The organism is Halolamina rubra (assembly GCF_000739555.1).
Lineage (GTDB): Archaea > Halobacteriota > Halobacteria > Halobacteriales > Haloferacaceae > Halolamina > Halolamina rubra.
The window spans coordinates 1-106,868 of sequence record NZ_BBJN01000008.1 but is presented as its reverse complement, the minus strand read 5'-3'; the positions used below and the strand labels follow the sequence as shown (position 1 = coordinate 106,868).

Sequence of the window (106,868 nt, the reverse complement as noted above, 5' to 3'; positions counted from 1 at the left end):
CGCCGGGAAACGCCTGACCGTCGACGACGCCGTCGAACTGCTGACGACCGGCACCGACTCGTCGGGCATCGACGCCGCACGGAAGGAGCGCGTGCTGGAGCTCGCCGACCGCCGGCGCGCCGAGGAGGTCGGCGACGCCGTCACGTTCGTCGCCAACGTCAACAACAACGTCACCACCGCCTGCAACACGGGCTGTCTGTTCTGCAACTTCAAGAACCCCGACAGCGCCTTCGAGAAAGACTCCGGCGTGGAGCACACGGGCTTTACCAAGACGCCCGCCGAGAGCCGCGAGGCGGTCCGCGACGCCGTCGAGCGCGGGGTGTACGAGGTCACCTCCGTCTCGGGGCTCCACCCCGCGTTCGCGCTCGACGACGAGCACCGGGAGATCCTCGAGACGTACGACGACGCCGCCCGGACGGTGAACTACAAGCCGCCCGAGCGCTACGAGACAGACCCCGGAACGTACGTCGAACAGCTCGAAGCGATGTCCGTCGGCGGCGTCCACGTCCACTCGATGACGCCCGAGGAGGCGTACCACGCCCGCCGCGGGACCGACAGACCCTACGAGTCGATCTACGCCCGCCTCCGCGACGCGGGGCTCGACTCCGCGCCCGGGACGGCCGCGGAGATCCTCGTCGACGAGGTGCGCGAGGTGATCTGCCCGGGGAAGATGGACACCGGCGAGTGGGTCGCGGCGATGGAGGGCGCCGCCGCCGCGGGGCTGCCGCTGACCTCGACGATGATGTACGGCCACGTCGAGAACGAGATGCACCGCGCGAAACACCTGCAGGTGATCCGCGACCTCCAGGACCGCACGGGCGCGATCACGGAGTTCGTCCCGCTCTCGTTCATCCACCAGAACACGCCGCTGTACGAGGCCGGCGTCGTCGACTCCGGCGCCAGCCTGGACGAGGACGAGCTGCTCGTCGCCGTCGCGCGCCTGTTCCTCGACAATATCGACCACATCCAGTCCTCGTGGGTGAAGTCCGGCGACGAACACGGCCTCAAACTCCTCAACTGCGGCGCCGACGACTTCATGGGCACCATCCTCTCCGAGGAGATTACCAAACGCGCCGGTGGCCAGTACGGCGAGTTCCGCAGCGTCGCGGACTACGTCGAGATGGTGGGTGCGATCGGCCGGCCGCTCGCGGAGCGCTCGACCGACTACGAACAGACGCGCCGCGTGGCGATGGACGGCGGCCCGTACGGCCCGGAACTGGGGCCGAAAGCCGACGGGACGCCGCTGCTGGAGTAGCGTCGCGGGTCGGAACCGTTCCCACGGGCGAGCAAAGCCTTTGGGCGCCGGCGTCGACCCGAGCGTATGGCCGACCAACGGGAGCTTCTCGCACTACTGCTCGAGGACGCCAGACAGTCGACTGCGGATCTGGCCCGACAGACCGGCCGCTCCGAGGCCGAGATCGAGGCCGCGATCGACGAGCTCGAAGCCGCGGGCGTCGTCCACGGCTACCAGGCGGTCGTCGACTGGGCCAACGCCGACGAGGAGCGCGTCGAGGCCCACGTCGAACTCAACGTCGAACTCGACCGCGAGACGAAGTACGACGACATCGCGGGCCGGATCGCCAATCACCCCGAGGTGGAGACGCTGCGGCTCGTCTCGGGCGACTTCGACTTCGCCGCGGTCGTCGTCGGCGACTCGATGCGCGACGTGTCGGGGTTCGTCGCCGACCGGATCGCCCCCATTCCGGAGGTGACCCAGACGGTGACCCACTTCGTGATGGACACGTACAAGCACCGCGGCGTCGACTTCGGTGGCGACGGCGACGACGACCGGCTCTCCGTCTCGCCATGAAGGTCGCCGACCGCGTCCGCCAGACCCCGCCGTCGGGCATCCGGAAGTTCTTCGAGCTGGCCGAGGAGGCCGACGACGTGATCTCGCTGGGCGTGGGCGAGCCGGACTTCTCGGCGCCGTGGGCCGCCCGCGAGGCCGCCATCGACGCGCTCGAACGGGGCCGCACCTCCTACACCGCCAACCGCGGCCGCGCGGATCTCCGACGAGCGATCGCCGACCACGTCGCCCGATACGACCTCGACTACGAGCCCGAGCGTGAGGTGCTCGTCACCGCGGGCGCCAGCGAGGCGGTCGATCTGTCGATGCGCGCGCTCGTCGACCCCGGCGACACCGTGGCGGTCCCCCAGCCCTCCTACATCTCCTACGGGCCGACCGCCACCTTCGCCGGCGCCGACGTCCTCCCTGTACAGACGCGGGCCGCGGAGGCGTTCGAGCTCACCGCGGACGCGCTCCGCGAGGCCGGCGCCGCCGACGCGGACGTGCTGCTCTACTGCTACCCCAACAACCCGACGGGCGCGGTGATGGACGCCGACGACCTCCGGCCGGTCGCCGAGTTCGCCCGCGAGCACGACCTGACGGTGCTCGCCGACGAGATCTACGCCGCGCTCACCTACGGCGGCGAGCACGACTCGATCGCGACGCTGCCGGGGATGCGGGAGCGGACGGTCGTCATCGGCGGCTTCTCGAAGGCGTACGCGATGACCGGCCTGCGGCTGGGCTACGCGCTCGCGCCGCCCGAAGCTATCGAGGCGATGAACCGCATCCACCAGTACACGATGCTCTCGGCGCCGACGACGGCCCAGTTCGCCGGGCTCGAGGCGATCCGGGCCTGCGACGACGCGGTCGAAGAGATGCGCGACGCGTACGACCGGCGCCGCCGCTACACGCTCTCGCGGTTCCGGGAGATAGGACTGGACTGCTTCGAGGCCGAGGGGGCGTTCTACGCCTTCCCGGAGTGTCCCGGCGACGACGAACAGTTCGCGGAGGAGCTGCTCAGCGAGGAGGGCGTCGCGGTCGTCCCGGGCAGCGTGTTCGGCGAGGGCGGCGAGGGCCACCTGCGGATCTCCTACGCGACCGGGATGGACGAGCTCCGCGAGGCGACCGCCCGGATCGAGCGGTTCCTCGACTGAGGGGGGCGATCGGCCGAGCTACTGATCGAGTGCGCGCTTCTCGACGATGGCGCCGCCGGCGCCGACGGCCACGTCGGCGCTCTCGGGCCGGATCACGGCGCCGTTGAGGTTGCTCTCCGTCGGCGTCGCGACCCGCTCCCACGATCCCAGCGTCTGCCGCCGGAACACGTAGCCGCTGCCGCCGGCGGCCAACCCTTCCTCGCTCAGCCTGTCGACGCTCTTGATCGTGTTCGAGCCGACCTGTAGCGCCGTCCAGCGGTTGCCGTCGTAGCGGAACAGCTTCCCGCCGCCGGCCGCGGCGTTCAGGTCGTCGCCGCCGGGGCCGGCGACGTCGTACAGCCCGACGGAGCCGCCGTCGATGCCGATCTCCTCCCACGTCGTCCCGCTGTCGGTCGACTCGTACACTTTTGCGTTGGTGTCCACGGCGACGAAGCTGTTCTCGCCGTAGGCGCCGGCGCCTTTGATGCTCGCGCCGCCGCCGGGTTTGACGACCGCCTCCCACTCGATGGAGCCGTCGGACTGGCGCTCGCCGGTCAGCTCCTCGCCGGAGCCGTTGACCAGCGAGATCGTCTCGTTCGTCCCCGCGAGCCCGGTGACGGTGATGGCCTCCCAGGTGGAGGTCTTCCCGTTCGGCGCGGAGTAGTCGGTGAGCTCGTTCGTCGTCGTGTCGATCTCGCCGATGACGCCCGACCCGCCGGCGACCCAGACGCTCGCGCCGTCGCTGGTGGCGTCGATGCAGGTCAGGCTGTTGCTGGCGGCCGAGGGGCCGTTCTCGAGGACGACCTCCCACTCGCCGTCGACGCCGCGGCTGAGGACGCGCCCGCCGCCCCCCGCGGCGAACGGGCCGCCCGCGGCGTCGACGACGCCGTTGAGCGACTTGCTGGTCGGCGACTCGACCGCCTCCCAGCCGTTCTCCGCCGCCGAGGCGGATCCGGCTGCACCGAGTCCGACCAGCGCCCCGACTGCCGCCCCGCTCCGCCTGAGGAACCGTCGTCGACTGTGGTCCGACATCGCGGCTGGCTTGGAACCGGCGCTGAAAAGTATTGGTGGCCACGTATCGATACTGTAACCCGTCAATAGGAAGAAAGAAAGGAACGGAGAGGGGGAACGCGTCGACCCTTGCTCAGGCCTCGGCGCGCTCGTTGACGTCGACCTCGCCCACCAGCTGGCGGTGGACGTACGGCATGTCGATCCCCTCGGCGTCGAAGCGCTCCTTCACCTGCTGGACCGCCTCGCTGCGGACCGCGACGTAGTCGCCGCGGTCGGGGTCGTCGATCCAGAACCGCGCCTGGATGCCGACCGCGGAGTCGCCGAGCTCGGTGACGCGGGTGGTCGGCTCGGGGTCGGTCAGCACGCCGTCGACGCCGGCGATCTCCTCGACGATCGCCTCGCGGGCCAGGTCGATGTCGTCGTCGTAGCCGATGCCGAACACGAACTTCTGTCGCAGCTTCTCGTAGGCGACGGGGTTGGTGATCGCGTTGTTCGCGAGGTCGCCGTTGGGGACGGTGATGCGCTCGTTGTCGAACGTCCGGACCGTCGAGACCCGCAGATCGATCTCCTCGACGCGGCCGGAGTTGTCGTTCCACTTGATCCAGTCGCCCACCTCGAACGGCTTGTCCTTGATGATGAACACGCCGGCGACGAAGTTGCCGACGAGGTCCTGGGCGGCGAAGCCGACCGCCAGCGCGAGCGCGCCCGAGAGCGTCGCGGCCGCGGTGAGGAAGCTCGGGAACCCCGCGGCCATGAACGCGACCGCGACGGCCGCGAACAGCACCAGCGCGTTGGCGACGCTCTTCGTCAGGCTCCGCAGCGCCTCCGTGAACCCGCGCGCCTTCAGCAGGCGGAGCAACAGCGGGATCAGCACGAACCGCCCGAGCGCCCACGTCGCGACGAAGCCGAGGACGAACGCGACCGCCTGCCCCGCGAGTGCCGACAGCGAGACGCCGAACAGCTCGCCGCCGAGCCCGAACTGGAGCGTCGTGAGTGGATCCATGCTGTCGACTCAGCACCGCCCCCCGCAAAGAGCTACTGGCTCCGGACCACGGGGGACGGCGCGGTGATGCCGCCGTCGACGGCCCGGCGAAGAGCTATGGTCGCGGCGACCAACAGTTAGCTATGGAACAGGAACTCAAACTCAACCAGCTGGCGGACGCGCTGACGGAGCTGGAGTACCCGCTCGACAACGAGACGGCCGCCGACGCCTGCGAGGGCGTGACGCTGCTGCTCGCCGACGGCACCGAGCAGTTGGCCGACGTGATCGCCGACTCGAACGAGGACCGCTTCGACTCCGCCGACGACCTGGAGAGCGAGGTGATGAGCAACCTGCCGCGCAACGCCGTGGGCGAGCCGTACCAGTCCGAGGGCGACGCGTAGGTCGGGTCGGAGCGAGGACCGGCTACTCCGGCAGCGAGAGCGGGCCGTCGCGGCGCGCGACCGCCCGGAACCGCGCGCCGTGGGCGTCGTCGGCGTCGACGCGCTCGCGGACCGGTTCCGGGAGCCAGCCGTCGTCGGCGCCTTCGGGAGCGTCGGCGACCCGGCCGTCGAACCCCCCGCGGCGCAGGTTCTCCGGGAGGTAGCGATCGTACGTCGGGAGTCGCTCGTACAGCGGCACGCCCGCGTCGTCGGCGATGTCGCGGAGTTCCCGCAGCGCGGGCCACTCGTAGTCGGGGTTGATGTAGTCGTCCGTGATCGGCGAGACGCCGCCGAGGTCGTCGACGCCACAGTCGAGCAGCTCGCGGGCGGGCGAGAGGTTCGGCGGCACCTGCACCGAGATTTCTTCGGGGAGGGCGGCGCGGGCCATCGCGACCGCGCGGCGCATCGTCGCCACGTCGGGCTGGTCGAAGTCCGAGCGCTCGTTGGGGACGACGTTCTGGACGATCACCTCCTGGACATGGTCGTAGCGCTCGTGGAGCTCGCGGATCGCCAGCAGGCTCTCCGCGCGGTCGCGCCAGTCCTCGCCGATGCCGACGAGGATCCCCGTGGTGAACGGCACGCCCAGCTCGCCCGCGGTCCGGATCGTGTTCAGGCGCTGGCCGGGGTTCTTGCGCCGCCCGCCCGAGTGGGCGCGCACGTCGGCAGTCGTCTCGAGCATCACGCCCATCGAGGCGTTCACGTCGGCGACTTCGGCCATCTGCGCGCGGGTCTGGTCGCCCGGGTTGGAGTGGGGGAGCAGCCCCTCCTCTAGGGCGATCTCGCAGGCCTCACGCAGGTACTCGTGGATCGAGTCGTGGCCCCACTCCGCGAGCTGGTCGTGGATCTCGGTGTATCGCTCGTCGGGGTCGTCGCCGAAAGTAAAGAGCGCCTCCGTACAGCCGGCGTCGGCGCCGATGCGGCACTCCTCGCGGATCTCTTCGGGGGACATCAGCGTCGCCTCCCCGGGCACGTCGTAGTAGGTGCAGTAGGTGCAGGTGTAGCGACACGCGGTGGTGAGCGGGATGAACACGTTCCGGGAGAACGTGAGCGCGTCGGCGGCGTCGACGTCGTCGGGCGTCACGTCGAGCAGGCGATCGATCTCGTCGTCGGCGATCGAGAGGTCGACGTCGTACTCGTCGGCGCCCGGGATCACGCTCGGAGGTGACAGGGGGACGAGTATGAAGGTTTCACTCGGGATCGGGTTCGGCTACTCCCGAACGACTTCGACCCGCCCGCCGCCCACGTCCAGTTCGAACCCGGCGTCCACGAGCCAGTCGCGTGCGGCACCGTCGCCGTGGAGCAGCACCTCGGTCAGGTCCGCGGGCTCGTCGATGTCCACCGCGAGCAGTCGGGAGTCGACCTCCCTGACCGACAGGTCGTTCTCGCTGGCGATGGCGAGGTGGTCGCGGTAGGAGGCGCCGTGGTAGTCGACGTGGAACGCGGCGTCGCGGGCGAGGAAGGCGTTCGTGCCGCCGCCGAGCCCCGCGGCGATCGCGAGGTCAGCCTCAGAGTCGAGGAGGGTTTCGAGCGCCGCGGGCGTCGCGAGCGCGAGGTCGGCCATCACCACCGCGGTCGGCACCGTGTCGAGGCGATCGTTCACCGCCGCCGTCAGCGGGCGGTCGTCGACGACGACCGGCGCGTCCACGTCGACCGAATCGGTCGCGAGCACCGTCACGTCGAGGTCGCGGTCGACGCCGTCGAGCGCGGCGAGCACGTCCGCGAGCATCGCCGCGGCGAACTCGCGTCGCTCGTCGGGGGTGAGAACGTCGGCCAGCCGAGATTTCGGCCGGTCGGTCGAGAACGGAACGACGGTTCGCACGAGGGGCGGGGGGCTCAGAACAGCGACTCGAGCTCGTCGTCGTCGTCGTTGACGAGCTCCTCGAGGTTCTCCTCGCTCTCGTCGCGGATGTCCTCGATGTTGTCCTGTGCCTCGATCGCGACCTGCTGGAGCTCCTTGATCCGCGGGACGTTGTTCACGCCCGACAGCAGGATCACGCCGGCGACGAAGTTCGCGCCGCGGACGGGGTAGTCCCCGCCGCGGACCTCCATCGAGCCCGTCTGCTCCTCGAGCCACTTCCGCCCGCGCTCGATGCCTTTCCGGTTGAGGTACTTCGGCGGGCCGGCCATCACGAGTAGCGCGCGTTCGCTGCCCTCGATCTCACAGGGGAGCGTGAGCCGCCCGAGCGCGGCCTTCCGGACGAGGCTGGTGATGCGATTCGTCGTGTGGGCGGTGTCGAGCTCGTCCTCCTCCTCGCCGCCGGTGAGTCGCGAGAGCAGGCCGCCGTTGCCGCCGCCCGTGTTCTCGACCTCCTCGCGGGCGTAGCCGACGGTGGAGACGCCGCCCCCCGCGAGTGTGTTGATGATCTCCGAGGAGTCGACGACGCTCTCGGCGACCTCGCCGCCCTGCTCGACCTCGCCGGCGCCGAACAGGATGCCGAAGCGCTTGACGATCTCGTCGTTGATCTGGTCGTAGCCGCCTTGGACGGACTCGCCGGTCTTGCGCCAGGCGTCGTTGTCGAACACGAGGAGGTTGTCCACCTCGCGGACGAACGTCTGGAACGAGCGCGCGGCGTTGAGCGTGTAGATCCCGCCCTCGTCCGAGCCCGGCAGGATCCCCATCCCGTAGACCGGCTCGGTGTAGATGCGCTTGAGGTGTTTCGAGATGACGGGCGCGCCGCCGGAGCCGGTGCCGCCGCCCAGCCCGGCGATCACGAGGAACGCGTCGACCTCGTGGACCGGGATGGAGTCGATGGCGCCCTGCACCTCGTCCATGTCCTCCTCGGCGATCTCCGCGCCGAGCTCGTTGTCGGCGCCGACGCCGTGACCCTTCACGCGGGACTGCCCGATGAGCACCCGTTGGCTCTCGGGGATGTTCTCGAGCCCCATCAGGTCCGCTTTCGCGGTGTTGACGGCCACAGCCGCGCGGACGATGTTCGACCCCTGCTCGGCGTCGTAGCCGACGAACTTGTCGACGATCTTGCCCCCGGCCTGGCCGAAGCCGATCATTGCCAGCTTCATACGTGCGCTCCCCTCATCGTTGGTCGAGAGTCACGTGCATGCCGAACAAAAGGCTTGTGGGCCGACCCCACGACTTGCCGGGATACGTCCGGGAACTTCCCCCGGCCCCCGTCGGTTAATTTTTGAAAAGTGACGCGTTTGGTCTATCGACGCGCCCAATCGAGCATGTGCGCGTAAAACGGGTCCGACCCGAGCGCGCCCGCGTCGCCGACGAGGACGAGGACTTCTTCGCCCGCGTGAGCGCGACGTTCATCCGCCGCGGGTCGTCGTAGATCGGGCCGTCGAGGTCGCCCGTGGCGACGAAGGAGACGACAATCACCTCCTCGCTCGACCCCTGGAACCGGTCGACCGTGTCGACGGTGGCGTCGACGCGTCGGTTGATCTCGGCGACCTGCGCGCGGAACGGCGCGATGACGCCGATGTCGTCCGGATCGACGCCCGCCGCGACGAACTGGTCGACGATCTCGGCCACGCGGTCGGCCTCCGCGGGGTTGGTGTTGCCCACGCGCTCGCCGTCGGGGTCGACGAAGGCGACGGGATCCTGAAGCTCGGTGGGGAGCCCCTCCGCATCGACCCCGTCGAGGTCCGAGAGCCGCTGGGCCGCGACTGCGCCGTTCGCGGGGCGGAGCGCGCCGTCGTAGAACTCCCGCGAGGGGAACGCCTGGATGCGCTGGGCCATCCGGTACTGGCGGTCCAACAACACCGACGCCTCCGGGGCCAGTTCGTGCAGGCGCTCGAACAGCGAGGTCGAGAGGTCGAGCCGGGCCGGCCGGCCGTCGATGGCCTCGCCGTCGGCGCCCTCGCCGGTCGTGGTGCCGCCGTCCGCTTCAGCCAGCCCGTACTCGCTGGTCCACGCTTCGCCGCCCTCGGCCTGCACCACGGGCGGGAGCTGCTCGTGGTCGCCGACGAGCACGAACCGCTCGGCGAGGTTGATCGCCGCGAGCGTCGCGGGCTCGGTCAACTGGGAGGCCTCGTCGACCAGCGCCACGTCGAACGCCTCCTCGCGCATCACGCGGGAGCCGCAGGAGGCTGTCGTCGCCGCCACCAGCGAGGCGTCCTTCAGTTCGGCGATGCGGTCGCCGGGGTCGCCTTCCTCCGCCAGGTGGAGGTGTTGCATGTCCTCGCGGATCCCGGACTCCGTGCCAACCCGGACGATCTCGCTCTCGTCGACGCCTTGGTCCAGCACCGCCTCGAGCGCGTTGTCGACCGCACGGTTGGTGAACGCCGAGAGCAGCACGCGCTCGCCCTGCTCGATCATCGCTTGCACCGTCTGCGCGATGGTGTACGTCTTCCCGGTCCCGGGCGGCCCGTGGACCAGCGCGAAGTCCTCCGCACGGATCGCGAGGTTGACCGCCTCGTTCTGGGCGTCGTTGTTGTCGACGTACTCCCGCTCGGCCCCCGAGAACTCGGGCTCCCGACGCCCGAACAGCACGTCCTTCCGGTCCGGGTCGCCCGTGAGGACGCCGTCGTGGAGCGCGGTCAGCATCCGGTCGACGGAGAGCTCGGAGGGGTACACGTCGAGCCGGCGCACGTCGACGGGCTCGTCGGCCTCGACGACGATCTCGGCGCCGGCTTTCCCGCTCCCGAGGCTCTGAATCCGGCAGAGCTCCGCGTGGCCCTGCACGGGGTCGCCGTCGCTCGCGAGCGCCACGTCGCCCTCGCGGAGCTTCGAGACGGCGTCGTCGGCCTTCCGGGCCCGGAGGCGCCAGCGCCCGCCCGGGATCGCCTCGCGGTCGATCGGCTCGAGGTCGATCAGCGCACGGTCGTCGTCGGCGCGCTCCTGGGCGTCCTGCTCCCAGAGCTTCCGGTACTCGGCGTGGACCTCGCGGCGCTCGGCCTCGATCGACTGGTAGAACCCCTCGAAGTACGCCCGCTCCTCGGGGGGGAGCGGTTCGCCGATCTGGCCGGCTTTGGACTCCTGATCGAGGCGCCCGGAGACGACCATGCAGGTGTCCTGCTCGAAGCAGTACTGGCAGGTGGCGTCGGCCTCGAACCCCGTGGGGATCGAGGCGTCGAACTCCATCGCCGCCAGCTCGTTCCGGGTTCGGACGACGAACTTGAGGAGGCCCGGCCCCACGGAGAACTCCTTCGCCGGCGAGAGGTCGCCGGTCTCCTCGGCGCGTTCGAGCGCGGTGTTCTTCGTGTAGAGGAGCGTCCCCGTGTCGGCGTCGACGCCCTGCTCCTCCAGCATCAGCGCGTAGCAGGCCGCCTGCATCTTGTCCTGGAAGCGCGGCTCGCGCTTGGTGTTCTTCCCCGTCTTGAGTTCGACGGGCATCCCCCGGCGCAGGGCGTCGGCGCGGCCCTTCAGGCCGAAGGTGGGCGAGATGAGCGTGTACTCAGAGCGCCAGGTGTCCTCCTCGGTGAGGGTGCCCTGTTCGAGCCAGCCCTCGACGGCCGCGGCGTTCCGGCGCACCTCGTTCTCGACCTCCTCGCGGTCGTACCCCAGCGCGCCGAGTTCGAGGCCGGCCTCCGCGACGCGCTGGTCGATGGCGTCGTCGAGATCGCGGCCGCGCAGCAGGTCGCCGAACACCTCGTGGACGACGGTCCCCTTCACCACGGGGTACTTCAGCGGCACACCGGAGAGCTTGTTCAGGTAGTACATCCGCGGGCACTGCACCCACGAGCGGACGGCGGTCACGTCGACGAGGAACTCCGGTTCGAGCACGACCCACGAGTCGGGGGTGGTCTCGTACGTCGTCTCGCCGCGGAACTCGTCCTCGTCGGCGTCGGTGACGAGTAGCTCCATCCCCGCCTCGGCGTACTCGGCGGTTTCGGACCACTTGTTCCAGAGCGTCACCGTGGTCGGGTCGCCGGCGCCGCGCTCGGGCCGGATCGTGAGCTCGACGAGGTCGGCGCCGCCCGCGGTTCGCGGTTCGCCGACGTCGACGATGGGGCCCCGAAGTCGCATTGTGGGGAGCAGTGGGTCCCGGAGTTAAACGGTGTCGGTCGGGGTGGTTCGCGAGCTGCCGTACACTTTTGCCGCGGTAGCGTCGATATCGGTGTATGAGTAGCGACAACCCCGGTAGTGCGGGCGAACCAGACGGGGCCCAGCAGATCACGCTCACGCTCGCTGAAGACGAAGAGTGGTGGGTCGCTCGCGACGAGGAAACGGGCGTCAGTTCTCAGGGCCGAACGCGGGAAGCGGCCCTCGATAACCTCGACGAAGCAGTGGCAGGGTACCACGGTGAGGGTCGCGAACCGGCCGACGAGGAGCTTCTGGAACTCGGCATAGATCCGGCCGGAGCCGAGTAATCACGGGAGAGCGACACCCCTCCCCGAATTTCTGCAGTAATAGCTCACCGGTGCGTGGTTAGCCACTCGACGGCGAAGTCGACCAGCGCTGGCTGATCGACCAGTTTGGCCGTCGCCGCGCCCACCTCGCCCGTAGCGACCGCGTCGGGGTGCGCCGCCTCGAACGCCGCACCGATCTCCGGAAAGTCGCCGTTGTCGTGCTCGATATCCATCCACTCGACCCACTCGCGATCGCCGTCGTGCAAGACCGGCGCGCCCGCGGTCGTCTCGCCGGCGTCGACGTCGGCGCGGTACTCCGCGAGGTGGAGGGAGGTGTTCGTCGCGTGGTCGGTGCCGAGCAGGAGCACCGAGCCCTCGCGTTCGTACACTCGGGCGAGCGGGGAGTCCTCACCCATCCCGTTCGCGAAGCTGTGGGCGTCGACCACCGCCGCGGCGTCGGCGCCCCACGCCGCGAAGGAGTAGAGTGGGTGCTGGCTCCGAACAGTCCCCGGGTAGTCCCGGAAGCACTCAGCGACAGCACCCATGGAGCGCGTCGGCGTCACCGCGGGCCGGTAGGGCGGCATCGACTCGCGGATCTGGGGGATCCAGTCCTCCGGAACAGGTGGGTTCGACCATACCGACGGATCGCTGTACTGCGTCGAGTGGGTCGGCATGACCACGGTGCCGCTCTCGGTCACGACGCGCTGGAGTGCGTCGACGACGGCTTGGGGGCCGCCCGCGACCCAGCCGAGTTCCGAGAGCGCGCTGTGCACGAGGAGCGTGTCGCCCGCGTCGACACCTAGGTCGCGGAGGTCGGCGGCGATGCGGTCGACCGTGACGGGGTCGTCGACGGCGTCGACCGCGGCGTGTTCGCCCATAGGGTCGGGTTTGTCGGGCGGTATAGGTGTCTTGTGGACGCGAGAGTCGCCTACGGGAGGAACAGCGTCGCGACGTAGCCGACGCCGACCAGTGTGAGGAGGGCGCTGACGCCGGTCAGCCATCTGCTCCGTTTCGCGAGACGCGAGCGGACGCTGTCCAGCTCGCCCGGGAACAGGTACGCCGGCCCGTCACCGTCAGAGACGCCCCAGAACGCGTCGCTCGGCTTCGTAACGCGGTCGTACTCGCCGACGACGGTGGCGGTGTTCCCCGGGGCGAGTGGTCTGAGTCGGAGCCGGTGATCCGCCCTGGGAGGCTCAGGACTGTCGACACCAGCCGCGGAGAGGAACGCCGCCACGTCGTCGGGTACTGGTTCGTCCTCCGGGAGCGAAATGCTGTAGCTTCGCCGGGAAAGCTCGCCCGAGTGGATCGACACGGCGTCCTCGTCGACTCGAAGTTCGCCGCTGCCGTCGTCGACTGCGAACGGGCGGGTGCGCTCCCCTTCCGCGACGGTGACCCACACCGGCCGACTGGAGGTGAGCCCTCGGTCCTTCTGGAGCGCGTACGCACAGGAGAGAACGTCACCGTCGGTGTCGGGTATCTCGAACGTGCCGTCGATGGGGGTGAGCGAGCCGTCGACGGCGACGACGCCCGTGTCGGGGTTCCCGGTCGTGCAGTCGTCGGCGGCACCGAGCCGACTCCGCATGGTGTGCCCCGCCAGTCCGACGGCGACGCCGAGTGGGCCGAGTGCGCCGCCGACCGAGAACAGGCCGTCGACGACGTCGAACTCGCCGCCGCCGGCGTTCGATCCGGCGATACCGAGCGTGAGTAGCGCGAGGGCGAACGCGGACGCGACCACCATCGCCGCCGTCGGAGTGCCCGTGCGGCGCTCGAACGACCGGAACGCCAGTCGCACGGAACTCGGCGGGATGATGAGGAGGAGGCAGAGCACGATGACGCCGACGGCGAGGACCGCCATCCCCAGCGTGTACGTCGAAACCATGCCACTGCGGTGGCGAGGGCGGCCTGATAACTGTTTCTCTCGTCCCCGGCGCAACCGCCGCGTTCAAGCACCCGACCCGCCTCTGTAGGGGTATGCAACGGGAGAGTGAGCGATGAGCGGCCGGGGGTTCGGCTCGCTGCCGCTCCAGATCGGGTTCGTGCTCATCATCGCGCTCTCCGGCGTGTTCGTCTCGATCCAGGCCGGCGCGGGCATCCGGTTCGCGCTGCTCGCGGGCGTGGGTGGCCTGATCGTCGGCGTCGTGATCACGTGGTTCGTCGTCCGGAACCTCCGGGACGTGATGCCCGACACGCCGGATATGTCGGACCGCGAGTGGTAACGGCGCTCCGAAGAAGGATTACGCGACCCGGGCGAGCCAGCGCTCGGGGTCGTCGAGCTCGTCGTCGGTCGGCAGGTTCTCCGGTCGCTCCCAGACCTTCGCGGCCGTGTCGAGCCCTTCGGCGTCGGCGACGGCGTGGAAGAAGTCGGCGCCGCGCTCGTACTGTCGGCGCTTGATCCCGAGCCCGAGCAGCCGACGGATCAGCTGATCCACCGGGCCGCCGCCGCTCCGTCGGGCGTCGATCTTCCGGCGCAGGTCGTCGTACTCCTCGTCGAAGGCGCGATCCATCAGCAGCTCCGCGTACCCCTCCACCGCGGTCATCGCGGCATCGAGTTCGGAGAACGCCTCGCGGTTCAGCCCGCCCGACGCGAGCTGGGTGACGGTGTCGCGCATGCGTGACTCCAGGTACTCCGGGAGCCACTCGGCGGCGCCGAACTCCGCGGCGTGGGTCACCTCGTGGAACGCGATCCAGCGGCGGAATCGCGGGAACTCGACGTTCAGCTCCTCGGCGGTTCGCTCGATGTTCGGGTGGACGAAGTAGAGTTCGTGGGTCGGCCCGCCGTCGGCTTCGGCGAGCAGGAGGGGGTCGTACTGGCCGAGCACGTGCCGCGCGAGGAAGGCGAGCGAGAACGACATCGAGCCCGTGTTGACCACACGGGAGGCGCCCGGGAACAGCGGCTGGTCGAACTCCTCGGCCATCGGCTCGATCAGGCGACGGAACGTGTCGACGTTGGCGTCGATCCAGTGGTGGCGGTTCTGGAGCGAGATCGTCTCGGGCACGTCGAAGGCGACGCCGCCGACCTCGCGGATGCGGTCGCGGGCGTCCCGCACGTCGGTCGCGTACCCCTCGCGCTCGGCCGCCGAGAGCTCGAGCGAGCCCGGGTCGGTGCTCGCCTTCGCGGCCTCGGAGACGGCCCCCCAGTCGACGACGCCGTCCCCGGAGGCGGAGACGACGGCGTCGACGCTGCGGAAGAGATCCATATCGATACTCGGCGGCGGGCGGGCAAAAACCCTCGTCCCTACTCTTCGACGACGATCTCCTCGCTCCCGGCGAGGAGTTTGTACGCGGCGATCGCCAGCGCCAGCAGCAGGCCGACGACGGCGGCGACGACGAGGCCGACGCGCCCGCCCGCCTCCTCCTCGGGGCTGGTGATCTCGATGGGGACGGAGTCCTCCGCCTCGCTCTCGAGCTCCTCGGTCGCCTCGTCGACCTGCTCCTCGATGTCGTCCAGCGCGTCGAGCCCCTCGGGTTCGACGCCGGCGAGCAGCTTCCGGACGGCGTAGGCCAGCGCCGCGAGCGCACCCAGGCCGACGAGCGGCCCGAGCACGCTGAGGGGGGACCCTCCGGAGGATTCCTCGGACGACTCTTCGGTGGTCGTCGCGGTCGTGTTGGTCGCGGTCGAGTCGCTCGTGGTCGCCTCGCCGTCGGTGAGTTCGTCGACGCCCGGGAGGCTGCGCGGCCCGACCTGGAACTCGTCGTGGAAGTGGAGCTCGAGGAACGTGAACTGTTTGTCGGTCATACAGGTTCGTTCGGGCGCGGGCGGCAAAGCCGTTGTGGGGTGGGGCCGCGCTTCGGCGTGGGAGTTCCACAAAACGGCCACGCTGGCCACCATCGTCGGACTCATGGGCCACCCCGCCAAGTCGCCGCCATGGACGACAGTCAGCGGGCGTTCCTCGACGAACTGCTCACCACCCCCAGCCCCTCCGGCTTCGAGACGCGCGGCCAGCGCGTCTGGGTCGACTACGTCTCCGAGTTCGCCGACCGCGTCGAGACCGACGCGTACGGCAACGCGATCGCGGTCCACGAGGGCGACCCGAGCGTCGACACGGAGTTCGCCGTCGGCGGCCACGCCGACGAGATCGGCTTCATCGTCCGCGACATCGTCGACGACGGGTTCCTCCGCCTCTCTCGGGTCGGCGGCTCGGACCGAACCGTCTCGAAGGGCCAGCACGTGACGGTCCACACCGACGACGGGCCCGTGCAGGGCGTGATCGGGCAGACGGCGATTCACCTGCGCGAGGGTAACGAGGAGTACGAGGACATCAAGGAGCAGTTCGTCGACGTGGGCGCCGAGGACGAAGACGACGCCGAGGAGCTGGTCTCCATCGGCGACCCGGTGACGTTCTCCTCGGAGATTCAGGAGCTCGCGAACAGTCGCGTCGCCGCCCGCGGGATGGACAACCGCGTGGGGACGTGGGTCGCCGCCGAGTCGCTGCGCCGTGCGGCCAAGGCCGGCGCCGACGCGACCGTCTTCGCCGTCTCGACGGTGCAGGAGGAGGTCGGGCTGAAGGGGGCGCAGATGGTCGGCTTCGGCATCGATCCGGACGCCTACGTCGCCGTCGACGTGACCCACGCGACCGACAACCCCGACGTTGCGGGGAGCGCCCGCGGCCCGGTCGAACTCAGCGAGGGGCCCGTGGTCGGTCGCGGGAGCGCGAACCACCCGAAGCTGGTGGATCTCGCCCGCGAGTCGGGTGACGAGGACGACGTGGAGTACCAGCTCCAGGCTGCGGGGAGCCGGACGGGCACCGACGCCGACGGCGTGTTCACGCAGCAGGGCGGCGTGCCGTCGCTGAACGTCGGGATCCCGAACCGGTACATGCACACGCCGGTCGAAGTGGTCGACACGGAGGACCTCGACGCCGTCGCGGACCTCTGTGCCGCGATGGCCGAGCGGGCCGGCGAGTACGAGTCGTTCGAAGTCGACATCTGAGCGGTCGCGGCGCTCTGCGCTCGGTCTCTCTCGTTTTCCCTCGCTTTCACCCGACCAGTAGCCACGCGATCCCGAGCGCGACGCCAGCGAGCGCCAGCGTCCCGAGCGCGTAGCCCGTCGCCAGCGTGCGGTCGCCGTCTTCCCACGCCCGTACGGTCTCGACCGAGAACGAGGAGAACGTCGTGAACGCGCCGCAGGTCCCAGTGCCGAGCAGGAGCAGCACGTCGTCACCGGCGCCGCCGAAGGTGAGCAGCCCCAGCACGAACGTGCCGAGCGTGTTGACCGCGAGCGTCGACGCCGGGAACGGGGCGTCAACATCTGCGAGTGCCTCCCCGACTGCGTAGCGCAGGGTTGCGCCGAGGGCGCCGCCGAGGCCGACGAGGATCGGTGCGGGCGCGATCACGCCGACTCACCTCCTGAGCGTTCGTCACCGTCGCTGCCAGCGTTGCCGTCGCCGCCAGCGTCGACGACGCGGCGCGCGAGCCACATCCCCAGCGCCGCAGCGGCGAACCCCAGCGCGTAGTTCGCGAGGACGTTCCCGACGAGCAGGGCGGGCGAGCCAGCCAGCGCCGACTCGACGGCGAAGGTGGAGTAGGTCGTGAACGAGGAGAGAAACCCCGTCGCGAGGGCGAGTCGGACCGCGCGGGAGAGGCGACCCGCGGCGACGGTGGCGACGACGGCGCCCAAGAGGAACGCGCCGAGGACGTTCGCCGCGAGCGTGCCGCCGAGGTCGGGGAGGGCGACCGCGAGCAGCCAGCGTGCGTTCGCGCCCGCGAACCCGCCGCCGGCGACGAGAGCCAGGGTTCGGGCGCGGGAGACCATACGGCGCCTGCTGGGTCCGGTGGGGCCAAACCGCTGTCGCTCCGGGTCGGATCCGGAAAGAAACCGTTAAACGGCGCGCCGGGCACCTTTCGGGTATGGCTGGAACCATCGAAGTGCTCGTCGCGGGCGGTGAGGCCGATCCTGGCCCGCCGCTCGGCCCCGAGCTGGGTCCGACACCCGTCGACGTGCAGGCGGTCGTGCAGGAGATCAACGAGGAGACCGACGCCTTCGACGGGATGGAGGTCCCCGTCACCATCGACTACGAGGACGACGGCTCGTTCTCGATCGAGGTCGGCGTCCCGCCGACGGCGGAGCTGATCAAGGACGAGGCCGGCTTCGACACCGGCTCCGGCGAGCCCCAGGAGGACTTCGTCGCCGACCTGACCGCCGAGCAGCTGAAGAAGATCGCCGAGCAGAAGTCCTCGGACCTGCTCGCCTACGACACCAAGAACGCGGCCAAGGAGGTCGCGGGCACGTGTGTCTCGCTGGGCGTCACGATCGAGGGCGAGGACGGCCGCACCTTCAAGCAGCGCATCGACGCCGGCGACTACGACGACACGTTCGCCGAGGCGTAGTTCGGCGCTTCTCTCTCCGTTCTCTCACTCGGGGAGCGACGCTATTCGTCGCTCCGGAACTCAATCGCGATTAGCCCGACAGCGAGCAGGAGGCAGGTCGCCGTGAGCACCGCCGCCGCGGTCGATCGGAAGTAGCCGTTCGCCTGCCCGAGTTGAAACACGCCACCGAAGGCGACCGCCGCGATCGCCAGCGGGCGCAGGGGGCGCTCGCCGGTCGTCGCGAACTGCCACGCGGCGACGCCGATGCCGGCGACGACGACCAGCACGAGGAGCCCGATCCAGAGGAGGGCGGTGTCGACCATGGCTGTGAAACAGTCGCCCGCGGAATCACGGTTGCGGTCGGGGCCGCCGCTCGGTTCTCGGGGGAGCTACTCGGCCCCGCTGCGCGCGCGGAGTCGGTCGGTGACTGACTCGGTGACCCCGGTGAGGTACGCGGTGCCCCAGATGCCGACGACGATGCCGCCCAGCGTGTCGAACAGCAGGTCCTTCATCGTGTCCTCTAGGCCGTACTGGGTGAGCACCGCGGGCGCGCCCGTCGCCTCGGCGGTCAGCGCGATGGCGAACTCGATCACCTCCCAGAACACGCCGAAGGCCATCGTGAACAGCAGGATGAACACGAAGGTAAAGCGCGGGGGGAAGCGCACGGTGTCGGTGTGCTCGTCGAGCGCGCGCACGGTGACGTACCCCGCCCCGGCGACGAGGCTGGCCGAGAACGTGTGGGTCATGTGGTCCCACCAGGGCACCGCGCGGTAGGGGTGGGCCTCGGCGCCCGGGAGGCCGACCGTGCCGAACCCGTGGAGGAACACCGCGAGGGAGATCCAGAGGACGAGCGCGGGGTCGAGTTGGATGTCGTAGTCGCGTTCCAGCAGGGCGGGGATGTACGTCACCACGAACCCGACGCCGGCGTTGACCATCACGCCGACGCTGCCCTCGTAGAAGCCGACGGTGATCATGCCGAACAGGCCGTACTGCATCGCCTGGGCGGCGATGCGCTGCTGGCGGTCGCTCAGCCCGAGCCAGTCGCGGATCCTCACTGCGGCTCACCCCCGTTCGTGGGCTCGTCGACTCCCGGCCCGCGGTTCCGGCCGTTGGCCAGCCGTCGGAAGTAGTAGGTGAACAGCAGTGCCGAGATGACGCCCGCCATGGTCGCGGCGACGAAGTCCCACATCAGCGCCTCCTCCGCGTGCGGCCGGTCGAGAAAGCCCGTGCCGAGGTAGATGTCCGAGAGCCATTGGGCGACCGCCCAGATCCCCGCAGCCGCCATCGTGGTGACGACGACGAACACCACCGCGAACGCGTCGTTCATCCGCGTCGTGGTGAAGCGATCGAGCAGGACGGCGACGATCAGCGCGACCGCAGCGACGGCGACGTAGGTGGTCACCCGCCCCGTGAGCGCGACTTCACCGACGGTTCGGCCGGCGACGAACACCCGGCCGCCGACGGGGAGTGCCGCCAGCACGAGTAGCTCCCACGGGAGCATCGTCTGCCAGTCGCGGTGCATCACGGCCGGGAGCGCGCCGAGGACGACGACGACGAGCACGAACCCCGCCCAGACGAGCTGGCCGGTCAGGAGTTCGAGCACGCCCGTCCCGAGGAGGAAGATGAGCACGGCCCACGCCACCAGCGCGTTCGCGCGCTCGCCCTCGACGAGTCCGAGCCCTGCCGTATCCATGGCTGCGTGTTCCAGCGGTACGGGCAAAACACTTCGGCCCGTGGGTCAAGCGGTGTCGAATACGTGCCTCGATTCCCCGGCCGTCCCTCTTGAACCACTGAACCCAATTAAGTGGTAAGATTCTTTGTCTGTGGTACCATAGTCGAATCTATGTCAGCAGAGACAGATGGACAGGGGCGGCTGTACATCCCGAAGGAGGTTCGGGAGAAGTACGGCCAGAAGTATCACATCGTGACGTACGAGGACAAAATCGAGCTCATCCCCGTCGCGGACGACCCACTCGCCGCCGTCCGTGAGGCAGCGGGCGAACTTCGTGACGCATCAGTCGACGACATTCGAGAGGATATCGAAGAAGAAGCACAGGAAGACGCTCGAGAGAAGGACGCCGATAGATGACGGTGTACGTCGAGACCGATTTCTTGCTCGCGCTAGCCAAGGATTCCGACTGGTTGCAGGGGTCAGCTGAAGAGGCACTCGCCGAACACGATGTCGAAACGTCGGCGTTCTCCTATCTTGAACTCCTTCTCGCCCGAGAACGCTACGAGTTCGACTACGTCCCCCTCGTGGCCAACCTGCTCGAACTCGTTCCAGTGAAAGACGAGGCAGAGAAACAGGTCGTGCTGAAGGCTGTCAACTACTACGAGGAGGGGATGACCCCGTTCGACGCGTTCCACGCCGCGACTGCGGAAACACGTGGGATGGACGTACTCTCCTCCGAGAAAGACTACGACGATATCGAGGTCGAACGAGTCCCACTCGAACCGACTGACGAGGAGTGACGACGGGCAGATCCGTGGTCAGATTTGGCTCTCTTCCGTGCAACTCAGCAGCTGAAGTCGAAATCGACGCATCCACACGGTCGGCCAACAGCTTCACCTCTCGTAACGCTATTCGGTCGCTTTCTCCCGACGGTGTCACCCCAATATCGGAGACTTCGAGCTTCTCCTCGAAGGTGCGAACCTAGCCTCGTAACGGTTAAACGTCACCCGCCCGGCCATCTGTACATGAGCGAAGCAGATACGACGGGAGATCGCGCCTGCGTCTCCTGTGGCATCTCCGTCACGGGGACCAACGCGGCCCGGTTCAAGTGCCCTGACTGCGGGACCGTCATCTTCCGCTGTGCCAAGTGTCGCAAGCAGAGCAACCTCTACGAGTGCCCGGACTGCGGGTTCAGGGGGCCCTGACGATGGGTGACGTCGCCGCCAAGATCAAGGTCATGCCGGAGAGCCCCGAGGTCGACCTCGACGAGCTCGAGGACCGACTCGAGGCCGCGCTCCCCGAGGGCGCCGAGATCCGCGGCTACCAGCGCGAGGACGTGGCGTTCGGCCTCGTCGCGCTGCTGCCGACGGTGATCGTCCCGGACGACGCCGGTGGCACCGAGGCCGTCGAGGAGGCGTTCCGCGACGTGGAGGGCGTCGAGAGCATCGACGTCGACTCCGTCGGCCGCCTGTAAGGCCGTCGACGATTTCTGCGGTTTCGCTACGTCGTGAAGCGCTAGCTGTCGATCTCTTCTGCTTGGGTCGGAGTAGCCAACCGGCGTTCGTGTTCTCGGTGCGGGAGGTTGGCACGGTAGTCGCTCCTTGACATCCTCCCACCCCTGAAGGGGTGGGCTTCCGCTCGCTACGTGTCATTATCGCAGTAATGATTATCTAGATAATGACCTTCTACAGAGAAAGCGAGGCGAGTGCCTCGGGGCTTGACCCCGAGGCGGTTCACTTCCTCGCTGCACAGGAATCCGAGCAGCGCCAGCGGGAGAAGTTCGTCGAACAGATCGCCGCTCACGCCGACGAACGCCAGCCACGGGTTTCGGACTGGGAAGATGCACTCACGTACCTCGCCGAGAAGCTGCAGGAGGAGCGATTGATCGTCGCTATCGACGAGTTCCCATCTTTAATCAGGGAGGGAACCCCCGCCCTTGAGGCCGGGTGGGGAATCGCGTCACTTGACTACGCTTTTCGTCGGTCACGATCTCGTCGAGCTTACTGGTGATTCGGTCGCGTGCGTGATCGTCCAGCCCGTCAAAATCACGCCGTGCGGTGTCCGTGAGCTCCCAGTCCCACTCACTCATCACTGTCGCGTTTCGAGTCCTCGAGACCGTAGGCTGCCTTGACGTCGTCGCTACTGTGGGTTCGCCCCTCACGAATCTCTGCTTCGCTGGTGAGCATCGCCTTCAGGTCCGCACGGGTGAATTCGGGATGCTTGAGCGCATCGCGAAGCACGAACCGGATGAATTCGCTTCGACTGTTGAATCCCTGTTGCTCCCACGTCGTATCGACGTCCTCGAGGAACGTTTCCGTGATTCGGATGTTCACCGTTGTCTTGTCAGGGGGTGACTCGGCTTCTGCCATACTTTGTGTTGAAATTGTGTATGAATAAGGATTACGGCGAGCAGGACGGCTGTCGAACAGGTTCCTCCGGAGCCTCGTCTCTGCGGAGACGCAGGGCTGTCGAATCCTGTTTCTCCCGCCACTCGAACAGAACGCCAAAGGCGCTGCTCCTCGTCGGCCCGACAATGACTGTCGCCGTCGTCGTCGCCGCCGGCCAGGGAACGCGGATGCGCCCGCTCACTGAGCGTCGCCCGAAGCCGCTGCTCCCGGCCGCGGGGAAGTCGCTGCTCGAACACGTCCTCGACACCTGTGCCGACCACGTCGACCGCTACGTCGTCGTCGTGGGCTACGAGGGTGACCAGGTCCGCGAGACCGTCGGCGACGAGTACGCCGGCTCGCCCGTCGAGTACGTCACGCAGGACGAACAGCTCGGCACCGCCCACGCCGTCGAGCAGGCCCGCGAGTACGTCGACGAGCGCTTCCTCGTCCTGAACGGCGACGTGGTGATCGACCCGGAACTGGTCGCCGACCTCGCCGAAACCGAGGGGAGCGCGATGGCGGTCAAACCCGTCGCCGACCCGCGGAACTACGGCGTCGTCGCCCTCGACGGCCGGCGCGTGACCAACGTCGTCGAGAAGCCCGCTGACCCGCCGACTGACCTCGCGAACCTCGGCATCTACGCGTTCGAGCCCGACGCGTTCGCGCACGTCGAGGCAACCGAACTGAGCGACCGCGGCGAGTACGAGATCACGGAGTCGATCCAGCGCTACATCGACGCCGGCAACGACGTGACCGCCGTCGAGTACGAGGGGAAGTGGCTCGACGTGGGCCGGCCGTGGGAACTGCTGGAGGCGAACGAGTACCTCCTTGATGGGCTGGAGGAGGATGTTCGCGGCACGGTCGAACCGCGGGCGACGCTCGACGGCGCGGTCGTCGTCGAGGAGGGCGCTCGGGTCCGCAACGGCGCGTACATCGAGGGGCCGGTCGTCGTCCAGTCCGGCGCCGACGTGGGACCGAACGCGTACGTCCGCGGGGCGAGCGTGATCGGCCCCGACGTGCGGGTCGGGAATGCCGTCGAAGTGAAGAACTCGATCCTGATGGCCGACACCGCCTGCGGCCACCTCTCCTACGTTGGCGACTCGGTGCTCGGTCGGGAGGTGAACTTCGGCGCGGGGACGACCGTGGCGAACCTGCGCCACGACGACGAGTGCGTCCGCGTGCGCGTGAAGGGTGAGTCGGTCGATACGGGCCGACGGAAGTTCGGCGTCGTCGTCGGCGACGGGACGAAGACGGGGATCGACACGAGTCTGAACGCGGGCGTGAAACTCGGTGCTGGCGCGCGGACGAAACCGAACGAGACGGTGACGCGGGATCGGATGGAGTAGCAGTTTCTGGCGCTGTTGAAACTCGCAATCGAGGGTTCAGAACTCGACTAATTCATAGCGCGTCTCTTTCAGCTCCCTCGGGGGCCGGTTCGTGGGTAGCGGTGACGAGGAAGGCGCGGCGTGGACTATACGGACGGTGCTTCGGGGATGGCGCCGAGCTGCGTCAGGATACCGGCCATGTCGTAGTACCACCACGCCTCTGTCACCTCGTCGCCGTCGAGCTCGTAGACGGTGACGCCCTTCCACGTGACGTGGTTGTTGGTGGGTGGGATATCCAGTTCGGCCATCTCCCCTTCGTGCGTTCCACTCGCCTCCCACTCCGAGGCGACTCGCCCGTCACCGACGATCACCGAGGTGGTCTCCACTTCGAAGTCGGGGAACGCCGTCCGAATCTCACGCACCCACTCCGTGAACGCATCGAGCCCCTCGTAGTGGTTCTGCTGTGGTTCGTTGTGAACCACGACGTCTTCGGCGAACCACGTCCCTGCCGCATCGATGTCGCCCTCGTTCCACACCGTGTCCGCGTGCTCCCGAAGCAGTTCTGCGATCTCTTGGCTGTTTTTGGTAGACATATCGGGTTTTCTCCGGTACGTATCCATCGCCGAAAGCGGACGCTTGTACCGGGTAAGCGGAGGTCTCCGACGGGCTTTGTTATGGGCGTTGTACATGCTACTGCCCCGGACTACGGGAGAGTAATGCGAACTTAGCAGTCGATGACCCGGCCACAAGCAATTGCCAGTGAGTTCCACGGCGAAACTGTCGGCCAGTCACGGCAGAGCCACGCGTGTCGGTGGGATGGGTAACGGGTTCGCCGAACTTACACCACCAGCGCGCCACCGACGATTGCGAGCGTGCCCAGCCCCACACAGATCGCCCAGAACGGGAGCTCGTCGACGATCCGCAGCAGCGCGTCGATTGACGCGTACCCCGCGACGGCCGCGGCGCCGAGGGCGACTCCCGCAGCGAGTAGCGAGGTGTTCAACCCCGTGTCGAGATAGCCGAGCAGGCCGCCGCCGACCGAGGCCGGGATCGCGAGCAGGAACGAGAAGCGGAACGCCTCGGTGCCCTCGTGGCCGCGGAGGAGGAGCGTCCCGGTCGTCATCCCCGACCGCGAAATCCCGGGGAGGATCGCCAGCCCCTGGGCGACGCCGACGAGCACGCCGTCGAGGATCGTCGCGTCCGGCCCGCCCCGAGTCGGTCCCGCGAGAGGTACTGGAACGCGCCCGTGAGCACCAGCAGGACGCCGATGAGGGCGATGAACACGCCGCCGCCGAGTTCGGAGACGGCGTCGACGAGCGTCAGGTAGGCGGCGACGCCGACGACGCCCGAGACGAGCGTCCCGATCGCGAGGAAGGTGACTGTCGCCTGCTCGCCCTCGGTGGCGTTGGCCGGTCGCCACGAGGGAAGGAGCGTCAGCACGTCGCGGATGTCCTCGCGGTAGTACACCGTCGCGGCGAGGGCGGTCCCGAGGTGGAGAAAGAGTGCGAACGCGACGCCCGCTTCCGGCGATCGGCCGAGCGCGGAGAGGACGATCGTGATGTTGCCCTCGCTGGAGATCGGGAGCCACTCGAAGATCCCCTGGAGGATCCCGACGACGAGGGCGACGACGAGGTCGCGAGCCATACCCCACGCCGGGACGGCGAGGCGTATGATGGTTCTGTTTTTCGCGCCAAAACTGCGAGTATCGAAACAGTAACCTGTCGGGCTGAGAGAGGTAGGCCCATCATGGACGCAGTCGTTCTCGCGGCCGGCGAAGGCGAGCGGTTGGCGCCGCTGACCGAGTCACGGCCCAAGCCGATGCTCCCCGCCGCCAACCGGCCCATTCTGTCGTACGTCTTCGACGCGCTCGTCGCCGCCGACGTGGACTCGATCGTCGTCGTCATCGGCTACGAGCGAGACCACATCCGCGACCAGTTCGGCAACACGTACCGCGACACGCCGATCGAGTACGTCACCCAGGAGAAACAGCTCGGGAGCGGCCACGCGCTCCGGCAGGCCAAGGGTGCCGTCGACGGCCCGTTCCTCGTGCTGAACGGTGACCAGATCGTCGCGCCCGAGATGGTCGCCGACGTGCGGGACGCCTACGAGCCCGGGCGTGCCTTTGGCGCCCTCGGGGCGATCGAACACGCCGACGCCGCCCAGTACGGCACCGTCTCGATCGACGACGGGAGCGTGACGGCGTTCTTCGAGGATCCAGCAAACGACGAACACTACACGCTGAACGCCGGCGTCTACGCGTTCGACGAGCGGCTGTTCGACGCGCTCGACGCGACGCCGCGAACCGACGGCGAGCTGTCGCTGCCGTCGACGCTCGAACGGATCGTCGGCGATGGGAACACCGAATCGATTCAGGCTGTCCGGACGGAGGGGCTCTGGGTCGACGCCACGTACGCGTGGGACCTGCTCACCGTCGCCGAGCGCCTGCTCGACGAGGGGTGGATCGAGGGCGTTGCCGAGGAGGACGATGTGTGGGTGGCCGACTCCGCACGAGTTCACGACTCGGCAGTTCTCAGGCCGCCCGTCGCGATCAGTGCGGACGCCGTCGTCGGGCCGAACGCAGTCGTCGGGCCCGCAACGTCGCTCGGTCGGAACGCGACTGTGGGGGCGAACGCGACTGTTTCTCGATCTGTGCTGGACGTGGACACCCGCGTGGGGGCGAATGCGTCGCTGCACGAGGTCGTCGCCGGCCGTGCCGTCGATATCGGTGCGGGGACGGTCGCGCCGAGCGGCGTCGCCGACATCCCCGTCGCTGGACACGTTGTCGAGGGGCAGCGTGTTGGTGCTGTGCTCGCTGATCGAGTGAGTGTAGAGGGGGCTGGGAGCTTCGACCCCGGCGCGATCGTCGGGACTGGTGCCACGCTCGGCGTCGGGACGCACATCACGGGTCGTGTGGATCGAGACACGGAGGTGGTGCGCTGAATGTGCGGCATCATCGGCGCCGTCGGTCGCGGGGACGAGACGCTCGACGTCCTCCTCGACGGGCTGTCGAACCTCGAGTACCGCGGCTACGACTCCGCGGGCGTCGCCGTGTCAGGTGGGGACCTGTCGGTTGCGAAGCGCTCGGGCGAACTCGACGTGCTCGAGAAGGCGCTCGCGGGCAAGTCCCTCCCCGGTACCGTCGGCATCGGCCACACACGCTGGTCGACCCACGGGCCGCCGACCGACGAGAACGCGCATCCGCACATGGACTGCACGGGCTCGGTTGCGGTGGTCCACAACGGGATCATCGAGAACTACCAGTCGATCAAGGAGGAGCTCGCGGCCGCGGGCCACGAGTTCGAGAGCGAGACCGACACGGAGATCGTCCCGCACCTGATCGAGGCCCAGCGCGCCGAGGGGGTGTCGTTCGAGCAGGCGTTCCGGCACGCAGTCGGGCGACTCGAAGGGAGTTACGCCATCGCGGCCGTGCTTGAGGGCTCGGACACGGTCTACGCCGCTCGGAACGACTCGCCGCTCGTGCTCGGCGTCGCTGACGACGCGACGTACCTCGGGAGTGACGTGCCGGCGTTCCTGGAGTTCACTGATCGGGTCGTCTACCTCGAAGACGGCGAGGTGGCCGAACTCTCCCTCGACGGCTGGGACGTGACGACGCTCGCTGGGGAGGCTGTCGAGAAGGACGTGCGGACGGTCGACTGGGAGTCCGAGGAGACGGGCAAGAGCGGCTACGACCACTACATGCTCAAGGAGATTCACGAGCAGCCCCGGGCGCTTCGGCAGTGTCTGCAGGAGCGCGTCGACGAACTCTCCGGCACGGTGGATCTGGGCGACGATATCGAGGCCGCGGTTCAGAACGCCGAGTCGATCCAGTTGGTGGCTTGCGGCACCTCCTACCACGCGGCGCTGTACGCTGCGGAGTTGTTCCGCTCGCAGGGCGTGCCAGCCCAGGCGTTCGTCGCCAGCGAGTACGTTACCTCGCCGCCGCCACACGATGACGACACGCTCGTCGTCGGCGTCACCCAGAGTGGCGAGACCGCCGACACGCTGAGCGCGCTCCGGGATGCCCAGCGCCGCGGCGTCGACACGCTCGCGGTGACGAACGTCGTCGGGAGCACGGCCGCCCGGGAGTGTGACGGCGTGCTCTACATCCGGTCGGGCCCGGAGATCGGTGTCGCCGCCACCAAGACGTTCTCCGCGCAGGTGCTCGCCGTGAACATGGTCGCGGCCGTGATGGGTAACGGCAGTGCGAGTCACGAGTTCGTTAGCGCGCTGCGAGATCTACCCGGGCAGGTGCAGACGGTGCTCGACGAGACGAACGCGCGTGAGGTCGCCGAGCGGTTCGTCGACTCGGACGCGTACTTCTTCATCGGCCGTGGGTACGACTACCCGGTCGCGATGGAGGGGGCGCTGAAGATGAAGGAGATTAGCTACAAGCACGCTGAGGGATTCCCGGCTGGTGAGTTGAAGCACGGCCCGCTGGCGCTGGTGACTGCCAATACGCCGGTATTCGCGGTCGTGACTGGGGAGACGGGCTCGGAGAAGACGGTTGGGAACGTGAAAGAGGTCGAAGCGCGTGACGCACCGGTAGTTGCGGTGACTGACGGGCGGACTGACGTTGAGCGGTACGCCGATGAGGTGTTGGAGGTGCCCGAGACGGATCCGCGGCTCGCGCCCGTGCTGGCGAACGTGCAGTTACAGCTCGTGAGCTACCACGTCGCGAAGAAGCTCGGACGGAATATCGACAAGCCGCGGAATCTGGCGAAGAGCGTGACTGTCGAGTAACGGCCGTTACTTCTCGTTTCGCTGGTCGTCCTGTGTCTCGTCCCGTTCGTCCGGTGGCTCGGGTGGTTCGAGCAGCGCGATCAGGAGTTGCCCGGGTCGTGTCTCGGCAGCCTGCTTACCGAGGGCGACGACGGCGTCGACGCCGCGTTTGAGCGTTGACTGTTCGTACCACGGTTTCGTGGTCTCGATCGCCCAGTCGAGGATATTGATGAACGGGCCGACGGTCCAGGTCTCGCGGAGGTCGATGACGATGACTTCCGGTTCGGGTTCGGCCGTGAGCCAGTTGTAGAGCCAGGAGTTCTTGACGGTGCTCGTGACCCAGCGACCGGCCGTCTCCGCGGCGCCGATGAATCGAGAGTGTTCGAGCCCGCGGCGGATCCCCTCGATGCGTGTGGTGAGCGCCTCTCGGAGTCCCGACTTCTCGGTGGCCATCTACGTTGTACGTTTGGGAGCGGTCGTTTGTCGGTTTCGATGCTGACAGGGCGCCGAGGGCTAGCCGCCGACGCCGACGACTGTCGCCTCAACGGTGATGGTGCCAAGGTCGATGACGACGGTCGAGCCCTGCCGGATGGACTCGCTCTTGAAGGTGAGACCGGTCGTCGTCTCCCGGACGGTCAGGTCGGCCGTGATCGTCACCGTTCTGTTGTACGGGTGGTCGATGACGTGGACGCTCCCGTCGTCACCGGTCGTGATGATGACCGATGGCTCGGTCTCGACATCGGTAATGCGGGCGGTGGTCGTGTCGCCCGCGCGCTCGGTCATGCCGGGCTGGATGGCGTCGGCGAACTCCTCGCGGACGTCGTACAGCTGGAGCGTGACCGTCCGCTCGGTCACCGAGCCGCGGGGTTCGAGTGTGCCAATGCGCTCGATCTCTCCGTTGAACGTGTACGTGTCTGCCGGGAGCGTCACCGTCTGACCTGGTCTAACGGGCGTGTTGCCGAAGCGACGTTCGCCCGACTGCGTGTACGTTTCCATCGTGGCTCCGGCGACGACGCGCCGTTGGTTCGGGTCGTTGGTCGCGTAGACAGCGACGTTCTCGACGGTGGCGACGGTGCGCTCGCCGAGTCGGATTTCGTCGCCTTCCGTCACTTCTTCGGCGTCCGCAGCCGACATCGTGTCGCTGAGGACGACATCCGTCTGTTCAGTCGAGAGGGAGTCGTTCCCACCGACGGCACGAATGCGGCCGTTGACCTGATACGTCGACGTGGTGATGTCGAGTGCACGACCGAGTCGCGGCGGCGCGTTCGCGTACTCGATTGTGTCGCCGTTGACGACGCCGCGAAGTTCGGCCCTGACGATGACTCGGGTTTGCTCCCCCTGCGGGGTGAGGTGCACGTCGGTGATCGTGAGCTGGCTCTCTCCACCTGCGCTGTAGGTGTCACCCTCGTTGACCGCGGATAAGAGGTAGTCCGGCTGGGTACCGAGGTCGAGAGTGACGTTTGTCGTGCCCATGGCTGGCCCGTCCGTCGTTGGCTCAGGCTGGAGAACGAACGCCGCACCTGCGGCGACGACGGCGAGGACGAAGAGGACGACGAGTGCGTCGACGACGTTGACGACGCCGAAGAGGTTGCCGTCGTCGTCAAGCAATTCCATAGGTTCGATCACCGGTCATGTTGGTTCCGACTGCTCGGCAGAGTGGCAAAACGGTTCCGGAAGGAGTGTTCTGGCTAGGCGTCGCGGTAGTACGGGATGGTCCGTTCGAGCCCTGCTTCGAACCCGACTTCTGGCTCGTAGTCGAGCAGATCCTCGGCTTTCGAGATGTCGGCGTGAGAGTGGCGCACGTCGCCGGGACGCGGATCGTCGTAGATTGGGTCAATGTCGGTGTCGAGGATGTCGTTGAGCGTGTCGACGAGTTCGTTGACCGTGACGCGACCGCCGCAGCCGACGTTGAACGCTTCGCCGGTGGCGTCACCCTCAGCGGCGAGGATGTTCGCTTGGACGGCGTTGTCGATGAAGGTGAAGTCGCGAGACTGTTCGCCGTCGCCGTAGATGACCGGGCGCTCGCCGTCGAGCATCAGGGAGATGAACTTCGGGATGACTGCGGCGTAGTCACCGTTGGGGTCCTGGCGCGGGCCGAAGATGTTGAAGTAGCGGAGCGCAGCCGTGTCGATGTCGTAGAGGTCGCTGAACTGGAGGGCGAGCTTCTCGGTGTAGAATTTCGAGAGCGCGTAGGGCGATTCCGGCTGTGACTCCATGGACTCGACTTTCGGGAGCTGGTCGGTTGAGCCGTAGACGGAGGAGGAGGAGGCGACGACGGCCGTATCGACGTTGGCCTCCCGAGCGGCATTCAGGACTGTCGCCGTCCCGGTGCAGTTGGCGTCCGTGGAGGTAACGGGATCGTCGACGCTCCGTGGGACCGAGGGGACGGCGGCCTGGTGAAAGACGTAGTCGACACCTGCCGTGATCTCGGCCATGGCGTCGGCATTGCGGATGTCCCCCTCGTGGAAGGTAAAATCGTCGTCAGTGGTGAGGGCGCTAAGGTTCTGCTCACGACCGGTCTCAAAGTTGTCGATGCCGCGGACCGTGTACCCTCGGTCGAGGAGCGCGTCAGCGAGGTTCGAGCCGATGAACCCCGCGACGCCAGTAACGAGTGCAGTGGGCATACCTCCGAATTCTCCGCGGGTGGGGTTAGTTTGTCGGAATGGAGATGCCTACAGTCGAACGACGTGGTCGTCGTCGCGGTGGCTGGTCGCGTTCCGGGCGTCGAAGACAAGCGCCGACTCCTCGACGATTCGGTCGATGTCTAGTTCGGAGTGGTCCGTGACGATGACGGCACAGTCCGCGCTCTGGAGCCGGTCATCGGTGAGCGGGACCGATTCGTAGGTCTTCTTCCCGACCGTGAGCTCGGGAACGTGCGGATCGTGGTAGTCGACGGTCGCTTGCCACTCCTCGAGTTCCGTGATGATGTCGAGGGCGGGGGACTCACGAACGTCCGAAACGTTCGGCTTGTAGGCGGCGCCGAGGATGAGCACGTCGGCGTTCGAGAGCGCCGTGCCGCGGTCGTTGAGTTGGTGAACCACGCGGTCGACGACGTGTTGAGGCATCTCGCGATTGACCGTGTCCGCGAGATCGATGAAGCGCGTGTCCACGCCGTGCTGGTCGGCTTTCCACGAAAGGTAGAACGGATCGATGGGGATACAGTGGCCACCGAGGCCTGGGCCGGGGTAGAACGGCATGAAGCCGAACGGCTTCGTCTCCGCGGCCTCGATGGCGTTCCAGATATCGACATCGAGTTCATGGGCGATCTGTGCGAGCTCGTTGATCAGCCCGATGTTGACCGCCCGGAACGTGTTCTCGAGGAGTTTGACCAGTTCGGCCTCTGTGGAGGAGTCGACGCGAATGACCTCCTCGAAAACGGGCGCGTAGAGCGCTTCTGCTCGGTTGCCGCACTCGTCGGTGACGCCGCCGAGAACTTTCGGGATGTCCGTCGGCCCGTACTCCTCGTTCCCGGGGTCGATACGCTCCGGCGAGAACGCGAGATAAAGATCGTCGCCGATGGTGGCACCGTTCTCCGCCAGTACTTCAGCGACGGCTTCCTCAGTGGCGCCAGGGTAGACGGTACTCTCGAGCACGACCGTACAGCCATTGCTGACGACCGGTGCGAGGCATTCGACAGCGTCGAGAACGTAGGAGAGATCCGGCGTATCGGTTTTGCGGAGCGGGGTGGGGACACAGATAGAGACGCCGTCGGCGCCTGCGAGTTGGTCGTAGTCGGTTGTGAACGTCATGCCGGCGTCGACGGCCTGAGCGACTTCCTCGTCGGTAACGTCCTCGACGGTCGATTTGCCATTTCGGAGCGTCTCGACTTTGTTGGGGTCGACGTCGACGCCGACCACGTCGTAGCCCGCGTCGTGCATCGCGAGCGCAAGTGGGAGGCCGACGTAGCCCAGCCCGACGACGCCAACGGACGTCTGGTCGGTGTGCATGGTCTGTCGGATTCACTACAGTCGTTTGAGAGTGTCGTTACTTCCCGCGGACCGTCTGGGAGCCAGAGATGGAGGCTTAAGTCGGGGGAGTGTGTCGCCGAAGGTGTGACTCATCGATGACTCGCCGGCCTCGAGTCTTCCACCTCATCACGCGCCTGTTACAGGGCGGGGCGGAGGCGAAGACGCTCGCCACCGTCCGCGGGCTCGACGACTACGAGTTCACCGTCGGCTACGGCGCGGAGTACGCCGAGGAGCAGGTGGCCCAGCTCGAGGCCGATGGGATCGATACGAAGCAGTTCCCGTTGATCCGCCACTACAACCCCGTGACTGCGGTGCCCGCAGTGGTGTCGCTGGCACGGTATCTCCGTCGCGAGGAGTTCGATATCGTCCACACCCACAGCACAGAGGCGGGGATTATCGGTCGTTTCGCCGCGGCGCTGGCAGGGGTTCCGAACGTCGTCCACACGGTCCACGGCGTCCCGTTCGCGGACGACCGGAACGAGGCACTGAATCAATTCGTCCTCGCGTGTGAGCGCCGTGCAGCCACGCACACGGACCGCATCGTCACGAACGCCGACGTGATCGCCGAGGAGTATCTGGAGCGCGGGATCGGTCGGCCCGAGCAGTACACGACGGTCTACAGTGGTGTAGATTTGGCCGCCTTTGCGGATGCCGAGCCTGCTGAGGATCTTCCGGGTGAGCGGCCGCGCGTCGTGATGGTCGGGCGGCTCGCCGATGGGAAAGGGCACGGCGTGTTGTTGGATGCGGTGCCGTCGATGGACGATTTTGAGGGATCGGTGTGCATCGTCGGCGACGGTCCGCTGTACGAATCGCTGGAAGCGGAGATCGAGGAGCGGGGGATGTCGGAGCAGGTATTCCTGACTGGCTATCGGGAGGACGTGCCGCAGATTCTCGCGGCGAGTGATGTGCTCGTGTTGCCGTCGTTCCGCGAGGGGACGCCGCGGGTGATTACGGAGGCTATGGCGAGTGGGCTGCCAGTGGTGGCGACGGATATCGCGGGGATTCCGGAGCAAGTGGAGGATGGGCAGAACGGGAATCTGGTTTCGACCGGGGATTCGGCGGCGTTGGCGGCGCGAATGGGTGATTTGGTTGGCGATTCGGAGTTGCGTGAGCGAATGGGTGAGGCGGGGTTGGAGCGGGCTGAGCGGTTCTCGGTGGAGGCGATGGTGGAGGCGTTGGATGGGGTGTACCAGCAGTTGCTGGACGAGACAGACGAAGGCCGGAACTCTTGGAAGTAGACTACTGGCTCAGTCGGCTCCGGAGTTCGACGCCCGAGTATTGGTTTCAGAGGAGTCGTCACTCAACCACTGGAGCGGCCGCGCGAATCTCACGTGTTCACTGATGCCGATACCACCGAACAGGAAGATGACCCAGAGGAACATCTGCCGGTGCCGCATCCCCGTCCCGTAATTGGCAGTACCGACACCGTACAGGATAACGGCGACAGCTAAGCCGACGAGGAGGCCAACTGTTGCAGATGCGTTCTTCTGTCCGAACGACCGGACGCCCCACACCGCTGCAGCAGTGAACGCAATGTTGATGAGTCCCTCAATACCGACGAGCAAGTCAGGAATTGTCTCAATCATCCACGGGAACGGGGTGTAGAGGAAGTACGCTGCGCCGACCCAGCTGAAGGCAGCCAACTCGAAGACTGTTCGTGGGATAACCTCTGGCAGGTAGACGGCACGACCGCTAGCTCTTACTTCGCGAGTGTACGCCAAGAACTCGATTCCATCGCGAATGATGGGAAGCGAAAGTACGAACGCGACAGGAGACAGAGAAGCACCAAAAGCGATCGCTCGTCGGGATATGTATCCTGACTTCACAATATACACTCCGAGTGCGGCAACGACCGCTGCGACGAAGATTAAGAAGTTATCACTGCGCTGTAACAGCGAGATGTGCAAAACAATACCGGCGAGAACGTAGGAGAGTAGTCGAGACCGGTGCTTGGGGGAAAGTAGCATCAGACGTGCTGCAGTAGTAATACCGAATAGCACAATTGCTTCCCTAAGGAGCGTGCTGTGAACTGCAACAACACTAGGATAGAACATCATTGGAAGAGCGGCGACGACGCCAGCGTGGTGAGAGTGATAGTAGCGGGTGATGAGGTAGACGTTGTAAACAGCGAAGGCACCGAGAAACGCGTTCCCGAGGCGTGCGTAGAAGCCACTCGGCCCCGGCAGTAGCCAGAAGGGTGCCAGAAACGTCCCCCAGAGAGTGTAGATATCTGGAGAAGCCAGCGGAAACAGTAATTGAGACGGGTCTATTGATCCTGTAGTATACAAGTAAGGGTTGCCCTCTTTGAAGCCGCGAGCAATGGTCTCTGCAGTATTCCCAAATCCGACAGCATCTTTCCTCGAATCTGGGTTGAGTGTGGTGAGTGTCGTTATAATTGCTGCGACACTACGAACTAGGAATGTGATAACGAAGATAGGAATCGCCTGTCGTGTTTTATCCCACTCCATCTGTATTTGAAATTATATTTTGAGTTTCTAGCTCTGGTCGGGGTCGCCTGGATATCATGGAGTCGTACTCACTCCACATAACAGACCCGGAATCCCCAATTGGAGGCGATCTATGAAAGGTGTTTTACTGTTCAGGTAGAACTTCACAACAATGCCAGAAAGGGTAAAACTCGTCTACATCATCAACACTCTAGGAGTCGGTGGGGCGGAAGTCGGAATGTGCCGTCTTCTGGATGGACTCGACGAGGAGAAATACGACGTGACTGTTGTCGCTCTCGATGGGCAAAGTACCGGAATTGAAGATCGAGTTCCTGATTGGGCAACCGTAATCCGTCTCCGCCATTCATCTGGTAACTTTCTTTCTTCAGGATGGAAGTTTCTCCGTGCCGTTCGTGGGGCCGATATCATCGTCGGGTCACTTTTCCACTCGGCTATGGTAGCAAAACTCGCAGGAGTCGTCAATCCAGACGCAATAGTGAGTACGTGGCGCCACAGTAATTCGTTCAAAACCCAAAAACGGAGAACAATATTTAATCTGACAAGTTATCTCACTGATGTAGTTCTTGCAGATTCAGAGGCGGTTGCAAAGACGCTTTTAGAAGAAACGGATATAGATAGTTCACTTGTGCACACGGTTCCGATTGCAGGTATTAATCTAAGTGACTATCCAGTCGTCACTCAGGAAGCAACCGACGCAGCAGTTGTCGGTACAGTTGGACGATTGGCTGAGCCCAAGAACCCCTTCACAATTTTAGACGTAGCTGAACAGCTCCAAGAGGCCAATATTAAGTTCGAAATTGCTGGGGATGGAGAATTACGCGATCAACTGGAGGAGGAGATTCAGCATCGGCAGATCACGAACGTTACGTTACGGGGGCTTGTTGAGGATGTTCCAGGATTCCTCTCAAATCTAGATATATATTTTCAACCGTCTAAGCGTGAGGGGCTTTGTATCACCGTCATAGAAGCTATGGCAACAGGCCTTCCTGTTGTTGGTAGTGATGTAGGAGGAATTGGAGAGAATGTGAAACATGGGGAGAGCGGGTTCCTATACGACTCGACGAATACAGACGCATTCGCATCTACAATTCAAGATCTCGCCCAAAATAGACGGCGACGAGCTAAACTAGGTAAAACGGGGAGAGAAACCGTAGAAGAATTGTTTACACAAACCAACCTTGTTTCTGAGTTTGAGAAGGCGACGGAGAAAACTAGATAGTGAGAACAGTCCATTGATATTCACAGATTACTTGTATCCGAGATTCTGTAGTCGTTCGTCAACGAGTTGCGAATTTATGCTCCCCTGTGATTCATCAGTAGATTGGGCAGTTATTTCTCGACGCGGCCCACTCTCGTATTCTAGCCAAGGAATACGAACTACGGGGTCATCGTACAATCCACGAGGATGACCAAACTCACGAATGGGAATTGGAGACGCACGTTCTCCGACGTAATTTCCGTGATCTCCAGTAACGACTGTTTTTCCGGAAAGTTTCTCTAGCAACTCTTCTACGCATTCAAGTGCATAATTAAGATTTTCTACGTACATAGTCCAGAGTTGCTCTCTGGAGATATCCAATTTCCCCATAAATTTCTGATTCCAGAGGTTCTCTTTTGCTGGCGAGTTCTCTCCGTCATCAAGTTGTCGAAGGTGCTCCTTATCGAATTGAGTATCTGTTGGGACGAACGGGTAGTGAGGCTGCATATAATGGACGACAAGTCGCTTGTGAGGAAACTGCTTAATAGTATCAAGAGCCGTCTCGCTCACCGTCTCAGCCCGAACGGTTCCTGTCTCCTCGTCCCAGCCATCTTCGAGCCAGACATTGATTGTCTCGTGGAGCGTGATATCCCAATTTTCGCGGTTACGCTCGAGTTGTGGATTGGCTGTGACGTAGACCGTATCACGAAGGTCTTGCCCGTCAAAGTTCGCTTGTAGCCACTCCGTCGTTGCGGAGCCTTTTGATATTCGCGAGGAAAGGGCGCCCTCTAACTGGTTGGCTTTCTCAAACATGTCATAGCGACAAGCGTCAAGTACGATGAGCGTATCCCAGTCTTCATCAAAAATGTCTAATCCGTCTGTATTTTCAGATCGCAAACCAGCACGGGTATGATAAGTTCGATTTAAACCACGAAAGAAAAGACGGGGATTCTGGAGTGCTCGTATGAACCGGCGTGTAGTGCCCATATTAAGTAGAAGTCGTGTTGATTGTATATATGTTGATGTCCTAGGGCATGATGATACTGCCGCCTGGAAAATTGTCCAGCCTTATCCCACTCTAAATAGTCCTCTCAATCGTTTTGAGGTACAGAAGCGTAAAGGATTACCAGCGACTACTCCCAAGTCCTTCCAGTGAAAATTGGATTCATACATCCGAGCTTTCCCGGGGACGAAGGAACGGGTGCAACCCATACCGCAAATCAAATCGTGGATGGGTTAGCCAATCGAGATCATGAGATAACTGTGTATTGTGCTGAGCGCCCCCAGATCACAAACTACCAATCAAATATCAATACCGAATTTCTTCTTGAGGAAAGAATACCCCATACAAATATCGCACTTAATAGAGCGGTGCGAAGACGTCTTGAAGAGTTTGAACAGTATGACCTTGTAAGCAGTTACCTCACTAGCTTAATCCCAGCGATGGAGACAGTTAGTGAACAAACATCGGCGGCCACGTTGGTCACGCTTAATGCCTATGCTGGGATTTGTCCAAAGAATGATTTACAATATATGGACAAAACGACTTGCGATAACAACAGTCTGAGCAGGTGTATCCCATGTATTGTTAAGACGAGTGGGGGAAGCCAAAAACATGGAAGAGCATACCGAACGGCAAGTAGATTAGGTAACTACGGACTGATAAAGAGTGTTGAACCAACGGAGCTCACTATTGATGGGTTTCACGCACTTTCCGAACACGTCAGGCAAACGTACTTGGAATTCAACTTTCCCAGCGAGCGGATAACAACTATTCCCAATCCAATTGACGAATCATTTATCCTCCCTCACGAAAGCGATTTTTCAGAACCATACAAACTACTATACGTTGGTTATCTAGAGGAACACAAAGGCGTAGAAATGCTGCCAAATATGATGGCGCGACTTGACGAAGCTGATCACGAGTTTAGGCTTACAATCGCTGGGGACGGGGGGTTACGATCAAAGTTAGAACAGTCCGTAGTTGAGCGTGATTTTGAGGACATTGTCGACTTTCGGGGGCACGTTCCATATGAGGAACTCCCGTCAGTATATGCGAACCACGATCTCTTTGTGTATCCTGGCTTGTGGGAAGAGCCATTCGGGCGGGTGTTTCTCGAAGCTATGGGAGCGAATACACCGATTGTAGCGACAAATGTCGGGGCAGCCGACAAAATTGTTGGCAGGGCTGGTAAAGTAGTTGAACCAACGGTTTCCGCGTTATCTGAGGAAATAATCTCAATAGTTGGACATGAAAACCTATCGGTGCTATCAACGAAGGCACAGCAAGAGATCAAACGGTATAAACCAAATCGAGTTCAGCAAGAATTTGAAGAACTGTACCATTCACTTGTCGCATAACAATCCGTTTCTGATGCAAACTCAGGGACAACGGTAATCAACAGGTGCTGGGTGGCTGCCAACGCCGGAGATTCTCTCAGTCATCATCATCGTCCTTGAAATCCCCTTAAGAGGGGTTGCGTATTTAGAAGGAAGGAGCTTATAAAACCCACCTCATTATATAGTGGCTATGAAGGTTTCAGTTCTAACGCCTGATCTTTCTCATAACTGTCTAGGGCGTGCCCATCTTCTGTCACAACTCCTTGAGCGTAACTACGAGGTTGAGATTATCGGTCCAAAACTCCAAGATGAAATCTGGGCGCCTGTGCGAAACGACTACGAGTACAAGGGGATTGATACGGGCAATCGGATTTACGAGTTTGCACCGGATATCCCGGACCTGATAAATCTCATTGACGGAGACGTGGTTCTTGCTTCGAAACCCCGAGTGCAGAGCTACGGCGTCGCACTCCTTGCAGGACTCTCAGAAAATCGTCCTCTGATTCTCGATATTGACGACTGGGAGACCGCATTTAAACTCCAACGCGGAAAGCTGGTTGCGATGGCTTGGGGAATCCCGACGCTCATCAACACCGGCTCGTACTACTATCATCGGGCCCTCGAAGCCCTCTCGGGGCTCGCTGATGCGAGGACTGTGTCGAATAGGTTCCTTCAGAAGAAGTTCGGCGGGGAACTCATCCCGCATGCCAGGGACACCGATCTCTTCGACCCGGAACAGTTCGATAAGATGGAAGCGAGGGAGGCATACGACCTGCCGCGGGACGCCACACTTGTCATGTTCTCCGGGACGCCGAGACCGCACAAAGGCGTCGCTGATCTCGTCAGCGCCGTGGCGTCGATCGACAAGTTCGACGTCCGCACCGTAGTCGTCGGAGCACACGAATCAAAGTTCGTCAACGAGCTTCGAGACCTCGGCGGGGAGTCACTAATCCTCCGGGGACAACAACCATTCGAAGAGATTCCACGATGGCTCGCCGCCGCGGACGTAGTTGCAATTCCGCAAAAAGAGTCCACCTCAACACGTGGCCAGCTCCCAGCGAAAGTATTTGACGCGATGGCTATGGGGAAACCGGTGATCGCGACCGAGGTAGGTGATCTTCCGCGCGTTCTGGGCGACGGCGGCGAAATTGTATCTCCGGACTCTCCTGCCTCACTCGCCGATGCCATCAGCCGGTTGACCGCCGACGAGTCCCGGCGCTCGGTGATGGGGAACCGCGCCCGTGATCGATGTGTCAAGCACTACAGCTACGATGCGTTGGCGCCGAAGATTGCCGAAATAGTCACATCCATTCAGTGACACGCCAGGTCAAAACGTTCACAACTTCTTAGCCTACCGAACCCCTCGGGCAATAATTCGTTCGACCAACGGGTAGCCTAACTTTGCATCGACTTGGCCGGCAATCTGTCGGTCCTTCTCAGTAAACGCACGGATCAGTAGGAGAACACAGAGGTAACTGATTCCGATGACGATCGGGAGAGCCACCGCCACAAGAACGAGAGGAGCGTCGGAAATAGGGACAAGAATCCCAGCAATTGCTGCGGGAATGATTCCAAGCCATAGCTTGAGCCAGGCCACCGAATATGGATGGATTCCGCGAAAATAATACACTTCGACGATGCCGGCCACCCCAGCGAGCGTCAGAGCCGTCCCGGTCGCGATACCGGCGCCGACAATCCCAAAGCGTGGGACAAGCAATATGTCGAGTGCGGCGTTCACCCCGACCAGTACCAGTGTGTTGAGGAACGTCAGTCTTGTATAGCCAAGCCCCTCAAGCATCATCCCTTCTGGGCCGAACGAGGAGTTGAACAGATAACCGATACTGAGAGCAACAAGTGCTGTACTTGCAACCGAATACCTCTCCGTGAAGAACACTGTGAGGTACGTATCAGGGGCGACGACGATCGTGGCGACGATCGGAAGGGTAAACAATGTTATCCAGCGAGTCACCAGCTTGTATCGCTTCGCCAGGAGCTCTGTTTCCTCTTGTGCCTCAACAACGGTCGGTTTGAATATCGGCGTTAGAGAATTTAGGACGATAAGCACATTTATCGCAAGGGTATACGCGACTTGGTAGTATGCAACATCAGACGACTTTCTAAAATAGCCGATGACAAAGTAGTCGATCCGTCCAACAATTGAATAAACAACACCCGCGAACAACAAGGGTAGTGAGTATGAGATAATTCGCCGCGGGGAAGCGGATTGACTGAGGTTTGGTTCGAGCCAGTCGGCGCGCTGGAGCAAGAAAATCCCCCCCACACCGACGGCGACAGCCAATCCAAGTAGCTGGCTGAAGACGAGTGCAAACATATGTAGTCCGAGAAACACGAACACGATTAGTCCCACTAGCTTTACGAGAGGAAAGGCCAGATCTTTGATGTAGACTCGGTACTTGAGGGTCTTCATTGCGGTAAACGACGACTGCAGAAGTGAGGACACCGCCGAGAGGGGAATTACGAGTGCGAGTGTAGGAAGTATGGTAGCCAAAGCCGGATCACCGAACACTGCGGACAGCGAGGGGGCAGCGACCACCACCAGTACCGCCGCAAAGCTGGTTGTCAAAAGTGTCGTGAAGAAGATGAAGACCAATGTACCACTCGCGTACTCCGTTTCTCCATCCTGAAGATATTGCGGGATGAAGTAGTCCAGCGCCCGGTGGAGGTTGAGGTCCGCCAGACCCTGGCAGAACATCACGATTGAAAGGGCAAGGGTGAAGCTCCCGTAGACATCGGGAACGATCAGCCGGGTGACGACAGCGATGAATCCGAATCCGAGAATCCGGCCGAGAAAAGTGCCGAAAAATGTGATTCCTCCCTGCTTCGCAATCTCGGTTATCCCGTCGCCGCTCATTTGCTAGAGGTAACCCATGTCGCTGAGGCGGTCTTCAAGTTCCTGTTCTTCATCTGCGCTCCAATGCTCCGACCCAACTTCAACGGGTCCGTAAGCGTCTGTTTTCTCTATGGATCGCGACGAAGTTGCTCCCTCAGTGAATAGAGAGGTCAGCACCTCTCCGTCAACCGACTCAGGGATAGGACAGTTGTGGAGGTAAAGGAGGGTTGGCGTAATATCGAGAACAGAGGATCCCTCGACGCGTCCTTCCCGAAAATCTGGACCGCATGCAATGAGCATACCTTCCTTGCGGTGATCACCGGAGCGGTCGATTCCGTGTTGGCTCGATGGTTGCACGAGCGACTCAGAGAAACCACCCTTCATCGTGTAGCCAGAGGTAGTCTCGATGACGAGGTCGGGTGCCCGATCAAGCGTCCAGCCATTATAAATTTCATCGGTCCGGTAGACCGCTTCGACGAGTTCCCTATCCGTTTCGGGGTGTGTTAACTTGAGGACCCCTCCCGAAGTGACGCGATTACGTCCTCATATTCCGACTCTGATACTGTTCCTTCTGCAAAGCTCTCCTCGAGGTTGACGAATATCGACTGTCCCGAGAGTGTTGAGAAGAACGCGCTGGTTTGCTCCCAATCGGTAAGCTGGTGACTATGGCTCTGTACTACCATTTCTCGCCCGCTTTCAAACACGTCTTCGGGAAGAATCGCTTCAACTTGCGAGTCCAAACCGATACTCTTGACGACACCCCAGGCTTGCTTGATAATGTCTCCGACCGATCTGTTTAGAGTACTGAGAGCCGACCCTGGGGCTTCGCGTGTGAGAAAGCCCGCTTCCTCAAGCCATTCGTCGACGTAGACATCGTAACTGAGTTTCTCGAATCCGTGATCAGAGATAATGAGCACGTTTGGCTCTCCGTCGATATGGTCGAGCAAGCGGCCGATACCGTCGTCGATCACTTCGTAGTACTCCTGGAACGCAGACGAAAGCTCAGGATGTGGCTTGAAGCGCGGATGGGACTCGTCGACATACTTCCAGAAGAAGTGCTGGAGGCGATCCGCCCCGTCGAAGACAGTCAGCAGAAACTCCGGGTCTCGCTGATCAAGTACGTCCAGCAGGAGGTCCGTCTGCCGGTCGGCAACGTCAAGCAGATTCTGCTTGAACCCGACGTAGTTACCTTCATCACGTTTCTCGTAGCTCTCGAAGAGCTGTTCTGGTTCACCTACTATATCATGGACGGACATCGGATTTGCATAGTCGGAGACGCTGTCCGGAGTAGGAAACCCAGTGACAAAGAAGCCATCCACTTCATCGGGTGGATACGTAAACGGGAGTTTGAACAGGCCAGTGGTAACCTCGCTGTCGTTCATTACGCGCCAGAAAGGTGTGGCCTGCCGGTCGGAAGAGCTGACCGATCGACGTTGATATCGCTCATCAAAGCTGCTGAAGTCATAGATGCCGTGTTTGCCCGGATTCATCCCAGTCTGTATGGAGTTCCAGGCTGGTGGAGAAACAGGAGGGGTGGTTGAGGCCAACTCGCCTCGAACCCCGGTCTGAACGAGCTGGGAGAGATTTGGGAGATGCCCTTCCTTCAGGAGCGGATCAACGACGTTCCATTCGCCGCCGTCGATGCCGATAACGATAGTATCCATCTACCAGTTGTAGTATTATCTGGAGCCATAAACCCAGCTAAAATGCACCGAAGGTGTACCACCGACAAAGTAACCTAGATGCTCTCCAGATACAGCTATGCGGGAGGCTGCTCGAATCAGTATCTTCATATTTCAACTCCGGCACAGTCTAGTATATCTATGATTAACGGTGTCGAAGTTCGGGATCTCCAGGTGAACGCTGACGAGCGCGGGCACCTGGTGGAGGTGTTCCGGGAGGACTGGGACGAGTACGACCCGGAACCCGCGATGTCGTACTACTCGCTAAGTTATCCCGGCGTTGTTCGGGCGTGGCACCGCCACACGCGCGGGCAGGTCGACCACTTCATCTGCCCCCAAGGGCGCATCAAGGTCGGTATCTACGATGACCGCAACGATTCCCCGACGCAGGGTGAAGTGAACGAGTTCGTCATCGGCGAACACAACCAACAGGCGATCCGCATCCCCGGCGAGTGCTGGCACGGGTTCAAAGTCATCGGGAACGAGCAGGCGATATTGCTCAACTTCCCGACGAACCTCTACGACTACGAGGACCCCGACGAGGAACGCCTCCCCCCGGACACGGACGAAATACCCATGGGCTGGGACGAGCAACCCTACTGATAATGAAGGGCGTCCTCCTCTCAGGTGGAACTGGATCCCGGCTCCGTCCGATCACGCACACTGGACCGAAGCAGCTCGTTCCCGTCGCGAATAAGCCCGTCCTCGAGTACGCCGTCGAGGACCTCAAGGAGGCGGGCATCACCGAGATCGGCGTCGTCCTCGGACACAAAGGACGTGACGAGATTCAGGAGCTCCTCGGCGACGGGTCCGAGTACGGGGTCGACATCACGTACATCGTTCAGGGAGAGCCGCTCGGACTCGCACACGCTGCCGGGTGCGCGCGGGACTTCGTCGGCGACGACGACTTCGTGATGTACCTCGGCGACAACATCCTCAAGTCGGGGATCACAGATCTCGTCGAGAGCTTCGAGAGTGGTGATTACGGGGCGGGAATCGCGCTTCAGGAAGTCGACGAACCGCAGGCGTTCGGGATCGCCGACGTCGACGAGTCTGGGAACGTGACCCGACTCGTCGAGAAACCCGACGATCCGCCAACGAACCTCGCACTGATCGGGATGTACGTCTTCTCCCCGGCGGTGTTCGAGGCCATCGACGAGCTCGAGCCGTCGTGGCGGGGCGAACTCGAGATCACCGACGCGATTCAGTCGCTCCTTGATGACGGCTACGAGATTGACTCGCAAATCGTTACAGGGTGGTGGAAGGACACCGGAAAGCCTGAGGACATTCTCGAGGCGAACCGGCTCGTCCTCGAAGACAAGGAACTACACACCGCTGGTGTCGTCGAGCAGGGAGCCGAGACAGACGGACGAATCGAGCTCGCAGAATCGGCAACCATTGAGAACGGTGCCGTCGTCCGGGGCCCCGTGTCGATCGCCGAGAACGTCACCGTCGGAAGCGGAACGTACATTGGCCCGTATTCCTCGATCGGCGCGAACTCCACGTTAGAAGATATCCACGTCGAGAACAGCGTCGTCATCGGTGATTCGACGCTCACCGCGTCCGGCCGTATCGTCGATAGCCTGCTCGGTCGGAACGCGGACGTCGAGAGCGCTGACGAACTCCTCCCGGAGGCCGCCGACTCGTCGTCGGCGAGAACTCACAACTCAAACTGTAACCATGCGGATCATCACACACAGCTGCCCGGCCTGTGGGACCGTCGTCGCGGCGAACGAACTCGAAGACAACCGCGTGATGAAGTGTCCGGGGCTCGACTGTCAGGAGGTCCTGCGCTTCGAGGACCTCCCCGAGGAAGCGCGTGAACACTTCCTCGAACACAGGGATCAGTACCAGATCTAGTCGACGGCGTTCCAGACCGCGTCGATGTCCTCCGACAACGTGGGTTGAGAGCGTCCGAGTTCGTCCCCCACCCTGGTAACATCGAGACAGCTATACTTCGGTCGAGCTGCGTCACGGTCGACATCGTCCATCGATCCTTTGGAGAGTAAACTCTCGGAGGCCTGGCTCCGTTTTGCGAGCCGCTCCCCGAACTCGTAGGGGGTGACACAGGAGGTGCACGCGACGTGGTACCGGCCGCTTGCATCTGCTTCGACGAGATCGAGAATGGTCTCGGCGGCCTGCCCCGCTCGCGTCGGTGTGACCCATTGATCCGTGAACAGCGGGATCGTTTCGCCCGATCGAAGTTGATCAAGGGCCCACGCAGGGAACCCCTCGAGATCGTCAGTCCCCCTGTGGATCCCCCAGACGAAAGAGAGGCGCGGGATCAACGCTGACGAATCGGCGTCGACGACGGTTCGTTCTCCGGTCAGCTTCGTCTCTCCGTATACCTGTACTGGATTCGTATCTGCAGACTCGGCGTACGGGCTGCGCGTCGTTCCGTCGAAGACGTAATCAGTGGAGACGTGAACCAACCCCACGTCTTCTGCTTCACAGTGGGCGGCGAGTTCCCCTGGTGCTTCCCCGTTTACCAGCTGTGCTTTCGCAGGATGGTGTTCACACGCGTCGACGTCGGTCATCGCAGCACAGTTGACGACGAGATCGGGCTCGTAGTCAGTGAGTATATCGCCGAAATCGTCGGTATCCTCCAATGAGAACTGTGTGAGGGGGATCTCGAACGACGGTTTCGAGGAATGAAACGTCCCACACACGTCCCACTCTCGACGGAGACCTGTGTGAACGACGTTGCTGCCGAGTAGCCCGTTCGCGCCAACGACGAGTACCCGCATACCGGGAACGTTCCGACAGGAAAGTAAATAGGTGCCGTCTATCAACGCTACCGTATGCGTATTCTCGTCACTGGTGGCGCTGGGTTCATCGGTTCGAACTTCGTCCACTACGTCCTCGACGAACACGACGAGGACGAAGTCGTCACTCTCGACGCACTGACCTACGCGGGCTCAAAAGAGAACCTCGAAGGTGTTCTGGATCACCCCCGACACGAATTCGTTGAGGGCGACATCCGGAACCGCGAAATCGTGACGGAGCTAATCGGCGACGTCGATGCGGTCGTCAACTTCGCGGCCGAGTCGCACGTTGATCGATCTATCGAGGGGGCGAAACCGTTCGTCACGACCAACGTTGAGGGGACCCAGACCCTTCTCGACGCCGCGAAAGACGCCGGGATCGATCGGTTCCTCCAGATCTCGACCGACGAAGTTTACGGGCAGATTCTCGACGGCACGTTCTCGGAGAGCGATCCGCTGAACCCACGTAACCCCTACGCTGCCACGAAAGCGGGCGCAGACCTTCTCGCACAGAGCTACCAGACGACTCACGATCTCCCCGTCGTCATCACGCGAACGTGTAACAACTTCGGCCCCCGCCAACATCCGGAGAAACTCATACCCAAATTCATCCAAAACGCTGCTGCCGGAGAGACACTCCCCGTCTACGGGGACGGCTCAAACGTTCGAGAATGGATATACGTCGAAGACAACTGCCGTGCACTTGACCTAGTTCTCCGCGATGGGGATGCCGGGGAAATCTACAACATCGGCGGTGACACAGAGAAAACGAACCTGGAAGTCACTCGGGCGATTCTCGACGCGATCGGCGCTGATGACGACCTCATCGAATTCGTCGACGATCGAGCTGGTCACGATCAGCGGTACGCTCTTGACACTGAGAAGATCGAATCGCTCGATTGGGAACCAGAGTACACGTTTGAGGAGGCGCTGGAAAGAACGGTTGAGTATTACCAGGATAGGTGAAGTATCCAAAATGACTTGTTTATCTAGAGATCAAACCCTCACATTACGGTGCAGAGATCTGCTTTCTGCTCAACCGACGACTCCCCAATGCTTTTCGTTAATAGGACCGGATAGTGAGCGTCTCACCTCTATCAGCAGATCAAGACCTACCACAGCGTACCATCGGCTGCAAGTAACTCATTAGATTCACTTGCAACAGTAATATATTTCTTAGCAGATTTGACTGAAACCAATTGTTGTTCCAAGTGTAACTGGGAGAAGGCGGGAACGAAGTGAAGTCGTCAATACCGGCGCGAAATTTAACCAACAATGTAACCTATTGACGGCAATTGTTGGTTAATACTTCTCGCGAAACCACTATCCAATCAAGCGATCAAGTAATGAACGACGATTAGTAGCGATCAACTCTCCCAGTTCGGTGGCACGATCCTCAAGCTGCGGTCGCTCCTTCTTCTTTGCCTCTGACGCTTCGTAGAGGTACTCATGTTGTGTTTCCAAGCCTTCGTTCATCTCCACCAATTCTTCAATCGCGGTATCAACAGCAGCCAGCACCGTGGAAGTGACAATGCAACCCCGACTCGACGCTGACGAGTTGGCCAACAAGATCGGGAGCAAACCACAGCAGTAACTGTAAAAGGAATGAACTCTGAACCGTTACGTCAGTCGACCCATGACCAACACGCCCCTCCGCGCCACCATTAGCCTTCGTGGGGTCATCCTCAACCCTGATGACGAGCTCCTCCTCGTCCGCCGAGCGAGCGACAGCGGGTGGGAACTCCCTGGGGGTCGACTCGAACCCGGCGAGGACCCCGTGCCCGGACTTCGACGCGAGATCGACGAGGAGACTGGCCTCGACGTCGCGGTCGACGAGCCGGTCCACACGGTCGCATGGCGCAACGACGCCGGCCGGAACCGGTTCGGCGTGTACTACTGCTGTGCCACGACGGACCGGGACGTCACCCTCAGTGCTGAGCACACGACAGCGGAGTGGACAACCCCCGGCGTGGCGCGGCGACGGCTCAGCGACCCGCAGGCCCGCGGCGTTGAACGCGCGAAGGAGCGTTCAGTATCCACGCTGTAGCGGTCGACCCGCAACCCTCTTTTCCGCCCGCCGCCGACCCGCGGGTATGCAGTGGAAGCTCTTCGCCGATCTCGCCGAGGCCGCCGGCGACCGCACCGTCGCGGTCGACGTCGACGACGACGCGAGTGTCGGCGACGCGCTCGAGGCGCTACTGGCCGCGAAGCCGGCGCTCCGCGACCGGGCGCTGGACGAGGACGGCGAGCTCCGGGGCGACGTGAACCTGCTCAAGAACGGCGAGAGCGTCGACGCGACGGCGCGCGTCGAGGACGGCGACGAACTCGCGCTGTTCCCGCCGGTCAGCGGCGGGTAGCCCGGCTGCGGCGCCGCGCTCGGGAGGCCGGGGTTTCAACACGGCGCCCGACGACGGGGCGCCCGAGATGGCGACAGCCACATTGGTCGCGATCTGGCTCCTCGCGCTCGGCACGCTCGGCGTCGGCGCTACCTTCGCGTTCCGAACCGAGACCGCGATCGCCCTCCAGGAACGAGCCGCTGAGCGGATCAGTTCAGCACCGCCCTCCGAACACCCCGAGCTCTACGACGAGACCGAGGAGCACCGGCTGTGGACGTTCCGGTTCGGCGGGGTCGTGCTCCTGATCGTCGGCTGCCTGCTGCTCGGGGTGGCGGCCTACGGGAACTTCTTCGTCGACTCGTTCCCGCCCTAACTTTCGCGGGGGAAGTCCGTCCGCTCGGCGTCCGTGAGCGCGCGCTCGGCCGCGGCGTCGATGTCGAACTCACGGACCAGTTCGCCGTCGCGGAGCAGCGGCTGCATGAGCGACTCGGCGTCGTCGGGGGCCTCACGGGACCGCAGGCCGACGTGGTGGCCGCCGTCGTCCGTGCGGTAGACGGCTTTCGCGCCCGAGAGCTTGCCGCGCTTGGCGGCCGGCTCGCCGTCGACCGCGACGATGTCGAGCGCGAAGTCGACGGGCTCGGCGTTGCTGACGTAGCCGCCGACGCCGAAGCCGTCGGCAACGTCCCGCAGCTCGCGGATCGACGCCGGGCCGATGCCGCCGCTGACGAACACGTCCACGTCGGCGTGGCCGCGGGCGTCGAGCTCCCACTGCACCTCCCGGACGATGTGTCGGAAGTCGCCCCGTCGGGAGCCAGTCGTGTCCAGCCGGACGCTGTCGAGGTCGTCGCCCAACGTCTCGACGGCCCGCAGGACCTCGTCGACCTCGTCGGAGTACGTGTCACAGAGCGCGACCCGGGGAACGTCGGCGGCGACGGCGTCGTCGAAGGCCTGCCAGGCGTCCTCCTGGTTCCCGCGGCCGAACGCGATCAGCAGCGCGTGGGGCATCGTCCCGCCGGCCTCGCGGTCGAGCACTTCGCCCGCGGCGACGTTGGAGATGCCGTCGAGCCCGCCGACGAGCGCCGACCGCTCGACCATCGCGCCGATCGAGGGGTGGACGTGGCGGGTGCCGAAGCTCAGCACCGTCGACTCCGGCGCCGCCCGGCGGGCCCGGAGCGCGTGGGTCGCGACTGCGGAGGCGTGGGAGAGAAAGCCCAAAAGCGCCGTCTCGTACCGGGCGAACTCGAGGTAGGTCCCCTCGATCCGGAGCACGGGGCCGCCGTCGAACAGCGTCCCCTCCGGGAGCGCGTCGGCGTCGATCGGCAGCCCCTCGAGCAGGTGGGCGGCGTCGCGGAGCCCGGCGAGCAGTTCGAACTCGCCCGTCGGGAACTGGTCGGCCGTGACCTCGGCGACCACGTGGGGGTTTCGCCCCGCGTGCCGCAGGGTCTCGGCCGTTCGGTCGAAGTAGGCGTCCGTCGCGTCGCCTGACTCGATCGCCTCGGGTGGGATGATGTCGAACTCGCTCATGATCTGGGAGTCGCCCCCGACGCCGGCGGGTCGTCCGTGGGCACTCTCTATCCCGTGTGAACAAAAAGTCCTGTCAAACCGCGCGGGCGGAGAGCGAACGGTTTCAGCCGGGCGGTCCGTGTCGCGCGGCGTCGACGGCCGGGCTACTCGGACTCGTCCAACTGCTCGGCCAGCGTCACCGCGTCGGCGGCGACGGTGGTGTAGTCGACGCCGGCCTCGTCGGAGACCAGGCGGATGTGCGAGGCCAGCAACGAGAGCGCCTGCATCCCCTCCTGCTGGGCGTCGTTGGCCTGCTGGGCGAACGTGGAGTCGACCTCCCGGCCGTCGCGGACGACACCGACGTAGAGCGCGGTGGCGTCCTCGGAGAGCAGGTCGCGGGCCTCCGAGACGCGGCGGGCGAACTCGGCGTCTTCACCGCTGCCGGCATTTTCGCCGGCAGCGTGCTCGCCGCTAGCGTCGTGGTCGTCGCCCGCGGCAGCGTGGTCGGTATCGGCGTCGAGGTCGTCGTCGCCGGCGTCGGCCGGCGCGCCGTCCTCGCGAGTGTCGTCGACCACGGGAATCAGTCGTCGGGCCGCGGTCGGGCGACGAACAGCGTCTGGACGATGCTGAACGGGTCGTACACGGACTGGTGGCAGGCGCAGTAGACGCCGTCCTCGCCGCCGAAGGAGGCGGAGGACTCGGCCTGCTTGTACCCCGGCACACAGCAGAAGTGGGTACACTTGTTGAGCCACGCGATGAACCCGTCCTGCGTGCTGGCGCTGAGCCAGTCGACGATCGACTGGTCGGCGTCGGTGTTGCCGTTGGCGATGTCCTCGATGACCGGGCTCCGGAGCACCTGGATCGGGATGGTGTTCTCGGTGTCCTCCGAGCGCCAGCGACCGGTCGCGGGCTTGCCGAGGCCGGCCCGGCCGATCCCGTTGCCCCACTCCTCGTAGTCGTCGAACATGTCGATGTTCAGGCGGTCGCCGCCCTCGACGGCCTCGCTCTGCCAGTCGTAGGCGGGGCCGGAGTCCGAGCGGAAGTAGTTCTCGGACTCGTAGCTCGGGACGATCCCCTGGTAGGACTCGACGCCGCAGTACTGGAACCACTCCGAGGAGTAGGTCTGGCCGCCCATCTCTGTCTCGGCGACCTCGACCGTTCGGCCGCCCTGATCGACCTCCTCGACCTCGGGCCAGACGCCCTTGAGGTACCCTTCGTCGTCGAGTTCGACCGGGATCTGGGGCATCCCGCGCGGCGCGGGGCCCGCGGTGTTCTCGATGGCCATCGCGGTCGTCGACCCACCGCCCGACCCCGGGGACTGGGTCGCGGAGTTGATACCGACCGCGCCGGTCGTCCCGACGGCGGCCAGGCCGGCGCCGCCGACGACGCCCTTGACGAACCGCCGCCGCCCGGATTCGGCGGGATACTTGTCCTCGTCTGCGCTCATGTCCAGTACGTCGGTGCCGCGTTCTCAAAAGCATGGCGAAGCGCCCGAGCGAGCGGGAATGCCCGTCAGTGTTCCCGGTAGGCGATCCCGTCCGGATGGATCCCGGCGTCGAAGCGCTCGACCTCCTCGAACGAGCCCGTGTCGATCACCGACACGTCGTTGGTCTTATTGTTCGCGACGAACGCGCGATCGCCCGACGGCTCGAAGACGATCCCGCCGGGCCAGATCCCGACGGGGATGCGCTTCACCTCCCAGGGGCGGCGCTCGCCGTCGCGGACGAACTCCGTGTCGACGACCGACACGTCGTCGCCCTCGCGGTTGGCCGTCAGCGCGTAGCGCCCCGCGGGGTCGAACACCAGCCGGACCGGCGTCGTCCCGAGCATCGCGGTGCTCGTCTCCTCGAACGTCTCGCCGTCGAGCACGGAGAGCTCGTCGTCGTCCTGGTTCGCGACGAGCAGCTCGCCCGTGTCCGGGTCGACGCCGAACCCCTCCGGCCCCTCGCCGACGGGCGGGTCGGCGACGACGCGGCGCTCGTCGGCGTCGATCACGGTCACCGAGTCGCTCCCGATGTTGGCGACGTACGCCGTCTCCTCCTCGGGGTCGAACGTCACCATGTGGGAGTACTCCTGGTGGGTCGGGAACGTCTCGAGGAGCGCCTCCGTCTCGAGATCGAACACGAACAGCTGGCTGCTGTACGTCGACGCCAGCCAGAGTTCGCCGGCGGACTCCCGGACCGCGAGCCCGTGGGGGAACTCGAACAGCTCGTGCTCGAAGCGGTCCCGGACCTCGCGGGCCTCGTTGTCGAGGAACAGTAGTGAGTTCCCCAGGGAGCAGGTGACGTAGGCCGTGTCGCCGTCGGGGGAGAGCGCGACCTCGTGGGGGTTGAAGTCGGTCTCGACGGTCGCGAGCGTCTCGCCCGTGTCGGCGTCGAGGTAGTCGACGGTGTCCGCGTCCTTGTTGAGTACGATGAGTTCGCCCATAGCTCTGAGTTCGGGCGATAGTGGGTTAATCGCGGGGGTTCCGGTAAGTCGGAGGCGTGAGGTTACCGCACCTTCCCGCGGGCCTGCACCTCCCAGAGGTCCGCGACTTCGCCGTCGCGAACGCCGACGATCAGGTCGTGGAGGTTGATCGTCGTACAGACGTGCGGGACGACGAACTCGAGTCGGTCGCCGACCGCGAACGACTCGTCCGACTCGCTGGTGTCGATCCAGCCGTGCTCCTCGCTGGCGTTGACGTACTCGACGTCGTCGCGGTGTTTCGGCACCGGCATCTGGGGCTTGTCCAACGAGAACGTCTTGCTCCCGCCGTCGACGACGAGGCGGTCGTCGTCGGGCACCGAGATCACCGTCGTCAGCACCGTCGCCGTACAGTCCGCCTTCGACACTTCCCACGGCCGGAGTTCGAGCTCGCCCACGTCGTTGAACGGGTACATCCCGGGGTTGATCTCGGTGACGACGGGGTGGCGCGCGCTGTAGCGGGAGGTCGCCGTGCCGCCGACCTTGACTTCGGGCACCTCGATCCCGGCGGCCTCGATGTCGTCGACGACCGACTGCGCGAGTTCCATCGCCTCCCAGCAGCCCTGCTCGAACTCCCGTTCAGTCGACGCCTCGCTCTTCACGTGGGCGTCGTAGGCGAGGAGCCCGTCGAACGTGAGGGCGTCGGCGTCGGCGATGCGCTGGGCGAGGTCGGGGGCGTCCTCGGGGGCGACGCCGGTGCGGTTGAGCCCCATGTCGACCTCGAGCACCGCGTGGAGGGTGCGGTCGTTGCGCTCGGCGGCGTCTTCGAGCGCGTCGATCGTCGCCGCGGAGTCGACCGTCGTCGCCAGCGCGTCGACCTTGCCGTCGAGCCAGCAGAGCCGGTCGAGTTTGGACTCGCCGACGACCTGATAGGAGAGGTAGATATCGTCGATCCCGTTGCGGGCCATCGTCTCCACCTCGCCGAGCGTCTGACAGCAGATCCCGCTGTCGCCGGTGAGTTCGACCTCGCGAGCGGCCAGCTCCGCGTTCTTGTGTGTCTTCACGTGCGAGCGCAGATCCACGTCGTGCTCGTCGGCGACGGCGGCGTACTCGCGGACGTTGCGCTCCATCGCGTCCACGTCGGCGAGCAGCACCGGCGTCTCGAGGTCGTCGACGGGGTCGCCGAGTCGGGGGCCCATCTCGTCGCTGGTCCAGGTGGTCATGGACGAACGAGCCACCGGAGAACGCATAAACGGGACGGAAGGGGCGAGGGAGTGAACGAGCAGCGACTACCGCAGCATCCGCGAACAGGAGCCACAGAGGTTCTCCTCCTTCACGTCGACCTCGCGCACGGTCGGGGAGAACGACATCACGCATTTGCTGTTGTCGCAGTGTTCCAGCCCGAAGTTGTGGCCCATCTCGTGGACCACCTCCTTCCGGATGCGGTCGGCGAACACCTCCGAGGTGGGTTTGGTGGAGATGCCGCCGTCGGAGGAGGTGTTGAGTCGGTGCGTCGAGATCACGGAGCCGCGGCCGTTGAGGTAGGCGAGCCCGAACACGTAGTTCCGCTGGCGGTAGTAGAGGTCCTCGGTGGTGATGGCGATGTTCTTGTCGCCCTTCCCGGTGTCGCTGGCGACCTCGATGAACCGCTCGGCACGGTACTGGTTCCGCCCGCGGTCGAGCGCGTCGTCGGGGATCGGCTGCTCGTTCCGAACGCCGACGTCGCAGTCGTAGACGGCCCGCAACGCCTCTGACGCCTCGCGCTTGGCGCGGCTCGGGACCGACCCGACTGGAACGATGTCGACGTGCATATGCCACCACACGCCGACGATCAGCATAAACCCTCGGCATGAACAGCCAAACTGACCGTTCAATCGTCCGATGGCTTCGGGGCGCCGACCGGCTGCTGGAGGTCGGCATCGGCGACCGGACCGGCGTCGCGGCCGGTCTCGTCGACGCCGGCGCCGACGTGCGCGCCACCGACGTGCATCCCGTGTCGGTCCCCGAGGGCGTCCGGTTCCGCGTCGAGGACGTGACGGGCGTCGACGAGCCCGACGCGTTCCACCGCGTCGACGTCGTCTACGCGCTCAACTGCCCGCCCGAACTCCACCGCCCGATCGCGGACCTCGCCGAGCGCGTCGGCGCGACGTTCGCGTTCACCACGCTGGGCTACGACGAGCCGTCGATCCCCGTCGAACGCGAGCAGCTGGGCGGCGGCGACGCGCCGCGGGTGACGCTGTACACCGCGACGGCCCGCGGGGACCAGCGCCAGGCCCGTCGCTGACGCCGCCGCGAGTCGCAAACGCCTTTCGCCCCCGGGTCGGAGCGGGGGTATGCACGCGGACGCGGTCGTCCTCGACGTCGACGGCGTGCTCGTCGACGAGTCGGACTCCTACCGGCGGGCGATCATCGAGACGATCGAACGGCGCCACGGCACGACGATCGAGCGCGGGACCGTCCAGCGCTTCAAGGAGGCCGGCGGCTTCAACAACGACTGGGAGCTCACCGACGGCGCGACGCTGTTCGTGCTCGCCCGCGCGGCGGGCTACACGGGCGACGCGGTCGAGTTCACCGACACCATCGCCGCCCGCGAGGACGGCGGCGTCGCGGCCGCCCGCGCGGTCCTGCGCGAGGCCGCGGCCCGGGACGGGTTCGACGCCGACGCCGTCGAGGCCGAGTGGGACCCCGAGGGGATCCGGGAGACGTTCCAGGCGCTCTACCTCGGCGCCGACCTGTTCCGCGAGATCGAGGGCGGCGAGCCGCCGTTCGAGGCGCCCGGCTACATCCACGACGAGCCGGTGATCCTCGAACCCCGGACGGTCGAGGCGCTGCAGTCCCGGTTCTCGGTGGGCGTGCTCACCGGCCGCCCCGAAGCCGAGGCGGAGATCGCGCTGGAGCGCGCCGGCCTCTCCGTGCCCGAGGCGCACCGGTTCACGATGGACGACTGGGCGGAGGGGAAACCCCACCCCCGCGCGCTGACGACGCTCGCGGAGCGCTTCGACGCCGAGTCGGTCGTCTTCGTCGGTGACACGCTGGACGACGTGCGGACGGCCGTGAACGCCGCCGAGGACGATCCGTCACGCAAGTACCACGGCGTCGGCGTCCTGACTGGCGGGCTGACTGGCGAGTCCGGCCGCCGGAAGTACGAGGCCGCGGGCTCGGCGGCGGTGATCGACTCGGTGAACGACCTGCCCGACCTGCTGGACTGACCCTCGCGGCGACGCCCCGGCCGCCTGCCGCTCGCGCAATCCTTACGTCGCGACCGACCGGAGTCACGGTATGGATATCGCGATACTCGGCGGCACGGGCGACATCGGCGAGGGGCTCGCCCTCCGGCTGGCGTACCACACGAACCACGCGGTGCTGATCGGCTCGCGGGACGCCGAGAAGGCCGAGAACAAGGCCGGGGAGTACGAGACCGAACTCGACTCCCGCGGCGTCGAGACGACGATCGACGGCGGGGCCAACGCGGACGTGGCGACGCTCGCGGACGTGGTGATCGTCGCCGTGCCGCCGTACTACGTCACCGACACGATCGAGGCCGTCGCCGCCGACCTCGACGCGGGCGACATCGTCGTCACGCCCGCGACGGGGATGGACCGCGACGACGACGGGTTCCACTACGCGCCGCCGCCCGCGGGCAGCGTCACCGAACACGCCGCGAGCGCGGTGCCCGACGGCGTCGAACTCGTCGGCGCGTTCCACAACCTCGCCGCGGGGCGGCTCGCGAACCTCGACGCCGACCTCGGCGTCGACACGTTCGTCGTCGGCGACGACGATGACGCGAAGGGGATCGTGACCGACATCGCCGAGGGGATCGCGGACCTGCGCGTGCTCGACGCCGGCGGGCTGGGCAACGCCGCCGAGGTGGAGTCGCTCACGCCGCTGCTCATCAACGTGGCCGCGAACAACGACGGGCTGCACGATCTCGGGCTGGAGCTGAAGTAGTCGGCCGAGCGCGCCCCGGGCCCAGTCGACGGACTCGGGCAGCCCGCGTCGGAGTTTTCAGCAGGCTTATGGGCTCCCCATCCGGCGACTGCGTTCCATGTCGAACCCCAACGACGATCTCGTGTCGGCGGTCTCGGCACAGGCCCACGCCTTCCCGGAGTCGGAGTTGCGTCCTGAGGATCTCCCTCCCGGGCTGGCCACCCGGCTCGACGAGGCGTCGGTTATCGGCCTGGGCGAAGCCTCACACGGCACCCAGGAGTTCTTCGACCTGCGGTTCCGGCTGGTCCGGCTGCTCGTCCAGTCGTTCGGCGTCCGCGCGATCGGCTTCGAGGCGGGGTTCGACCCGATGTGTCGGGTCGGCGAACTCGTCGCCGCCGGCGAAGGCGAGATCCGCCCGGCCGTCGAGGAACTCGGCTATCGGCCGTTCAGAACCGAGCCGATGCTGGCAATCCTCGAGTGGCTCCAGTCGTACAACGCCTCGCGGCCGCCCGAGGACCGCGTCCGGATCTACGGGTTCGACACGACCGTCGTCGAGTACGCGAGCAACGGGCTCCGGTCGTTCCTCGAACGGGTCGACGCCGACGTCGACGAGTCCCTGTTCGCGGATCTCGACACCATGACGGCTGGCTACGACGGCGAGGACGAGCGCCAGGCGATGCTCGAGAGCGCACGCCGGGCGCACTCGAGGCTCGCGCCGCTGTTCCGGGACCACGAGGCGGCGTGGGTCGACGCGACCTCGCGCCGGGCGTACGAGGCCGCCAGCCACCGGCTCCACCTCGTCGACGTGCAGCTCGACGCCCACGAGCGCGACCGCGAGGGTCGGATGGCACTCAGAGACGAGGCGATGGCCGAGAACGCCGAGTGGATCCAGGCGCGCACGGACGGCCCGATCATCGTCTGGGGCGCCAACGGCCACCTCGGCCGCGGTAGACACGTCCTCGAGGAGTGGGACGTGGACGTGCCGTCGATGGGCGAGTGGCTCGCCGAGTCCTACGGCGACGGGTACTGTTCGATCGGGCTCGAGACCGCGACCGGGGCGGTCGCCGCGAAAGATTTCTCGGCCGGCGAGGTCGTCGACTACCCCATCCCCGACCCGCCGGCGGGGTCGATTCCGGCCGTGCTCGGACAGGTGGACGATCCGGTGTTCTGGCTGCGCGTCGACGCCGGACAGGACGATCCGGCGATCCGGGAGTGGCTACGGAGCGAGCCACGGCGACACAACATCTGGGGCGGCCACCCCGAGGGCGACAACCCGGTTCGGTACAGCGACTGTTCCCGCGGCGAGTTCGACTGGCTCCTCTTCGTGCGGGAGACGACGCCGCTGGTCCACCTGGACTAGAACCGCGCTTCGAGCTCTTCGCGCAGGTCGTCGGGGCCCATCTCCTTCATCGAGAGCAGCACCAGCAGGTGGTAGAGGAAGTCCGCGCTCTCGGCGGCCAGCTCCTCGCGGTCGTCGTCCTTCGCGGCGAGGATCAGCTCCGTCGACTCCTCGCCCAGCTTCTCGAGCACCGCGTTCTCCCCCTTCTCGTGGGTGAACAGCGAGGCGGTGTAGCTGTCCTCCGGCAGGTCGCGCTTGCGCTGCTCGATCGTCTCGAACAGGGCGTCGATGGTGTCGGCATCGAGTTCCGCCTCGGGGTCGGCGCCCTCGGACTTGGGATCGCTCACTGGCCGCTCACCTCGACGGTCTCGAAGAACGCGAGATCGTGGATCCGCGAGTCAGACGTGAGTTCGGGGTGGAACGAGGTGCCGACGACGGGGCCCTGTCGGACCGCGACGGGGTCGCCGTCCCAGCGCGCGAGCACCTCGACCGCGTCGCCGTCGTTGATCGGCGCGCCCGAGCCGTCGCCGACCTCGTCGATGAGGGGGGCGCGGATGAACACCGCCGGGAACGGCGAGTCGAGCCCCTCGACGTCCAGCGGCGCCTCGAAGGAGTCTTTCTGTCGGCCGAACGCGTTGCGGTCGACGGTCACGTCGATCAGGTCGAGCGTGTCGACGCGCTCGTCCTTCGCGTCGGTCGAGGCGACGATGAGGCCCGCACACGTCGCGAGCACGGGCTTGCCCGCGGCGACGTGGTCGCGGATCTCCTCGTCGATCCCCTCGCGGGCGAGTAGCCGGGAGATAGCCGTCGACTCGCCGCCGGGCATGAGGAGCACGTCACAGTCCGGGACGGTGCCGGCCTGCCGGATCTCGACCACCTCGGCCGTCTCGCCGTGGGCCTCGGCGGCGCGCTGGATGGCGGCGGCGTGTTCGCTCACGTCGCCCTGGACCGCGATGACGCCTGCTTGCATGGGTGGAGGTGGGTGGGCGGCGCGCAAAAAGGGTGCGTTCGACCCGGGCTACAGCGCGCGCAGGACGAGGACGACGACGCCGAACAGCATTCCCGCGGCGACGACGGTGCGCGGGTCCATTCGGATGGCGTTGCGGTCCTCGGCGTCGAAGTAGCGGACCAGCCCCGCGCTGGACATCAGTCCGCCGCTGTCGCTTCCGCTCATACACCCACCTCGTGACGTGAAGCGCCTAAACCTTCCGGAAGCGAGGTGGGAAAACGTCGCGACCGCAGGGAGCGACGGGAAACCACCTCGAAGGCGAGCGGGGAGCGAACGCGACCCGCGAGCAGCAGCGAGATCGGGAAACGTGAGGGAGTGAAACGACCGAACGGCAAACGCCGACGGCGGAGCCGTGAGCAACGGCCGAAACCGGAAACGAGGGGGTCGCGAACGATGCCCCAGTACCGGGTGGGAAACCCTTATGCGCTGTCACGGCCAACTCCGGGGCACGCTATGACTGTCCGACTGAAGGATTTCTACGCCGACTGGTGTGGCCCGTGTAAGACCCAGGATCCGATCCTCGAGGAGCTCGAGGAGGAGTTCGCCGACGTCGAGTTCGAGAAGATCGACGTCGACTCCGACCAGGAGACGGCCAACGAGTACTCCGTCCGCTCGCTCCCGACGCTGGTGATCGAGAACGACGACGGCGTCGTCGAGCGCTTCGTCGGCGTCACCCAGCGCGACGACCTCGAGGAGGCGATCAACCGGGCCCAGCAGGGCCAGCAGGCCGCCTGACCCACCCGCGATTTCTCTCCGTTTTCCCCGCCAGTGAGCGGCGGCGCCGTCGTTCGGCCCGAAAGTAAGGGTTAAACGCCCGCCGAGAGAACCGGGAGGTATGGCTAAGTTCGAAGAAGCGGAGGAGCGCATCCTGAACAAACAGATCTGCATGCGCTGTAACGCTCGGAACCCCCAGCGCGCCAAGCACTGCCGGAAGTGCGGCTACGGGAAGCTCCGCCCGAAGGCGAAGGAACCGCGCTCGGCCTGATCTCGGCTCGCCCTTTTCGCACACTCCACTCCGAAAGCGGCGCCGCCGGCCTACTCCTCGGGGTACTTCGGCTCCCGGCGCTCGGCCCGTTCGAGCGCGCGCTCGATCACGTCCCGGACTGACTCCGTCGCTGACGCCTCGAACGGGTCGCCGTGGCCGGCGTACAGCCCCGTCACCGACTCCGGTAGGCGGTCGAGGATCGCCCGCAGGCTCTCGATCAGGCGCTCGCGGTCGCCGGTGGCGTGGTCGGTCCGGCCGAAGCTGCCGTCGTCGAACGCCCCGTCGTTGTACACCACCACGTCGCCGCTGAACAGCGCCGTCTCGCCGACGAACGCGACGTGGTCCGAGGCGTGGCCCGGCGTGTACACGACTTCGGTGGTCTCGTCGCCGATCTGGACCGCGTCGCCGTCGTCGATCGCGCGGGTCCGCCGCGGGTGGTCGTCGTAGGCGAACAGCTCGGCGTCGAACGCGTCGAGCACCGCGTCGAGCTGCTCGACGTGGTCGCCGTGCTGGTGGGTGAGGACGACGCGGTCGACCTCGTCGACGTGCTCTCGGATCTCGTCGACGACGCCCGGCATCGCGCCGGCGTCGACAAGCGTCGTGACCTCGCCGTCGACGAGGTAGGCGTTGCAGGTGAACCGCTCGGCGTCGGCGGTGACGTTGACGGGGCTCATGGGTGTGCGTTCGCGGGAGATGGGTAAAACGGCGGCGGCAGCGGACGCCGGCAACGGACAGCCGGCGTCGGCGACGGCGGATGCCGGAACCGATCAACCGGCATCGGCGGCAGCGGACGCCGATACCGAGCAACCGGCAGCGTCGACGGTCGCCACCAGTACCGATCAGCCGGCACCTACAGGAGCGCCGCGGGGTTACCATCGCCCTATGGCTGTGTCTGCGAACGGGGGCGATCGGCCGCCCGAGATCCCGCCAGTAGGCGGCGGCAATCGACAGACGCCGGCGAGGGATGCGGAAACCGGCGATCCGCGACACCCGTGCGGTATGGTACCAACACCTACCGCCCAAGCGTTTAACCCGTGGGAGCCACAAGATTGACGTGTAATGGGCTTCGGGAGCTACGATGAATCCGAGCAGGAGAATCAGCAGCTCGACATGAACGACGGCGACGACGCGGTCGACGCCGACGGCGGGGCCCACGAGGGCTCCGTCGAGTTCGACAACGGAGCCTCCAACGACGAGCTCCTGGATCGCTTGGAGGAGATCAAGGACGATTAAGGCGGGCCAGCGCGCGCTCGGGGTGGCGTTCTCCGACGCCGAGTCCGTCGCCACCTGTGCCGGCGCCGTCGTGCGCGCCGACCGGGTCGTCGACGGGCTCGCCTACGAGCGCTGTACCGTCGGCGGCGACGACGCGACCGACGCGGTCGTCGCACTCGTCGAACGTATCGACAGACCAGACGTCTCCGCCCTCCTGCTCGCGGGGGTCGCCCCCGCGTGGTTCAACGTTCTCGACCTGCCCCGAATCCACGAGGAGACGGGGCTCCCTACGCTCGCCGTCTCCTTCGAAGCCAGCCCCGGGCTCGCCCCCGCGATCCGGGCGCAGTTCGACGGCGCCGACCGGGCGTGGCGCCTCGACACCTACGAGTCGCTGCCACCGCGGCGGTCGCTCTCGGTCAACGACGAACGGCTGTTCTTGCGCGCCCTCGGCGTCGACGCACCCGTCGCCGACGCTGCCGACACGGATCCCGCGGATTCCGGTGCCGCCCCGCCACTGGCGCCGAACTGCGAGGCGGCCCAGCTCGTCCGCGGGTTCACGCCCGAAGGCGGCCGACCCAAACCGCTCCGGGTGGCCCGGATCGCTGCGCGGGCCGGTCGTGAACTCGGTGCGCGCCTGACCGAGTGACAGCGTCGGCGAGCCGGAGCGACGCCGATAAACCCCGGCGCGACCAACCGCCGCTAATGAGCGAGGAACCGTCCGAGCCGTCGGTCGCGCCGCTTTTGGAGGCGCTGTCGGTGCGGCGCAACGCCGCCGTCGGCGCCGCGACGGGCGTGGCGCTGGCCGTGCTGGCGTACGTGTTCCGCCTCGGCCGCGCTGCGGGCCCGTTCGCGGGTACGCGCGAGTTCCCGATCCTCGGGGAGACGGGCTGGTTTCTGCTGCTCTCCGTCGTGCTCGCCAGCGCCGCGGCGCTGCTAGTGACGACGCTGCTGACGCTGGTCTCGCTGGTGCGACTCGTCCACGAGGAGGCGTAGCGACCCGGCTCTCGCGGCGGTCGACTGCGGTGTCGACGACAGACAGCGAGGCGGTCGACGAGGAGCTCCGTAGTGGCTTCCGTCCCGGACTGCAGCCCCCGCTGCTGGGTGGGTCGGACGCCACGCCGGACGCCGAAACGTCACGACGCAGCCGGTCGTGAGGCGAGAGTTATCGGCCGACGGGGGCGTCCGACGGGAGATCCCCAACCTCATCGCCCGGAACGGCAACGCTTTTTCGTCGACCCGTCCAACCCTTAGCCTATGTCAGGAGAGGTTCAGAAAGGCCTGGAAGGTGTCGTCGTCGCCGAGTCACAGCTCAGCTACATCAACGGGGACGAGGGGCGGCTGATCTATCGCGGCCACGACATCGAGACGCTGGCGGCAGAGGCGACCTACGAGGAGGTGCTCTACCTGCTCTGGCACGGCTCGCTCCCGACAGAGTCCGAGCTCGACTCGTTCACGACGACGATGGCCGAAGAGCGCGCCGTCGACGACGAGGTGCTGGCGACGCTCGCGGATCTCGCCGCCGCCGACGAGGAGCCGATGGCCGCGCTCCGGACCGCGACGTCGATGCTGTCGGCCAGCGACCCCGAGCCCGACGCCGACCCCGACGACCAGGCCGCGACCCTCCGACAGGGCCGGCGCATCACCGCGAAGATCCCGACGATCCTCGCCGCCTACCAGCGCCTGCGCGACGGCGAGGAGCCCCTGGCGCCGAAGGAGGAGCTGAGCCACGCCGGGAACTTCCTCTACATGCTCACCGGCGAGGAGCCCGACGCCGTCGCCGAGGAGACGCTGGACATGGCGCTGATCCTCCACGCCGACCACGGGCTCAACGCCTCGACGTTCGCGTCCATGGTGATCGCCTCCACGCTCGCGGACACGTACGCCGCGGTCACCGGCGGCGTCGGCGCGCTCTCGGGTCCGCTCCACGGCGGCGCGAACCAGGACGTGATGGAGACGCTGCTGGAGGTCGAGGACTCCTCGAAGGACCCGGTTCAGTGGGTCAAAGACGCCATCGACGCCGGCCGGAAGATCCCCGGCTTCGGCCACCGCGTCTACAACGTGAAGGACCCGCGGGCGGTGATCCTCGAGGAGAAGTCCCGGGAGCTCGGCGACGCCTCCGGCGAGCGCAAGTGGTACGACCACGCCAACGACATCGAGCAGTACCTCGTCGAGGAGGCCGGCTTCGCGGAGAAGGGGCTCGCGCCCAACGTCGACTTCTACTCCGGGACCGTGTACTACCAGCTCGGCATCCCCGTCGACATGTTCACGCCCATCTTCGCGATGAGCCGCGTCGGCGGCTGGGTCGCCCACGTGATCGAGCAGCTCGAGGACAACCGCATCTTCCGACCGCGGGCGAAGTACACCGGCGCGAAGGAGGCGGAGTGGACGCCGGTCGACGACCGCTGACGCAGACGCTGTAACGACCTTACGACCGCGACTTCTCCCCGTTACTCCCGCCCGCGCAGCACGATCACCGCGCTACTGAGAAGCAGGCAGCCCACCAGCCCCGTGAACGCGGTGTCGTAGTCGACGTACTGCGCGACGACGCCGACGTAGGTCGCGCCCAGCGAGCCGATTCCGATGTAGACGCTGCGCATCGCGCCCAGGTCGCCGCCCATGCTGTCGCCCGGGAACGAGTCCATCAGGTACGCCTGCATCACCGGCGGGTACGCCAGCAGCCCCGCGGCGAACACGCCGACCGCGAGCAGCGTCGCCGCGGGCGTCGACGCCAGCACGAGGCCGACCAGTGCGACCGCTGCGACGACCAACACGCCCGGGGCGAGCAGCCCCCGCGGGACGCGGTCGCCGAGCCCCCCGGCGACCGGCTTCGCGACGGCGCCGACGACGAACAGCAGTGCGAAGGAGGCGTTCGCGACGACCGGCGAGAGCTCCTTCGCCCGGAGATACGTCGGGAGGAAGCCCGTCGCCGACTGCCAGGTGAACGCGTACAGCGCGTAGGCGAACAGCAGCCAGCGCAGCCGCGGGACGCCGAGGATCCGTCGGAACGTGTCGCCGACCGCGAGGTCGACCTTCGCGAGCTCGTACCCCTCGTTACTCCAGACGTGGAGCAGGAGCGCGATCAGCAGCAGCGCGATCGCGATCGGGGCGAACGCCGCCCGCCACGTCGCCACCGCGAGCACGACCGTCCCGATCCCGGCGGCCAGGATCCCGCCAACGTCGCCCGAACCCGTGTGGAGGCCGAACGCGCGGCCGCGCTTGGTCACGAAGAGGTCCGACACCATCCCCCGGGCCGGCGTGGGATAGAGCCCGACGCCGACGCCGATGACGACCGCGCCGAACAGGAAGGCGAGATACGTCGGCGCCGCCGAGAGGGTGAGGAAGCCGACCGCCGCCAGCGATAGGCCGGCGACGAGCAGCGTCGTCCGGGAGAGCCGGTCCGAGAGCCGGCCGCTGGGGTACTGGAGGATCGCGTACGTCCCCCAGACGACCGTGATCGCGAAGCCGGCGGCGCCGCTGGAGATCTGCAGGTCGCCCGCGATCGCGGTCAGCAGCGGGGAGATGCTCAGTCGGCCGGCCTGCAGCAGCGCCCACCCTAACGAGATGACGAGCAGCAGCCGCCCCGAGTAGCCACGGAACAGGCGCTCCTCGTCGGTCGAGTGACTCACTGGTCTCACTCCCGACGCCGACGTACTTGAACGCCGTCGTTCCGGCCGTTCTCCCCCCTACCCCGCTACGTCGGGTCGTAGCGGTAGCGTCGGGTGGGGTCGCCGCGGAACCGCGGCCCGGACCCCGCGGCGTCGAACCCCACAGCCTCGACGGCCAGCCGCATCGCGTCGTCGCCCTCGCGGAGCACTACCTCGACCGGCAGCCCCGCCCCGCGAGCGAACGCGATCGGCTCCGCGAGCAGGCGCTCGCAGGCGTCGCTGTCGCCGCCGAATTGGGTGACGAACACGGCGTCCTCGCGGGCGTCGAAGCTCACAAACCCGCGCAGATCGGGCTCGTCATCGGTCGCCGCAGGCTTGCCGTCGGCGCCGGTCGCCTCGCCGCCGTCCGCGCTCTCGCTGTCGCCGACCAGCACCCGGACGCTCCGCTCGTGGACGACGTTCCGGAGCACCGGCTCCGGGGCGTCGGTCAGGGCAGCCATCGCCGGCGCGTCGCGCTCGACGGCGTCGCGGACCTCCATTCGGTCGTCCGTTCCGTCCGCGCGGGCTTAAACGCCGGGGGCGAGACGGTCGCGAGATTCATGTCGGCGCCGAACGAGTACTCGGCCGTGTCCGAGGCACCCGGCCGTCCGATCGCGCTCGTGATCGCGCTGACCCTCGCCGTCGGCGGGCTCGTCGTCAGCACCGTCACCGGGCTGGTCGGCACCCTGCTCGGCGCGCTGGTCGGCGCGGGCACGAACCCCGACGCCGCGGTCCCCGCGCTGGTCGGCGTGCTGCTCGTGACCGCGGAGGCGGGGTTCGTCGTCGTCGGCTACGCGTTCCGGCAGACCGACGACGGCGCGGAGATCGTCGTCGACTGGATCGGTCGCCACCGGTCGAAGCTCCGGGACGCCGCGCTTGTCGTCGGCGCGACCGTGGGGCTGGTCGCGTTCAACCGCACGGCGTTCGCGGTGGGCGAACTGCTCGGCGTCGATCCCGTGACCGCCGTCTCGGCGCCCGAGGAGCTCTCGGTCGCGGTGCTGGCGGTGCTGCTGCCGGCGATGCTGCTCGTGGTCGGGCCAGCCGAGGAGTACCTGTTCCGCGGCGTCGTCCAGGGGTACCTCCGTCGGTCGTTCTCCGCCTGGGGTGCCGTCGGCTGGAGCGCGCTGCTGTTCGCGCTCGTCCACCTGCCGAACCTCGTCTCGGCCCCCGAGGCGGGGGTCGTCTCGATCCCGGTCTGGCTGACGATCGGCGTCGTGCTCGGCTGGCTGTACGAGCGGACGGGCGCGCTGCTGGTGCCGGTGCTGGTCCACGGGCTCTACAACGCGGCCGTGCTCACGCTGCTGTTCGCGGAGCTGGGTATCGTCTAAAAGGCGGCAAGGAAGCGGGCTCAGTCCAGCAGCTCGTCCAGCCCGCGGGCGGGGTAGCCGACGACCTCATCGACGCCGGCGCCGTGGAGCCCCTCGACCCGGCCCCGGACCGTCGCCTCGTCGCCGACGATCGCGAAGTCCTTGCTGGCGGCGAGCAGCACCTCGCGGGCGCGGCCGGTCGCCGACGAGTCGGTCTCGCAGTCGTCCGGGAGCGCGCGGCGAACGGGGCCGCGTCGGGAGACGTACGCGCCGACGGCGTCGAGGATCTCGTCCTCGGCGTCGGTCAGCACGGTGGGGGCGTACACCGCGAGCTCGCCGTCGAAGCCGGCCGCCCGCAGCGCGCGGGCGTCGCGCTCGGTCGAGCGCGAGAGCAGTTCGAACTGGGTCGCGCCGGTCGCGAGCGCGATCCGCTCGACGCCCTCGGTGCCGACCCAGGCGTCTGGGTGCTGCTCGCGCCCCTCGCCCAGTCGCGGCGCGATGGCGCGCTGGCTCTCCTCCTCGGAGAGGTAGGCGCCGTGGCCGGCGACGAGCACCCGCCCGACGCCCTCGGGGATCGACGCCGACAGCGAGTCGTCGCCCAGCGGGTCGAGCCCGTCGGCGCGTACGGGCGTCGTGACCCGGACCGTCGCGGTCTCGGCGAGCGCCCGGAGCGTGTCGGTGTCCGGGAACGTCTCGCGACCCTCGTAGTCGACGACGAGCGTCGACGCCGGGAGGTCCGCCGCGCGGGCGAGGTCGACCTCCGCGGGCTTGAGCGCGACGGCGTCGATGCCGACACGTGGGAACGGCCCGACACTGTCGTCGCTCGTGGTTCGCTGGCTGGCGCTGTCGGGCGTGGTGGTGTCGGGCGTGTTCATAGCGAGAGCTCCTGGGTACTGCGGTGGCTGTACGAGAACTGCGCGGATCTAGAATCGCGGAACGCGATCCATCGCCTGTGCGGCCATGCACTCCCCCGTACCCCGCACATCGGGATAAGCGTGTCGTCGTCGGGACTCACTCGAGCAGCACCGAGAACCCCCAGTCGATCGACTCGCCGCCGTCGAGGCGCTCGGGGTCGTCGAAGCGCGTCATCGTCGTCTCGAACCGGTGCTCGCCGACGGGGAGGCAGGCGTCCGCCTCGACGCCTGCGGCGTACAGTCCGAGGTCGGCGGCGTGGCGCTCCCCCGGCTCGAGCGTGACGGTCCGGTACTCCTCGGTCGTCCCCACGCCTTCGGTCAGCCGCCAGCAGCCCGGGTCGGCCGGGTAGTCGCCCCCGGCCGGGAGCAGGACGAGGAACTCGTCCACGGAGGACTGGTAGGCGAACACCGCCGCGCGGGCCTCGCCGAGCGCGGCCGGCGCGTCGCCGGTGTTGGTGACAGTGACGCGGAGCCCGGGCGGGTGGTCGTCGGTCGCGACCGCCTCGGTCACCGTCACGTCGATCGAGAGCGCGACCTCCGGGTCGTCGTCGACGCTCGCGAGGGTGACGCCCGGCCCGCCCGTCCCACGCGGCCGGGTGTCGTCGTCGGTGCCGTCCGGGGAATTATCGGACGGGAGATCCGAGCCCGCGCCGTCGGCCACGGGTGCGGCGACACAGCCGGCGAGAGCGGAGAGCGTCAGCAGGGAGCTACCGCGGAGGACGGATCGTCGAGTCGGCATACCCAGTAGTGGCGCTCTGCGGGCTTGAACACCGCGTAGCAACAACCCCCGGCTTGTGTCACGCCCTACACCGGGAACTCGGCTTCAGGCTCCACCACACGGTCGACGGTCTCCGGCGCGCGCCAGTCGGTCGTGAGTTCGAGCAGCTGGACCAGTATCCGGCCGGTGGCGCCCCAGACGGTGTAGTCGCCGACGTGGAAGTAGTGGAGGCGCACGTCGCCGACCTCCGGGCGCTTGCGGCGCTCGGACTCGTAGTTCGCGGGGTCGGTCAGCGCCGAGACGGGGAGCTTGGCGACCTCGACCGCCTCGACGCCGTCGGGCTCGTACGTGCGGTCGGGCACCTGCGCGACGTACGGGCGGATCGCGTAGCCCGATGTCGTCGTCGTGTCGTCGAGCCGGCCGACGATCGAGGGCTCGGTCTCGCGGAGCCCGATCTCCTCCCACGCCTCCCGTCGGGCGGTGTCGACGAGGTCCGGGTCGAACGGCTCGTGGCCGCCGCCCGGGAACGCCATCTGGCCGGCGTGGGAGCCGAGATCGTCGGAGCGCTTGATGAACAGCAGCGCGGGCTCGTCGCCCCCGTCGACGACCGGGGCGAGCACGCTGGCCCAGCGCTCCGCGTCGGCGACCGTCGCGGGCTCGTAGCCGCCGACCCCCGAGAGTTCCATACGCGATTGTCGGCGCCAGTCGGTCAAAAACGCTTCGTCGGTCTCAGTCCGTGAGGGCGAGCAGGCGATCCCGGGTCGCTTCCAGTTCGACCGAGCCCCACGCCTCGGCGTCGTACGTCACGTCGATCAGCGTCGCGGCGCGCTCGGCGTCGCCGTCGTCGACGACCGTCTCAGTCTCCTCCCGCAGGCGCTCGGCGACGTGCTCGGCCGCGGCCGCACGGTCGATCGAGCGCTCGGGCACGTCGAGGATGTGGGGCAGGTCCTCCCCCTCCGCGGGGAGCATCGGGAACGCGACGGGGCCGACGACCAGCGCGGCCTCTGCGTCCACCTCGCCCGCCACGGCGTCGGCGGGGAGTTCGACCAGGTAGTACTCCCGGACGGCTTCGGCGACGGCGGCGGCGACCGCGTCGTCGCGCACGTCGGCGCCGCGGCGGTAGGCGACTTCGACCAGCGCCTGCTCCAGCTCCGGGCGGGTCAGCGCGTCGAACAGGTCGACGACGCCCGCGAGTTCGTCGTGGGTGGCCTCCTCCATCGCCCGTGACTGCGGCGGGCGTCGGCAAAAGTACGCGGGTCCGTGGAGCCGGATGCGTCAGTCGGCGTCGGTGGCCGTCGCCGTCTGGCCCTCGACGGTGACGGTCACGGTCCGCGTCTCGACGGGCGTCCGGACGCCGTAGTCGATCTCTTTCCCGGAATCGGCGTCGCCGACCTCCGCTTCGACGAAATCGGCGCCGGACGCGCCGCCTTCGAGCGGTATCGCGAACCCCCGCGGCATGTACATGGGGTACGAGAAGTTGACGGCGCCGCGGAACGTGCCCGGGCCGTCGCCGACGTTCTCGGCGGTGATCGTGATGTCGAACGTGCTCTCGGGGGCGACCGTCGCCGGGACGTCGACGCTGAACTCCCACTCAGGCGGGGCTGCGGTCGCCCTCTCGGTGGGGAGGTCCCACTCCCACGACCCGGCCTCGCCGTCGAGGCGGAGCGTCGGTGCTGCGTCGAGTTCGGCCGGCGTCTCGAAGACGAGCCAGCCGCGGTGGTCGGTGTCCGAGTACCGCTCCCCGGGCACGTCGAGGTCGACGGGCATGTCGTGGGCCAGTTCCACGGGCTGGTACTGCTCGCCGTCGGCGACCAGCGAGAACGCGTCGGGCAAGGGGGGCGTGTCGGCCGGCCCCGCGTCGATCGTGACGAACACGAACTGGCCGTCGGCTGGCTGGATCCCGTTCCAGTCCACGTTCTCGATGTGGCGGTACGAGTACTGGACGGCGGCGGCCTCGACGGTCACGCCCGACGCCGAGGGGGTCCCGGGCGCCGTGGTGGCCGTCGGGGACTCGCTGTCGGTGCCCGGGGTGTCGTCGACGCAGCCGGCGAGCCCCGCGGCTGCGAGTGTCGCGAGATACGCGCGTCTGGAGGGCATCGTCGCGGTGTTTCGGTCGTTCGGGGTAAGTGCTTTCTGCGAACCGACCTTTTGCTGCGGGCCCCGGAGGGCCCTGGCAAAAGCTCGACCAAAAGCCTGCGAGCCTCCCTGTGGTCGGCTCTTGGCCCGCTCTCTCGCTTCGCTCGTTCGCGGTGAGAACTCGCTTGAGCAGCATCCGCGAGCGGACGGCTACTGGGCGAGAAAACGGGAGAACGAGTGATCGACGAACGATGCGGCGGTCGGTCGGGCAGGGTGGGAGTTGGCTAGTCGCCTAAGCTCACATCGCGCCGCCCATGCCGCCCATACCGCCCATGCCGCCGCCGGGACCGCCCTCGTCCTCGTCGCCCGAGGTCGAGAGGTCGCCGGCCGCGATGATGTCGTCGATTTTGAGCACGAGGTTCGCGGCCTCGGTGGCGCTGGAGACGGCCTGCTCCTTCGAGTGGGCCGGCTCGACGACGCCGGCCTCGTAGGTGTCCTCGACCTCGCCGCTGTAGACGTTCAGGCCCGCGGTCTGGTCGCCGGCCTCGTGGGCCGCGCGCAGGTCGACCAGCGTGTCGATGGAGTCGAGCCCGGCGTTCTCGGCGAGCACGCGCGGGACGAGCTCCAGCGAGTCGGCGAACGCCTCGACCGCGAGCTGCTCGCGGCCGGTGACGCTGTCGGCGAACTCGCGCAGGCGGCTGGCGAGCTCGACCTCGATCGCGCCGCCGCCGGCGACGACGCGACCGTCCGAGACGGTGGTGCCGACGACGTCCAGGGCGTCGGAGACGCCGCGCTCGAGCTCGTCGACGACGTGGTCGGTCGAGCCGCGGAGCAGCAGCGTGACGCCGTGGGAGTCGTCGCCCTCGACGTAGAACATCTCGTCCTCGGCGTCACGGCGCACGGAGCCGTGGCCGAGGTCGGCGGCGCTGAGGTCGTCGAAGTTGGAGGCGACGTTGCCGCCGAGCACGTTCTTCAGGAAGCTGATGTCCGAGGACTTCACGCGGCGGGCCGCGAGGATCCCCTCCTTCGCGAGGTAGTGCTGGGCGAGGTCGTCGATGCCCTTCTGGCAGAACACCACATCCGCGCCGGTCGCGGCGATGGCGTCGACCTTCTCGCGGAGCTCCTGCTCCTCCTGGTCGAGGAAGGACTGGAGCTGGTCCGGCGAGTCGATGGAGACGTTGGTGTCGACGTCGGCCTCGTCGACCTCGATCGCGGCGTCGAGCAGCAGCGTGTCGGCGTCCGCGACCTCGCTCGGCATGTTGTCGTGGACGGGGTCCTTCGAGACGACCGCGCCGTTGAGCAGGTCGCTCTCGGAGACTGCACGCCCCTTCTGGGTCTCGACTTTCAGGTTCGCGAGGTCGACGACGTGGCTGCCGTCCTCGGCCTCGACGGTGACGGCCTCGACGGCCTCGACGATCAGCTGGGCGAGGTGCTCCTTGTCGAGCTCGGCGCCCTTGCCGGTCATCGACGTCTCGGCGACCTTCGCGAGCAGCTCGGTGTCGGTCGGGTCGACGTCGCGCGAGATGTCCTCGACCTCCTCACGAGCCTGCTCGGACGCGAGGTGGAACCCCTTGATCACCGCGGTGGGGTGGATGTCCTGCTCGAGCAGCTCCTCGGCGTTCTTCAGGAGCTCGCCCGCGATCGCGACGGCCGTCGTCGTCCCGTCGCCGGCCTCCTCCTCCTGGGTCTCGGCGACCTCGACGATCATCTCGGCCGTCGGGTTGTCGATGTCCATCTCCTCGAGGATGGTGACGCCGTCGTTGGTGATGGTCACGTCGCCCATCGAGTCGACGAGCATCTTGTCCATCCCCTTCGGGCCGAGGGTGGAGCGTACCGCCTCGGCGACCGCACGGGCCGCAGAAATGTTGTACTCCTGCGCGTCCTTGTCCTTCACTCGCTGGGAGTCCTCACCCATGATAATCATGGGCTGGCCTCCGCCTCGCTGTCGTTGGCTCATGGTCAACGATGGATTGTCCGTGGTTCTATATAAATCTGTCGTAGCGTGTGGGGTGAGCCGGCGTCGGTCGAGAGCGACTCACCGCTGGAAACCGGATGCAAGCGGTCCGACCGGGCGGAATCGTGCGCCAGTTTACCATGCCACAAGCGAACGCGTTTTGGCGTCTTTATGTACTCCGTCGGCAGCGAGAGCGAGCGGCTGCTCGGTGAGACAGCAACAGGCGTCGACGGCGACCCGGCGTCGACGATTGGTCGGCGTCGACGACTGGTCGGCGCGACTCGGCGACGACGTGAGTACGAGTCGGAAAACGGCAGTGCGGCAGGCGGTGAGGAGAGGAACTGGTCGGCGGCAGGTGGGCGATCAGTTCTCGGAGAGCTCACCCCCGTCCGGATCCACCAGGTACTCGGCGTCGGCCGCGTCGGGCTCGGGGAGCTCCTCGGCGTCGAACTCCGTCTCCGCGTCCCGGGAGGCGAGCCGGGACTCCAACTGCCGGCGTTTGTTCCGCCCTTTCCGTTCGCGACCGGTTTTCGTGTCGGGCATCTACACCCGTGGTAACACGACACACAGTTATCAACGTTTCGGGGGTGTGCGAGCCGCTACGTCGATCCTTCACGAAAGTTAGGAGTGTTACTAGGGACAGGCTCATAAACCATGCGGTGTTCTCCCACTACACAACCGTGTCAAACGTTACCACGAACAGAGCCACGCGCCTCGCGGACCCGACCGAGGCGCGGTCGAACTGCGGCGTCGGCGCCGTCGTCGACCTCGACGGCGGGCCGTCCCACCGCACGGTGGCCGACGCGCTCGAACTGCTGAGTAACCTGGAACACCGCGGCGCGACCGGCGCCGACCCCGACACCGGCGACGGCGCGGGCATCATGCTCCAGCGCCCCGATCGCTTCTTCGAAGCCGTCGTCGACGCCGACCTCCCGGAGACGTACGCGGTCGGGAGCGTGTTCATGCCCGACGACGCCGACGCCCGGGCCGGGTTGCAGGACCGCTTCGAAACCACCCTCGCCGCCCACGACGTGTCGACCGTCGCCTGGCGCGACGTGCCCACGAACAACGATCCGCTGGGCGAGACCGCCGTCGACTCCGAGCCCGACGTGTGGCAGGTGTTCGTCGCGCCCGACGGGATCGACGACGCGGCGTTCGACCGCGCGCTCTACGTCGCGCGCAAGGAGCTGGAACACGCCGTCGCCGACGCGGAGCCCCCGGGCGCCGAACGGTTCTACGTCTGCTCGCTCGACCGGGAGCGCCTCGTGTACAAGGGGCTGCTCACCAGCGACCAGCTCGCCGACTACTACCCGGACCTGCGCGACGAGCGCGTCGAGTCCGAGATCGCACTCGTCCACGCGCGGTTCTCGACCAACACGCTCGGGGCCTGGCATCTCGCCCACCCGTACCGCGGGATCGTCCACAACGGCGAGTTCAACACGATCCGGGGGAACGTCAACTGGATGCGCGCCCGCGAGACCGACCTCGCGGCCGACGCGTTCGGCGACGACCTGGAGACGCTCAAGCCGATCGTCGACGACCCGGAGCAGTCAGACACCGCCAGCGTCGACAACACGCTCGAACTGCTCACGAGCACCGGCCGCAGCGTCGAGCACGCGCTCCGGATGCTGATCCCCGAGGCGTACCGCGGCGACGACGCGATGTCGCCCGAGCGCACCGCGTTCTACGACTACCACGCCAGCCTGATCGAGCCGTGGGACGGCCCCGCGCTGGTCGTCGCCACCGACGGGCAGAAAGTCGCCGCCGCGCTGGACCGCAACGGCCTCCGGCCCTGTCGCTACGATGTGACGACGGAGGGCCGCCTGATCATGTCCTCGGAGGTCGGCGCGCTCGACACCGACCCCGAGACCATCGAGCAGCGCGAGCGGCTCTCGCCCGGCCAGCTGCTGGTCGCCGACCCCGAAGCGGGCCGGATCGTCCCCGACGACGAGGTGTTCGACGACCTCGCCGACGAGCGGTACGCCGAGTGGGTCGAGGCGGAACAGCGCCGCGTTCCCGAGCGCGACTCGTTCGCGCCGCGCGGCGACGACGACGCGCTCCGCCCCCGGCAGGCCGCCTTCGGCTACACGCACGACCAGCTGGAGCACCTGCTCGAACCGATGGCCCGCGACGGGAAAGACCCTGTCGGCTCGATGGGCGACGACACGCCGCTCTCGGTGCTGGCCGACCACGAGCGCCCCCTGTTCAGCTACTTCAAGCAGCTGTTCGCGCAGGTGTCCAACCCGCCGATCGACTACATCCGCGAGGAGCTGGTCACCTCCCTCGAGACGCGACTCGGCCACCAGCGCAACCTGCTGGACGAGTCAGCCGCCCACGCGCGCCAGCTCGTGCTCGACTCGCCCGTGCTCACCGACGCCACCACCGAGCGCATCAAGGAGCTCGACGGCGACGACGACGCGCTCTCGACGACCGTCGTCGACACGACGTTCGACCCCGACACCGACCTCGAAACCGCCGTCGAGAAGCTGCGCGCCGACGCCGCCGCGGCGATCGAGCACGGCGCCGACATCGTCGTGCTCTCGGACCGTCGGGTCGGCCCGGACCGACTGGCGATCCCGAGCCTGCTCGCGACGGGCGCGGTCCACCACTCGCTGGTCCGGAACGGGCTCCGGAACCACGCCGGCCTCGTCGTCGAGTCCGGCGACCCGCGCGAGGTCCACCACCTCGCGACGCTGGTGGGCTACGGCGCGGGCGCGGTGAACCCCTACCTCGCCTACGAGACCATCGAGGACCGCGTCGCCGGCCCCGACGGCGCCGACCGCGAGGCGGCGATCGCGGCCTACGTCGACGCGCTCGAGGACGGCCTGCTGAAGACCATGGCCAAGATGGGGATCTCGACGGTCGAGAGCTACCAGGGCGCGCAGGTGTTCGAGGCCGTCGGGCTCGACGACGAGCTCGTCGCAGAGTACTTCGAGGGCACCCGCATCCGGACGGGCGGGATCACGCTCGACCAGCTCGAGGCCGAATTGCGCGGGTGCCACGGCGTGGGGTTCGGTGACGGCCGACAGGGCGCCGCCGACAGCGACGGCGACGAGCCGGAGCTCGAACGCCAGGGCGAGTACGAGAGCCGCACCGACGGGATCAGCCACGGCTGGAACCGGAAGACGACGGGGACGATCCAGCAGGCCGTGCGGGGGAACGACTACGAGATCTACGAGGAGTTCGTCGACCTCGTCGAGGGCGACGGCGGCAGCCCCGAAACGCTCCGGGGCCTGCTCGCGTTCGAGAGCGACCGCGAGCCCGTCGCCGTCGACGACGTGGAACCGATCGAGTCCATCGTCGAGCGGTTCTCGACTGCCGCGATGAGCCTGGGCAGCCTCTCGCCCGAGGCCCACGAGAACAACGCCGTCGCGATGAGCCGGACCGGGGGGAAGGCCAACACCGGCGAGGGCGGCGAGCCGCCCGAGCGCTTCGACACCGAGCGCGGCTGCGAGGTCAAGCAGGTCGCCTCGGGGCGCTTCGGCGTCACCACCGACTACTCGCCGACGCCGAGGAGATCCAGATCAAGATGGCCCAGGGGTCGAAGCCCGGTGAGGGCGGCCACCTCCCCGGCGAGAAGGTGAACGAGATGATCGCCCACGTGCGCTACGCGACGCCCGGCGTCGGCCTCATCTCGCCGCCGCCGCTGCACGACATCTACTCGATCGAGGACCTGAAACAGCTGATCTTCGACCTGAAGTCGGCCAACCCCGACGCCGACGTGAACGTGAAGCTGGTCTCGGAGGACGGGATCGGCACTATCGCCGCCGGCGTCGCCAAAGCGAACGCCGACGTGCTGCACGTCTCGGGCCACTCCGGCGGCACGGGCGCGTCGCCGAAGACCTCGATCAAGAACGCGGGGCTCCCCTGGGAGCTGGGGCTGGCCGAGGCCAACCAGTTCCTCCGGATGACCGGCATGCGCGACCGCGTCCGGCTGAGCGTCGACGGCGGCTTCAAAACCGGCCGCGACGTGGCCGTCGCCGCCGCGCTGGGCGCCGAGGAGTACGTGTTCGGCACGGGGTCGCTGGTCAGCTCAGGCTGCGTGATGGCGCGCCAGTGTCACGAGAACACCTGCCCGGTAGGTGTCGCCACGCAGGACCCCGACCTGCGCGACCGCTTCCCCGGCGAGCCCGACCACGTGGTGAACTACATGACGTTCGTCGCCCGCGAGCTCCGCGAGATCATGGCCGAACTGGGCGTCACCGAACTCGACGACCTGATCGGCCGCCCGGCGCTGCTGAGCCAGCGCGAGACCGGCCACCCGCGGGCCGACCAGCTCGACCTCTCGCCGATCCTCGCCGATCCCGGCCCCGAGCCGCGGCACAAAGTCCGCGAGCAGGATCACCCGGGCGTCGACGACCACTTCGACCGCGATCTGCTCGACGCGGTCGAGCCGGCGATCGAGCACGGGGAGTCGGTCCGCCTCGACCGCGAGGTGAGCAACGCCGACCGCGCAGTGGGGACGCTGCTCTCCGGCGAGATCGCCGATCGCGTCGGCCTCGACGGCCTCCTAGACGGGACGATCCAGTTGGGCCTGACCGGGACTGCGGGCCAGTCCTTCGGCGCGTTCTGCAAGCAGGGCGTCTCGCTCGACCTGACGGGCGCGGCCAACGACTACGTCGGCAAGGGGCTCGCCGGCGGCCGGCTCACGGTCCGCCCGCCCGACCGCGCGGCGTTCGACCCGGCCGAGAACGTCGTCGTCGGCAACGTCGCGCTCTACGGCGCGACCGACGGCGAGCTGTACGTCAACGGCCGCGCCGGCGAGCGGTTCGCGGTGCGCAACTCCGGCGCGACCGCGGTCGTCGAGGGCGTCGGCGACCACGGCTGTGAGTACATGACCGGCGGCATCGTCGCCGTGCTGGGCGAGACGGGGACGAACTTCGCTGCGGGAATGTCCGGCGGCGTCGCGTACGTCCACGACCCCGACGGCGAGCTCGCGGCCCGCGCCAACACGGGGATGGTGACGCTCTCGGAGTTGGCTGAGAAGGACGAGCGGGTGCTCCGCCGGCTGCTCGAGAACCACGTCGCCCGGACCGACAGCGAGCGCGCGAGCGACCTGCTCGCGGACTGGCCGGCAACGTGCTCGGCGTTCACGAAGGTGATGCCCGACGCGTACAGCCGCGTGATCGAGGAGGAGGGTCGCGAGGACGTGCGCGACAGCCCGCCCGCGGCCGTCAACGACGCGCCCGCGACCGGGTCGACGGCCTCGGCGGTGACCGACGACTGACGGTTTCGTTTTACTTTTTCGAGGACGGTGAGATAGCGTTGCAGGGATTGTGGCTACCGGATGACCTGCCCTTCGGTCACGATCTCCGATTGGGGTTTCAACAGACCCCTGGGTTTATCACGATATATTCCTAATAGGAATAGTATGCCTAATAGGAAAGAGAGAACTACAGTTGCTCTGGAGTACCCATTTCCGGAGGAGCGTGTCTTCAGATATCAGGCGATGCAGGACGTTCTCGCCCTCCTCGTTGAGGAACCCTACAACGAGTTCACCGTGAACCAACTCGCAGAGATGATCGATGCGAACCAAGCATCTGTTTCGAAAGCCGTTTCGCTCCTGAAGGAACTCGGTCCGATTCAGACTCGGAGGGACGGACGAAAACAGTACGTGAGTATCAACCGGGACCGACTGACGAAACCAGATCCGGTGCTTTCGATCCCGCAGCCGGAGTTCCAGAAGCCGGTTCGTGCATTCGTCGAACGAACCGAAGAAGAAATCGCTGAGTTAGTCGGGATCGTTCTCTTCGGGAGCGTTGCCCGTGGTGAGGCTGACCGGACGAGTGACATCGATTTACTGGTCTTCGTTGATGCCGACCGGACGCAGGCACGACGCACCGTCCAAGGGATCGTGAGCGATCTGGAAGCGACGAAATTCGACGGCAACCGATTCGAATTCGAGACACTGGTCGAATCAACGGATAGCGCGAAACGGATCGGTAACCGACTCCGCGAACAGTTCGAAGACAGTATCACTATTGTGGGATCGGACGAACTATCCGAGGTTCGTGCGGAGGTGTTGACTAATGGAGAACAGTGACGTTGTGGAAGCGTTGGATGCAGCCGAACGCAGCTTCGAGCGGTCACCGAAGAACATCGAAACGGGGCTGGATGTCGAAGAAGCTGAATTGGTCCAACTCCGGCGAGCGTGTCGGCTGTTGGCGGCTGCGTCTCGCTTGCTCAACGACGGCTACTACACTGTCGTCATCGAGTCGTCGTTTGTCGCAGTAGAGCGGTCAATCCAGTTCCGACTGATCCACGACGGCGCGATGGAGCCCTCTGAAGTGATTAGTAGTCACCGCCGACTGTACCAGCGAGGCGCCGAGGTCGGCCTCTACGACGAACAGTTCGGTACGCGGCTCGCTGAGCTGTGGAACCAGAATCGCACAAAGACGTACTACAGACTTGGAATGGCCACCGAGGCGCAGGCGAAGGCGATGCACGAACTTGCCTCGAAAGTCCACCAAAACTTGATCAACGGAAGCCAAGTACGGCACGAATGTCTCTGCTGAGCAATGCCTTCAGGCCGTTCTTCGATTTGTTAGTAAAGTGTACCCAGTGACCGAGTTCGACAACACGGTAAATTGGTGAGTCGGAAAGATAGATACTGAGGGACCACCCCGCGCACTTTCGGCCGTCAGGACCAGCCTGTGGTAACCACCCACACGCTTAACACAGTTCCCGACGAACTGCCGCGTGCATGGTGCGTACGGTTCCACCGAACGAGGAAGCACGGAGCGTCTTCGAACGCCTCGGCTACGCCGTCTCCGGCGACGGACCGGAGTTCGTCGCGGAGCGGAAGTGGCGATCCGTCCGGGTACGGACACTCTGCGCGGAGGACGCCACGAAGCCGGGAACCCTCGACGGGGAGTATGGCCTCGAATGCCTCGTGACGTGGACCGACTGCGTCGACGAACTCGACGAACGACTGAACGAACAGGCGCCGGAGGGCGAGTGGGCGATCATCGGCGTCGACGACGACGGGGAGTACGAAGTCCACCGCGCCGCCTGACCGACCACGGCTCGTGACCTGCCGGCGCCGCCGTCCGCCGGCCTCAGCGCGCGACGCCGTGGTCGTGTCCGAGCGGCACGACAACCGATCGGCTCCCACCTTTTTACGCGCGACCCGAGAGAGCTAGCCCATGCTGGCGCTCCAGTTCGGGCTGATCGAGGAGGGGATCAACCGGTTCGTCGAGGGGATCGCGGGCGCCATCCCGCGGGTGCTCTCGGGGGTCGTCTTCCTGCTGATCGCGGCGGTGCTGGCGAAGCTCGTGATGATCGTCGTCCGGGAGGCGCTCGACCGCGCGCTGCCCAGTGAGTCGGACGTGTACCGACGCTTCGTGAGCACCGTCGTCGCCGCCTTCCTCTGGTTCGCGATCGCGCTCTCCTTCCTCTCGATCGTCGGGCTGGACCAGATCGCCGCGTCGATGGGGACCGCCGCCGGCTTCCTCGCGCTGGGAATCTCCTACTCGCTGTCGAACATGATCGCCGACGCCGTCGCCGGCGTCTACCTCATCCGGGATCCGGACTTCATGCCCGGCGACGAGGTGAAAGTCGGCGACGTGTCGGGCACCGTCACCTCGATCGAACTCCGGAAGACGCGCTTCCTCGACGAGAACGACGACACGGTGGTCCGGGGCAACGCCGAGATCGAGAAGAAGTGGACGAAGCTCGAGGACGCCGACGCCGAGGCAGTCGACGACGCCGACGGGACAGAGGAAATCGACGAGACCGATGACGCCGAGGGAACGGAGACCGCCGACGAGGTAGAGGACGCCGACGACGACGGCACGGACGAATCGAGTAGTGCCACGGTGTAGCAGGGCGTATCGGGCTGGGCGAGAGGCTTATCACCACGAGCCCCGAAATTCCGTCAATGTTCGTCGGTCACGCGCTGCTGGCGTTCGCACTCGTCGGCGGGACAGCGGCGCTGCTGGCCGACCGCCGCGTCGCCCTCCGGCTCGGCATCGTCGCCGCCGCGTTCGCCACCGTCCCCGACGTGGACATGGTGTACGCGCTCGTGGGGCTCGTCGGCGCCGAAGGTGGCGTGATGGGCACCGTGAGCTCGTTCTGGGCCGCCAGCACCGCCGTCCACCGCACGATCACCCACTCGCTGCTGGTCGCGCCCGTCGCGGCCGCGATGGCCGGCGCGTGGCTCCACGGCCGCCGCCGCGAGGCGCCCGCGTGGCTCGGCGTCGCCGTCCTCCTCGGCGCGGGCCTCGGAACCGTCGCGGCGCTGGTCAGCGGCGCCCTGGGCGGCGCCGTGATGGCCGTGTTCGTCGTCGCCGCCGTCGCCGTCGCGGAGGGCGTGGGCCAGTACACCGAGTTCGGCCCGCGGGCGGCGTTCGCGGCCGCCCTCGTCGGCCTGTTCTCTCACCCCTTCGGCGACCTCGCGACCGGCGAGCCGCCCGCCTTCCTCTACCCGCTGAACGCGCCGCTGGTGACCGAGCGCGTCGCGCTCGCCGACGACGCGACGCTGCACCTGCTGGGCGCCTTCGGCGTCGAACTCGCCGCGATCTGGGCCGGCCTGCTGGTGGCGATGTGGCTGCTGGAGCGCCCGGTCCGCGAGGCGATCGACTTCCGCGCCGTCGTCGGCGTCGGCTACGCGCTGGCCGCGCTGGCGATCCCGGCGCCGACGCTCGACTTCTCCTACCACTTCGTGTTCTCGGTGCTCTCGGTGGGGATGATCGGCGCCGTCCCCCGGGTTCAGTTCCCGAACGTCGCCGTCGAGCGTCCAGACGCGATCAGCGCCGCGCTGACCGGGCTGGCCGCGGTGACGCTGGCCGGTATGGCCTATGCGGTCGCGTACATTCTGGTCTGACCTCCGCGTCCCTCTAGAGGCCGAGCGCCAACGGGCCCAGTAACACCCCCATGAGGTACACCCGGCGCGCGCCGATCCGGACCGCAATGAGCCCGACGAGCGTCGCGAGCGCGAACACCGCGATCCCCGCCACTCCCGCGAAAAGCGCCGCGAGCACGACCAGCAGTCCGAGAACGACGAGCGCCAGTCGTCGCTGATCGAGTTGCGAGACGACCCGGAACGCCGCGTCGCCCAGCAAGCCGACGAGCACGAACCCCGTCGCGGCCGCGACGACGACGACCGGCAGGAGCACCGACAGCGAGAGCGGCACCCCGGCGTCGTCGACGGCCACGAGCACGCCCGACCGCGGCGCGCCGAGGGCGACGAGTGCGAACAGCGAGAACACCGCGGTCGAGCTGTTCGCGCCGCTGGTGGCGACGACGAACCCCCGGAGGTCGCTCCGCGCGGGCACCGCGGGCAGCGAGACGGTCGCCGCGACGCCCGCCGAGACACCCGGGAGGTAGCCGACAGCCGCCCCCGAGAGCCCGCCCGCGGCTGCGGAGATTCCGAGGTCCAGGGGCGGCATCGCGAGTTGCGCGTCGTCCTGTTCGGGCACCCCACCGCCGTGGAGCGCGTCGAGCAGGACGGGCGCGCCGAACAGCCCGCCGAACAGCGGGGCGAGCACGCCACCCGCGACGGGGCCCGAGAGCGAGAGTCCCAGAACCATCGCGCCGAGCGCCGTCGAGAGCCCGAACGCGAGTAGGCCGGCGAGCCGGGCCGTGTGGGAGGGTTCGGTCGCGAGCATGAGCGCGAGCACCGCGGCGGCGACGACGGGGAACCACCGTGTGAGCAGCGGCGCGAGACGGAGCATCGCCCACGTCACGGGAAAGGCGAGCAGGGTGGCGACGGCGACCGCGGCGCCCGAACCCAGCGCGGAGAGCCTGAGCGCCTCGCGGCCCCGCCCGCGGAGGACGAGTCGGTGGCCCGGGAGCGCGGCCGCCGCCATCGCGCCGTCGGGTACGCCCAGCGCGAGCGAGGGGACGATGTCGAGGAACGTATGGACCACGCCCGCGGCCAGCATCGCGGCACCGAGGGCGAGCGGGTCGACGGGCACGTGCGGCGCCACGCCCGCGAGCAGCAGCGCGAAGTTGTTGGCGTGCAGCCCGGGCACTAGCCCCGAGCAGGTGCCGAGCAGACAACCCGCGACGGTGGCGACGACGACCGGGAGGAGGAGTGCAGGGTCGGTCCGCGGGCCGAGCGGGACGCCCGCGACGCTGCCCACGGTGCTGCCGACGGCCGTCGCTCCGAGGGTGAGCGCGTCGACGACCGGCGCGGGCGCGGGCCACATCCGGGGCGGAGTGGTCCCGGTCTCCTACTTCAACTCTGGGTCTGCCCGTCCGCGGAGACCGTGATCACCGTACAGTCGAGCTGTTCCTCCAGATACCGGCCCACGTCGGGCGACTCGAACAGTTTGTTGAGCATCTTCCGGAAGCGGCCGGCCTGCTTCGAGCCGATCACGACCACGTCGGCGGCCTCGTCGGCGACCTCCTCCATGATCGTCTCCTCGACCAGGAACCCCTGACGGACGACGTACCGCGCGCGGTCGATCCGGCCAACCTCGGCCTCGACGGCGCGCTTGAGGTCGACCCGGCTCACGTTGTGGTTGTTCTGGAACAGGTCGACGTGCAGCACCGACAGGTCGGCGTCGCGCTCCTCCGCGATGCGGACGGCCTCCCGGAGGGTCGCCGCGGAGTGTTTCGAGAGCGGGTAGCGAACCGGGACGACGACCAGCGTCATACTGACACGTCTGCGGCGGGCCGACAAATGCGTACCCCTTCCGGCGGCTCAGCGCTCGAAGACCATTCGCCCCTCCACGTCGACGTCGAGCCCGCCGCGTCGGGCGTGTTCCGCCAGCACGTCGTGCTGGATACCGACCTCGCCGGCGCGGTGGCGCTGCTCGATCGTCGGGAACTCGTGGTCGGAGTGGAGCAGGTACTCCGCGGTCGCGACCGTGTAGCGCCGATCGGGGTCGATCGGGTCGCCGTCGACGCGCGCGTCGAGCAGTTCGCCCGCCTCGTGGTCCCAGCGCAGGCTGGCGCCGCTGAGGTGGGCGTGCCACCAGTGGGGCTCGCCGAAGTCGAGTTCCGCGCCGTCGGCCTCGCTGAACACCTCCAGGAGTTCCCGCCCGCTGAGTTCGACGACGACTACGGGCTCCTCGAAGGGGAGCACGCTCACGAGATCCGCGAGCGTCACCTCGCCCGACAGCGGGGGGCCCTCGCGGATTCCGCCGCCGTTCTGGAGGCCAACGTCGGCGTCCGCGGCAGCGCGGTAGGCGTCGGCGACGAAGTTGCCGATCCGGGATTCGCCGCCGAACGTGGTCTCGTCGGTCCGATGGAGCGGCTCGTCGACGGTCGCGACCGTCTCGGTCAGGCCGGCCGACTCCCGCCGGCGCTCGAGCGCGTCGGTCAGCGTCTCGTGGACCGGCCCCTCGCTGGGGTCGATCACGCGGGCGCTCGCGGCGACGCCGCCGTCGCCCCGGGCCGCGGCCGCGTCGTCCGCGCCGAGTTCGACCTCGACGAACTCGTGGCCGTTCACGCCCGGCCGCGTGCAGAGCGTGCCGTCGACGTACTCGGTCCGGACGCTGTGGACGTGCCCGCCGAGGATGGCGTCCACGTCGACCCGACGAGCGAGCTCGTCGTCGCCGCCGCCGAGGTGCGAGAGCGCAACGACGTAGTCGACGCCCTCGGCACGGAGCTCGTCGACCGCGTCCGCGGCCGCCTCGTAGGGGTCGGTGAAGGTGAGCGGCGCGGCCTGGGGGTTGATCGAGTCGGTCGTCGGGTCCGTGAGGCCGAACAAACCGACGCGCTCGCCGTCGGCTTCGGCGATCGTCCACGGGACGACGCCCGCGTCGGCGCCGAAGGGGTCGCCGTCCTCGTCGCGCGTGTTCGCGTTCACCCACGTGAGGTCGCTGTCGGCGACGATCTCCCGCGTGGCGTCGGGACCGTAGTCGAAGTCGTGGTTGCCGAACGTGTCGGCGACGGTGTCGACGGCGTCGGCGAAGTCGAGGATCTGCCGCCCGCTGGCCGCGAGCGAGACGACGCCCGGCGCCGTGTTGTCGCCGGTGCCGACGACGAGCGCGTCCTCGCCGTCGCGTTCCCGCAGTCGGCCCGCAAAGCGCCCCGCCCGCTCGGCGTCGTCGAAGAGGTTCTCAATATCGGAGTAGTGGAGGAGGCGAACCATTCAGTGTTCGAGAGGAGTCGGCCAGCGGGCAAGAAGCCGTCGGGAGCGGACCGCGCTCCCGGCTTGGAGTTAGTCCTGCAGTTCGAACGCGACTTCGACTTCCGCCTGGTACTCCCGGTCGTCGACGCTCGCGAGCTCGACGCCGAACTCCTTCACTTCGACCCACTTCACGTTGTTCAGCGTGTCCTCCGCGCGGTCGATCGCGTCGTCGGCCGCGGCGTCGAAGCTCTCGCTGCTCGATCCGATCAGAGTGATCTTCTTGTGAACCATCACGTGATACTTCACAGGGAGACCACATAAACGGGGCGGCCAGTCCAGCAGGGGCGTCTCGACAGTGGCCGACAGCTTTTGCTTCCCCTCGGCCCAACGACCGGTATGGACACCGAGAACACGTACATCAACGCCCTCCTCGGCGCGGCCGTCACGGTCGTCTTCTCCTTCGCCGGCGTCTCGCCGGTGTTGGGCGGCGCGACCGCGGGCTTCCTCGAACGCCGCGACGGCGCCCAGGTCGGCGCGCTCGCTGGCTTGTTCGCCTCGCTCCCGATGGCCGCCGCCGTCCTGCTGTTCGGCGGCTTCCTCTTCGCCTTCCTTGGGTTCGGTGAGCCGTTCGCCGGCGGGTTCGTGATCCTGCTGATCGGGGTGCTGTTCGTCGCCGTCTACACGATCGCGCTCTCCACCGTGGGTGGCGTCCTCGGCGTCTACCTCGCCGAGGAGTTCCGGGACTGAGCCGATTCGAGTTACGCCGGCTTCGGAATCCGTCGGTAGGTGAGGTACCGCTCCACCGCGAGCCAGAGGCCGCCCAGCGCCGTCCCGAGCACGTTCGCGAACAGGTCGCCGAAGCTGAAGTACCGCCCCGCGAGTTGGCCCTGAGCCAGTTCGATGCCGACCCCGTAGAGCAAGACGGCGACCAGTACCGCCACGCCACGCGCGAGGTCGCCGCGTCGCCACTTCGCCGTCGCGTACACCGCCGTCGCCGCGAGCGCCGCGTACGCCGCGAGGTGGAGCTGTTTGTCCCACCACGGGCTTGGCGTGGGCGGAGCGGCGACGGTGTCCAGCAGCGAGAAGTAGAAGATCACCGCGACGACGGCGACGACACCCGCGGCGCGGACGATCCGGGGGAGTAACGGGAAACGGAACTGCCGCATGGGCCGAACCCCTCGCCCGCCCTGGAAAAATCTCCCGACTACGGGATCGTTTCGACCCACCGAGCACGTGAAAGGGAGGTTTATACGCCGCCGCTGAATTCCTTCCCCCAATGAGCGACGTGCGGGAGGCGACAGCGACCCTCCGTTCGGACCGCCCTGCCGTCGACGACGACCTCCGGGCCGTCCTCGAGGTCGACGCTAGCAAGGAGACCTGGACGTTCGACGATATCCCGATCGACTCGGGGACGTTCGGCGAACTCGTCTCCCGCGGGATCGTCGAGAAGGTCGACGGCGAGTACCGCGTCGCAGATCGAGAAGCGGTACAGGCAGCCCTCGACGGCGAGGAACTCGAGGCGACGGCCGAGGACTCGTCGCCGTCGCTGGAGTTCGATCTCGATCTGCCGCCCCGGCGTGTCGGGGGCGCGATCGTCGCCGCACTCGCCTTCGTCGTCGCCGTCCGGCTGGTCGCCTACCCGTCGGTGTTCCGCAGCGAGCACATCGTATTCCTGGGGAACGACCCGTACGCCTACCGCTACCTGCTGCTCGAGTCCCTCGAACAGGGGGCGGGTGTTACCTCGCTTCCTGATTCGGTGCTGCTCGGCGAGCCACTCATGCTCGCAGCACTACTTGCCGTGACGAAGTTGCTGGGCGGGACCGTCGAGACCGCCGACCTCGTGCTCGCGTGGTACCCGGTCGTCGCCGGGCTGGTGACCGCCGCGCTCGTCTACGTCCTCGCCGTGCAGGTGACCGACGACCGCCGTGTCGGCGTCGCGAGCGTCGTCATGCTCGCCGTGACGCCGGTCCACGCCTACCGGACGGCGATCGGGTTCGCCGACCACCACGCGTTCGACTACGTCTGGCTCGCGATCACCGCCGTCGCCGCCGTGGCGCTCCTCCAGCGTACATCGATGGGGGAAGAGGACGATCGCAAGGTCGTGACCCTGTGGACGCTCGCGCTAGGTGGCGTTGTTGCCGTTGGCGTCGCCGGGCAGGTACTCGCGTGGAACGCCGGCCCGCTTCTCCTCCTCCCGATAGCGCTGTACGGCGTGGTGCGGGCGACGGCCGCCGTCGACACCGGCACGTCACCGCTCGCGGACCTACCGCTGGTCGGTGCTATCGGTCTTGGGGGGGTACTTGCGGTCGTCGTCCACACGACGCTCGACTGGCAGGAGCTCTACATCGTCGCGACGCCACTCCTGCTCGCTGCCGGGCTGGGCGCAGTCCTCTTGGTCGGGGAAGGAGCGCGTCGATACGGTCTCTCAGCCCGGATGACGATGGGGCTGGTCGCCGCGGCTGGTGCCGTCGTTTTCGTCGTCGCGTACACCGTGGTTCCGGAGTTCGGTGCGGAGTTCACGCAGGAACTTGATCGGCTGGTCGGAGGCGGCTCCGTCGAAGGGATTGCGGAGACGGCCTCGCTGTTCGGGACGCAGTACGGGACCATCGTCGGCCCGTTCTTCTTCTTCGGACTGACGCTCTTCTTCGCGCTCCCATACATGGCGTGGAGTCTGGCCGCCGGCTGGTCCCAGAATCGTCCAGTCTGGCAGCTCGCCGGGAGTTACAGCACTGTGTTCTTGCTGCTCGCACTGCTTCAGGTCCGGTTCGCAGGTCAGTTGGCGCTGTTCTCATCGGTGTTCGCCGGCGTCGCTGTCGTCCACCTGAGCGCTGTCACTGGTGCGACCGTGCGGCCGGCGATGGTCGCCGAAGACGGACTGGACACCTGGAGCGAGCGGGCGCCCAGGCTCCCGGCGTTCTCAATGCCGAACCGTGATACAGTCCTCGCGGTCGGAATGATCGTCCTGCTGGTCGGCGGCCTCGGCGCGGTGATCAGTCCCGCCCGGACGACGAGCCTGATGGTGAGCGACGAGAGCTACGAGGCGGCGACGTTCATGGACGACCACGCTACCGAGGAAAGCTGGGAGTACCCGCAGAACTACGTGTTCAGCGAATGGGGCGACAGCCGGATGTACAACGCGATCGTAAACGGCGAATCCCGCAGCTACGGGTATGCCCAGTCGAACTACGGTGATTTCCTCACTTCCGCGAACGCGTCGACGTGGTACCAGCGGCTAAACGGCCGAACTGGATTCGTCGTCGTCGACCGCCACAACGGACTGTCGAGTACGGATGACGAACTGATGTATAACCGACTGCATGCGTGGGGGAACGAAACCGGTCATTATCGGGCGGTGTGGGCCAGCGACGACGGGTCGATGAAGGTGTTCACGCTGGTTCCGGGGGCGACGGTGACCGGCTCGGCCGACCCGAACGCGACGGTGACGGCGACGACGACCGTTGAGGTCGGTGGGGAGGAAGTGACGTACAGTCGGACGGTGACAGCGGATGCGTCCGGGAACTACTCGGTGCGGGTTCCCTATCCCGGAACGTACGAGATCGCCGATGGATCAGTGACCGTGTCCGAGGAGGCGGTCGAGAACGGTCGTCCCGTCCGCCCTAGCGCCGAATCCGGGACGGGTAGTTAGCGATTAACTGAGTCGGAGTGTTTAACCTTCCCAGCGTCGCAAGGAAACGTGATGAACGGCGGCTGGCGCTATCGAGCGACGAGCGTGCTCGGGGTGGCGGTGCTGACCGCGTTGGCGGTCGGCGTCGCGAACAGCCCCACCGCCCAGACGATTTTCGCGTCGCTGCCAGTCGTCGGTTCGCTCTCGATCGACCCGCCAACAGCAGCTGAGGGGTTCCTCGAGGTCGCGACGACGGTCGTGGTCGTCACCGGGGCATTTGTCCCGCTGTACAAGCCGCGCCCACGGCGTATCCTCGACGCCGTCGTCCTCGCTCAGAAACGGGTCGTCGTCGCCCTGCTCGCGCTGTCGGCTATCGGCTACTTCGACTACACGTACCGGCTGCCCCGAGCGACGCTGCTAGTGATTGCACCCGTCCTCCTGATCACGCTCCCGGCGTGGTTCGTGTGGATCCGGCGCCGACCGACGACTGATCCCGAGCGGGGGATCATCGTCGGCGACGACCCCGCAGAGATCGAGCGCCTCGCCGCCGATGTGGACGTGCCGCTCTTAGGGTATCTCTGCCCGACGATCGCGTTCGACCGACCCAGCCGCTCGGCTCCGCAGCCGGTCGTCGCTGACGGCGGCGTCGGCGGGCTCACGCGACTGGGTGGCCTCTCGCGCATCGAGGACGTGCTCGTCGAGTACGACGTGGACACGGTAGTGCTCGCGTTCGAACACACCGACCGCGCGGAGTTCTTCGGCGCGCTCGACGCCTGCTACGAGCAGGGGGTTGACGCGAAGGTACACCGGGACCATGCTGACCAAGTACTGACCTCGGGGGACGATGTCGGAACGCTCGTCGACGTCGACATCGAGCCGTGGGACGTACAGGACTACGTGCTGAAACGTGGCTTCGACCTGGCGTTCTCGACGGTCGGCCTGCTCGCGCTGAGTCCGGCGATCGCTGCGATCGCACTGGCCATCAAGCTGGACGATGGCGGGTCGGTGCTGTATAAACAGGAGCGGACGGCCGTGTTCGGCGAGACGTTCGACGTGTACAAGTTCCGCTCGATGATCGAGAACGCGGAGGACGGGACAGGAGCGACGATCAGCGACGAAGACGAAGGTGGTGTCGACCCCCGGGTGACACGTGTTGGGCGGCTACTCCGGCAGACCCACCTCGACGAGATCCCGCAGCTCTGGGCCGTCCTGAAAGGCGATATGAGTGCCGTTGGGCCTCGGCCGGAGCGCCCCGAACTCGATTCGGATATCGAGGCCGGTGTGGTGGACTGGCAGAAGCGGTGGTTCGTAAAACCCGGACTGACTGGATTAGCGCAAGTGAACGATGTGACCGGTGCCGAACCGGCGAAGAAACTCCGGTACGACCTCCAGTACGTGAAACAGCAGTCGTTCACGTTCGACATGAAGTTGGTTATTCGCCAGGTCTGGAAGGTCGGCGTCGATGCCGTGGGTGCCGTTCTGCGAGACGAGTAACGTCCCCGTTTTACGACGAGTTGCTGATTCTCTTTGAGACCTTCCACTACGCAGCTGTCCACGGTACTCTCTGGGAAATCACCCAAGGGTCAAATCGCCGTCACACCCACCGTAACTGTCAACTATCCGGAGGCCTCGCTACTAGGTGTCAGCGGGTTCCCGCTGACGCAGAGGCCCGCCCCGAAAACCACCTTTGGAAAGTCGCTGCCGAGGGGTCAGACCGATTCACCGTCGCAGCGGCTTTCCGCTCCCCACCTTCTGCCTCTACCACACCGATGTACGGGTTCTGTGGAGTACGATCGCCGCGTTGCAGACGCGACGGTTTCGCCATGGTCGTCATAGAGGTAGTCGACGTCGAGATACTCGATACCCCTTGACTGCCCGAACCGCGCGGACGAGGGTAGTTGTCAGCACCAATCCATCCCTGATCCGCAAGCGATAACGTCCACACTCGACTCGCTCAGTCGTCGTACGTGTGGAAGTCGACGGCCTGTTCGAGCAGTTCGTCCGGGATGCCCGGCACTTCCTCGGACCGGACCGGCCCAGCCTCGTCGATCGCCTCTGGGTCCCGCGGGAAGTCCCGGAGCTCGAAGTGGATCGAGATCCCGGCTTTCGCCCCGTCGGCGAGCGCGATCGGCACCTGGTTGTGCCCCGGCGTGAGATCGCCAACCGCGTACACCCCGTCGACGGCGGTGCCCCCGTGATCGTCGACGGCGACGGTGCCGTCGTCGTTGATCTCGCAGCCGAGCTCCCGCGCGAGGCCGTTGTTGTACTCCGCGCCGTACATCGCGAACCCGCCTCTGTACTCGCGGACGGTCCCGTCCTCGAACTCCATCGCCTTCAGCCAGCCGTCCTCGCCGTTCTGGACCCCTGTCACATCCGCGTGGATCACGTCGATCGGGTGGTCGTCGAGCATCGTCGCCGTCTCGTCGCTCCATGCGGGGTCGTCGCCACGGGTGAGCAGGTCCACCTCGTCGGTGAAGTTCAGCATGATCGCCGCGACGTGGGCGGCGCTCTCGGAGTAGCCCATCACGTACACCGACTCGTCGACGAACATGTGGGCGTCACAGTGAAGGCAGTAGTGGAGGCCGCGACCGGTCCGCGGCAGCGGTGGCTCGGGACGAACGTCGTTGAACCCCGTCGCGAGGACGACGTGTTCGGTCCGGTAAGTCGCGTCGTTGCCACAGAGTTCGAAGCGCTCGTCGTCGGTCCGGGAGCAGGAGGCGATCACGTCCCGGTGCAGGGCACAGCCGTACTCCTCGAGTTGCTCCTTGCCCACCCCGAGGAACTCGTTGCCGCTCGTCTCCTCACGGACGCCGATGAGGTTGTGGACCTCCTGCATCGCGCCCCGCCCGCCGCCACGGTCGACGAGCGCCGTCCGGTGGCCGAGACGCGTGCTGTACAGCGCTGCCGTCTGGCCGGCCGGCCCGCCGCCGACCACGACAACCTCGTACTCCTCGGTCGGTAGTTCGTCCGACATACCGAGAGGGTGAACTGGCGACGGGTTAAGTATAGAGTCGCTGTGTAAACTGAGCGTCGGTGCTGGCAGTTGGCGATCACCCGACCAGTTCCCAGTAGCGACAGTCAACGAGGAGGTACGCACGGTCCGCCACGAAGGGTTTGGCGACGCTCAGCCCGCATCTCGGGGTGGCCGCCATCCAGAGGCTGGATCCCTGACACCGTTGAAAAACGCGATTGAGAACCTCCCAGGAACGGACAAGATGGGGACAGCCGTACTTTCGTTTTAACTGACGTGAACGCGCGTATCGGGTATGAGCACCGACGGCGCCGACGCGTTCACGTACGACGGCGGGCGGGTCCTCCCGGGTGAGACCAAGCGGTTCCGGTTCCCGGTAAGTGAGTCGTACCTCGGTGATCCCGTCAGGATCCCCGTGACGATCATCAACGGCCCCGACCCCGGGCCCACCGCGTTCCTCTCGGCGGCGAGCCACGGCGACGAGCTCAACGGGATCGAGGTCGTGCGTGAGGTCGCCCAGGAGTGGGACCACGACGAGGTCGCCGGGACGATAATCTGTCTCCCCGTGCTCAACGTCCAGGGGTTCACCACGCAGCAGCGCTACCTCCCGATCTACGAACGCGACCTCAACCGGGCGTTCCCGGGGAAGCAGGACAGCACGAGTTCGAACCGGATCGCCTACCGGATCTACAGCAACTTCGTCAAGCCGGCTGACTTCGGGCTCGACTTCCACACGTCGACGCGCGGCCGGTCCAACATGTTCCACGTCCGCGCCGACATGGACGACGACGGCGCCGCCAGGCTCGCCCGCGCGTTCGGGACGAGCCTCATCATGTCCGGCGAGGGCTCGGAGGGGATGCTCCGCACGGAGGCGACAGCGGACGGGATCCCGACCATCACCCTCGAGATGGGCGAGGCCCACCGCTTCGAACGGGAGCTGATCGATCACGCGCTCGAGGGCGTCCGGAGCGTGTTCGCCGAGTACGGCATCTACCCACAGGAGACCGTCCGCTGGCCCGGCTGGCGAACCGTGATCGAGAGCTCGGGGGAGAAGACGTGGCTCCGGGCCGACGCCGGCGGTATCGTCGAGATGCAGTTCGAGCGCGGCGACCTCGTCCACGAGGGCGAGACCATCTGCCGGATCACGAACCCGTTCAAAACCGACGAGACGGTCGTCGAGGCGCCGTTCACCGGCCTGCTCGCCGGCGTCCTCGAGAACCCGGTCGTCTACCCCGGGAACCCGCTCTGTCACTTCATCAAGATCGGGGACGAACAGGAACGGATCGTCGAGGAACAGAGCGGAACCCGCCACAGGTGACCGCAGCGACGCGTTTGTGCCGTTGCCCATCCGCTGTGGGGGAGCGCGTCGACGTCGGGGTGGTGGGGGCGTAACCACTATGTCGGCTCGTCTGAGTGCGTCGCAGCCTGGCGCGTCGGTGCATCGCCGCTCGGGTTGTCGGCTCCCTGCCGCGTGGTGAGCGTCTTACTCACAGAACTTGACGCTCCTCGACTGCCTGGCGGGACGAAACACACCGAAATAGCCTGTCGCACGACAGCCGGCGTGGGTCAATGTTGTCGACATCGCCAACAACTACAGAGCTGGTACCGTCCGGAAACGGCCCGAGAGACGGAACGTGTAGGCAGTCACAGACGTGGCGCGTACCCACCATCGATAGAGCGAGAGAGCACCCCCCGACAGCGAGCCGGGCGGCACCAGCGCGACCAACCAGGGTGACGACGGCGTCGACGGCTCGAGCGCCACCCGACGCCCCCGAACACCCGGGTGGCGTCGACGCCCCACGGGCACTTCACAGATGGCTGTGACCGGACGAGGACGCCGGCGCGATGCCGTCCGTCCGGTCCCACGCACTGCCTCGCAACACCGAGCGCGCCAGCCCGGGCGTCGACGCCGCCGACGCCACCACGATCTGTGGACACCACCCGAAGAGCCACACGGACGGGACTACACACCCACGCTTGCCTGCGTTTCTCCAGATCCGTGCTGCGCGGGCATCACGGCGACCCATCGGTCCCGCACTGCCCCAGCGGCCACCCGCGGACACGGCCGCTTCAGTATCCTCGGCAGCGGCACACCGGCCGGCTCCACACTCATCGTCGATGTCCGACCGGCTTCTCGCATCGTCGACGCCCGGTTTGCACTACACCAACGTCGATGCCCAACCTGCTCCACTCTATCACCGATGCTTGACCAGCTCCCTCACCATCGACGCCTGACCGGCTCCCCATCGTCGACGCCCAGCCGGTTCCCCATCGTAGATGCCCGATCTCCACGTCTCCATCATCAACGCCCGCCCTGCTCGTTCCCCACCGTCGACGCCATCCCCTGCCGCTCCATAGTCGGAGCGCAGACCGACGTCCCCATCATTGACGCCCGCCCTGCTCCTCCCCCACTGTCGCCGCCCGACCTGTCCCTCCGCATCGTCGACGCCCTCAGCGGCCCGTTACGTGTGTTCTTGCGGACGGTACCCCCTCTGTAGTGGCTGCGGCCGTCACGCCAGCGGCCCGTCACCGTCGAGCAGCGTGTCCCGGGCGTACTCGAGGGTGAGCACGTCCGTCAACCCCGGCGTGTCGAGGCGGTACTCACGCGGCGCCATGTTCTCGCTGTACGACCGGGGCACCCGGCTGTCCCCATCGGGCGGGTCATGCAGCGCCCGCAACACCTGGTGGCCATCGCCCCGCGTCTTCACCAGCCACCACGCCGCCTCGGGGTCGCAGGCCGCCATCTTGTCGAAATCGCTGGGGATCGCCTCCCCGCGGTCGTTGTTGATGCGCTCGGCCTCGAGCGCCGCCACGACGTCACCATCGGCGTCGAGCACCGCCGCGTCCAACCGGCCATCGTCGACGCCGTAGTAGCGCTCGACGCGCGTCCCGGGCTGGTCGGCGGGGGCGACGAACTCCTGGTCCAGTAGCCGTGCCCCTACCGCAACCATCGCGACGTGGAGACTCGACTCCGAGAGATCGCCCGTGCCGTCGCCGTAGGCGATCCCCTCCCGGTGGCCGACGCCGATGGCGTCCCGGCCGTCGGGCGTCACCGTGTACAGCTTGTGGGGGCGGCGACAGTCGATGCGGAGGAGGCCGTCGTCGAGTAACTCCTGGGCGCCGTCGGTGTCGATGCCGACGTACGCCTCCAGCTGGGTCATGGAGTCCCAGACGAGGTCGTACTCCAGCGTCGGGTCGAAGCGCTGCTGGTGGGCCATGTACACGGCGGCGAGCAGGCGGAGCTGGGCGTCGCTGTACGGACTCGCGGCGCGCTCCCCGCTGGTGAGCTGGAGATCGAGCGAGCAGATGGGGATGTTCGCCCGGTCGACGGCGTCGAGCGAGCCGTGACACGCGATCGCGCGGCGCATCCCCTCGGGCGTCGCCGCATAGCGGGTTTCACACGTCTCGCAGACGAGCGGGTACGGCGGTTCATCGAGGTACGTGAGGCCGTCCGGGAACCGCTCGGAGTGGGGGATGGTCGCGGTGGCGGCCGTCAACCCCGCCACCGAGCCCGTGACCGGGCCGTCGAGGGCCGCGGGGTCCGTGCTCCCACTGGCCGTGCGGCCGACCGCGACGCCACGCTGCTCTCGCGTCCGCGTCTTCGCCGCCGCGAACGCGTCGTCGAACGCCTGGTCGCGAGCGCCGGTGAGCGACCGGTCGCTCTCCGGGTGGCCCTCAGGCAGCGATGGTGACGCGACGGCAAAGGGCCGCGGCTGGCGGGTGGCGAAGGGGGCGGCGGGGCGGACGAGCCACTCGCCACGCTGGAGGTCGCGCAGGCGGTCGGCAACCGCCTCGGCGTCGGCGTCGCTGGAGGCCAGCCGTTCGGCCAGCCGGCGATCGACGCCGACGGGGCCCGTGATGATGGTGCCGACGTCGTTGAGCAGTTCGGCATAGACACGCGGGTGGGACTCCCGGAGCTGTTCGGGGAACTGCATCGCGAGCGTCAGCGCCAGGTTGAACGACCGCCCCTGGGCGAGGAGCGTGTCGAGCACGCCCGTCGTCGCCAGCTCCGCGGCCTCCTCGATGTAGCAGTTGACGAGCGGGTGGTCCCGGTCGGGGGCGAGCGCGTGGCGCCGCTGGAGCGCGCGCCAGAGCTGGGAGAGGATGGCGACCGCCAGCAGGGTGCGCGAGCGGTCGCCGTACCCCTGGAGGTCGAACACGATGACGCAGTCCTCGTCGAGCGCCGCGCGGAGGTCAAACGTCGCGGCGTCGGGCTGGGCCTCGAACAGCGGGGCGAGCCGGGCGTCGTTGGTCGCGAGCCCGATGCGGCGGGTGACGGCGCTCATGATGCTGTCGAACGTCGTTGGCGCGTTCGCGGCGGTGTTGGCGAGCTTCTGGTGGAGCGCGCCGTCGGAGACCGGCGGCGGGTTGCCCGTCTCGTGGAACTGCGCGGCGGCCGCGAGCAGCTCCTGCTGGCTGATGCTGGCGGCGCCGTGGACGGGGTCGAACAGCGCGCGGACGAGCTGTTCGAGCACCTCGACGGCCGCCTCCGCGCTGTAGAACTGCTCGGGGCCCATGGCGGCGGCGAGCAGGTCGACGTAGTGTTCGGCGACGGTGTTGACCGCCCACTCGCGATCCAGGCCGGCCTCGAGGAGCGGCTCGATCGTGAGGAACGGGAGGGCGGGGAGGTATTCGGTGCAGTCGAAGTAGTGGAGGTTGTCCAGATCGCCGTGGCGGGCGAACTGCATGCGGGCGTACTCGGCGGGCGCGTTGTCGCCCTTGGCGTCGAGGTAGACGGTGGCGCCGTCGGTCGCGGCGTGGTTGGTGAGCTGCATCGTCTGCCCGACCGCGGTTTTCCCGCTGCCGGTGGCGCCGAACAGCGTGGTGTGGAGCGGCTGGATCGACGGCGGCAGCGACAGCGTCGCGTCGAGGCGCTCCCGGTCGCCGGTTTTCGGGTGGCCGACGGTCATCCCCGCCTGGTCAAGATAGCGATCGAGCACCGTTCGAGGCGGGAGCTCGATCCCCGTTCGGTCGGCCGGCGTCGGCTCGACGGCCCGGCTGGCTGCGGGGCCGAGCGCCGGCCCGTTCACGAGACAGCAGGCCGCGACGGCGCCCGGATCGGCGACGATGGCCGGGCTGGCGTTGGTTGTTCCGGGGAGCTGGTGGCGCCAGCGCGTCGGCGACTGGGTGGTTGTGCGGGTGCAGAGGTCGGCGAGGCGGTCGTGGGCGGCGTCCGTGCCGTAGTCGGCCACGGTCGGGGTGACCCGGTAGTGATCCCCCCGGATCGCCTGGAGGCCAGCGGCGACGGCCTCGCTGGTGCGGGTCGCCCGGTCGGCGTCGGTGTCGACCGTGATCGCGCGAGCGTTGAGGGTGAACGACTGCCGGGCGTCGACGGTGCGGAGGCCCTCGATGCGCTGGCGGTTCGCGGGGTTGACCGACTCATCAGGGCTGTCGGGGTCGTCGGTCGCGTCCGGTGGGTCTGGTTCCGCGGGTCGCTCCGGCGAGCCGAGGAGCGACTGGAGGACGGCGTTGCGACGGAGATCGCTGTGGAGTTCGAGGTCGAGGATGCGGTCCGCCTTCCTGGCGGTCCAGTCGGCTCGCGGCGTGAGCAGGAACTGGACGAGTGTCGGGGCATCGCTGGTCGCGAGCCCGTCCAGCAGGTCCGCGAGCGGCCAGTTGCCCGCCGTGTCGGTGTTAGCGTTCGGGTCGTCATCGACGGCGAACTCGGCGAGCGACGGGAGCGGGCACTGCCAGTCGGCCGGGCGGTCGCCGACGCCCTCCCACTCGACGGCGGCGACGTCCCAGTGGGGGGTGTCGGCAGTCTCGGTGTCGGAAGCCCCGGCCGTCGCGTCGACGGCGTCGGTGCCGGCCCCGTCGGCCACTGTGTCGCCAGGATCGGCAGCGCTGGGCGCCGTCGCCACGTCGGGGTCGGCCGGCAGATCGAGCAGCTCCCGATACGTACAGTCGGTTTCGACGAGGTCGACCGAGTCAGGGAGGACTTGGCGGAGGGTGCGGCGGACCGGGCCGAGCTGGCCGTCGGTGCCGACGTACCACTCGATCCGGCGGTCGCCGTCCGGGCCGGGCTCGCCGGTGGCGGCGAACAGCCACTCGTGGGTGGGTGGCTCGGTGGCGGCGTCCGTGCGGTGCAGCCGGGTCAGCGACTGGGCGATCCGGTCGGGCTGGAGCGGCTCGTCGCTCGGGTGGACGCGGAGGTAGGACCGCTCGGTCGTGAAGCCATCGGGGAACATGGGTTCGTGCGGCTGTCGAGGACCGGTGTTGGCACAAATTGCGAGCGATGCGTTGTATATTCTTTCCCGGGTTCCGGTTGTAGGTAGACCGTTCGACTGGGTGAGCGTCGCGCCGAGTTTGTCGACCCCGAGAGGGGTGGAGGGCTCGCCGGCGTGGCGGGGGCTCCAGTAGGTGAGACCGATGCCGACGAGAGACAGCTACGAACGGGTGTTCGACGAGGACGTCCAGTGGGGTACAACCAAGCCGTGTCCGGAGTGTGGCGGCGACGTGCGGACGACGGCCGTCGAGACGGCGTGTACGGACTGTGGCCTGGTCATGGACGACCAGCACGTCGATCGGGGGCCGACGTGGCGCGCCGACGATCCCGAGTCGGCGAAGCGGGCCGGGGCACCGCTCACGGCGACGCGGCACGATCGCGGCCTGTCGACCCGGATCGGCAGCCAGCGGGATGCGCAGGGGAACGAGCTGGAGAACGAAAAACGACGCCGACTGGCCCGCATGCGCCGGCAGCAGTCCCGAGCCCGCTGGCAGTCGAAACGGGAGCGCAATCTCGGCCACGGGCTCACGGAGGTCCAGCGGATCGCGAGCGCGCTGGGGCTGGCGGCGTCGGTGCGCGAGCAGGCGTGTCAGCTGTTCCGGACCGCGCAGGATGCGGGCCTGCTCCCCGGCCGGTCGATCGAGGCGATGGCGGCCGCGAGCGTGTTTGGGGTCTGTCGATGTACCGGGCAGTCGTGGCTCATGACCGACGTGGCGCCGCTGGCCCGGGTCAGCCAGGCCCGCGTCGAGGGCGCGTATCGCGTGCTGAACACGGAACTGGGGCTGCCGACGCCGCCGGTGCGGCCGAGCCAGTTCGTCCCGCGGCTGGCGGCCGAGTTGGGGTGTACCGACGCGGTGCGGCGGCAGGCTGCGCAGTTGGCCACGCAGGCCGTCGACGCCGGCGTCACGACCGGCGTGCATCCAGCGGGGTTCGCCGCCGCCTGTCTGTACATGGCGGCGTGTTCGCAGGACGAACCGTTGACGCAGGCCGATGCGGCGGCGGCCGCTGAGGTGACGGTCGAAACGGTCCGGAAACACCGTGATTCGCTACTTACGGTTACTGGGTGACGTTTCGACCGGGCGGGACACTCCGTTGCTGTTCGAAGGTTTAACCAACAGTTGGCGGGGTAGGACGGACATTTGTTGGTTAAGACCGCCTCACGTCGATCGGGGACCACCTACCTCCGACGAGTGATTCCGAAAGCGATTGGCACCGCTTGGAGCCAGTCGGCGCTCGCGAACTGCGTCGTCACGCTGGCGTCGATGGTGGTTGGCCCCTCGTTACCGACTCGTGTGACTGCGTCAGATCGGCGAAGTACCTCGCAGCCGATCGGTTGGCTCTGCGGCGTCGCGTTGTCCCGTCGTCGACGCCTGCATCCGCGAACACCAGAGCAGGATCCTTCTGGATGACTTGAGGGGTGTCGGCGGCCTATTCGGGTACCCGGGAATGGACTCCGCGTGTTTGGCGCCGATGGTGCGTCGTCGACGACGAGTGCCCGGCTGAGGGGGCGCGTGGGTTGCCGGCTTGAGTTCATCTGCTTGCGCGTCGTCGCGATTGAGTGGTGGGCGTCGACGTCGACGGCATCGAGTGCGGTCCAGATCACGGCTTCGGTCCCTGGATCGGCGTGGCTCAAGAGGGGTGTAGTTCTCCTCGATATTCGAGCCGAACGCATTGACGCCGATCACCAGCTGGGCGAGCGCCCGGACGGTGTCGGTCCACCCGTCGGCCAGCCAACCGCGATCCTGGGCCACGTCGACGACTCGGGGCGGCGTCGGGCTTGCTGTCACCTTCGACCCACGCCCGCACTTCCGCTTGCGAAATCCCCTCGAACTCGTTCCTCTGGTTGCTGTTGATCGCACTCGCGACGCGCTGGCTGCCCCAGTTATCCGGTTTCGCCGTTTCGCGATAGACTTCTACTGCCGTTACGGGGTCTTTGGTGGTTGATCGTACGTCCGGGCGAGGGCATCGGCGTCAACAAGGGGTGTACTGGGTAGTAGGGGTTTGGGCTCTCGAAAGAAAATCTGGTTGTGGAGTACCGATATTACGGTGCTTGAACTGTCGTGTCCAAGATAATCGACTCAGATGGAGTGTGGATCACCTGAACTCGAATCTCGGAATTCCCGCCGAATACGCTTCCGAACTCAGCGGAGTCGCCGACTTGGAACTCCGTGTCGGCGTTGTAGTTGCTACTGGCAGGAGATACCGTCTCGAACCCCTCAGCGGTATTACTCCCGAACTTCACGTCGAGATCACCGGCTGGGATGGCGTCACCGCCGTTGTGGGATAGCTCCACGTTGTCGTTGCCGACGCCAGTTGCCTCAAGCTGTGCCTGCGGCGCAGACTGCAGATCGCCACCGAGGCCAAGGACGAACCCGCCGATCACAGCGGCGAGAATGACGGTTATTGCAACCATCAGTATCACGCCTATGACGGGACTCACGGCCCGATTATCGTCGGTATAGTCGTTTTGAGTCATGGGTGCAAAGGATGTTGGTTAGGTCGTTACTGGACCTCGACTTGAGTTTCGAGCAGGATCGACTGGGACGGGTCGTGAAGGACGGTTACAGTGTAAGTGTTTGCCGACACACTTGCGGTAGCTGTGTCACCAACTGAGAAGTCGCCAGTAATGCTGAACGGGTTGGTCGTGCCGCTTGCGTCCTCGACGTTGATTGTAATGTCAGCCGACGGGAGAGCGTCCCCACCGTTGTGCGAGAGCGTAATCTCACCAGTACCACCCTCCGCATCCAGCTGCGCCTGCGGTGCCTGCTCGAGACTGTCGCCCAGTCCAAGCACGAACGTGCCGATAACGGCTGCGAGAATGACCGTAATCGCAACCATGAGGATGACACCGATAACCGGTGACACACCTCGATCGTCGTCGAGTGCTGCTTTGAGTTTCGAAATCATGGTTTTGCCTTGTAACCCGGCAGTAGGGGCATCGTAACGCGTGTGGGCGCGCCCCTGGGCTACCGCGTCTATCTGCTCAAACTCAGGACTGGTACATAAAAGCCGTGACCAAATTATCAGCGCCGAAAGACAGTATGGAACTGCTACCTGGTGACAGACAGCGTGGAGGGAGTACGGCGACTCCCTCCGAACTGCCGGGTTACAGGTAAGGCCCTCGTTACTTGGGGGCCAACAGTGGGTCCGAGGAGGGGTCCTAAAACGTCGTCGGCGCAACTATCGCTCCTGAGACTCCCCGCTCTCTGCGGGATGTATCCCCTAAACGCAGGGGCAGTATGGCCGCTTGCTCGGTAGCAACAGGATTCGGCGGAACAGTCCCAATTGTTGCACTATCTCGGACGGGACTCCCGACACCTATCAGACAGACAATACCCTTATCTGCCGAAGCGCCGAAGCGGATGGCATCCGATGGCACGCGAGCCCTCCACCAACGGGCAGGCTCCCGACGACGAACTGGCTGTGAGCGCCAGCGATGGGTCACCCTCGCTCGATCCCGACGAGGCCGCCATCTACGTCGACGGCCTGGCGAAGACGTTCGGGAGCGGCGAGAGCGCGGTGACCGCCGTCGAGGACGTCTCCCTCGCCGTCGCCCCCGGCGAAGTAGTGGGCTTGCTCGGGCCGAACGGGGCAGGCAAGACGACGACGATCAAGTCGATTCTCGGGCTCATCCTCCCCGACGAGGGCACAGTCCGCGTTCACGGCATCGACGTCCACGCCAACCCGCGAGCAGCCTACGAGTACGTCGACGCCATGCTCGAGGGCGCACGCAACGACTACTGGCGACTCACCGTCCGAGAGAACCTGCGGTACTTCGCCGCGATCAGGGGCCAGAATCCCGACGCCGTTACCGATCGGCACGACGAGTTGCTGGACCACCTCGACCTCGCCGAGAAAGCCGACACGGCAGTCCGCGACCTCTCCCGCGGGATGAAGCAGAAGGTATCACTGGCGAGCGTCCTCGCCGGCGATATCTCCGTCGCGTTCCTCGACGAACCCACACTCGGCCTGGATATCGAGAGCTCGCTGAAGCTCCGGACCGAACTCCGCAGGCTTGCTGAGGAGCGCGGCCTGACGCTCGTCATCTCGAGTCACGATATGGACGTTATCGAGGACGTCTGCGACCGGGTCGTCATCATGAACGAGGGCCGAGTCGTCGTCGACGACACGGTCGAGGACCTCCTCGCGGGCTTCGAGACGAGAGGCTACCGAATCACCGCTCGCGGTGGGACGGATGCGGTGCTCACGGATCTGCAGGAGCGCTTCGACCTGACCGATGTCCAGCGGACCGGCGACCGACTGCGCTTCGAGGTGGCCGCCGATACAGCGACGTTCTACCGCCTGACCGACGCGATGGAGGCACACGGGCTCGACGTCGCGAGCGTCGAGACGGTCCAACCGGATCTGGCCGAGGTGTTCGTCGAGATGACGAACGGCACCACCGAATCCGGTCACGCGAACGAGGCCGAAACGTCGACGACCCGGGAGGCGTCGACGAATCGCTCGCCCGCCAGTGACGGAGGTGACCGACGATGACGGCCGCCGAGGGTGGAGACCGAAGCGAGCGAGAGCGCAGTACCGCGGACGAATCGCCACGATTCAGCGAACCCGAGCGGACCGGGGGCTATTACCACCTCCTGAAAGCCGTCGTCTACCGCGATCTGCTGATCTGGGTTCGCTACCCGCTGAACGCCGCGCTCGGGATCTTCATGGGGGTGTTCTTCTTCGCGCTGATGTTCTACGGTGGGACGATGGTCGCGGGCCAGGCGTTCTCGGACTCCATCGAGGGGCTGATCGTCGGCTACTTCCTGTGGACGCTCGCCATCGGCGCTTATTCGGGGATCATGAACGACATCCAGTCCGAGGCGAGCTGGGGCACCCTGGAGCGACACTTCATGACTCCGTTCGGTTTCGGCCCCGTCGTGTTCGCGAAGTCCATCGCCATCGTCTTCCGGACGTTCATGACCTCCGCGGTGGTCCTCGTCGTCATGTTGCTCATCACCGGGACGGCGCTCGACCTCAACTTCGTCACGGTGCTCCCGGTGGCGACGCTGACCATCGCGAGCGCGCTCGGCCTCGGGCTCGTGATGGGCGGGCTGAGCGTCCTCTACAAGCGCATCTCGAACGTTGCCAACCTCCTCCAGTTCGCGTTCATCGGCCTCATCTCGGCGCCCGTCTTCGACATCCCGTGGGCCCGGTTCCTGCCGCTGGCCCAGGGGAGTGCGATGCTCCAGCGAGCGATGCGCGATGGCGTCCGCCTCTGGGAGTTCGACCCAGTCACGATCGCCGTCCTCGTTGGCACGTCCGTCGGCTATCTGGCGCTGGGCTACGCCATCTTCGGGCTGACTACGCGACGGGCTCGCCGGCTGGGTGTGCTCGGCGATTACTGACGGCCCACGGGCGTCGATGCCGTCAGTTCCACGGCCTGCAGTTGGGCCACTGCTGGAGACTCCTCGATCGTGATGGCCTCCGTGCTGCGGGCGGCAGGCCTGTAACCGAGGTCACTGAGCGACGTGGGCGGCTGGGAAGGTGTGTCCGTACCGGCCCGCCCCGCGCGCCGCTGCCGCCCTCCGCTTGCTCACGGCTCACTGCGTTCGCCGTTCGCTAGCGCGGTTCTCGCTCACTGCGTTCGCTCCGAGCCGCGCGTCGCTCGCGACCGACCATTCCGGGCGTGCGGCTCCCTCGCGTGCGCTCGGTCGCCGTTCCGGGCTAAAGTGCATGTGCCCTCGGCGCCAGCGGGAAAGCGCGAGGGGTTGCGCGGCGTGGCTGCTCACCCCCCACGCTTTCTCCGCTGGCCGCTCGCTCCGGGCGGTCTCGCCGCGCGGTGCTGGTTGGGGCCACCGCATGCAGGCGCGCTCTCGCTCGCGCCCAGGGGGCGCTCGCGAAGGCGCGAGCGAGAGCGCGCAGCTGGTGCTGTCGGTCGATGTCGAAACCCCGCGACGAGGAAGCATCGCGGGAGTCGGCGCGTGAGCGCCTTCGGATCAGTGAGATCCAATGTCTAGTAAGAAATCGAGTCGAAAACGCGTTACGGTCGATGAACAGGCGTTCGAACAGGCAAATCCGGAGTCGGTCGCGGGCGACGATTCCTCGGTCGTCGACGACACGCCCCAGCTGGAGCCGGCGGTCGAGCAGGAGACCCAGGCGAAAGTGGACGCGAACCACCCTGAGGGGATCACGGACGCGAGCGATGAACGAATTCACGGGGTGACCCTCGAACAGGAGGAGCGCATCAGGGCGCGGGAGGCCGAACTGGAGCGAATCAGTGCCCGGGCCGAACTGGGGACGCAGGCCGGTCGGGAAGCCCGAACCCGCGAGATCGCGGCGGCGCGAAGCACGCAGCGCCGGCGGGCGTTTCAGGCGCGTGCGGCGGGCGTCGACGCCAGCGCCGACCCCGAACGGGCTGATCCCCGGGTGGAACTTTCGAAAGACGAACTGGCGACGGTGAACACGGAGGCGGACCGACTCGCGACGCGGCTGGACGGCTGGTCGCGAGCGGCGATCAGTCGCCGGCTGGCCGAAGCGATCGTCGACGGCACGGACATGACGAGTGCGGTTGTGCGTGTCTTCGAGGAGTTGCGGACGGCTTCGGGGGGCACCGTGCCCATCGACGCCCTGGACGAGGTGGATCGCACCGAGGTGACCATCGCGGGGCGTGTGGAGACGCTCTGGGAGAGTTCCTCGCCGGCGATCCAACAGGTCGGGCTGATCGCGGACGAGAGCGGGCAGACGAAGCTGACGATCTGGAAGGCGTCGGACGCCCCGTGGATCGCAGAAGGCGAACGCGTGCGCATTCACGAGGCCGCCAGGAACTGGTACGAGGGCCGTGTCTCCCTGGCCGTGACCGGGTGGAGCACCATCCACTTCCCGGAGCGCGATCGCTGGTGGGACGCCTAGCCGGTCGAGGCAACCCTCTTTTTTGCTGGATGCCGGACCGACCCAGACCCCGCCGCCCCACCCTCCGCTCCGTGCTCGCTCCTTCCGTCGCTGCGCGCGCAGCCACAACCATTAGGAAGAAAGGATAATTTCCTCAGAAAACTATTCGCGGTCACAATACGGAGCATCCAGTATGCCCGAGACGTGGGACGATGTCAACGAGCAAGTCAAAGCGGACTGGAAAGACGACACGACACCGTTTGAACGTTGTACGAAATCATCGAACAGACCCATGATGGGCAGTCGGCAGCCGAGATCGCCGATCGTGCTCTCGTGAGCGAGCCGACGGCACGTCGATACTGCAAGACGCTCGTCAACACCGGATTCGCCGAGACGGAACCGGACGGCCAAACAACCCTGTACAAGCGCAACAGCGACCGGGTGTTGATGTCCCGGATCCGTGAGCTCCGAGAGGAAGTCGATCGGCCGGAGTTGCTCGACAGCATCCAGGAGATGAAGGCCGAGATCCGGCGCTACGAGGACCGCTACGACGTGGTGTCTGTGGAGGAACTCGCCCAGCAACTCGACGCCGACGAGACGGACGGCTGGGACGACCTCACCGCGTGGCGGACAACGCGACAGAATCTCGCCGTCGCCCAAGCCGCGCTCGCCTACGACGAGGCCAGCCACCAGCTCGCGGTATGAACGGTACCGACCGCGCCGGCGAGTTCGGGCCGATCTATCTCCCGGCCCTCCAGCGGATTCGTGACCGCTGGCTCGACCTCGAACCACTCGTCGACGATACAGGGTACGACGACATCGTCGGCCCCACGGAACTACAGATCAGCCTCAGCGATGGGTTGGGCGACGCCGGGAACGCTCGGCTCGATATCCAGTGGAGCGAACTGGGGATGTATTCGTTTCACTACGTCGATAACGACGGCGTCAACTGGCGCTTCGATCGCCACCCGAACACACACTCTCCCGAGATCCATTTCCACCCACCGCACGAGGCCGCGACGACGGATGCCGAAATGTATCGACGTGACCGAGGTCTCACTCGTGACGCGTGTCGTCCATGCGATGTGGCGAGCAGCGTACGAGGACGACGATAGAGAGCAGCTGAATAGCGCCTCAAACTCGCCGTGAGACGAGATTCGCAGATGACGCGGTCGCCCACGTCGATCCGCTACTCGCGGGCGGCTTCGACATCCGAGTAGAGCGCCAACGCGTGCTTGATGAAGCGACGGTCTTCCAGATTCTCCTCCCAGCGCGTGATCACGTCGCGGGGGTCTCGGAGCTCAGCACTTGCGAGGTCGCCGTCGGCGAGCGACTGTTCGAGCTCCTCCCACGTCTCGACGTCGTCGGTCGCCTGCCACTCCTCGATCTCTTCGGTGATCGCGGCTAGTTCGTTCCGCAGCTCCTCGCGGGTGGTCTCCTCGATGAGCGTGCGGATCTCCTCGAAGAGCAGGCGCGTGTAGTCCGGCTGGTCTCGCCCGCTTCGACGCGGCGCAGCTGACCCTGGTCGACGAGATCCTGAAGTTCCTTGTTGGTCGTACTCCAGGCGGCGTCAGCCTGTTCGCTGATCCAGTTGACCGTCCGCGGTTCGCGAAGCGTCTCGGCGACCGCCCGAATGGGGTCGCGGGCACTCATCGACTCAGTCCACGACTGGACCCCATCTCGCGGGGATTCGGGCATCTTTGGCACCGCTAGTCCTGATTACGATACGGAAGCGTTGTCACGTCGAACGCATCGTAGTGCCGGTCGTACGTGAGGATGTGATCGACGGCTAGGTCGTCCATGTGTGCAGCGACAACGAAATCGGTGAGTGACGCATCCAGATCCGTCCACTCAACGAACGTTGCTTTGGCGTCATCGAACACATCCTCAGAGACGGATTCGCACTGATACAGCGTGCTCTCTTCGAGCGTCGTCAGGAACGAGGCTGCGTTCCGCATCGACCCTTGCTTTTTCAGCCGGGTTGCGGCCTCGTCGACGATGTGGTCGTTGACGATGAGGCGACGATACGGGAGATCGCCGTCGCGAACGAACGTCATGAACGCCCGCGAGACTGCGTGCATCTGATCTTGTGGGTTGAATAATGCGTACAGGAACTTCGGCCCGACGACGACCTGATGGCGGACGTGGCCCGGACGGAAATGCTCGGGTGTGACCGTCCCGATCGGGGTTTCGACTGGTTCAGCCATCCGAACTCAGGATTGCGCAGACGGGTCATCGGCGAGCGTGAACGATTCGTCGCTGCCGTCCCACTCCTCGACGAGATCGGCTTCCTCGCGAGCGTCCGTCGCCACCGACGCTGGGAGTGATTCGTCCTCGAGGTCGTCGAGGACGGTGAACGCCGGGTCGTTGGGATCGGCTTGCTGTTGGCGTTCGATCCACTCGACCAGCGCCTCGTGGCTGGCTTCTTTGACCGAGAGGCCGTGCTCGTTCGCGAACTGCCGGAAGCGTTCGTATTCGTCCTCGTTCAGTTCAGTTTGCACGTGCTTGGTGTCGTTACTGCTCATAGGGACCCCAATTGCTACTCCCATCTACTTGCTCATGAAGTATAAGATGTTCGCATGAGATTGTTCATGGCCCATATTCAATCGGGAGACGGAGCGGACACTGGCCCTGACGTTGACATACGAATCCGGGACAAACCACCCTAACCGATGCACAACCGATATACTGACTTTGCAGAACTGCGGCCGACCGGCGAGGCGTCCCACATTCCGGACACGAGGCTGGACGACTGTGAAGGTGCCTCCCGACGGCAACGCGTCGCGACGAGCGCTGGTGGCTACCCCGATGCGCCGACGGTAACCAACGGCGAGTGCCGGTCCTGTGGAGCGCCAGTCCCAGACGGCCAGACGAAATGCCGGTTCTGTCTCAGCAACCATCTCGGAAGTGACGCCACCAGCACGACCGAGGCAGCGGCGAGGACGTGCCTCGGCATCGTCCAGCTGGTCGTCGAGTCAACCACGTTCTCCGGCGCCGTCGCGAAGGTCGGCGCCGCGGCGAACCGCCGCTCCCCCAACGAGACAGAGCCGGCCGTCGATGACTACGCGCTCATCTACGAGCTCGACGAGGCGCCGGCGCGCCAACTGGCCAAGCAATGGCCCTCACTCACCGACGCGGTACAGGTGTCGTCAGCGGAGGGAGAGCGGCTTCTCAGTACCGCCCGTGACCGGACTGGGTGGCACGGGCAGGGAGCGTCGGAGCGTCAGAAGCATGCCCCGACGCGGCTCTACGACCAGCGTGGGGACGGCATCCGCGATGCGTCGCGTTTCGACGCGGTCCTTGACGACGCCGACGACGCGATGTGGCTGGTTCCAGCGATGGCGCTGACCGAATCTACTGGCGCAGCTGGGGCTGATCGCCAGGCCTCGTCTGTACCGATGGCTCATGAACTCGACTGTCAAACCTGTGGACGGGCGACTGACCATCGGTTCAAGGCCCACGAGTCGGTCCCGGATGCGGCGTGGACGGGGCAACCGACCTGGGAATTCCGGGTGTGTGGCTCGGCTCGCTACGGCCCCAATCTCGAGTAAGGCCAGTGCTGGGCATCGACTAACCAACAACCTGCGAGTACCGTTGAGGTTCGTTGGTTAAGGCCGCGAGCTCCTGCAAGCCTGACGCCAGTCTCGATGGTAGGTCTTTCCGCGCCGACGAGCGGTGAGGCGCTTCCGATGGAGTATGAGTTCAAACAGGGCTACCGGATGTATCGTGTACTCAGCAATCTCAATCAACTCGACGTCAACCGATTGGACGACGCGGATCGAGAGCGAAGCGAGCCCGCGAGATACCTCCTGGAGGAAGTGAGCCTTCTCACGCGGCCGGGCAACGGAGCCGGGGCGGACGCCCACGCAGACTCCCAACTGGCGTCGCCGGCAACGCTTCGGGAGGTGCCTCCCGAGTCAGTTTATAAGAGTATAATTCCGTTCATTTACTCTTCGATGAGTGCGTCAGCAAGGGTGTCGGCCCCGAAGTCGTTGATTGGGTGGGACTCGTTCTTGACCCGTGTGATTACGAAACGTGAGCTAGTACGGTCGATTTTGTCGATTGATTCGTAATCAGACACCAGTGATTCAGCCATCGCACGATCGGTAACATTAGCGATAACGATGAAATCGGTGTCACCCATTGTAAAGTATACTTGGTTGACGCCCTCGACTTCGGCGAGCTCCTCACCGACAGTCTCATGATATCCTTCACCAAATTCTGCATACACTTCGCTTATGACCGTGATAGACAGACCCAACTCGGAGAGGTCCATATCACAGATGTCGTTTTTAATGATTCCTTGCTCTCTGAGTTGGTTTAATCGATAGTGAACCGTCGACTTGGGGATGTCTGTACACTCTTCGATCTTTTCTGGACTGTTAATGCCCTCTTCTGCGATTGCTTGTAGAATCTTGATATCTTTTTTGTCCATGACTCACTATTTCAGCATCGATCGATGTACAGCTACGTACGTCTGAGCATCGATCGGATGTACAGCTACGTACGTCTGAGCATCGATCGATGTACAGCTACGTACGTCTGAGCATCGATCGATGTACAGCTACGTACGTCTGAGCC

111 protein-coding genes and 7 pseudogenes are annotated in these 106,868 nt (G+C 66.2%); 57 read left to right on the top strand and 61 right to left on the bottom strand.

What is annotated here, in order from left to right:
- The 3 genes from cofH to ACP95_RS02075 all read left to right on the top strand — a co-directional run.
- Window positions 1–1,255: 7,8-didemethyl-8-hydroxy-5-deazariboflavin synthase subunit CofH (gene cofH / locus ACP95_RS02085; protein WP_049979617.1), on the top strand; the 1,255-nt coding region annotated here is incomplete at its 5' end.
- Between the two features lie 66 nt (window positions 1,256–1,321).
- Complete coding sequence (locus ACP95_RS02080) at window positions 1,322–1,810, top strand: Lrp/AsnC family transcriptional regulator (protein ID WP_049979616.1); 489 nt, start codon at window positions 1,322–1,324, stop codon at window positions 1,808–1,810.
- Complete coding sequence (locus ACP95_RS02075; protein ID WP_049979615.1) at window positions 1,807–2,940, top strand: pyridoxal phosphate-dependent aminotransferase; 1,134 nt, start codon at window positions 1,807–1,809, stop codon at window positions 2,938–2,940. Before ACP95_RS02080 ends, ACP95_RS02075 begins: the two co-directional genes overlap by 4 nt.
- Window positions 2,941–2,958: 18 nt before the next feature.
- On the opposite strand, the gene ACP95_RS02070 is transcribed toward ACP95_RS02075, so the two are convergent.
- Complete coding sequence (locus ACP95_RS02070) at window positions 2,959–3,951, bottom strand: sialidase family protein (RefSeq protein ID WP_049979614.1); 993 nt, start codon at window positions 3,949–3,951, stop codon at window positions 2,959–2,961.
- Between the two features lie 112 nt (window positions 3,952–4,063).
- A complete protein-coding gene (locus ACP95_RS02065; protein WP_049979613.1) occupies window positions 4,064–4,933 on the bottom strand; it encodes a mechanosensitive ion channel family protein in 870 nt (289 codons plus the stop codon).
- 122 nt (window positions 4,934–5,055) lie between these two features.
- On the opposite strand from ACP95_RS02065, the gene ACP95_RS02060 reads away from it, so the two are divergent.
- Window positions 5,056–5,313, top strand: a complete 258-nt coding sequence (locus ACP95_RS02060; protein WP_049979612.1) for a DUF5789 family protein — start codon at window positions 5,056–5,058, stop codon at window positions 5,311–5,313.
- Window positions 5,314–5,335: 22 nt separating this feature from the next.
- On the opposite strand, the gene cofG is transcribed toward ACP95_RS02060, so the two are convergent.
- The 4 genes and pseudogenes from cofG to ACP95_RS02040 all read right to left on the bottom strand — a co-directional run bounded on the left by cofG (window position 5,336) and on the right by ACP95_RS02040 (window position 11,278).
- Window positions 5,336–6,505, bottom strand: a complete 1,170-nt coding sequence (gene cofG / locus ACP95_RS02055) for a 7,8-didemethyl-8-hydroxy-5-deazariboflavin synthase subunit CofG (RefSeq protein WP_049979611.1) — start codon at window positions 6,503–6,505, stop codon at window positions 5,336–5,338.
- 54 nt (window positions 6,506–6,559) lie between these two features.
- The gene (cofC, locus tag ACP95_RS02050; RefSeq protein WP_049979610.1) at window positions 6,560–7,171 is read right to left on the bottom strand and encodes a 2-phospho-L-lactate guanylyltransferase; all 612 of its coding nucleotides are present in this window, start codon (window positions 7,169–7,171) and stop codon (window positions 6,560–6,562) included.
- 14 nt (window positions 7,172–7,185) lie between these two features.
- A complete protein-coding gene (locus ACP95_RS02045; RefSeq protein WP_202593751.1) occupies window positions 7,186–8,370 on the bottom strand; it encodes a tubulin/FtsZ family protein in 1,185 nt (394 codons plus the stop codon).
- 143 nt (window positions 8,371–8,513) lie between these two features.
- A pseudogene (locus ACP95_RS02040) lies at window positions 8,514–11,278 on the bottom strand (AAA domain-containing protein).
- Between the two features lie 95 nt (window positions 11,279–11,373).
- Between ACP95_RS02040 and ACP95_RS02035 the strand changes: the two are divergent.
- Window positions 11,374–11,622: a type II toxin-antitoxin system HicB family antitoxin gene (locus tag ACP95_RS02035; RefSeq protein ID WP_049979608.1), complete on the top strand. Its 249-nt coding sequence runs from the start codon at window positions 11,374–11,376 to the stop codon at window positions 11,620–11,622.
- A 44-nt stretch (window positions 11,623–11,666) separates the two neighbouring features.
- Here ACP95_RS02035 and ACP95_RS02030 read toward each other — a convergent pair whose 3' ends face one another.
- Entirely contained in the window at window positions 11,667–12,479 is an 813-nt protein-coding gene (locus ACP95_RS02030; protein ID WP_049979607.1) for an aminoglycoside N(3)-acetyltransferase, read from the bottom strand.
- Window positions 12,480–12,529: 50 nt separating this feature from the next.
- Window positions 12,530–13,480, bottom strand: coding sequence for a hypothetical protein (locus ACP95_RS02025; RefSeq protein WP_049979606.1), 951 nt, complete (start codon window positions 13,478–13,480; stop codon window positions 12,530–12,532).
- 112 nt (window positions 13,481–13,592) lie between these two features.
- Here ACP95_RS02025 and ACP95_RS02020 point away from each other — a divergent pair, with 112 nt between their 5' ends.
- Entirely contained in the window at window positions 13,593–13,817 is a 225-nt protein-coding gene (locus ACP95_RS02020; protein WP_049979605.1) for a hypothetical protein, read from the top strand.
- Between the two features lie 18 nt (window positions 13,818–13,835).
- Here ACP95_RS02020 and ACP95_RS02015 read toward each other — a convergent pair whose 3' ends face one another.
- Window positions 13,836–14,798, bottom strand: coding sequence for a zinc-dependent metalloprotease (locus ACP95_RS02015; protein ID WP_049979604.1), 963 nt, complete (start codon window positions 14,796–14,798; stop codon window positions 13,836–13,838).
- Between the two features lie 38 nt (window positions 14,799–14,836).
- Window positions 14,837–15,337, bottom strand: coding sequence for a hypothetical protein (locus tag ACP95_RS15960; protein WP_049979603.1), 501 nt, complete (start codon window positions 15,335–15,337; stop codon window positions 14,837–14,839).
- Between the two features lie 129 nt (window positions 15,338–15,466).
- Between ACP95_RS15960 and ACP95_RS02005 the strand changes: the two genes are divergently transcribed.
- Window positions 15,467–16,531: a M20/M25/M40 family metallo-hydrolase gene (locus ACP95_RS02005; protein ID WP_049979602.1), complete on the top strand. Its 1,065-nt coding sequence runs from the start codon at window positions 15,467–15,469 to the stop codon at window positions 16,529–16,531.
- A gap of 46 nt (window positions 16,532–16,577) precedes the next feature.
- Here ACP95_RS02005 and crcB read toward each other — a convergent pair whose 3' ends face one another.
- Window positions 16,578–16,934, bottom strand: a complete 357-nt coding sequence (crcB, locus tag ACP95_RS02000) for a fluoride efflux transporter CrcB (RefSeq protein WP_049979601.1) — start codon at window positions 16,932–16,934, stop codon at window positions 16,578–16,580.
- Window positions 16,931–17,353, bottom strand: coding sequence for a fluoride efflux transporter FluC (locus tag ACP95_RS01995; protein WP_049979600.1), 423 nt, complete (start codon window positions 17,351–17,353; stop codon window positions 16,931–16,933). The genes crcB and ACP95_RS01995 overlap by 4 nt, the downstream gene beginning before the upstream one ends.
- A gap of 95 nt (window positions 17,354–17,448) precedes the next feature.
- Here ACP95_RS01995 and ACP95_RS01990 point away from each other — a divergent pair, with 95 nt between their 5' ends.
- Window positions 17,449–17,928, top strand: a complete 480-nt coding sequence (locus ACP95_RS01990) for a 50S ribosomal protein L11 (protein ID WP_049979599.1) — start codon at window positions 17,449–17,451, stop codon at window positions 17,926–17,928.
- Between the two features lie 41 nt (window positions 17,929–17,969).
- Here ACP95_RS01990 and ACP95_RS01985 read toward each other — a convergent pair whose 3' ends face one another.
- The 3 genes from ACP95_RS01985 to ACP95_RS01975 all read right to left on the bottom strand — a co-directional run bounded on the left by ACP95_RS01985 (window position 17,970) and on the right by ACP95_RS01975 (window position 19,600).
- Window positions 17,970–18,230 carry a hypothetical protein gene (locus ACP95_RS01985; protein ID WP_049979598.1) on the bottom strand — a complete coding sequence of 87 codons (261 nt, stop codon included), beginning with the start codon at window positions 18,228–18,230 and terminating at the stop codon, window positions 17,970–17,972.
- Between the two features lie 66 nt (window positions 18,231–18,296).
- Window positions 18,297–18,962: a DUF2238 domain-containing protein gene (locus ACP95_RS01980; protein ID WP_049979597.1), complete on the bottom strand. Its 666-nt coding sequence runs from the start codon at window positions 18,960–18,962 to the stop codon at window positions 18,297–18,299.
- A complete protein-coding gene (locus ACP95_RS01975; protein ID WP_049979596.1) occupies window positions 18,959–19,600 on the bottom strand; it encodes a hypothetical protein in 642 nt (213 codons plus the stop codon). Before ACP95_RS01975 ends, ACP95_RS01980 begins: the two co-directional genes overlap by 4 nt.
- Before the next feature lie 150 nt (window positions 19,601–19,750).
- On the opposite strand from ACP95_RS01975, the gene ACP95_RS01970 reads away from it, so the two are divergent.
- The 5 genes from ACP95_RS01970 to ACP95_RS15530 all read left to right on the top strand — a co-directional run bounded on the left by ACP95_RS01970 (window position 19,751) and on the right by ACP95_RS15530 (window position 21,589).
- Complete coding sequence (locus ACP95_RS01970; protein WP_049979595.1) at window positions 19,751–19,996, top strand: AbrB/MazE/SpoVT family DNA-binding domain-containing protein; 246 nt, start codon at window positions 19,751–19,753, stop codon at window positions 19,994–19,996.
- A complete protein-coding gene (locus ACP95_RS01965; protein WP_049979594.1) occupies window positions 19,993–20,379 on the top strand; it encodes a PIN domain-containing protein in 387 nt (128 codons plus the stop codon). Before ACP95_RS01970 ends, ACP95_RS01965 begins: the two co-directional genes overlap by 4 nt.
- Before the next feature lie 225 nt (window positions 20,380–20,604).
- Window positions 20,605–20,784 carry an HVO_2753 family zinc finger protein gene (locus ACP95_RS01960; RefSeq protein WP_049979593.1) on the top strand — a complete coding sequence of 60 codons (180 nt, stop codon included), beginning with the start codon at window positions 20,605–20,607 and terminating at the stop codon, window positions 20,782–20,784.
- 2 nt (window positions 20,785–20,786) lie between these two features.
- A complete protein-coding gene (locus ACP95_RS01955; protein WP_049979592.1) occupies window positions 20,787–21,053 on the top strand; it encodes an elongation factor 1-beta in 267 nt (88 codons plus the stop codon).
- 203 nt (window positions 21,054–21,256) lie between these two features.
- Window positions 21,257–21,589: a hypothetical protein gene (locus tag ACP95_RS15530; protein WP_049979591.1), complete on the top strand. Its 333-nt coding sequence runs from the start codon at window positions 21,257–21,259 to the stop codon at window positions 21,587–21,589.
- Between the two features lie 71 nt (window positions 21,590–21,660).
- On the opposite strand, the gene ACP95_RS01945 is transcribed toward ACP95_RS15530, so the two are convergent.
- The gene (locus ACP95_RS01945) at window positions 21,661–21,948 is read right to left on the bottom strand and encodes a ribbon-helix-helix domain-containing protein (protein WP_049979590.1); all 288 of its coding nucleotides are present in this window, start codon (window positions 21,946–21,948) and stop codon (window positions 21,661–21,663) included.
- 164 nt (window positions 21,949–22,112) lie between these two features.
- On the opposite strand from ACP95_RS01945, the gene glmU reads away from it, so the two are divergent.
- Complete coding sequence (gene glmU / locus ACP95_RS01940) at window positions 22,113–23,312, top strand: bifunctional sugar-1-phosphate nucleotidylyltransferase/acetyltransferase (protein WP_049979589.1); 1,200 nt, start codon at window positions 22,113–22,115, stop codon at window positions 23,310–23,312.
- A 125-nt stretch (window positions 23,313–23,437) separates the two neighbouring features.
- Here glmU and ACP95_RS01935 read toward each other — a convergent pair whose 3' ends face one another.
- From ACP95_RS01935 to ACP95_RS01930, 3 genes are all read right to left on the bottom strand, one after another.
- The gene (locus ACP95_RS01935) at window positions 23,438–23,911 is read right to left on the bottom strand and encodes an ester cyclase (RefSeq protein WP_161782044.1); all 474 of its coding nucleotides are present in this window, start codon (window positions 23,909–23,911) and stop codon (window positions 23,438–23,440) included.
- Between the two features lie 218 nt (window positions 23,912–24,129).
- Complete coding sequence (locus tag ACP95_RS16425; protein WP_272913161.1) at window positions 24,130–24,471, bottom strand: undecaprenyl-diphosphate phosphatase; 342 nt, start codon at window positions 24,469–24,471, stop codon at window positions 24,130–24,132.
- A complete protein-coding gene (locus ACP95_RS01930) occupies window positions 24,411–24,935 on the bottom strand; it encodes an undecaprenyl-diphosphate phosphatase (protein ID WP_272913160.1) in 525 nt (174 codons plus the stop codon). The genes ACP95_RS16425 and ACP95_RS01930 overlap by 61 nt, the downstream gene beginning before the upstream one ends.
- Window positions 24,936–25,037: 102 nt before the next feature.
- Between ACP95_RS01930 and ACP95_RS01925 the strand changes: the two genes are divergently transcribed.
- Together ACP95_RS01925 and glmS are read left to right on the top strand one after the other, a co-directional pair.
- Window positions 25,038–26,231: a sugar phosphate nucleotidyltransferase gene (locus ACP95_RS01925; RefSeq protein ID WP_049979587.1), complete on the top strand. Its 1,194-nt coding sequence runs from the start codon at window positions 25,038–25,040 to the stop codon at window positions 26,229–26,231.
- Window positions 26,232–28,031, top strand: a complete 1,800-nt coding sequence (glmS, locus tag ACP95_RS01920; protein WP_049979586.1) for a glutamine--fructose-6-phosphate transaminase (isomerizing) — start codon at window positions 26,232–26,234, stop codon at window positions 28,029–28,031. It abuts the gene before it with no gap.
- Between the two features lie 6 nt (window positions 28,032–28,037).
- Here glmS and ACP95_RS15955 read toward each other — a convergent pair whose 3' ends face one another.
- The 4 genes from ACP95_RS15955 to ACP95_RS01900 all read right to left on the bottom strand — a co-directional run bounded on the left by ACP95_RS15955 (window position 28,038) and on the right by ACP95_RS01900 (window position 31,957).
- On the bottom strand, window positions 28,038–28,463 hold the full coding sequence (locus ACP95_RS15955) for a hypothetical protein (protein ID WP_049979585.1): 426 nt from the start codon (window positions 28,461–28,463) through the stop codon (window positions 28,038–28,040).
- A 60-nt stretch (window positions 28,464–28,523) separates the two neighbouring features.
- Complete coding sequence (locus ACP95_RS01910; RefSeq protein WP_049979584.1) at window positions 28,524–29,624, bottom strand: DUF4330 domain-containing protein; 1,101 nt, start codon at window positions 29,622–29,624, stop codon at window positions 28,524–28,526.
- Between the two features lie 74 nt (window positions 29,625–29,698).
- Window positions 29,699–30,634, bottom strand: coding sequence for an SDR family oxidoreductase (locus ACP95_RS01905; RefSeq protein WP_049979583.1), 936 nt, complete (start codon window positions 30,632–30,634; stop codon window positions 29,699–29,701).
- A 48-nt stretch (window positions 30,635–30,682) separates the two neighbouring features.
- The gene (locus ACP95_RS01900) at window positions 30,683–31,957 is read right to left on the bottom strand and encodes a nucleotide sugar dehydrogenase (protein ID WP_049979582.1); all 1,275 of its coding nucleotides are present in this window, start codon (window positions 31,955–31,957) and stop codon (window positions 30,683–30,685) included.
- 116 nt (window positions 31,958–32,073) lie between these two features.
- Between ACP95_RS01900 and ACP95_RS01895 the strand changes: the two genes are divergently transcribed.
- Window positions 32,074–33,216: a glycosyltransferase family 4 protein gene (locus ACP95_RS01895; RefSeq protein WP_049979581.1), complete on the top strand. Its 1,143-nt coding sequence runs from the start codon at window positions 32,074–32,076 to the stop codon at window positions 33,214–33,216.
- A 9-nt stretch (window positions 33,217–33,225) separates the two neighbouring features.
- Here the strand turns inward: ACP95_RS01895 and ACP95_RS15525 are convergent, their stop codons facing one another.
- Entirely contained in the window at window positions 33,226–34,446 is a 1,221-nt protein-coding gene (locus ACP95_RS15525; protein ID WP_154018417.1) for a phospholipid carrier-dependent glycosyltransferase, read from the bottom strand.
- A 151-nt stretch (window positions 34,447–34,597) separates the two neighbouring features.
- Here ACP95_RS15525 and ACP95_RS15095 point away from each other — a divergent pair, with 151 nt between their 5' ends.
- Complete coding sequence (locus ACP95_RS15095) at window positions 34,598–35,665, top strand: glycosyltransferase family 4 protein (protein WP_082224535.1); 1,068 nt, start codon at window positions 34,598–34,600, stop codon at window positions 35,663–35,665.
- Window positions 35,666–35,692: 27 nt separating this feature from the next.
- Here ACP95_RS15095 and ACP95_RS15090 read toward each other — a convergent pair whose 3' ends face one another.
- Complete coding sequence (locus ACP95_RS15090) at window positions 35,693–36,631, bottom strand: hypothetical protein (RefSeq protein ID WP_202593750.1); 939 nt, start codon at window positions 36,629–36,631, stop codon at window positions 35,693–35,695.
- 165 nt (window positions 36,632–36,796) lie between these two features.
- On the opposite strand from ACP95_RS15090, the gene ACP95_RS15085 reads away from it, so the two are divergent.
- Window positions 36,797–38,005 (top strand): glycosyltransferase family 4 protein, encoded by a 1,209-nt coding sequence (locus tag ACP95_RS15085; protein ID WP_082224534.1) that lies wholly within the window; start codon window positions 36,797–36,799, stop codon window positions 38,003–38,005.
- Window positions 38,006–38,174: 169 nt separating this feature from the next.
- A complete protein-coding gene (locus ACP95_RS01880) occupies window positions 38,175–39,302 on the top strand; it encodes a glycosyltransferase family 4 protein (protein ID WP_082224533.1) in 1,128 nt (375 codons plus the stop codon).
- 33 nt (window positions 39,303–39,335) lie between these two features.
- On the opposite strand, the gene ACP95_RS01875 is transcribed toward ACP95_RS01880, so the two are convergent.
- Both ACP95_RS01875 and ACP95_RS15080 read right to left on the bottom strand, forming a co-directional pair.
- Window positions 39,336–40,856: an oligosaccharide flippase family protein gene (locus ACP95_RS01875; RefSeq protein WP_049979577.1), complete on the bottom strand. Its 1,521-nt coding sequence runs from the start codon at window positions 40,854–40,856 to the stop codon at window positions 39,336–39,338.
- Between the two features lie 482 nt (window positions 40,857–41,338).
- Complete coding sequence (locus ACP95_RS15080) at window positions 41,339–42,499, bottom strand: alkaline phosphatase family protein (RefSeq protein ID WP_237560381.1); 1,161 nt, start codon at window positions 42,497–42,499, stop codon at window positions 41,339–41,341.
- Between the two features lie 159 nt (window positions 42,500–42,658).
- Between ACP95_RS15080 and ACP95_RS01865 the strand changes: the two genes are divergently transcribed.
- The 3 genes and pseudogenes from ACP95_RS01865 (at window position 42,659) to ACP95_RS16520 (ending at window position 44,377) form a co-directional block, all read left to right on the top strand.
- Window positions 42,659–43,120: a dTDP-4-dehydrorhamnose 3,5-epimerase family protein gene (locus tag ACP95_RS01865; RefSeq protein WP_049979575.1), complete on the top strand. Its 462-nt coding sequence runs from the start codon at window positions 42,659–42,661 to the stop codon at window positions 43,118–43,120.
- Between the two features lie 2 nt (window positions 43,121–43,122).
- Window positions 43,123–44,195 (top strand): annotated as a pseudogene (locus tag ACP95_RS01860) (glucose-1-phosphate thymidylyltransferase).
- Window positions 44,196–44,197: 2 nt separating this feature from the next.
- Window positions 44,198–44,377 (top strand): hypothetical protein, encoded by a 180-nt coding sequence (locus tag ACP95_RS16520; protein ID WP_049979574.1) that lies wholly within the window; start codon window positions 44,198–44,200, stop codon window positions 44,375–44,377.
- Here the strand turns inward: ACP95_RS16520 and ACP95_RS01850 are convergent.
- Window positions 44,374–45,264, bottom strand: a complete 891-nt coding sequence (locus tag ACP95_RS01850; protein WP_049979573.1) for an SDR family oxidoreductase — start codon at window positions 45,262–45,264, stop codon at window positions 44,374–44,376. The two genes, ACP95_RS16520 and ACP95_RS01850, sit on opposite strands and share 4 nt — an antisense overlap.
- A gap of 54 nt (window positions 45,265–45,318) precedes the next feature.
- Here ACP95_RS01850 and rfbB point away from each other — a divergent pair, with 54 nt between their 5' ends.
- A complete protein-coding gene (rfbB, locus tag ACP95_RS01845; protein ID WP_049979572.1) occupies window positions 45,319–46,248 on the top strand; it encodes a dTDP-glucose 4,6-dehydratase in 930 nt (309 codons plus the stop codon).
- Between the two features lie 357 nt (window positions 46,249–46,605).
- On the opposite strand, the gene ACP95_RS15520 is transcribed toward rfbB, so the two are convergent.
- Window positions 46,606–46,800 carry a hypothetical protein gene (locus tag ACP95_RS15520; RefSeq protein WP_154018416.1) on the bottom strand — a complete coding sequence of 65 codons (195 nt, stop codon included), beginning with the start codon at window positions 46,798–46,800 and terminating at the stop codon, window positions 46,606–46,608.
- A 118-nt stretch (window positions 46,801–46,918) separates the two neighbouring features.
- Here ACP95_RS15520 and ACP95_RS01840 point away from each other — a divergent pair, with 118 nt between their 5' ends.
- The 3 genes from ACP95_RS01840 to ACP95_RS01830 all read left to right on the top strand — a co-directional run bounded on the left by ACP95_RS01840 (window position 46,919) and on the right by ACP95_RS01830 (window position 47,991).
- Window positions 46,919–47,329 (top strand): NUDIX hydrolase, encoded by a 411-nt coding sequence (locus ACP95_RS01840; protein WP_049979571.1) that lies wholly within the window; start codon window positions 46,919–46,921, stop codon window positions 47,327–47,329.
- A gap of 46 nt (window positions 47,330–47,375) precedes the next feature.
- On the top strand, window positions 47,376–47,639 hold the full coding sequence (locus tag ACP95_RS01835) for a ubiquitin-like small modifier protein 1 (RefSeq protein ID WP_049979570.1): 264 nt from the start codon (window positions 47,376–47,378) through the stop codon (window positions 47,637–47,639).
- A 67-nt stretch (window positions 47,640–47,706) separates the two neighbouring features.
- Entirely contained in the window at window positions 47,707–47,991 is a 285-nt protein-coding gene (locus ACP95_RS01830) for a hypothetical protein (RefSeq protein WP_049979569.1), read from the top strand.
- Here the strand turns inward: ACP95_RS01830 and ACP95_RS01825 are convergent.
- The 6 genes from ACP95_RS01825 to ACP95_RS01800 form a co-directional block, all read right to left on the bottom strand.
- Window positions 47,988–49,142: a nicotinate phosphoribosyltransferase gene (locus tag ACP95_RS01825; RefSeq protein ID WP_049979568.1), complete on the bottom strand. Its 1,155-nt coding sequence runs from the start codon at window positions 49,140–49,142 to the stop codon at window positions 47,988–47,990. The genes ACP95_RS01830 and ACP95_RS01825 overlap by 4 nt on opposite strands.
- A gap of 143 nt (window positions 49,143–49,285) precedes the next feature.
- Entirely contained in the window at window positions 49,286–49,696 is a 411-nt protein-coding gene (locus ACP95_RS15950; RefSeq protein WP_082224532.1) for a hypothetical protein, read from the bottom strand.
- 5 nt (window positions 49,697–49,701) lie between these two features.
- A complete protein-coding gene (locus ACP95_RS01815) occupies window positions 49,702–50,568 on the bottom strand; it encodes a cytochrome b (RefSeq protein WP_049979567.1) in 867 nt (288 codons plus the stop codon).
- Window positions 50,569–50,633: 65 nt separating this feature from the next.
- Window positions 50,634–51,548 carry a YncE family protein gene (locus tag ACP95_RS01810; RefSeq protein WP_049979566.1) on the bottom strand — a complete coding sequence of 305 codons (915 nt, stop codon included), beginning with the start codon at window positions 51,546–51,548 and terminating at the stop codon, window positions 50,634–50,636.
- Between the two features lie 62 nt (window positions 51,549–51,610).
- Complete coding sequence (locus ACP95_RS01805; RefSeq protein ID WP_049979565.1) at window positions 51,611–52,747, bottom strand: alanine racemase; 1,137 nt, start codon at window positions 52,745–52,747, stop codon at window positions 51,611–51,613.
- Between the two features lie 66 nt (window positions 52,748–52,813).
- Complete coding sequence (locus ACP95_RS01800) at window positions 52,814–53,335, bottom strand: archaemetzincin family Zn-dependent metalloprotease (protein ID WP_049979564.1); 522 nt, start codon at window positions 53,333–53,335, stop codon at window positions 52,814–52,816.
- Between the two features lie 38 nt (window positions 53,336–53,373).
- Here ACP95_RS01800 and ACP95_RS01795 point away from each other — a divergent pair, with 38 nt between their 5' ends.
- The 4 genes from ACP95_RS01795 (at window position 53,374) to ACP95_RS01780 (ending at window position 56,811) form a co-directional block, all read left to right on the top strand.
- Window positions 53,374–53,808, top strand: a complete 435-nt coding sequence (locus tag ACP95_RS01795) for a UPF0146 family protein (RefSeq protein ID WP_049979563.1) — start codon at window positions 53,374–53,376, stop codon at window positions 53,806–53,808.
- 49 nt (window positions 53,809–53,857) lie between these two features.
- A complete protein-coding gene (locus tag ACP95_RS01790) occupies window positions 53,858–54,733 on the top strand; it encodes a TIGR01548 family HAD-type hydrolase (protein ID WP_049979562.1) in 876 nt (291 codons plus the stop codon).
- Between the two features lie 70 nt (window positions 54,734–54,803).
- Window positions 54,804–55,472, top strand: a complete 669-nt coding sequence (npdG, locus tag ACP95_RS01785) for an NADPH-dependent F420 reductase (protein WP_049979561.1) — start codon at window positions 54,804–54,806, stop codon at window positions 55,470–55,472.
- A 97-nt stretch (window positions 55,473–55,569) separates the two neighbouring features.
- Window positions 55,570–56,811 (top strand): erythromycin esterase family protein, encoded by a 1,242-nt coding sequence (locus ACP95_RS01780; protein ID WP_049979560.1) that lies wholly within the window; start codon window positions 55,570–55,572, stop codon window positions 56,809–56,811.
- Here the strand turns inward: ACP95_RS01780 and hisE are convergent.
- The 3 genes from hisE to ACP95_RS01765 are packed head-to-tail and all read right to left on the bottom strand — an operon-like array spanning window position 56,808 to window position 57,964.
- Entirely contained in the window at window positions 56,808–57,137 is a 330-nt protein-coding gene (gene hisE / locus ACP95_RS01775; protein ID WP_049979559.1) for a phosphoribosyl-ATP diphosphatase, read from the bottom strand. The two genes, ACP95_RS01780 and hisE, sit on opposite strands and share 4 nt — an antisense overlap.
- A complete protein-coding gene (pdxT, locus tag ACP95_RS01770) occupies window positions 57,134–57,760 on the bottom strand; it encodes a pyridoxal 5'-phosphate synthase glutaminase subunit PdxT (RefSeq protein WP_049979558.1) in 627 nt (208 codons plus the stop codon). The genes hisE and pdxT overlap by 4 nt, the downstream gene beginning before the upstream one ends.
- A gap of 48 nt (window positions 57,761–57,808) precedes the next feature.
- Window positions 57,809–57,964, bottom strand: coding sequence for a preprotein translocase subunit Sec61beta (locus ACP95_RS01765; protein WP_049979557.1), 156 nt, complete (start codon window positions 57,962–57,964; stop codon window positions 57,809–57,811).
- A 288-nt stretch (window positions 57,965–58,252) separates the two neighbouring features.
- Here ACP95_RS01765 and ACP95_RS01760 point away from each other — a divergent pair, with 288 nt between their 5' ends.
- A complete protein-coding gene (locus tag ACP95_RS01760) occupies window positions 58,253–58,534 on the top strand; it encodes a thioredoxin domain-containing protein (RefSeq protein ID WP_049979556.1) in 282 nt (93 codons plus the stop codon).
- Window positions 58,535–58,634: 100 nt separating this feature from the next.
- Window positions 58,635–58,784 (top strand): 50S ribosomal protein L40e, encoded by a 150-nt coding sequence (locus tag ACP95_RS01755; RefSeq protein WP_049979555.1) that lies wholly within the window; start codon window positions 58,635–58,637, stop codon window positions 58,782–58,784.
- A gap of 50 nt (window positions 58,785–58,834) precedes the next feature.
- Here the strand turns inward: ACP95_RS01755 and ACP95_RS01750 are convergent, their stop codons facing one another.
- Window positions 58,835–59,458 carry an MBL fold metallo-hydrolase gene (locus tag ACP95_RS01750; protein WP_049979554.1) on the bottom strand — a complete coding sequence of 208 codons (624 nt, stop codon included), beginning with the start codon at window positions 59,456–59,458 and terminating at the stop codon, window positions 58,835–58,837.
- Window positions 59,459–59,843: 385 nt separating this feature from the next.
- Here ACP95_RS01750 and ACP95_RS01745 point away from each other — a divergent pair, with 385 nt between their 5' ends.
- The 5 genes from ACP95_RS01745 (at window position 59,844) to citZ (ending at window position 62,402) form a co-directional block, all read left to right on the top strand.
- Complete coding sequence (locus tag ACP95_RS01745) at window positions 59,844–60,017, top strand: DUF5786 family protein (RefSeq protein ID WP_049979553.1); 174 nt, start codon at window positions 59,844–59,846, stop codon at window positions 60,015–60,017.
- Entirely contained in the window at window positions 60,013–60,642 is a 630-nt protein-coding gene (locus ACP95_RS01740; protein ID WP_049979552.1) for an endonuclease dU, read from the top strand. The genes ACP95_RS01745 and ACP95_RS01740 overlap by 5 nt, the downstream gene beginning before the upstream one ends.
- A gap of 56 nt (window positions 60,643–60,698) precedes the next feature.
- Window positions 60,699–60,989, top strand: a complete 291-nt coding sequence (locus tag ACP95_RS01735) for a DUF7536 family protein (protein WP_049979551.1) — start codon at window positions 60,699–60,701, stop codon at window positions 60,987–60,989.
- Window positions 60,990–61,018: 29 nt separating this feature from the next.
- The gene (locus tag ACP95_RS16420) at window positions 61,019–61,150 is read left to right on the top strand and encodes a hypothetical protein (RefSeq protein ID WP_272913159.1); all 132 of its coding nucleotides are present in this window, start codon (window positions 61,019–61,021) and stop codon (window positions 61,148–61,150) included.
- A gap of 100 nt (window positions 61,151–61,250) precedes the next feature.
- Window positions 61,251–62,402 carry a citrate synthase gene (citZ, locus tag ACP95_RS01730; protein ID WP_049979550.1) on the top strand — a complete coding sequence of 384 codons (1,152 nt, stop codon included), beginning with the start codon at window positions 61,251–61,253 and terminating at the stop codon, window positions 62,400–62,402.
- A 41-nt stretch (window positions 62,403–62,443) separates the two neighbouring features.
- Here the strand turns inward: citZ and ACP95_RS01725 are convergent, their stop codons facing one another.
- Together ACP95_RS01725 and ACP95_RS01720 are read right to left on the bottom strand one after the other, a co-directional pair.
- Entirely contained in the window at window positions 62,444–63,622 is a 1,179-nt protein-coding gene (locus ACP95_RS01725; RefSeq protein WP_082224531.1) for an MFS transporter, read from the bottom strand.
- A 65-nt stretch (window positions 63,623–63,687) separates the two neighbouring features.
- Window positions 63,688–64,140 carry a hypothetical protein gene (locus ACP95_RS01720; protein ID WP_049979548.1) on the bottom strand — a complete coding sequence of 151 codons (453 nt, stop codon included), beginning with the start codon at window positions 64,138–64,140 and terminating at the stop codon, window positions 63,688–63,690.
- A gap of 87 nt (window positions 64,141–64,227) precedes the next feature.
- On the opposite strand from ACP95_RS01720, the gene ACP95_RS01715 reads away from it, so the two are divergent.
- Window positions 64,228–64,968: a CPBP family intramembrane glutamic endopeptidase gene (locus ACP95_RS01715; RefSeq protein WP_154018415.1), complete on the top strand. Its 741-nt coding sequence runs from the start codon at window positions 64,228–64,230 to the stop codon at window positions 64,966–64,968.
- Window positions 64,969–64,988: 20 nt separating this feature from the next.
- On the opposite strand, the gene ACP95_RS01710 is transcribed toward ACP95_RS01715, so the two are convergent.
- From ACP95_RS01710 to ACP95_RS01680, 7 genes are all read right to left on the bottom strand, one after another.
- Window positions 64,989–65,822, bottom strand: a complete 834-nt coding sequence (locus ACP95_RS01710) for a DUF7388 family protein (protein WP_049979546.1) — start codon at window positions 65,820–65,822, stop codon at window positions 64,989–64,991.
- Between the two features lie 136 nt (window positions 65,823–65,958).
- Complete coding sequence (locus tag ACP95_RS01705; RefSeq protein ID WP_049979545.1) at window positions 65,959–66,600, bottom strand: hypothetical protein; 642 nt, start codon at window positions 66,598–66,600, stop codon at window positions 65,959–65,961.
- 65 nt (window positions 66,601–66,665) lie between these two features.
- Entirely contained in the window at window positions 66,666–67,265 is a 600-nt protein-coding gene (locus tag ACP95_RS01700; protein WP_049979544.1) for an NUDIX hydrolase, read from the bottom strand.
- 43 nt (window positions 67,266–67,308) lie between these two features.
- Complete coding sequence (locus tag ACP95_RS01695; protein ID WP_049979543.1) at window positions 67,309–67,797, bottom strand: DUF7109 family protein; 489 nt, start codon at window positions 67,795–67,797, stop codon at window positions 67,309–67,311.
- Window positions 67,798–67,854: 57 nt separating this feature from the next.
- Window positions 67,855–68,676, bottom strand: coding sequence for a hypothetical protein (locus tag ACP95_RS01690; protein ID WP_049979542.1), 822 nt, complete (start codon window positions 68,674–68,676; stop codon window positions 67,855–67,857).
- A 277-nt stretch (window positions 68,677–68,953) separates the two neighbouring features.
- Entirely contained in the window at window positions 68,954–70,612 is a 1,659-nt protein-coding gene (gene thsB / locus ACP95_RS01685) for a thermosome subunit beta (RefSeq protein ID WP_049979541.1), read from the bottom strand.
- Between the two features lie 360 nt (window positions 70,613–70,972).
- Window positions 70,973–71,152 (bottom strand): hypothetical protein, encoded by a 180-nt coding sequence (locus ACP95_RS01680; RefSeq protein WP_049979540.1) that lies wholly within the window; start codon window positions 71,150–71,152, stop codon window positions 70,973–70,975.
- A gap of 137 nt (window positions 71,153–71,289) precedes the next feature.
- Here ACP95_RS01680 and gltB point away from each other — a divergent pair.
- From gltB to ACP95_RS01650, 6 genes and pseudogenes are all read left to right on the top strand, one after another.
- Window positions 71,290–75,836 (top strand): annotated as a pseudogene (gene gltB, locus ACP95_RS01675) (glutamate synthase large subunit).
- 144 nt (window positions 75,837–75,980) lie between these two features.
- On the top strand, window positions 75,981–76,652 hold the full coding sequence (locus tag ACP95_RS01670; protein ID WP_237560378.1) for a nucleotidyltransferase domain-containing protein: 672 nt from the start codon (window positions 75,981–75,983) through the stop codon (window positions 76,650–76,652).
- Entirely contained in the window at window positions 76,639–77,124 is a 486-nt protein-coding gene (locus ACP95_RS01665; protein ID WP_049979539.1) for a hypothetical protein, read from the top strand. Before ACP95_RS01670 ends, ACP95_RS01665 begins: the two co-directional genes overlap by 14 nt.
- A gap of 188 nt (window positions 77,125–77,312) precedes the next feature.
- Complete coding sequence (locus ACP95_RS01660) at window positions 77,313–77,624, top strand: DUF7116 family protein (RefSeq protein ID WP_049979538.1); 312 nt, start codon at window positions 77,313–77,315, stop codon at window positions 77,622–77,624.
- A 130-nt stretch (window positions 77,625–77,754) separates the two neighbouring features.
- Window positions 77,755–78,432, top strand: a complete 678-nt coding sequence (locus ACP95_RS01655; protein WP_082224530.1) for a mechanosensitive ion channel domain-containing protein — start codon at window positions 77,755–77,757, stop codon at window positions 78,430–78,432.
- Between the two features lie 56 nt (window positions 78,433–78,488).
- Window positions 78,489–79,433 (top strand): metal-dependent hydrolase, encoded by a 945-nt coding sequence (locus ACP95_RS01650; protein WP_049979537.1) that lies wholly within the window; start codon window positions 78,489–78,491, stop codon window positions 79,431–79,433.
- Between the two features lie 13 nt (window positions 79,434–79,446).
- Here the strand turns inward: ACP95_RS01650 and ACP95_RS01645 are convergent, their stop codons facing one another.
- The 4 genes from ACP95_RS01645 to ACP95_RS01630 all read right to left on the bottom strand — a co-directional run bounded on the left by ACP95_RS01645 (window position 79,447) and on the right by ACP95_RS01630 (window position 82,922).
- Entirely contained in the window at window positions 79,447–80,760 is a 1,314-nt protein-coding gene (locus ACP95_RS01645; RefSeq protein ID WP_082224529.1) for a tripartite tricarboxylate transporter permease, read from the bottom strand.
- Between the two features lie 29 nt (window positions 80,761–80,789).
- Window positions 80,790–81,209, bottom strand: a complete 420-nt coding sequence (locus ACP95_RS01640) for a universal stress protein (protein WP_049979536.1) — start codon at window positions 81,207–81,209, stop codon at window positions 80,790–80,792.
- A 48-nt stretch (window positions 81,210–81,257) separates the two neighbouring features.
- Window positions 81,258–82,652 (bottom strand): bifunctional metallophosphatase/5'-nucleotidase, encoded by a 1,395-nt coding sequence (locus tag ACP95_RS01635; protein ID WP_049979535.1) that lies wholly within the window; start codon window positions 82,650–82,652, stop codon window positions 81,258–81,260.
- Between the two features lie 69 nt (window positions 82,653–82,721).
- Window positions 82,722–82,922: a dodecin gene (locus tag ACP95_RS01630; RefSeq protein ID WP_049979534.1), complete on the bottom strand. Its 201-nt coding sequence runs from the start codon at window positions 82,920–82,922 to the stop codon at window positions 82,722–82,724.
- 105 nt (window positions 82,923–83,027) lie between these two features.
- Between ACP95_RS01630 and ACP95_RS01625 the strand changes: the two genes are divergently transcribed.
- A complete protein-coding gene (locus ACP95_RS01625) occupies window positions 83,028–83,378 on the top strand; it encodes a DUF5518 domain-containing protein (protein WP_049979533.1) in 351 nt (116 codons plus the stop codon).
- A gap of 11 nt (window positions 83,379–83,389) precedes the next feature.
- Here the strand turns inward: ACP95_RS01625 and ACP95_RS01620 are convergent, their stop codons facing one another.
- Window positions 83,390–83,797 carry a VanZ family protein gene (locus ACP95_RS01620; RefSeq protein ID WP_049979532.1) on the bottom strand — a complete coding sequence of 136 codons (408 nt, stop codon included), beginning with the start codon at window positions 83,795–83,797 and terminating at the stop codon, window positions 83,390–83,392.
- A gap of 110 nt (window positions 83,798–83,907) precedes the next feature.
- On the opposite strand from ACP95_RS01620, the gene ACP95_RS01615 reads away from it, so the two are divergent.
- Window positions 83,908–86,277, top strand: coding sequence for an STT3 domain-containing protein (locus tag ACP95_RS01615; protein ID WP_049979531.1), 2,370 nt, complete (start codon window positions 83,908–83,910; stop codon window positions 86,275–86,277).
- A 51-nt stretch (window positions 86,278–86,328) separates the two neighbouring features.
- Window positions 86,329–87,750, top strand: coding sequence for a sugar transferase (locus ACP95_RS01610; RefSeq protein WP_049979530.1), 1,422 nt, complete (start codon window positions 86,329–86,331; stop codon window positions 87,748–87,750).
- Between the two features lie 460 nt (window positions 87,751–88,210).
- Here the strand turns inward: ACP95_RS01610 and ACP95_RS01605 are convergent, their stop codons facing one another.
- Window positions 88,211–89,230, bottom strand: a complete 1,020-nt coding sequence (locus ACP95_RS01605; protein ID WP_049979529.1) for an NAD(P)/FAD-dependent oxidoreductase — start codon at window positions 89,228–89,230, stop codon at window positions 88,211–88,213.
- Between the two features lie 292 nt (window positions 89,231–89,522).
- Between ACP95_RS01605 and ACP95_RS01600 the strand changes: the two genes are divergently transcribed.
- Window positions 89,523–90,545, top strand: a complete 1,023-nt coding sequence (locus ACP95_RS01600) for a succinylglutamate desuccinylase/aspartoacylase family protein (protein ID WP_049979528.1) — start codon at window positions 89,523–89,525, stop codon at window positions 90,543–90,545.
- A gap of 1,192 nt (window positions 90,546–91,737) precedes the next feature.
- Here ACP95_RS01600 and ACP95_RS01595 read toward each other — a convergent pair.
- Window positions 91,738–95,415: a type IV secretory system conjugative DNA transfer family protein gene (locus ACP95_RS01595; RefSeq protein ID WP_049979527.1), complete on the bottom strand. Its 3,678-nt coding sequence runs from the start codon at window positions 95,413–95,415 to the stop codon at window positions 91,738–91,740.
- 181 nt (window positions 95,416–95,596) lie between these two features.
- Here ACP95_RS01595 and ACP95_RS01590 point away from each other — a divergent pair, with 181 nt between their 5' ends.
- Window positions 95,597–96,520 carry a transcription initiation factor IIB gene (locus ACP95_RS01590; RefSeq protein WP_049979526.1) on the top strand — a complete coding sequence of 308 codons (924 nt, stop codon included), beginning with the start codon at window positions 95,597–95,599 and terminating at the stop codon, window positions 96,518–96,520.
- Between the two features lie 974 nt (window positions 96,521–97,494).
- Here the strand turns inward: ACP95_RS01590 and ACP95_RS01585 are convergent.
- Together ACP95_RS01585 and ACP95_RS01580 are read right to left on the bottom strand one after the other, a co-directional pair.
- Window positions 97,495–97,929: a type IV pilin gene (locus ACP95_RS01585; protein ID WP_049979525.1), complete on the bottom strand. Its 435-nt coding sequence runs from the start codon at window positions 97,927–97,929 to the stop codon at window positions 97,495–97,497.
- A gap of 26 nt (window positions 97,930–97,955) precedes the next feature.
- On the bottom strand, window positions 97,956–98,360 hold the full coding sequence (locus ACP95_RS01580) for a type IV pilin (protein ID WP_049979524.1): 405 nt from the start codon (window positions 98,358–98,360) through the stop codon (window positions 97,956–97,958).
- 465 nt (window positions 98,361–98,825) lie between these two features.
- On the opposite strand from ACP95_RS01580, the gene ACP95_RS01575 reads away from it, so the two are divergent.
- From ACP95_RS01575 to ACP95_RS01555, 5 genes and pseudogenes are all read left to right on the top strand, one after another.
- On the top strand, window positions 98,826–99,950 hold the full coding sequence (locus ACP95_RS01575) for an ABC transporter ATP-binding protein (protein WP_082224528.1): 1,125 nt from the start codon (window positions 98,826–98,828) through the stop codon (window positions 99,948–99,950).
- Window positions 99,947–100,804, top strand: a complete 858-nt coding sequence (locus ACP95_RS01570) for an ABC transporter permease (protein WP_202593749.1) — start codon at window positions 99,947–99,949, stop codon at window positions 100,802–100,804. The genes ACP95_RS01575 and ACP95_RS01570 overlap by 4 nt, the downstream gene beginning before the upstream one ends.
- A gap of 604 nt (window positions 100,805–101,408) precedes the next feature.
- Window positions 101,409–102,308, top strand: a complete 900-nt coding sequence (locus tag ACP95_RS01565; protein ID WP_049979523.1) for a DNA-binding protein — start codon at window positions 101,409–101,411, stop codon at window positions 102,306–102,308.
- Window positions 102,309–102,480: 172 nt separating this feature from the next.
- Window positions 102,481–102,992, top strand: a pseudogene (locus ACP95_RS01560) (DUF7342 family protein).
- Window positions 102,989–103,436: pseudogene (locus ACP95_RS01555) on the top strand (hypothetical protein). Before ACP95_RS01560 ends, ACP95_RS01555 begins: the two co-directional pseudogenes overlap by 4 nt.
- Before the next feature lie 40 nt (window positions 103,437–103,476).
- On the opposite strand, the pseudogene ACP95_RS16515 reads toward ACP95_RS01555, so the two are convergent.
- From ACP95_RS16515 to ACP95_RS15510, 3 genes and pseudogenes are all read right to left on the bottom strand, one after another.
- A pseudogene (locus ACP95_RS16515) lies at window positions 103,477–103,985 on the bottom strand (DUF7342 family protein).
- 11 nt (window positions 103,986–103,996) lie between these two features.
- Entirely contained in the window at window positions 103,997–104,494 is a 498-nt protein-coding gene (locus ACP95_RS01545) for a type II toxin-antitoxin system VapC family toxin (RefSeq protein ID WP_237560374.1), read from the bottom strand.
- A 6-nt stretch (window positions 104,495–104,500) separates the two neighbouring features.
- A complete protein-coding gene (locus ACP95_RS15510; RefSeq protein WP_049979522.1) occupies window positions 104,501–104,812 on the bottom strand; it encodes a hypothetical protein in 312 nt (103 codons plus the stop codon).
- Between the two features lie 147 nt (window positions 104,813–104,959).
- On the opposite strand from ACP95_RS15510, the gene ACP95_RS01535 reads away from it, so the two are divergent.
- Complete coding sequence (locus tag ACP95_RS01535) at window positions 104,960–105,838, top strand: biosurfactant protein 1 (protein WP_049979521.1); 879 nt, start codon at window positions 104,960–104,962, stop codon at window positions 105,836–105,838.
- A gap of 138 nt (window positions 105,839–105,976) precedes the next feature.
- Window positions 105,977–106,162: pseudogene (locus tag ACP95_RS16230) on the top strand (hypothetical protein); the annotation flags it as partial.
- 71 nt (window positions 106,163–106,233) lie between these two features.
- On the opposite strand, the gene ACP95_RS01530 reads toward ACP95_RS16230, so the two are convergent.
- Entirely contained in the window at window positions 106,234–106,722 is a 489-nt protein-coding gene (locus ACP95_RS01530) for an Lrp/AsnC family transcriptional regulator (RefSeq protein WP_049979520.1), read from the bottom strand.
- Window positions 106,723–106,868 lie beyond the last annotated feature (146 nt).

Bases quoted from the DNA above. Each gene is read 5' to 3' on its own strand.
- ACP95_RS02080 (WP_049979616.1), top strand. From the start codon at position 1,322: ATGGCCGACCAACGGGAGCTTCTCGCACTACTGCTCGAGGACGCCAGA.
- ACP95_RS02075 (WP_049979615.1), top strand. From the start codon at position 1,807: ATGAAGGTCGCCGACCGCGTCCGCCAGACCCCGCCGTCGGGCATCCGG.
- ACP95_RS02070 (WP_049979614.1), bottom strand. From the start codon at position 3,951: ATGTCGGACCACAGTCGACGACGGTTCCTCAGGCGGAGCGGGGCGGCA.
- ACP95_RS02065 (WP_049979613.1), bottom strand. From the start codon at position 4,933: ATGGATCCACTCACGACGCTCCAGTTCGGGCTCGGCGGCGAGCTGTTC.
- ACP95_RS02060 (WP_049979612.1), top strand. From the start codon at position 5,056: ATGGAACAGGAACTCAAACTCAACCAGCTGGCGGACGCGCTGACGGAG.
- ACP95_RS02045 (WP_202593751.1), bottom strand. From the start codon at position 8,370: ATGAAGCTGGCAATGATCGGCTTCGGCCAGGCCGGGGGCAAGATCGTC.
- ACP95_RS02035 (WP_049979608.1), top strand. From the start codon at position 11,374: ATGAGTAGCGACAACCCCGGTAGTGCGGGCGAACCAGACGGGGCCCAG.
- ACP95_RS02030 (WP_049979607.1), bottom strand. From the start codon at position 12,479: ATGGGCGAACACGCCGCGGTCGACGCCGTCGACGACCCCGTCACGGTC.
- ACP95_RS02025 (WP_049979606.1), bottom strand. From the start codon at position 13,480: ATGGTTTCGACGTACACGCTGGGGATGGCGGTCCTCGCCGTCGGCGTC.
- ACP95_RS02020 (WP_049979605.1), top strand. From the start codon at position 13,593: ATGAGCGGCCGGGGGTTCGGCTCGCTGCCGCTCCAGATCGGGTTCGTG.
- ACP95_RS02015 (WP_049979604.1), bottom strand. From the start codon at position 14,798: ATGGATCTCTTCCGCAGCGTCGACGCCGTCGTCTCCGCCTCCGGGGAC.
- ACP95_RS15960 (WP_049979603.1), bottom strand. From the start codon at position 15,337: ATGACCGACAAACAGTTCACGTTCCTCGAGCTCCACTTCCACGACGAG.
- ACP95_RS02005 (WP_049979602.1), top strand. From the start codon at position 15,467: ATGGACGACAGTCAGCGGGCGTTCCTCGACGAACTGCTCACCACCCCC.
- ACP95_RS01995 (WP_049979600.1), bottom strand. From the start codon at position 17,353: ATGGTCTCCCGCGCCCGAACCCTGGCTCTCGTCGCCGGCGGCGGGTTC.
- ACP95_RS01990 (WP_049979599.1), top strand. From the start codon at position 17,449: ATGGCTGGAACCATCGAAGTGCTCGTCGCGGGCGGTGAGGCCGATCCT.
- ACP95_RS01985 (WP_049979598.1), bottom strand. From the start codon at position 18,230: ATGGTCGACACCGCCCTCCTCTGGATCGGGCTCCTCGTGCTGGTCGTC.
- ACP95_RS01975 (WP_049979596.1), bottom strand. From the start codon at position 19,600: ATGGATACGGCAGGGCTCGGACTCGTCGAGGGCGAGCGCGCGAACGCG.
- ACP95_RS01970 (WP_049979595.1), top strand. From the start codon at position 19,751: ATGTCAGCAGAGACAGATGGACAGGGGCGGCTGTACATCCCGAAGGAG.
- ACP95_RS01965 (WP_049979594.1), top strand. From the start codon at position 19,993: ATGACGGTGTACGTCGAGACCGATTTCTTGCTCGCGCTAGCCAAGGAT.
- ACP95_RS01960 (WP_049979593.1), top strand. From the start codon at position 20,605: ATGAGCGAAGCAGATACGACGGGAGATCGCGCCTGCGTCTCCTGTGGC.
- ACP95_RS01955 (WP_049979592.1), top strand. From the start codon at position 20,787: ATGGGTGACGTCGCCGCCAAGATCAAGGTCATGCCGGAGAGCCCCGAG.
- ACP95_RS15530 (WP_049979591.1), top strand. From the start codon at position 21,257: ATGACCTTCTACAGAGAAAGCGAGGCGAGTGCCTCGGGGCTTGACCCC.
- ACP95_RS01945 (WP_049979590.1), bottom strand. From the start codon at position 21,948: ATGGCAGAAGCCGAGTCACCCCCTGACAAGACAACGGTGAACATCCGA.
- glmU (WP_049979589.1), top strand. From the start codon at position 22,113: ATGACTGTCGCCGTCGTCGTCGCCGCCGGCCAGGGAACGCGGATGCGC.
- ACP95_RS01935 (WP_161782044.1), bottom strand. From the start codon at position 23,911: ATGGATACGTACCGGAGAAAACCCGATATGTCTACCAAAAACAGCCAA.
- ACP95_RS01930 (WP_272913160.1), bottom strand. From the start codon at position 24,935: ATGGCTCGCGACCTCGTCGTCGCCCTCGTCGTCGGGATCCTCCAGGGG.
- ACP95_RS01925 (WP_049979587.1), top strand. From the start codon at position 25,038: ATGGACGCAGTCGTTCTCGCGGCCGGCGAAGGCGAGCGGTTGGCGCCG.
- glmS (WP_049979586.1), top strand. From the start codon at position 26,232: ATGTGCGGCATCATCGGCGCCGTCGGTCGCGGGGACGAGACGCTCGAC.
- ACP95_RS15955 (WP_049979585.1), bottom strand. From the start codon at position 28,463: ATGGCCACCGAGAAGTCGGGACTCCGAGAGGCGCTCACCACACGCATC.
- ACP95_RS01910 (WP_049979584.1), bottom strand. From the start codon at position 29,624: ATGGAATTGCTTGACGACGACGGCAACCTCTTCGGCGTCGTCAACGTC.
- ACP95_RS01905 (WP_049979583.1), bottom strand. From the start codon at position 30,634: ATGCCCACTGCACTCGTTACTGGCGTCGCGGGGTTCATCGGCTCGAAC.
- ACP95_RS01900 (WP_049979582.1), bottom strand. From the start codon at position 31,957: ATGCACACCGACCAGACGTCCGTTGGCGTCGTCGGGCTGGGCTACGTC.
- ACP95_RS01895 (WP_049979581.1), top strand. From the start codon at position 32,074: ATGACTCGCCGGCCTCGAGTCTTCCACCTCATCACGCGCCTGTTACAG.
- ACP95_RS15525 (WP_154018417.1), bottom strand. From the start codon at position 34,446: ATGGAGTGGGATAAAACACGACAGGCGATTCCTATCTTCGTTATCACA.
- ACP95_RS15095 (WP_082224535.1), top strand. From the start codon at position 34,598: ATGCCAGAAAGGGTAAAACTCGTCTACATCATCAACACTCTAGGAGTC.
- ACP95_RS15090 (WP_202593750.1), bottom strand. From the start codon at position 36,631: ATGGGCACTACACGCCGGTTCATACGAGCACTCCAGAATCCCCGTCTT.
- ACP95_RS01880 (WP_082224533.1), top strand. From the start codon at position 38,175: ATGAAGGTTTCAGTTCTAACGCCTGATCTTTCTCATAACTGTCTAGGG.
- ACP95_RS01875 (WP_049979577.1), bottom strand. From the start codon at position 40,856: ATGAGCGGCGACGGGATAACCGAGATTGCGAAGCAGGGAGGAATCACA.
- ACP95_RS15080 (WP_237560381.1), bottom strand. From the start codon at position 42,499: ATGGATACTATCGTTATCGGCATCGACGGCGGCGAATGGAACGTCGTT.
- ACP95_RS01865 (WP_049979575.1), top strand. From the start codon at position 42,659: ATGATTAACGGTGTCGAAGTTCGGGATCTCCAGGTGAACGCTGACGAG.
- ACP95_RS16520 (WP_049979574.1), top strand. From the start codon at position 44,198: ATGCGGATCATCACACACAGCTGCCCGGCCTGTGGGACCGTCGTCGCG.
- ACP95_RS01850 (WP_049979573.1), bottom strand. From the start codon at position 45,264: ATGCGGGTACTCGTCGTTGGCGCGAACGGGCTACTCGGCAGCAACGTC.
- rfbB (WP_049979572.1), top strand. From the start codon at position 45,319: ATGCGTATTCTCGTCACTGGTGGCGCTGGGTTCATCGGTTCGAACTTC.
- ACP95_RS01840 (WP_049979571.1), top strand. From the start codon at position 46,919: ATGACCAACACGCCCCTCCGCGCCACCATTAGCCTTCGTGGGGTCATC.
- ACP95_RS01835 (WP_049979570.1), top strand. From the start codon at position 47,376: ATGCAGTGGAAGCTCTTCGCCGATCTCGCCGAGGCCGCCGGCGACCGC.
- ACP95_RS01830 (WP_049979569.1), top strand. From the start codon at position 47,707: ATGGCGACAGCCACATTGGTCGCGATCTGGCTCCTCGCGCTCGGCACG.
- ACP95_RS01825 (WP_049979568.1), bottom strand. From the start codon at position 49,142: ATGAGCGAGTTCGACATCATCCCACCCGAGGCGATCGAGTCAGGCGAC.
- ACP95_RS01815 (WP_049979567.1), bottom strand. From the start codon at position 50,568: ATGAGCGCAGACGAGGACAAGTATCCCGCCGAATCCGGGCGGCGGCGG.
- ACP95_RS01810 (WP_049979566.1), bottom strand. From the start codon at position 51,548: ATGGGCGAACTCATCGTACTCAACAAGGACGCGGACACCGTCGACTAC.
- ACP95_RS01805 (WP_049979565.1), bottom strand. From the start codon at position 52,747: ATGACCACCTGGACCAGCGACGAGATGGGCCCCCGACTCGGCGACCCC.
- ACP95_RS01800 (WP_049979564.1), bottom strand. From the start codon at position 53,335: ATGCACGTCGACATCGTTCCAGTCGGGTCGGTCCCGAGCCGCGCCAAG.
- ACP95_RS01795 (WP_049979563.1), top strand. From the start codon at position 53,374: ATGAACAGCCAAACTGACCGTTCAATCGTCCGATGGCTTCGGGGCGCC.
- ACP95_RS01790 (WP_049979562.1), top strand. From the start codon at position 53,858: ATGCACGCGGACGCGGTCGTCCTCGACGTCGACGGCGTGCTCGTCGAC.
- npdG (WP_049979561.1), top strand. From the start codon at position 54,804: ATGGATATCGCGATACTCGGCGGCACGGGCGACATCGGCGAGGGGCTC.
- ACP95_RS01780 (WP_049979560.1), top strand. From the start codon at position 55,570: ATGTCGAACCCCAACGACGATCTCGTGTCGGCGGTCTCGGCACAGGCC.
- pdxT (WP_049979558.1), bottom strand. From the start codon at position 57,760: ATGCAAGCAGGCGTCATCGCGGTCCAGGGCGACGTGAGCGAACACGCC.
- ACP95_RS01765 (WP_049979557.1), bottom strand. From the start codon at position 57,964: ATGAGCGGAAGCGACAGCGGCGGACTGATGTCCAGCGCGGGGCTGGTC.
- ACP95_RS01760 (WP_049979556.1), top strand. From the start codon at position 58,253: ATGACTGTCCGACTGAAGGATTTCTACGCCGACTGGTGTGGCCCGTGT.
- ACP95_RS01755 (WP_049979555.1), top strand. From the start codon at position 58,635: ATGGCTAAGTTCGAAGAAGCGGAGGAGCGCATCCTGAACAAACAGATC.
- ACP95_RS01750 (WP_049979554.1), bottom strand. From the start codon at position 59,458: ATGAGCCCCGTCAACGTCACCGCCGACGCCGAGCGGTTCACCTGCAAC.
- ACP95_RS01745 (WP_049979553.1), top strand. From the start codon at position 59,844: ATGGGCTTCGGGAGCTACGATGAATCCGAGCAGGAGAATCAGCAGCTC.
- ACP95_RS01735 (WP_049979551.1), top strand. From the start codon at position 60,699: ATGAGCGAGGAACCGTCCGAGCCGTCGGTCGCGCCGCTTTTGGAGGCG.
- citZ (WP_049979550.1), top strand. From the start codon at position 61,251: ATGTCAGGAGAGGTTCAGAAAGGCCTGGAAGGTGTCGTCGTCGCCGAG.
- ACP95_RS01720 (WP_049979548.1), bottom strand. From the start codon at position 64,140: ATGGAGGTCCGCGACGCCGTCGAGCGCGACGCGCCGGCGATGGCTGCC.
- ACP95_RS01710 (WP_049979546.1), bottom strand. From the start codon at position 65,822: ATGAACACGCCCGACACCACCACGCCCGACAGCGCCAGCCAGCGAACC.
- ACP95_RS01705 (WP_049979545.1), bottom strand. From the start codon at position 66,600: ATGCCGACTCGACGATCCGTCCTCCGCGGTAGCTCCCTGCTGACGCTC.
- ACP95_RS01700 (WP_049979544.1), bottom strand. From the start codon at position 67,265: ATGGAACTCTCGGGGGTCGGCGGCTACGAGCCCGCGACGGTCGCCGAC.
- ACP95_RS01695 (WP_049979543.1), bottom strand. From the start codon at position 67,797: ATGGAGGAGGCCACCCACGACGAACTCGCGGGCGTCGTCGACCTGTTC.
- ACP95_RS01690 (WP_049979542.1), bottom strand. From the start codon at position 68,676: ATGCCCTCCAGACGCGCGTATCTCGCGACACTCGCAGCCGCGGGGCTC.
- thsB (WP_049979541.1), bottom strand. From the start codon at position 70,612: ATGAGCCAACGACAGCGAGGCGGAGGCCAGCCCATGATTATCATGGGT.
- ACP95_RS01680 (WP_049979540.1), bottom strand. From the start codon at position 71,152: ATGCCCGACACGAAAACCGGTCGCGAACGGAAAGGGCGGAACAAACGC.
- ACP95_RS01670 (WP_237560378.1), top strand. From the start codon at position 75,981: ATGCCTAATAGGAAAGAGAGAACTACAGTTGCTCTGGAGTACCCATTT.
- ACP95_RS01665 (WP_049979539.1), top strand. From the start codon at position 76,639: ATGGAGAACAGTGACGTTGTGGAAGCGTTGGATGCAGCCGAACGCAGC.
- ACP95_RS01660 (WP_049979538.1), top strand. From the start codon at position 77,313: ATGGTGCGTACGGTTCCACCGAACGAGGAAGCACGGAGCGTCTTCGAA.
- ACP95_RS01655 (WP_082224530.1), top strand. From the start codon at position 77,755: ATGCTGGCGCTCCAGTTCGGGCTGATCGAGGAGGGGATCAACCGGTTC.
- ACP95_RS01650 (WP_049979537.1), top strand. From the start codon at position 78,489: ATGTTCGTCGGTCACGCGCTGCTGGCGTTCGCACTCGTCGGCGGGACA.
- ACP95_RS01645 (WP_082224529.1), bottom strand. From the start codon at position 80,760: ATGTGGCCCGCGCCCGCGCCGGTCGTCGACGCGCTCACCCTCGGAGCG.
- ACP95_RS01640 (WP_049979536.1), bottom strand. From the start codon at position 81,209: ATGACGCTGGTCGTCGTCCCGGTTCGCTACCCGCTCTCGAAACACTCC.
- ACP95_RS01635 (WP_049979535.1), bottom strand. From the start codon at position 82,652: ATGGTTCGCCTCCTCCACTACTCCGATATTGAGAACCTCTTCGACGAC.
- ACP95_RS01630 (WP_049979534.1), bottom strand. From the start codon at position 82,922: ATGGTTCACAAGAAGATCACTCTGATCGGATCGAGCAGCGAGAGCTTC.
- ACP95_RS01625 (WP_049979533.1), top strand. From the start codon at position 83,028: ATGGACACCGAGAACACGTACATCAACGCCCTCCTCGGCGCGGCCGTC.
- ACP95_RS01620 (WP_049979532.1), bottom strand. From the start codon at position 83,797: ATGCGGCAGTTCCGTTTCCCGTTACTCCCCCGGATCGTCCGCGCCGCG.
- ACP95_RS01615 (WP_049979531.1), top strand. From the start codon at position 83,908: ATGAGCGACGTGCGGGAGGCGACAGCGACCCTCCGTTCGGACCGCCCT.
- ACP95_RS01610 (WP_049979530.1), top strand. From the start codon at position 86,329: ATGAACGGCGGCTGGCGCTATCGAGCGACGAGCGTGCTCGGGGTGGCG.
- ACP95_RS01605 (WP_049979529.1), bottom strand. From the start codon at position 89,230: ATGTCGGACGAACTACCGACCGAGGAGTACGAGGTTGTCGTGGTCGGC.
- ACP95_RS01600 (WP_049979528.1), top strand. From the start codon at position 89,523: ATGAGCACCGACGGCGCCGACGCGTTCACGTACGACGGCGGGCGGGTC.
- ACP95_RS01595 (WP_049979527.1), bottom strand. From the start codon at position 95,415: ATGTTCCCCGATGGCTTCACGACCGAGCGGTCCTACCTCCGCGTCCAC.
- ACP95_RS01590 (WP_049979526.1), top strand. From the start codon at position 95,597: ATGCCGACGAGAGACAGCTACGAACGGGTGTTCGACGAGGACGTCCAG.
- ACP95_RS01585 (WP_049979525.1), bottom strand. From the start codon at position 97,929: ATGACTCAAAACGACTATACCGACGATAATCGGGCCGTGAGTCCCGTC.
- ACP95_RS01580 (WP_049979524.1), bottom strand. From the start codon at position 98,360: ATGATTTCGAAACTCAAAGCAGCACTCGACGACGATCGAGGTGTGTCA.
- ACP95_RS01575 (WP_082224528.1), top strand. From the start codon at position 98,826: ATGGCACGCGAGCCCTCCACCAACGGGCAGGCTCCCGACGACGAACTG.
- ACP95_RS01570 (WP_202593749.1), top strand. From the start codon at position 99,947: ATGACGGCCGCCGAGGGTGGAGACCGAAGCGAGCGAGAGCGCAGTACC.
- ACP95_RS01565 (WP_049979523.1), top strand. From the start codon at position 101,409: ATGTCTAGTAAGAAATCGAGTCGAAAACGCGTTACGGTCGATGAACAG.
- ACP95_RS01545 (WP_237560374.1), bottom strand. From the start codon at position 104,494: ATGGCTGAACCAGTCGAAACCCCGATCGGGACGGTCACACCCGAGCAT.
- ACP95_RS15510 (WP_049979522.1), bottom strand. From the start codon at position 104,812: ATGAGCAGTAACGACACCAAGCACGTGCAAACTGAACTGAACGAGGAC.
- ACP95_RS01535 (WP_049979521.1), top strand. From the start codon at position 104,960: ATGCACAACCGATATACTGACTTTGCAGAACTGCGGCCGACCGGCGAG.
- ACP95_RS01530 (WP_049979520.1), bottom strand. From the start codon at position 106,722: ATGGACAAAAAAGATATCAAGATTCTACAAGCAATCGCAGAAGAGGGC.